The organism is Pseudomonas sp. GW822-FHT07A10 (assembly GCF_058798795.1).
In genome coordinates this window covers 634385-746931 of record NZ_JBXAKV010000001.1, presented here as the reverse complement: position 1 = coordinate 746931, position 112547 = coordinate 634385, and the positions used below count along the sequence as shown (strand labels likewise).

The 112547-nt window shown below is 59.7% G+C and carries 109 protein-coding genes, 2 tRNA genes and 3 pseudogenes (1 of these 114 cut by a window edge); 62 read left to right on the top strand and 52 right to left on the bottom strand.

What is annotated here, in order from left to right:
- Both AC1RL4_RS03185 and AC1RL4_RS03180 read left to right on the top strand, forming a co-directional pair.
- Nucleotides 1-626, top strand: the 3' portion of a protein-coding gene (locus tag AC1RL4_RS03185; protein WP_230173569.1) for a LysR family transcriptional regulator. It extends 274 nt beyond the left edge of the window; only the last 626 of its 900 coding nucleotides appear in the window; its start codon lies off the left edge, out of view; it ends in the stop codon at nucleotides 624-626.
- Nucleotides 627-695: 69 nt separating this feature from the next.
- Nucleotides 696-1709 (top strand): aldo/keto reductase, encoded by a 1014-nt coding sequence (locus tag AC1RL4_RS03180; RefSeq protein WP_230173567.1) that lies wholly within the window; start codon nucleotides 696-698, stop codon nucleotides 1707-1709.
- Nucleotides 1710-1759: 50 nt separating this feature from the next.
- On the opposite strand, the gene AC1RL4_RS03175 is transcribed toward AC1RL4_RS03180, so the two are convergent.
- Nucleotides 1760-1957 (bottom strand): hypothetical protein, encoded by a 198-nt coding sequence (locus AC1RL4_RS03175; protein WP_169342462.1) that lies wholly within the window; start codon nucleotides 1955-1957, stop codon nucleotides 1760-1762.
- On the opposite strand from AC1RL4_RS03175, the gene rarD reads away from it, so the two are divergent.
- The gene (gene rarD / locus AC1RL4_RS03170; RefSeq protein ID WP_019578798.1) at nucleotides 1905-2792 is read left to right on the top strand and encodes an EamA family transporter RarD; all 888 of its coding nucleotides are present in this window, start codon (nucleotides 1905-1907) and stop codon (nucleotides 2790-2792) included. The two genes, AC1RL4_RS03175 and rarD, sit on opposite strands and share 53 nt — an antisense overlap.
- 67 nt (nucleotides 2793-2859) lie before the next feature.
- Here the strand turns inward: rarD and hppD are convergent, their stop codons facing one another.
- Both hppD and AC1RL4_RS03160 read right to left on the bottom strand, forming a co-directional pair.
- Nucleotides 2860-3936 (bottom strand): 4-hydroxyphenylpyruvate dioxygenase, encoded by a 1077-nt coding sequence (hppD, locus tag AC1RL4_RS03165; RefSeq protein WP_007935668.1) that lies wholly within the window; start codon nucleotides 3934-3936, stop codon nucleotides 2860-2862.
- Between the two features lie 246 nt (nucleotides 3937-4182).
- Nucleotides 4183-5130, bottom strand: coding sequence for a DMT family transporter (locus AC1RL4_RS03160; protein WP_230173565.1), 948 nt, complete (start codon nucleotides 5128-5130; stop codon nucleotides 4183-4185).
- Between the two features lie 78 nt (nucleotides 5131-5208).
- Here AC1RL4_RS03160 and AC1RL4_RS03155 point away from each other — a divergent pair, with 78 nt between their 5' ends.
- The 3 genes from AC1RL4_RS03155 (at nucleotide 5209) to AC1RL4_RS03145 (ending at nucleotide 8319) form a co-directional block, all read left to right on the top strand.
- On the top strand, nucleotides 5209-6081 hold the full coding sequence (locus tag AC1RL4_RS03155) for a LysR family transcriptional regulator (protein ID WP_019578796.1): 873 nt from the start codon (nucleotides 5209-5211) through the stop codon (nucleotides 6079-6081).
- Nucleotides 6082-6184: 103 nt separating this feature from the next.
- A complete protein-coding gene (locus AC1RL4_RS03150; RefSeq protein ID WP_019578795.1) occupies nucleotides 6185-7720 on the top strand; it encodes an EAL domain-containing protein in 1536 nt (511 codons plus the stop codon).
- Between the two features lie 233 nt (nucleotides 7721-7953).
- Nucleotides 7954-8319 carry a histone-like nucleoid-structuring protein, MvaT/MvaU family gene (locus AC1RL4_RS03145; RefSeq protein ID WP_007935661.1) on the top strand — a complete coding sequence of 122 codons (366 nt, stop codon included), beginning with the start codon at nucleotides 7954-7956 and terminating at the stop codon, nucleotides 8317-8319.
- 175 nt (nucleotides 8320-8494) lie between these two features.
- On the opposite strand, the gene AC1RL4_RS03140 is transcribed toward AC1RL4_RS03145, so the two are convergent.
- Nucleotides 8495-9019, bottom strand: coding sequence for a DUF4946 domain-containing protein (locus AC1RL4_RS03140; protein ID WP_026286641.1), 525 nt, complete (start codon nucleotides 9017-9019; stop codon nucleotides 8495-8497).
- A gap of 134 nt (nucleotides 9020-9153) precedes the next feature.
- On the opposite strand from AC1RL4_RS03140, the gene gloA reads away from it, so the two are divergent.
- The gene (gene gloA, locus AC1RL4_RS03135; RefSeq protein ID WP_007935657.1) at nucleotides 9154-9675 is read left to right on the top strand and encodes a lactoylglutathione lyase; all 522 of its coding nucleotides are present in this window, start codon (nucleotides 9154-9156) and stop codon (nucleotides 9673-9675) included.
- Nucleotides 9676-9748: 73 nt separating this feature from the next.
- Here the strand turns inward: gloA and ahpF are convergent, their stop codons facing one another.
- The 3 genes from ahpF to AC1RL4_RS03120 all read right to left on the bottom strand — a co-directional run bounded on the left by ahpF (nucleotide 9749) and on the right by AC1RL4_RS03120 (nucleotide 13087).
- Nucleotides 9749-11311: an alkyl hydroperoxide reductase subunit F gene (ahpF, locus tag AC1RL4_RS03130; RefSeq protein WP_019578794.1), complete on the bottom strand. Its 1563-nt coding sequence runs from the start codon at nucleotides 11309-11311 to the stop codon at nucleotides 9749-9751.
- A gap of 135 nt (nucleotides 11312-11446) precedes the next feature.
- Nucleotides 11447-12010 carry an alkyl hydroperoxide reductase subunit C gene (ahpC, locus tag AC1RL4_RS03125; protein ID WP_105345993.1) on the bottom strand — a complete coding sequence of 188 codons (564 nt, stop codon included), beginning with the start codon at nucleotides 12008-12010 and terminating at the stop codon, nucleotides 11447-11449.
- A 138-nt stretch (nucleotides 12011-12148) separates the two neighbouring features.
- Nucleotides 12149-13087: a site-specific integrase gene (locus tag AC1RL4_RS03120; RefSeq protein ID WP_230173563.1), complete on the bottom strand. Its 939-nt coding sequence runs from the start codon at nucleotides 13085-13087 to the stop codon at nucleotides 12149-12151.
- A gap of 185 nt (nucleotides 13088-13272) precedes the next feature.
- Between AC1RL4_RS03120 and AC1RL4_RS03115 the strand changes: the two genes are divergently transcribed.
- Nucleotides 13273-14292: a DNA-binding protein gene (locus AC1RL4_RS03115; protein WP_493119076.1), complete on the top strand. Its 1020-nt coding sequence runs from the start codon at nucleotides 13273-13275 to the stop codon at nucleotides 14290-14292.
- Here AC1RL4_RS03115 and gorA read toward each other — a convergent pair.
- Both gorA and galU read right to left on the bottom strand, forming a co-directional pair.
- Nucleotides 14289-15647, bottom strand: a complete 1359-nt coding sequence (gorA, locus tag AC1RL4_RS03110) for a glutathione-disulfide reductase (protein ID WP_019578792.1) — start codon at nucleotides 15645-15647, stop codon at nucleotides 14289-14291. The two genes, AC1RL4_RS03115 and gorA, sit on opposite strands and share 4 nt — an antisense overlap.
- Nucleotides 15648-15777: 130 nt before the next feature.
- The gene (gene galU, locus AC1RL4_RS03105) at nucleotides 15778-16617 is read right to left on the bottom strand and encodes a UTP--glucose-1-phosphate uridylyltransferase GalU (RefSeq protein WP_003182953.1); all 840 of its coding nucleotides are present in this window, start codon (nucleotides 16615-16617) and stop codon (nucleotides 15778-15780) included.
- A 280-nt stretch (nucleotides 16618-16897) separates the two neighbouring features.
- Between galU and AC1RL4_RS03100 the strand changes: the two genes are divergently transcribed.
- Nucleotides 16898-17086 (top strand): hypothetical protein, encoded by a 189-nt coding sequence (locus AC1RL4_RS03100; protein WP_007935646.1) that lies wholly within the window; start codon nucleotides 16898-16900, stop codon nucleotides 17084-17086.
- A 140-nt stretch (nucleotides 17087-17226) separates the two neighbouring features.
- The gene (locus tag AC1RL4_RS03095) at nucleotides 17227-17508 is read left to right on the top strand and encodes a hypothetical protein (protein ID WP_018929069.1); all 282 of its coding nucleotides are present in this window, start codon (nucleotides 17227-17229) and stop codon (nucleotides 17506-17508) included.
- Between the two features lie 13 nt (nucleotides 17509-17521).
- Here the strand turns inward: AC1RL4_RS03095 and AC1RL4_RS03090 are convergent, their stop codons facing one another.
- The gene (locus tag AC1RL4_RS03090) at nucleotides 17522-17752 is read right to left on the bottom strand and encodes a hypothetical protein (RefSeq protein WP_007935641.1); all 231 of its coding nucleotides are present in this window, start codon (nucleotides 17750-17752) and stop codon (nucleotides 17522-17524) included.
- A 72-nt stretch (nucleotides 17753-17824) separates the two neighbouring features.
- Entirely contained in the window at nucleotides 17825-18181 is a 357-nt protein-coding gene (locus tag AC1RL4_RS03085; protein WP_019578790.1) for a hypothetical protein, read from the bottom strand.
- Between the two features lie 212 nt (nucleotides 18182-18393).
- On the opposite strand from AC1RL4_RS03085, the gene AC1RL4_RS03080 reads away from it, so the two are divergent.
- From AC1RL4_RS03080 to ada, 5 genes are all read left to right on the top strand, one after another.
- Nucleotides 18394-18696: a DUF1883 domain-containing protein gene (locus AC1RL4_RS03080; protein WP_007900033.1), complete on the top strand. Its 303-nt coding sequence runs from the start codon at nucleotides 18394-18396 to the stop codon at nucleotides 18694-18696.
- A 28-nt stretch (nucleotides 18697-18724) separates the two neighbouring features.
- On the top strand, nucleotides 18725-18895 hold the full coding sequence (locus AC1RL4_RS03075) for a hypothetical protein (RefSeq protein ID WP_086945763.1): 171 nt from the start codon (nucleotides 18725-18727) through the stop codon (nucleotides 18893-18895).
- Between the two features lie 127 nt (nucleotides 18896-19022).
- Entirely contained in the window at nucleotides 19023-19733 is a 711-nt protein-coding gene (locus tag AC1RL4_RS03070; RefSeq protein WP_019578789.1) for a 2OG-Fe(II) oxygenase, read from the top strand.
- Entirely contained in the window at nucleotides 19723-20403 is a 681-nt protein-coding gene (alkB, locus tag AC1RL4_RS03065) for a DNA oxidative demethylase AlkB (protein WP_204125353.1), read from the top strand. The genes AC1RL4_RS03070 and alkB overlap by 11 nt, the downstream gene beginning before the upstream one ends.
- 87 nt (nucleotides 20404-20490) lie before the next feature.
- Nucleotides 20491-21564: a bifunctional DNA-binding transcriptional regulator/O6-methylguanine-DNA methyltransferase Ada gene (ada, locus tag AC1RL4_RS03060; protein WP_026331630.1), complete on the top strand. Its 1074-nt coding sequence runs from the start codon at nucleotides 20491-20493 to the stop codon at nucleotides 21562-21564.
- Here the strand turns inward: ada and AC1RL4_RS03055 are convergent.
- Entirely contained in the window at nucleotides 21528-22016 is a 489-nt protein-coding gene (locus AC1RL4_RS03055) for a GyrI-like domain-containing protein (RefSeq protein WP_019578786.1), read from the bottom strand. The genes ada and AC1RL4_RS03055 overlap by 37 nt on opposite strands.
- Nucleotides 22017-22073: 57 nt before the next feature.
- Nucleotides 22074-23057, bottom strand: a complete 984-nt coding sequence (gene acuI, locus AC1RL4_RS03050; protein WP_019578785.1) for an acrylyl-CoA reductase (NADPH) — start codon at nucleotides 23055-23057, stop codon at nucleotides 22074-22076.
- Nucleotides 23058-23271: 214 nt separating this feature from the next.
- On the opposite strand from acuI, the gene AC1RL4_RS03045 reads away from it, so the two are divergent.
- The 7 genes from AC1RL4_RS03045 (at nucleotide 23272) to AC1RL4_RS03015 (ending at nucleotide 28414) form a co-directional block, all read left to right on the top strand.
- Nucleotides 23272-24336, top strand: a complete 1065-nt coding sequence (locus tag AC1RL4_RS03045; RefSeq protein ID WP_204125355.1) for an NAD(P)H-dependent flavin oxidoreductase — start codon at nucleotides 23272-23274, stop codon at nucleotides 24334-24336.
- 255 nt (nucleotides 24337-24591) lie between these two features.
- A complete protein-coding gene (gene modA / locus AC1RL4_RS03040; protein WP_371929188.1) occupies nucleotides 24592-25344 on the top strand; it encodes a molybdate ABC transporter substrate-binding protein in 753 nt (250 codons plus the stop codon).
- A complete protein-coding gene (gene modB / locus AC1RL4_RS03035) occupies nucleotides 25345-26025 on the top strand; it encodes a molybdate ABC transporter permease subunit (RefSeq protein ID WP_019578782.1) in 681 nt (226 codons plus the stop codon).
- 3 nt (nucleotides 26026-26028) lie between these two features.
- A complete protein-coding gene (gene modC / locus AC1RL4_RS03030) occupies nucleotides 26029-27108 on the top strand; it encodes a molybdenum ABC transporter ATP-binding protein (protein WP_230173557.1) in 1080 nt (359 codons plus the stop codon).
- Between the two features lie 81 nt (nucleotides 27109-27189).
- The gene (locus AC1RL4_RS03025) at nucleotides 27190-27450 is read left to right on the top strand and encodes a hypothetical protein (protein WP_019578780.1); all 261 of its coding nucleotides are present in this window, start codon (nucleotides 27190-27192) and stop codon (nucleotides 27448-27450) included.
- A gap of 132 nt (nucleotides 27451-27582) precedes the next feature.
- Nucleotides 27583-27831, top strand: coding sequence for a hypothetical protein (locus AC1RL4_RS03020; protein ID WP_018929055.1), 249 nt, complete (start codon nucleotides 27583-27585; stop codon nucleotides 27829-27831).
- Between the two features lie 298 nt (nucleotides 27832-28129).
- Nucleotides 28130-28414, top strand: a complete 285-nt coding sequence (locus AC1RL4_RS03015; RefSeq protein WP_019578779.1) for a hypothetical protein — start codon at nucleotides 28130-28132, stop codon at nucleotides 28412-28414.
- Here the strand turns inward: AC1RL4_RS03015 and AC1RL4_RS03010 are convergent.
- On the bottom strand, nucleotides 28392-29321 hold the full coding sequence (locus AC1RL4_RS03010; RefSeq protein WP_204125358.1) for a LysR family transcriptional regulator: 930 nt from the start codon (nucleotides 29319-29321) through the stop codon (nucleotides 28392-28394). The two genes, AC1RL4_RS03015 and AC1RL4_RS03010, sit on opposite strands and share 23 nt — an antisense overlap.
- A 100-nt stretch (nucleotides 29322-29421) precedes the next feature.
- On the bottom strand, nucleotides 29422-30621 hold the full coding sequence (locus AC1RL4_RS03005; protein WP_019578778.1) for an MFS transporter: 1200 nt from the start codon (nucleotides 30619-30621) through the stop codon (nucleotides 29422-29424).
- A 383-nt stretch (nucleotides 30622-31004) separates the two neighbouring features.
- Here AC1RL4_RS03005 and AC1RL4_RS03000 point away from each other — a divergent pair, with 383 nt between their 5' ends.
- From AC1RL4_RS03000 to AC1RL4_RS02985, 4 genes are all read left to right on the top strand, one after another.
- Nucleotides 31005-32198, top strand: a complete 1194-nt coding sequence (locus AC1RL4_RS03000; RefSeq protein ID WP_356687622.1) for a c-type cytochrome — start codon at nucleotides 31005-31007, stop codon at nucleotides 32196-32198.
- Nucleotides 32195-32668 (top strand): (2Fe-2S)-binding protein, encoded by a 474-nt coding sequence (locus tag AC1RL4_RS02995; protein ID WP_111453256.1) that lies wholly within the window; start codon nucleotides 32195-32197, stop codon nucleotides 32666-32668. The genes AC1RL4_RS03000 and AC1RL4_RS02995 overlap by 4 nt, the downstream gene beginning before the upstream one ends.
- Nucleotides 32665-34902, top strand: coding sequence for a xanthine dehydrogenase family protein molybdopterin-binding subunit (locus AC1RL4_RS02990; RefSeq protein WP_230173553.1), 2238 nt, complete (start codon nucleotides 32665-32667; stop codon nucleotides 34900-34902). The genes AC1RL4_RS02995 and AC1RL4_RS02990 overlap by 4 nt, the downstream gene beginning before the upstream one ends.
- 150 nt (nucleotides 34903-35052) lie before the next feature.
- Complete coding sequence (locus tag AC1RL4_RS02985) at nucleotides 35053-36165, top strand: alkene reductase (protein ID WP_096480272.1); 1113 nt, start codon at nucleotides 35053-35055, stop codon at nucleotides 36163-36165.
- 114 nt (nucleotides 36166-36279) lie between these two features.
- Here the strand turns inward: AC1RL4_RS02985 and ydiJ are convergent, their stop codons facing one another.
- Nucleotides 36280-39309 (bottom strand): D-2-hydroxyglutarate dehydrogenase YdiJ, encoded by a 3030-nt coding sequence (gene ydiJ / locus AC1RL4_RS02980; RefSeq protein WP_230173529.1) that lies wholly within the window; start codon nucleotides 39307-39309, stop codon nucleotides 36280-36282.
- Nucleotides 39310-39469: 160 nt separating this feature from the next.
- On the opposite strand from ydiJ, the gene AC1RL4_RS02975 reads away from it, so the two are divergent.
- Entirely contained in the window at nucleotides 39470-40354 is an 885-nt protein-coding gene (locus AC1RL4_RS02975; RefSeq protein ID WP_230173527.1) for a LysR substrate-binding domain-containing protein, read from the top strand.
- Nucleotides 40355-40462: 108 nt separating this feature from the next.
- Nucleotides 40463-41149 (top strand): phytanoyl-CoA dioxygenase family protein, encoded by a 687-nt coding sequence (locus AC1RL4_RS02970; protein ID WP_230173525.1) that lies wholly within the window; start codon nucleotides 40463-40465, stop codon nucleotides 41147-41149.
- Nucleotides 41150-41265: 116 nt separating this feature from the next.
- Here AC1RL4_RS02970 and AC1RL4_RS02965 read toward each other — a convergent pair whose 3' ends face one another.
- Both AC1RL4_RS02965 and AC1RL4_RS02960 read right to left on the bottom strand, forming a co-directional pair.
- On the bottom strand, nucleotides 41266-41757 hold the full coding sequence (locus AC1RL4_RS02965; protein ID WP_019578770.1) for a helix-turn-helix domain-containing protein: 492 nt from the start codon (nucleotides 41755-41757) through the stop codon (nucleotides 41266-41268).
- 99 nt (nucleotides 41758-41856) lie between these two features.
- The gene (locus AC1RL4_RS02960; protein ID WP_019578769.1) at nucleotides 41857-42690 is read right to left on the bottom strand and encodes a helix-turn-helix domain-containing protein; all 834 of its coding nucleotides are present in this window, start codon (nucleotides 42688-42690) and stop codon (nucleotides 41857-41859) included.
- A 1001-nt stretch (nucleotides 42691-43691) separates the two neighbouring features.
- Between AC1RL4_RS02960 and AC1RL4_RS02955 the strand changes: the two genes are divergently transcribed.
- Nucleotides 43692-43955 carry a hypothetical protein gene (locus AC1RL4_RS02955; RefSeq protein WP_026286635.1) on the top strand — a complete coding sequence of 88 codons (264 nt, stop codon included), beginning with the start codon at nucleotides 43692-43694 and terminating at the stop codon, nucleotides 43953-43955.
- An 81-nt stretch (nucleotides 43956-44036) separates the two neighbouring features.
- On the opposite strand, the pseudogene AC1RL4_RS02950 reads toward AC1RL4_RS02955, so the two are convergent.
- Nucleotides 44037-44120: pseudogene (locus AC1RL4_RS02950) on the bottom strand (DUF2280 domain-containing protein); the annotation flags it as partial.
- Nucleotides 44121-44122: 2 nt separating this feature from the next.
- Between AC1RL4_RS02950 and AC1RL4_RS02945 the strand changes: the two are divergent.
- Nucleotides 44123-44437: pseudogene (locus tag AC1RL4_RS02945) on the top strand (tyrosine-type recombinase/integrase); the annotation flags it as partial.
- 82 nt (nucleotides 44438-44519) lie between these two features.
- Here AC1RL4_RS02945 and AC1RL4_RS02940 read toward each other — a convergent pair.
- The 3 genes from AC1RL4_RS02940 to AC1RL4_RS02930 all read right to left on the bottom strand — a co-directional run bounded on the left by AC1RL4_RS02940 (nucleotide 44520) and on the right by AC1RL4_RS02930 (nucleotide 46019).
- Nucleotides 44520-44606: transfer RNA gene (locus AC1RL4_RS02940), tRNA-Leu, on the bottom strand.
- A gap of 195 nt (nucleotides 44607-44801) precedes the next feature.
- Nucleotides 44802-44875: transfer RNA gene (locus tag AC1RL4_RS02935), tRNA-Cys, on the bottom strand.
- Nucleotides 44876-45116: 241 nt separating this feature from the next.
- Nucleotides 45117-46019, bottom strand: coding sequence for a helix-turn-helix domain-containing protein (locus AC1RL4_RS02930; RefSeq protein WP_028940682.1), 903 nt, complete (start codon nucleotides 46017-46019; stop codon nucleotides 45117-45119).
- Nucleotides 46020-46320: 301 nt separating this feature from the next.
- Here AC1RL4_RS02930 and AC1RL4_RS02925 point away from each other — a divergent pair, with 301 nt between their 5' ends.
- Entirely contained in the window at nucleotides 46321-47631 is a 1311-nt protein-coding gene (locus tag AC1RL4_RS02925) for an ABC transporter substrate-binding protein (RefSeq protein WP_019578757.1), read from the top strand.
- 99 nt (nucleotides 47632-47730) lie between these two features.
- The gene (locus AC1RL4_RS02920; RefSeq protein ID WP_192350375.1) at nucleotides 47731-48504 is read left to right on the top strand and encodes an L-iditol 2-dehydrogenase; all 774 of its coding nucleotides are present in this window, start codon (nucleotides 47731-47733) and stop codon (nucleotides 48502-48504) included.
- Nucleotides 48505-48534: 30 nt separating this feature from the next.
- Here AC1RL4_RS02920 and AC1RL4_RS02915 read toward each other — a convergent pair whose 3' ends face one another.
- From AC1RL4_RS02915 to nirB, 5 genes and pseudogenes are all read right to left on the bottom strand, one after another.
- On the bottom strand, nucleotides 48535-49260 hold the full coding sequence (locus AC1RL4_RS02915) for a methyl-accepting chemotaxis protein (RefSeq protein ID WP_419554982.1): 726 nt from the start codon (nucleotides 49258-49260) through the stop codon (nucleotides 48535-48537).
- Nucleotides 49261-49392: 132 nt separating this feature from the next.
- Nucleotides 49393-50148, bottom strand: a pseudogene (locus tag AC1RL4_RS02910) (MCP four helix bundle domain-containing protein); the annotation flags it as partial.
- A gap of 130 nt (nucleotides 50149-50278) precedes the next feature.
- The gene (locus tag AC1RL4_RS02905; protein ID WP_028940686.1) at nucleotides 50279-50719 is read right to left on the bottom strand and encodes a CBS domain-containing protein; all 441 of its coding nucleotides are present in this window, start codon (nucleotides 50717-50719) and stop codon (nucleotides 50279-50281) included.
- Between the two features lie 31 nt (nucleotides 50720-50750).
- Entirely contained in the window at nucleotides 50751-51137 is a 387-nt protein-coding gene (gene nirD, locus AC1RL4_RS02900) for a nitrite reductase small subunit NirD (protein WP_230172346.1), read from the bottom strand.
- Complete coding sequence (gene nirB, locus AC1RL4_RS02895) at nucleotides 51137-53698, bottom strand: nitrite reductase large subunit NirB (RefSeq protein WP_489078746.1); 2562 nt, start codon at nucleotides 53696-53698, stop codon at nucleotides 51137-51139. Before nirB ends, nirD begins: the two co-directional genes overlap by 1 nt.
- 528 nt (nucleotides 53699-54226) lie before the next feature.
- On the opposite strand from nirB, the gene AC1RL4_RS02890 reads away from it, so the two are divergent.
- Nucleotides 54227-55153 (top strand): bifunctional 5,10-methylenetetrahydrofolate dehydrogenase/5,10-methenyltetrahydrofolate cyclohydrolase, encoded by a 927-nt coding sequence (locus AC1RL4_RS02890; RefSeq protein WP_172901185.1) that lies wholly within the window; start codon nucleotides 54227-54229, stop codon nucleotides 55151-55153.
- 216 nt (nucleotides 55154-55369) lie between these two features.
- Here AC1RL4_RS02890 and AC1RL4_RS02885 read toward each other — a convergent pair whose 3' ends face one another.
- Nucleotides 55370-55888: an SgcJ/EcaC family oxidoreductase gene (locus AC1RL4_RS02885; protein WP_230172342.1), complete on the bottom strand. Its 519-nt coding sequence runs from the start codon at nucleotides 55886-55888 to the stop codon at nucleotides 55370-55372.
- 170 nt (nucleotides 55889-56058) lie between these two features.
- Here AC1RL4_RS02885 and AC1RL4_RS02880 point away from each other — a divergent pair, with 170 nt between their 5' ends.
- The 4 genes from AC1RL4_RS02880 to AC1RL4_RS02865 are packed head-to-tail and all read left to right on the top strand — an operon-like array spanning nucleotide 56059 to nucleotide 60675.
- Complete coding sequence (locus AC1RL4_RS02880; protein WP_230172337.1) at nucleotides 56059-57243, top strand: sensor histidine kinase; 1185 nt, start codon at nucleotides 56059-56061, stop codon at nucleotides 57241-57243.
- Nucleotides 57240-57890: a response regulator gene (locus tag AC1RL4_RS02875; protein ID WP_028940692.1), complete on the top strand. Its 651-nt coding sequence runs from the start codon at nucleotides 57240-57242 to the stop codon at nucleotides 57888-57890. Before AC1RL4_RS02880 ends, AC1RL4_RS02875 begins: the two co-directional genes overlap by 4 nt.
- Nucleotides 57887-60214 (top strand): ATP-binding protein, encoded by a 2328-nt coding sequence (locus AC1RL4_RS02870; protein WP_230172333.1) that lies wholly within the window; start codon nucleotides 57887-57889, stop codon nucleotides 60212-60214. Before AC1RL4_RS02875 ends, AC1RL4_RS02870 begins: the two co-directional genes overlap by 4 nt.
- Complete coding sequence (locus AC1RL4_RS02865; protein ID WP_018928998.1) at nucleotides 60211-60675, top strand: response regulator; 465 nt, start codon at nucleotides 60211-60213, stop codon at nucleotides 60673-60675. The genes AC1RL4_RS02870 and AC1RL4_RS02865 overlap by 4 nt, the downstream gene beginning before the upstream one ends.
- Here the strand turns inward: AC1RL4_RS02865 and AC1RL4_RS02860 are convergent.
- Nucleotides 60652-61572 (bottom strand): alpha/beta fold hydrolase, encoded by a 921-nt coding sequence (locus tag AC1RL4_RS02860; protein ID WP_230172331.1) that lies wholly within the window; start codon nucleotides 61570-61572, stop codon nucleotides 60652-60654. The two genes, AC1RL4_RS02865 and AC1RL4_RS02860, sit on opposite strands and share 24 nt — an antisense overlap.
- Nucleotides 61573-61857: 285 nt before the next feature.
- Between AC1RL4_RS02860 and AC1RL4_RS02855 the strand changes: the two genes are divergently transcribed.
- Nucleotides 61858-62538, top strand: a complete 681-nt coding sequence (locus tag AC1RL4_RS02855) for a glutathione S-transferase family protein (protein WP_019578745.1) — start codon at nucleotides 61858-61860, stop codon at nucleotides 62536-62538.
- 120 nt (nucleotides 62539-62658) lie between these two features.
- On the opposite strand, the gene AC1RL4_RS02850 is transcribed toward AC1RL4_RS02855, so the two are convergent.
- The 3 genes from AC1RL4_RS02850 to AC1RL4_RS02840 all read right to left on the bottom strand — a co-directional run bounded on the left by AC1RL4_RS02850 (nucleotide 62659) and on the right by AC1RL4_RS02840 (nucleotide 64697).
- On the bottom strand, nucleotides 62659-62988 hold the full coding sequence (locus tag AC1RL4_RS02850) for a hypothetical protein (protein WP_018928995.1): 330 nt from the start codon (nucleotides 62986-62988) through the stop codon (nucleotides 62659-62661).
- 75 nt (nucleotides 62989-63063) lie between these two features.
- Nucleotides 63064-63744 carry a phosphoribosyltransferase gene (locus tag AC1RL4_RS02845; RefSeq protein WP_028940696.1) on the bottom strand — a complete coding sequence of 227 codons (681 nt, stop codon included), beginning with the start codon at nucleotides 63742-63744 and terminating at the stop codon, nucleotides 63064-63066.
- 65 nt (nucleotides 63745-63809) lie between these two features.
- Complete coding sequence (locus AC1RL4_RS02840) at nucleotides 63810-64697, bottom strand: universal stress protein (protein ID WP_230172324.1); 888 nt, start codon at nucleotides 64695-64697, stop codon at nucleotides 63810-63812.
- A gap of 259 nt (nucleotides 64698-64956) precedes the next feature.
- On the opposite strand from AC1RL4_RS02840, the gene AC1RL4_RS02835 reads away from it, so the two are divergent.
- Nucleotides 64957-66180, top strand: a complete 1224-nt coding sequence (locus tag AC1RL4_RS02835) for a DUF3422 domain-containing protein (RefSeq protein ID WP_026331625.1) — start codon at nucleotides 64957-64959, stop codon at nucleotides 66178-66180.
- Between the two features lie 18 nt (nucleotides 66181-66198).
- Here AC1RL4_RS02835 and cobF read toward each other — a convergent pair whose 3' ends face one another.
- Nucleotides 66199-66954, bottom strand: coding sequence for a precorrin-6A synthase (deacetylating) (cobF, locus tag AC1RL4_RS02830; RefSeq protein ID WP_019578740.1), 756 nt, complete (start codon nucleotides 66952-66954; stop codon nucleotides 66199-66201).
- Nucleotides 66954-67526 carry a histidine phosphatase family protein gene (locus AC1RL4_RS02825; RefSeq protein WP_026331624.1) on the bottom strand — a complete coding sequence of 191 codons (573 nt, stop codon included), beginning with the start codon at nucleotides 67524-67526 and terminating at the stop codon, nucleotides 66954-66956. The genes cobF and AC1RL4_RS02825 overlap by 1 nt, the downstream gene beginning before the upstream one ends.
- A gap of 355 nt (nucleotides 67527-67881) precedes the next feature.
- On the opposite strand from AC1RL4_RS02825, the gene AC1RL4_RS02820 reads away from it, so the two are divergent.
- The 11 genes from AC1RL4_RS02820 (at nucleotide 67882) to AC1RL4_RS02770 (ending at nucleotide 78242) form a co-directional block, all read left to right on the top strand.
- Nucleotides 67882-68736 carry a MurR/RpiR family transcriptional regulator gene (locus AC1RL4_RS02820; protein WP_018928989.1) on the top strand — a complete coding sequence of 285 codons (855 nt, stop codon included), beginning with the start codon at nucleotides 67882-67884 and terminating at the stop codon, nucleotides 68734-68736.
- A gap of 2 nt (nucleotides 68737-68738) precedes the next feature.
- Nucleotides 68739-69383 (top strand): cysteine hydrolase family protein, encoded by a 645-nt coding sequence (locus AC1RL4_RS02815; RefSeq protein WP_019578738.1) that lies wholly within the window; start codon nucleotides 68739-68741, stop codon nucleotides 69381-69383.
- The gene (locus AC1RL4_RS02810; RefSeq protein ID WP_028940700.1) at nucleotides 69380-70711 is read left to right on the top strand and encodes a type I glutamate--ammonia ligase; all 1332 of its coding nucleotides are present in this window, start codon (nucleotides 69380-69382) and stop codon (nucleotides 70709-70711) included. Before AC1RL4_RS02815 ends, AC1RL4_RS02810 begins: the two co-directional genes overlap by 4 nt.
- Nucleotides 70695-71447, top strand: coding sequence for an N-formylglutamate amidohydrolase (locus AC1RL4_RS02805; RefSeq protein ID WP_019578736.1), 753 nt, complete (start codon nucleotides 70695-70697; stop codon nucleotides 71445-71447). The genes AC1RL4_RS02810 and AC1RL4_RS02805 overlap by 17 nt, the downstream gene beginning before the upstream one ends.
- Before the next feature lie 53 nt (nucleotides 71448-71500).
- Nucleotides 71501-72850, top strand: coding sequence for an APC family permease (locus tag AC1RL4_RS02800; protein ID WP_028940701.1), 1350 nt, complete (start codon nucleotides 71501-71503; stop codon nucleotides 72848-72850).
- Between the two features lie 119 nt (nucleotides 72851-72969).
- Nucleotides 72970-73986: an arginine N-succinyltransferase gene (locus tag AC1RL4_RS02795; RefSeq protein WP_019578734.1), complete on the top strand. Its 1017-nt coding sequence runs from the start codon at nucleotides 72970-72972 to the stop codon at nucleotides 73984-73986.
- A gap of 61 nt (nucleotides 73987-74047) precedes the next feature.
- A complete protein-coding gene (gene astA, locus AC1RL4_RS02790) occupies nucleotides 74048-75082 on the top strand; it encodes an arginine N-succinyltransferase (protein WP_493119050.1) in 1035 nt (344 codons plus the stop codon).
- A gap of 459 nt (nucleotides 75083-75541) precedes the next feature.
- Entirely contained in the window at nucleotides 75542-76318 is a 777-nt protein-coding gene (locus AC1RL4_RS02785) for a hypothetical protein (RefSeq protein ID WP_028940703.1), read from the top strand.
- Nucleotides 76315-76956 (top strand): hypothetical protein, encoded by a 642-nt coding sequence (locus AC1RL4_RS02780; RefSeq protein ID WP_019578731.1) that lies wholly within the window; start codon nucleotides 76315-76317, stop codon nucleotides 76954-76956. Before AC1RL4_RS02785 ends, AC1RL4_RS02780 begins: the two co-directional genes overlap by 4 nt.
- A gap of 35 nt (nucleotides 76957-76991) precedes the next feature.
- Entirely contained in the window at nucleotides 76992-77168 is a 177-nt protein-coding gene (locus AC1RL4_RS02775) for a hypothetical protein (RefSeq protein ID WP_019578730.1), read from the top strand.
- Nucleotides 77169-77372: 204 nt separating this feature from the next.
- Nucleotides 77373-78242: an isocitrate lyase/PEP mutase family protein gene (locus AC1RL4_RS02770; RefSeq protein ID WP_019578729.1), complete on the top strand. Its 870-nt coding sequence runs from the start codon at nucleotides 77373-77375 to the stop codon at nucleotides 78240-78242.
- A gap of 51 nt (nucleotides 78243-78293) precedes the next feature.
- Here the strand turns inward: AC1RL4_RS02770 and hcnC are convergent, their stop codons facing one another.
- The 4 genes from hcnC to AC1RL4_RS02750 all read right to left on the bottom strand — a co-directional run bounded on the left by hcnC (nucleotide 78294) and on the right by AC1RL4_RS02750 (nucleotide 81876).
- On the bottom strand, nucleotides 78294-79553 hold the full coding sequence (gene hcnC / locus AC1RL4_RS02765) for a cyanide-forming glycine dehydrogenase subunit HcnC (RefSeq protein WP_230172322.1): 1260 nt from the start codon (nucleotides 79551-79553) through the stop codon (nucleotides 78294-78296).
- Nucleotides 79546-80955 carry a cyanide-forming glycine dehydrogenase subunit HcnB gene (hcnB, locus tag AC1RL4_RS02760; RefSeq protein WP_019578727.1) on the bottom strand — a complete coding sequence of 470 codons (1410 nt, stop codon included), beginning with the start codon at nucleotides 80953-80955 and terminating at the stop codon, nucleotides 79546-79548. The genes hcnC and hcnB overlap by 8 nt, the downstream gene beginning before the upstream one ends.
- Nucleotides 80952-81266 carry a (2Fe-2S)-binding protein gene (locus tag AC1RL4_RS02755; protein WP_019578726.1) on the bottom strand — a complete coding sequence of 105 codons (315 nt, stop codon included), beginning with the start codon at nucleotides 81264-81266 and terminating at the stop codon, nucleotides 80952-80954. The genes hcnB and AC1RL4_RS02755 overlap by 4 nt, the downstream gene beginning before the upstream one ends.
- Before the next feature lie 286 nt (nucleotides 81267-81552).
- Entirely contained in the window at nucleotides 81553-81876 is a 324-nt protein-coding gene (locus AC1RL4_RS02750; protein WP_230172376.1) for a YdcA family protein, read from the bottom strand.
- A 160-nt stretch (nucleotides 81877-82036) separates the two neighbouring features.
- Between AC1RL4_RS02750 and AC1RL4_RS02745 the strand changes: the two genes are divergently transcribed.
- The 3 genes from AC1RL4_RS02745 to AC1RL4_RS02735 all read left to right on the top strand — a co-directional run bounded on the left by AC1RL4_RS02745 (nucleotide 82037) and on the right by AC1RL4_RS02735 (nucleotide 84825).
- Nucleotides 82037-82720: a response regulator transcription factor gene (locus tag AC1RL4_RS02745; RefSeq protein ID WP_007934994.1), complete on the top strand. Its 684-nt coding sequence runs from the start codon at nucleotides 82037-82039 to the stop codon at nucleotides 82718-82720.
- Nucleotides 82698-84092 (top strand): sensor histidine kinase, encoded by a 1395-nt coding sequence (locus tag AC1RL4_RS02740; protein ID WP_230172321.1) that lies wholly within the window; start codon nucleotides 82698-82700, stop codon nucleotides 84090-84092. Before AC1RL4_RS02745 ends, AC1RL4_RS02740 begins: the two co-directional genes overlap by 23 nt.
- 373 nt (nucleotides 84093-84465) lie before the next feature.
- On the top strand, nucleotides 84466-84825 hold the full coding sequence (locus tag AC1RL4_RS02735) for a DUF6124 family protein (protein WP_230172320.1): 360 nt from the start codon (nucleotides 84466-84468) through the stop codon (nucleotides 84823-84825).
- Between the two features lie 155 nt (nucleotides 84826-84980).
- On the opposite strand, the gene AC1RL4_RS02730 is transcribed toward AC1RL4_RS02735, so the two are convergent.
- The 3 genes from AC1RL4_RS02730 to AC1RL4_RS02720 all read right to left on the bottom strand — a co-directional run bounded on the left by AC1RL4_RS02730 (nucleotide 84981) and on the right by AC1RL4_RS02720 (nucleotide 88999).
- Nucleotides 84981-86732, bottom strand: coding sequence for an immunoglobulin-like domain-containing protein (locus tag AC1RL4_RS02730; RefSeq protein ID WP_096480290.1), 1752 nt, complete (start codon nucleotides 86730-86732; stop codon nucleotides 84981-84983).
- Between the two features lie 409 nt (nucleotides 86733-87141).
- Entirely contained in the window at nucleotides 87142-87648 is a 507-nt protein-coding gene (locus AC1RL4_RS02725; protein ID WP_018928975.1) for a DinB family protein, read from the bottom strand.
- Between the two features lie 241 nt (nucleotides 87649-87889).
- Nucleotides 87890-88999, bottom strand: coding sequence for an NAD(P)/FAD-dependent oxidoreductase (locus tag AC1RL4_RS02720; protein ID WP_230172315.1), 1110 nt, complete (start codon nucleotides 88997-88999; stop codon nucleotides 87890-87892).
- 452 nt (nucleotides 89000-89451) lie between these two features.
- Between AC1RL4_RS02720 and AC1RL4_RS02715 the strand changes: the two genes are divergently transcribed.
- The 3 genes from AC1RL4_RS02715 to AC1RL4_RS02705 all read left to right on the top strand — a co-directional run bounded on the left by AC1RL4_RS02715 (nucleotide 89452) and on the right by AC1RL4_RS02705 (nucleotide 92027).
- The gene (locus tag AC1RL4_RS02715) at nucleotides 89452-89748 is read left to right on the top strand and encodes a hypothetical protein (protein ID WP_096480292.1); all 297 of its coding nucleotides are present in this window, start codon (nucleotides 89452-89454) and stop codon (nucleotides 89746-89748) included.
- A gap of 199 nt (nucleotides 89749-89947) precedes the next feature.
- The gene (locus AC1RL4_RS02710; protein WP_230172313.1) at nucleotides 89948-91618 is read left to right on the top strand and encodes a Na/Pi cotransporter family protein; all 1671 of its coding nucleotides are present in this window, start codon (nucleotides 89948-89950) and stop codon (nucleotides 91616-91618) included.
- Nucleotides 91619-91709: 91 nt separating this feature from the next.
- A complete protein-coding gene (locus tag AC1RL4_RS02705; RefSeq protein WP_026286632.1) occupies nucleotides 91710-92027 on the top strand; it encodes a DUF2388 domain-containing protein in 318 nt (105 codons plus the stop codon).
- A 35-nt stretch (nucleotides 92028-92062) separates the two neighbouring features.
- On the opposite strand, the gene AC1RL4_RS02700 is transcribed toward AC1RL4_RS02705, so the two are convergent.
- On the bottom strand, nucleotides 92063-93010 hold the full coding sequence (locus tag AC1RL4_RS02700; RefSeq protein ID WP_230172311.1) for a pyridoxal-phosphate dependent enzyme: 948 nt from the start codon (nucleotides 93008-93010) through the stop codon (nucleotides 92063-92065).
- 167 nt (nucleotides 93011-93177) lie between these two features.
- On the opposite strand from AC1RL4_RS02700, the gene AC1RL4_RS02695 reads away from it, so the two are divergent.
- A complete protein-coding gene (locus AC1RL4_RS02695) occupies nucleotides 93178-93837 on the top strand; it encodes a methyltransferase family protein (protein WP_096480294.1) in 660 nt (219 codons plus the stop codon).
- Between the two features lie 25 nt (nucleotides 93838-93862).
- On the opposite strand, the gene AC1RL4_RS02690 is transcribed toward AC1RL4_RS02695, so the two are convergent.
- Entirely contained in the window at nucleotides 93863-94531 is a 669-nt protein-coding gene (locus AC1RL4_RS02690; RefSeq protein WP_096480295.1) for an HAD-IA family hydrolase, read from the bottom strand.
- Nucleotides 94532-94589: 58 nt separating this feature from the next.
- Nucleotides 94590-94997 carry a response regulator gene (locus tag AC1RL4_RS02685; protein WP_230172307.1) on the bottom strand — a complete coding sequence of 136 codons (408 nt, stop codon included), beginning with the start codon at nucleotides 94995-94997 and terminating at the stop codon, nucleotides 94590-94592.
- A 202-nt stretch (nucleotides 94998-95199) separates the two neighbouring features.
- Between AC1RL4_RS02685 and AC1RL4_RS02680 the strand changes: the two genes are divergently transcribed.
- A complete protein-coding gene (locus tag AC1RL4_RS02680) occupies nucleotides 95200-96138 on the top strand; it encodes a class I SAM-dependent methyltransferase (protein WP_019578716.1) in 939 nt (312 codons plus the stop codon).
- Between the two features lie 242 nt (nucleotides 96139-96380).
- Here the strand turns inward: AC1RL4_RS02680 and AC1RL4_RS02675 are convergent, their stop codons facing one another.
- Complete coding sequence (locus AC1RL4_RS02675) at nucleotides 96381-97034, bottom strand: NAD(P)H-dependent oxidoreductase (RefSeq protein WP_230172306.1); 654 nt, start codon at nucleotides 97032-97034, stop codon at nucleotides 96381-96383.
- Nucleotides 97035-97134: 100 nt separating this feature from the next.
- Here AC1RL4_RS02675 and AC1RL4_RS02670 point away from each other — a divergent pair, with 100 nt between their 5' ends.
- Together AC1RL4_RS02670 and AC1RL4_RS02665 are read left to right on the top strand one after the other, a co-directional pair.
- Complete coding sequence (locus AC1RL4_RS02670) at nucleotides 97135-97767, top strand: TetR/AcrR family transcriptional regulator (RefSeq protein WP_230172305.1); 633 nt, start codon at nucleotides 97135-97137, stop codon at nucleotides 97765-97767.
- A gap of 113 nt (nucleotides 97768-97880) precedes the next feature.
- A complete protein-coding gene (locus tag AC1RL4_RS02665) occupies nucleotides 97881-99644 on the top strand; it encodes an L-lactate permease (RefSeq protein WP_230172304.1) in 1764 nt (587 codons plus the stop codon).
- 28 nt (nucleotides 99645-99672) lie between these two features.
- On the opposite strand, the gene AC1RL4_RS02660 is transcribed toward AC1RL4_RS02665, so the two are convergent.
- Genes AC1RL4_RS02660 through AC1RL4_RS02650 form a run of 3 tightly spaced genes read right to left on the bottom strand, consistent with a single transcriptional unit; the run spans nucleotide 99673 to nucleotide 105400 of the window.
- Nucleotides 99673-101058 carry an efflux transporter outer membrane subunit gene (locus AC1RL4_RS02660; RefSeq protein ID WP_096480299.1) on the bottom strand — a complete coding sequence of 462 codons (1386 nt, stop codon included), beginning with the start codon at nucleotides 101056-101058 and terminating at the stop codon, nucleotides 99673-99675.
- Nucleotides 101055-104201: an efflux RND transporter permease subunit gene (locus tag AC1RL4_RS02655; protein WP_230172302.1), complete on the bottom strand. Its 3147-nt coding sequence runs from the start codon at nucleotides 104199-104201 to the stop codon at nucleotides 101055-101057. Before AC1RL4_RS02655 ends, AC1RL4_RS02660 begins: the two co-directional genes overlap by 4 nt.
- Nucleotides 104202-104203: 2 nt before the next feature.
- The gene (locus tag AC1RL4_RS02650; RefSeq protein ID WP_018928960.1) at nucleotides 104204-105400 is read right to left on the bottom strand and encodes an efflux RND transporter periplasmic adaptor subunit; all 1197 of its coding nucleotides are present in this window, start codon (nucleotides 105398-105400) and stop codon (nucleotides 104204-104206) included.
- A gap of 113 nt (nucleotides 105401-105513) precedes the next feature.
- Here AC1RL4_RS02650 and baeS point away from each other — a divergent pair, with 113 nt between their 5' ends.
- Nucleotides 105514-106932 (top strand): sensor histidine kinase efflux regulator BaeS, encoded by a 1419-nt coding sequence (gene baeS, locus AC1RL4_RS02645; protein WP_086945610.1) that lies wholly within the window; start codon nucleotides 105514-105516, stop codon nucleotides 106930-106932.
- Between the two features lie 3 nt (nucleotides 106933-106935).
- Nucleotides 106936-107619: a response regulator gene (locus AC1RL4_RS02640; RefSeq protein WP_230172300.1), complete on the top strand. Its 684-nt coding sequence runs from the start codon at nucleotides 106936-106938 to the stop codon at nucleotides 107617-107619.
- Between the two features lie 74 nt (nucleotides 107620-107693).
- Here AC1RL4_RS02640 and AC1RL4_RS02635 read toward each other — a convergent pair whose 3' ends face one another.
- The 4 genes from AC1RL4_RS02635 to AC1RL4_RS02620 all read right to left on the bottom strand — a co-directional run bounded on the left by AC1RL4_RS02635 (nucleotide 107694) and on the right by AC1RL4_RS02620 (nucleotide 112411).
- Nucleotides 107694-109820 carry a TonB-dependent siderophore receptor gene (locus AC1RL4_RS02635; protein WP_230172298.1) on the bottom strand — a complete coding sequence of 709 codons (2127 nt, stop codon included), beginning with the start codon at nucleotides 109818-109820 and terminating at the stop codon, nucleotides 107694-107696.
- 91 nt (nucleotides 109821-109911) lie between these two features.
- Nucleotides 109912-110361: a hypothetical protein gene (locus AC1RL4_RS02630; RefSeq protein WP_138867432.1), complete on the bottom strand. Its 450-nt coding sequence runs from the start codon at nucleotides 110359-110361 to the stop codon at nucleotides 109912-109914.
- 107 nt (nucleotides 110362-110468) lie between these two features.
- Entirely contained in the window at nucleotides 110469-111731 is a 1263-nt protein-coding gene (locus AC1RL4_RS02625; protein WP_230172296.1) for a HAMP domain-containing sensor histidine kinase, read from the bottom strand.
- Nucleotides 111728-112411 carry a response regulator transcription factor gene (locus AC1RL4_RS02620; RefSeq protein ID WP_018928954.1) on the bottom strand — a complete coding sequence of 228 codons (684 nt, stop codon included), beginning with the start codon at nucleotides 112409-112411 and terminating at the stop codon, nucleotides 111728-111730. Before AC1RL4_RS02620 ends, AC1RL4_RS02625 begins: the two co-directional genes overlap by 4 nt.
- Nucleotides 112412-112547 lie beyond the last annotated feature (136 nt).

Here is a 112547-nt window from a genome sequence, read left to right as displayed (position 1 = left end):
GCGTGCTGCAACTGGCCGCGCCGTCGGACTTCGGGCGCAACGTGCTGTTGCCGTGGCTTGACGACTTCAAACGCGAGCATCCGCACATTCAATTTCAGCTACTGCTCAACGATCGCCATGCCGATCTGTTCCGCGAGACAGTCGATGTGGCTCTGCGCTTCGGTGTGCCGAGTGACTCGACGTTGGTGGCGCTGCCGATTCTGCCGCAGCATCGCCGCGTGGCCTGCGCCAGCCCCGAGTATCTGGCCCGGTGCGGCGTGCCGTTAACCCCGGCGGAACTGAGCGAACACAGCGCCCTGCTCTACCTGCGCGATGGCCGGCCCTACAACCAGTGGCGTTTCAGCCGTGGCGATGAAGTGATGGAGGTTCAGGTGCACGGCGACTACCTCAGCGACGACGGCGAAGTTGCCCGCCGCTGGGCCTTGGCCGGGCATGGCATCGCCTATAAGGCTTGGCTCGACGTCGCCACCGATGTGCGGGCCGGGCGCCTGGTGACGCTGTTCGATGACTGGCAAGGCGAAAGCGTGCCGTTCAATTTGCTGTGCCCGCATCGGGTACAGGTGTCGGAACGGGTCAAAGTGCTGCAAGCGTTTTTGCAGGAGCGTTGTGAGGCACTGCGTCGATAATTCAGATTGCTCCGCGCTGCGGTTCTTGGTATTTGATTGAGGCTTTCTCACCGGTAAAAGGATTTCGTCATGAGCTATCGCACGCTGGGTCATTCGGGTTTACAGGTGTCTACCCTCACATTGGGCACCATGATGTTCGGCGAACAGACCAGCACCGAAGATTCCCTGCGGATCATCGGCAAGGCCTGGGACCAGGGCATCAACTTCATCGACACCGCGGACGTGTACACCAATGGCCGCTCCGAAGAGATCGTCGGCGAAGCGATCGCCAGCCACCGCCACGAATGGGTGCTCGCCACCAAGGTCGGCTTCGGCCCGGTGGACGGTGTGCCGAACCGCAGCGGTTTGAGCCGCAAGCACCTGTTCAATGGCATCGACGCCAGCCTGACGCGGTTGGGCACCGATTATCTGGACATCTATTACCTGCACCGCGAAGACCACAACACGCCGCTGGAAGTCACGGTGTCGGCCATCGGCGATCTGATTCGTCAGGGCAAGATCCGCTACTGGGGCCTGTCGAACTACCGTGGCTGGCGTATCGCCGAAGTGATTCGTTTGGCCGACAAACTCGGCGTCGACAGGCCGGTGATCAGCCAGCCGCTGTACAACATCGTCAACCGTCAGGCGGAAACCGAGCAGATCACCGCCGCGCAAAACTATGGCCTCGGCGTGGTGCCTTACAGTCCGCTGGCGCGCGGTGTGCTCAGCGGCAAGTACGCGCCAGATGTGACACCGGACGCCAACAGCCGTGCCGGTCGCCAGGACAAACGCATCCTGGAAACCGAATGGCGGGTTGAGTCTTTGCGCATTGCCCAGCAGATCCAGCAATACACCCAGGACCGTGGCGTGGGCATCGTCGAGTTCGCCATCGCCTGGGTGCTGAACAACAGCGCCGTCACCTCGGCCATCGTCGGCCCGCGCACCGAAGAACAATGGGACGGGTACACCAAGGCCCAGGCGGTGAAAATCACGGCGGAAGATGAAGCCTTTATCGATTCGCTGGTGACACCGGGGCATGCGTCGACGCCGGGGTTCAATGATGTGAGCCATTTTGTGCCGGGACGTAAACCGCGTTCGGCTTGAGGTTTATCGCGGGCAGGCTCGCTCTCACAGGTTCTGTGTCGATCTGCTGACTATGCTTCGATGAAGTTACTTGTGGGAGCAGGCTTGCCTGCAACATCCACCGCGATGTTGAAAATATCGATCACCCGGCCAATATTCAGCACAAAAACCACGTATCCTGCGCGCCCCGTTTGACCTTCAACCCGCGAGGACAGTTTGTCTAAAGGTATCGCTCTATCGGTCACAGCCTCGATGCTGTTTGCCGTCATGTATTACTACACCTCACTGCTCTCCCCCTTGAGTGGCGTGGAGATTTTCGGTTGGCGGATGTTGCTGACCGCGCCATGCATGACCGTGTTCATGGTGGTGTCCGGCGAATGGAAACGCGTGGTCGAGATTCTTCGGCGGCTGGCCGCCAAGCCGAAGTTGCTCATCGCCCTGATCGGCTCGGCAGTGCTGCTGGGCCTGCAACTCTGGTTGTTCATGTGGGCGCCGCTCAACGGTTATAGCCTCGACGTGTCGCTGGGGTATTTCCTGTTGCCGCTGTCGATGGTCCTGACCGGGCGAATCGTCTATGGCGAGCGCCTTTCCTACCTGCAGAAAATCGCCGTGTTCTTCGCCAGCCTCGGCGTGCTCAACGAGTTGTATCAGGTCGGCGGTTTTTCCTGGGCGACGTTGCTGGTGGTGATCGGCTATCCAATCTATTTCATCCTGCGCAAACGCTTGGCCACGGACAACCTTGGCGGGCTCTGGCTGGACATGGCGTTGATGCTGCCAGTGGCGTTCTGGTTCGTGCAGGGCGGTGAACAAGGGTTTGGCGTGTTCGATCAACATCCGTGGCTGTCGCTGTTGATTCCGCTGCTCGGGGTGATCAGCGCTTCGGCGCTGGTGGTCTACATCATTGCCAGCCGGCTGCTGCCGTTCAGCCTGTTCGGGTTGTTGAGTTACGTCGAGCCCGTGCTGTTGCTGGGCGTTGCGTTGCTGTTGGGGGAAAGCATCAAGGCCGGCGAATGGCTGACTTACATTCCGATCTGGCTGGCGGTGGTGGTGTTGGTGTTTGAGGGGTTCAAGCATCTGGTCCGGCAACGACGCCGGCCAATGTAATTGCATGATTCAAAAAAAAGCCCGGCCAGCATTGCTGCTGACCGGGCTTTTTCATATCAGGAACGGCTTAATCGGTAGAGAGCACACCGCGACGAACCTGGTCGCGCTCGATGGACTCGAACAGTGCCTTGAAGTTGCCTTCGCCGAAACCATCGTCGCCTTTACGCTGGATGAACTCGAAGAACACCGGCCCCATCAGGGTTTCCGAGAAAATCTGCAGCAGCAGACGCTTGTCGCCAGGCTCGGACGAACCGTCCAGCAAGATGCCCCGTGCTTGCAGTTGATCAACCGGCTCGCCGTGGTTCGGCAAACGGCCTTCGAGCATTTCGTAGTAGGTGTCCGGCGGCGGCGTCATGAAGCGCATGCCGATTTTCTTAAGGCGGTCCCAAGTATCGATCAGGTTATCGGTGAGGAACGCCACGTGCTGGATGCCCTCGCCGTTGAACTGCATCAGGAACTCTTCGATCTGCCCGGCGCCCTTGGACGACTCTTCGTTCAGCGGGATGCGGATCATGCCGTCCGGCGCGGTCATCGCCTTGGATGTCAGGCCGGTGTATTCGCCTTTGATGTCGAAGTAACGGATTTCGCGGAAGTTGAACAGCTTCTCGTAGAAGTTGGCCCAGTAGGCCATGCGACCGCGATACACGTTGTGGGTCAGGTGGTCGATGATCTTCAGACCGGCGCCGACCGGGTTGCGGTCAACGCCTTCTATGAACACGAAGTCGATGTCGTAGATCGAGCTGCCTTCACCGAAACGGTCGATCAGGTACAACGGCGCGCCGCCGATGCCTTTGATCGCCGGCAGGTGCAGTTCCATCGGGCCGGTTTCGATGTGGATCGGCTGGGCGCCGAGTTCCAGGGCACGCTTGTAGGCCTTTTGCGAATCCTTGACCCGGAACGCCATGCCGCACACCGACGGGCCGTGCTCGGCCGCGAAGTACGAGGCCACGCTGTGGGGTTCGTTGTTGAGGATCAGGTTGATCGAGCCCTGGCGATACAGGTGCACGTCTTTGGAACGGTGGGTCGCGACCTTGGTGAAGCCCATGATCTCGAAGATCGGCTCCAGGGTGTTCGGGGTCGGCGATGCGAATTCGATGAACTCAAAGCCCATCAGGCCCATTGGGTTTTCGTATAAATCTGCCATTTTGGCGCCTCATCATGCTTTTAGAATTAACGGATCGTTAGTTGCTAGCAATGCTGAGGCCGGCGGGTGGCGCGCAGGAGATGCCCCTCACGCTGCGGGCGAGGAAGTCACCGTAGATCAATTGAAACCCGAATATCTTCATTGTCGACCCAAGGCTCTTGCGGGCGAGGCTTCTGCTGCCAGAAGACGATTATTATTGTATGCGTAACCGGATTCTACACAGCGTAAATCAGTTTGTCCGCCTTCTTATACATTCCCCTTTTTCGTGGCCTGCGCAAGCGGTTTGTTGCACAGGAAAATCCCCGCCAGGATCAGCCCGCCGCCCAGGCACATCACCAGTGTCAGCTGTTCGCCCAGCAACAACGCGCCAAGAAGAACAGCCGTCAACGGGTTCAAGGCGATGAACACGCCCGAGCGCGTCGCGCCGATTTTGCGGATGCCGTCGTAATAACCAATGTAGGCCAATGCCGAACCCAGCACGCCCAGGTACATCAGGCTCAACCATTGTTGTGCGCCGAGCCCGGTGAGCGCCGCGACACTCAACTCGCCCCGCACGGCGCTGGTCACCCAGAGCATCAGCGTGCCGAGCAAAATCGAGTACGTCACCGTCTGCACCGGCCCCAGTGTTTGATTCAGGCCTTTGGAGAACAGCGAATAAATGCCCCAGCCGAGCACGCAGCCGAAGATCAACAAATCGCCAATCCAGGCATCGGCGTTGCCGGCCAGTAACTGCGGATTGCGGCTGACAATCACCAGGCTGGCGCCGGCAATGCAGATCGCGATACCGGCCACTTTCGCCCGACTCAGCCGCTCCTTGAACAGCAGCCACGAAGCCAGGCCGATCACGGCCGGGTTCAACGCAACGATCAACGATGCCCGAGACGCGTTGATGTAATGCAGCCCGTAAAAGAAGCACAGGTTGTAGAAGAAAATCCCGAAGAATCCCAACAGCGCCAATTGCAACCATTGCCTGGGGCTGGGTCGCACCAAGGGCACCCGTGCCAGCAGCAGGAACAACAGCAACGCCACGCTCGCCAGCAGGAACCGCAGACTCGCAGCGAATAACGGACTGAGACTGTCGGCCAGAAACCGCCCGGCGACGAACGTCCCGCCCCAGATCATGGTGACCGCCGCCAGTTTCAGATAAACCGGCACATCCGAAGGGTTCGCAAGGGTCTGTTCACACGTAGTCATAAGTCTCCACCGCCAGAAATCGGGCATGTGGCGTATCATTCGACTAATGATCGATCATCGTAAAATGAGTAAAAGCTCATGACCCTCACTCAACTCGAGATTTTCTCGCTGGTGGCCGAACTGCGCGGCTTCACGGCGGCCGCCCATCGTTTAGAGATTTCCCAGTCTGCGGTCTCCCACGCACTCAAGTCGCTGGAACAGGAATTGGGCGTCGAACTGTTGCGTCGGCATCAGTCCCAGGTCGAGCTCAGTGATATCGGCCAGCAGCTATTACTGCGCGCTCGGGCAATGCTCGGGCTGGCCAACACTTTGCGTCAGGAGGCGGCCGATTCACGCGGGATGAAAACCGGCACTCTGCGTATCGGCTCGTTCGGCCCGACCTCATCAATCAAGCTGTTGCCCAGGATCTTGCAGCACTACCGCGCCTCGCATCCGGGCATCGAGGTTCATATCGATGAAGGGCCGGATCGCCAGGTGATCCAGTGGCTGGAAGAACGGCGTATCGATATTGGTTTCGTGGTGTTACCCCAGGAACGTTTTGACACGATTGCACTGATCGAAGACCAGATGGTCGCGCTGCTGCCTGCCGATCATGCACTGGCCGGTCGCGACAGCGTGAGTTTGAGCGACTTGTGCCGCGACCCTTTTGTGCTGACCGAGGCTGGGTCTTCGGAGCTGGTGTCGCGCCTGTTCAATACGGCGCGATTGACGCCGAACATTCGGTATCGCTGCTCGCAGTTGCTCAGCACGCTGGACACGGTAGGTCGTGGCGATGCCCTGACCGTCGTCGCCGAAGGCTCACTGCCCGATGGCAACGACAGCCGCTACGTGAAAAAGCCACTGTCACCCCCCATCAGCCGCCAGGTTGGTCTGGCGGTGCTCGATCAGCGTCAGTCATCCCCCGCGACGCTGGCCTTTATTAAACTGGCCTCAAGATTGATTAAAGGTTGACCGGCATAAGGGCCGATAGCCAACTATCATGGCTGAACTCTTTTGGGAGGCATGTCGACCTGCCAACCTTTGAGAGCCCTCTTTTATCGCGATGGATTTGCGAATGCCACTGAACGTCAAAAGTCGCCGCAAGCGTGGTACCCGGATCACTGTGACTGTTTTGAGCGGATTGCTCCCGGTGTTGCTGGGAGTCGCCATTCTCTATCTGCAGGCTGAACGTACCCTCAAGCAGAGTACTGAACTGACTGGCGAAGAATCCATTCGCCAATTCGAACTGATGCTCGACAACACCGCCCAAGCCGCGCAAGAACTACTGCCGCTGGCTGGCAAAAACTGCAATGACGTCAAACTGGCCTTGCGCGAACAAGTTACGCGCCGGCCCTTCGTGCGCTCGACCAACCTGGTGTGGGACGACAACCTCTATTGCAGTTCGTTGTTCGGTGAATATCAGGAAAAGGTCAATCCCGGCGACTACACCCAAGGCCAGTTATGGCTCATGAACGGCAACCCCGTCACGCCCAATACCGCGCTGTTGGTGTATCGGCTCAGCGAAGGAAATAAAGGGGCATTGACCACGCTGAACGGTTATCACCTGAGCAACGAATTGCGCCTGATCGGCCGCAAGACATTACTGTTGCTACAAGTCGGTCCCAACTGGTTGTCTGCCGACGGCAAAGTTCACGAGGACGCCCCGCCCGCCTTGCCGGTAGCACAAAGTACGCTGACGTCCTCGCGTTATGCCTTTACGGTGGCCGCAGGTTTCCCCGAAGGAGAAACCTGGCGTTACATGCGTAGTGAATACCCGCCACTGTTCAGTCTGTTGATGTTCTTCGGCATGGTGTCAGGTTCGATCGGGCATGTGCTGCAGAAGCGCTCGATGTCGCCCAGCCGTGAAATGCAGCGGGCGCTGGAGGCAGCAGAATTCATTCCTTACTTTCAGCCCGTGGTGCATGGCGACAATAAGCGGTGGTCCGGCACCGAAGTATTGATGCACTGGAAACATCCCAGGGAAGGCCTGGTGCGTCCGGATCTGTTCATCCCGTTTGCCGAACATTCCGGGCTGATCGTGCCGATGACCCGCTCGCTGATGCAACAAACCGCCACATTGCTGGCGCCCTTGTCGGCATCGTTCGACGGGCCGTTCCACATTGGCATCAACATCACCGCCAGTCATTGCCGGGACCTGGAACTGGTCGAAGACTGCCGTGAATTCCTCAGCGCTTTTGCACCGGGCAGTGTCCACCTGGTGCTGGAGTTGACCGAGCGCGAACTGGTCGAACCGACAGCCGTCACTCTGCAGTTGTTCGAACAGCTTCGCGCGCTGGGCGTGATGATCGCCATCGACGACTTCGGCACCGGCCATTCAAGCCTCGGTTACTTGCGTCAGTTCAATGTGGACTTCCTGAAAATCGACCAGAGCTTTGTCGCCATGATCGGTGTCGACGCCCTCTCCCGGCACATTCTGGACAGCATCATCGAACTCTCGGCCAAACTCGATCTGGGTATCGTCGCCGAAGGTGTGGAAACCGAGGAGCAAAGTGACTATCTGACCACCCATGGCGTGAACTTTCTGCAAGGTTATCTGTTCGGTCGGCCGATGCCCGGAGCAGAATTCATTAGTGCATTAAGTGATCATTAACTAGTCACGTTAAGCGCCGAGACCATGATGATGCGCACCAAATTGAATCAAAAGACTACTCTTGTTACATGAAGAAAAAGTCAGGATTTACTCTTGGCCATTTAACTACTACAATTTTTCATACCTGTGCAAAATCGGCAGGCGTGTCATTATCACCGAGTCGCTTCAAGGCTCTTGGCTTATAGCTTTGTTTGCGGTTGGTTTCAGCCAAACACACTATTGGAGTAAAGATATTGTCCAGACTCGCTGAATTCCGTGCAGCTGAAAAGGCCCTTCAAGAACAGCTCAAGCAGTTGGAATCGCTGAAAAACGATGCCGGGCTCAAGAAAGAAATCGAATTCGAAGAAAAGCTCCAGGGGCTGATGAAAACCTACGGCAAGAGCCTGCGCGACATCATCGCCATTCTCGACCCGCACCCGGCGAAATCCGGCCTGCAGCAGGCAACAGCGCCTAAAACCCGCCGCGCTCGCGTGGTCAAGGTTTATCAGAACCCGCACACCGGTGAACTGATTGAAACCAAGGGCGGTAACCACCGCGGCCTGAAAGCCTGGAAGGAACAATACGGTGCAGCCACCGTTGACTCCTGGCTGCGTGCCTAAGCGCTCACGGTAATAAAAAAAGCCCTGCCAATGCAGGGCTTTTTCATGGATGCCGTCTAAAATGCGACGATAGTCGCCGATCAACTCGCTATAGACTGACTAACTTTGTGCTTAATCCGTTTGGCTATCTAAAAATCCGGGCCATGCTCAAAAACGTGGATACAGAAACCTTAAACTAAAGTTTCAAGCTGTTTCGAGCTGCCTCTATGTCGCCCTGACTTGCCTTATAAACCTCAGCCTGCCCCGCGTAGGAAAGAACATAGGCTTTATCGCCGTCCACTGCGGCGACCAATGTTTGAGACAACACATGTCGACCGTTCTGGGTAATGGTGCAGGTAGTTTCCAGCGCCGATAACCGGCTCAAGGCAGTCGGATGAATTTTGTTGCAGACGCTCTGATAGCCGCCCTGAAAAAAGTCCTTCTGCACGGACTTGCGCATTTCCAGTAACACACCTTCCAGATTCACCTGATGACCGCTTTCCACTTGAGTCATGGTCAACTCCATCACCATTACCGGTGTCCCGTCCTGGTCGTTTTTTACCGCGCGCTGCCGGGAAACCTGAGGCTTGGCCTCGTCTTGCGGAACGGTCTCGACAGTCCATCCATTGGGCCAGGTCACGACCGGAGCTTCTGCATCAGCACGGGTAACACCTGAAAGCAGACACATCAGGACGAACATCAATTGACAGGGTCGGATCATTGTAATGAACACTCACGGATTGAGCCGCGAAGTCTGAGCTTCACCCGCCCGGCAGGCAAGCCTGCGGTTTTGGTTTGGCGATGCCAGGACCCTTGCGTATCATTGTGAGCATTCTTGGAATTTCCGGAGGGCCCATGAGCCTGCATGAACTCAATACATTTCCTGGTGTGACCGCCCAACCTGACACCGCCACCCAGAAGTTCGTCTTCAACCACACTATGCTGCGGGTCAAGGACATCACCCGGTCGCTGGATTTCTACACCCGCGTGCTGGGTTTCTCGCTGGTAGAAAAGCGTGATTTCCCGGAAGCCGAGTTCAGCCTGTACTTCCTGGCGCTGGTCGATAAGAACCAGATCCCGGCCGATGCCGCTGCCCGCACCGAGTGGATGAAATCGATCCCCGGCATTCTCGAACTGACCCACAACCACGGCACCGAGAACGACGCGGATTTCGCCTACCACAACGGCAACACCGACCCGCGCGGCTTCGGCCATATCTGCATCTCGGTGCCAGACATCCGCGCCGCGTGCGAACGTTTTGAAGCCCTGGGCTGCGATTTCCAGAAACGCCTGAACGACGGTCGCATGAAGAGCCTGGCGTTCATCAAGGACCCGGATGGTTACTGGGTCGAGATCATTCAGCCGGCACCGCTGTAAATCAAAATCAAAAGATCCACCCACAAAAAACCCCATGATCGCTCATGGGGTTTTGTGTTTTCAGCTTCGGCGTTTATGCCGGCGCCGAGGTACGGATCAAGTGATCGAATGCGCTCAGGGAAGCCTTGGCGCCCTCGCCTACTGCAATCACGATCTGCTTGTACGGCACGGTGGTCACGTCGCCGGCCGCGAACACGCCGGGGATCGACGTCTCACCACGGGCATCGACAATGATCTCGCCGCGCGGCGACAGCTCGATGGTGCCTTTGAGCCAATCGGTATTAGGCAGCAGACCGATCTGCACGAAGATCCCTTCCAGCTCGACAGTACGCAGCTCGTCCGACTGACGATCCTTGTAGCGCAGGCCGTTGACCTTCTGGCCGTCGCCGGTCACTTCAGTGGTTTGCGCACTGGTGATCACGGTGACGTTCGGCAAGCTGTGCAACTTGCGCTGCAACACCGCATCGGCACGCAGTTGTACGTCGAACTCCAGCAGCGTTACGTGGGACACGATCCCCGCCAGGTCGATGGCTGCTTCGACGCCGGAGTTACCGCCACCGATCACCGCCACACGCTTGCCTTTGAACAGCGGACCGTCACAGTGCGGGCAGTACGCCACGCCCTTGTTGCGGTATTGCTGCTCACCCGGAACGTTCATTTCACGCCAGCGCGCGCCGGTGGCGAGGATCACGGTCTTGGCTTTCAAGGACGCGCCGCTGGCGAAATGGATTTCGTGCAGTTCACCGTTTTTGCCCGGCACCAGCTTGTCGGCGCGTTGCAGGTTCATGATGTCCACGTCGTACTGTTTGACGTGTTCTTCCAGCGCCACGGCCAGTTTCGGCCCTTCTGTTTCCTGCACGGAGATGAAGTTCTCGATGGCCATGGTGTCGAGCACCTGGCCACCAAAACGTTCAGCCGCCACACCGGTGCGAATGCCTTTACGAGCGGCGTAGATTGCCGCCGAAGCACCGGCCGGGCCACCGCCGACGACCAGTACGTCGAAGGCTTGCTTGGCGCTGATCTTCTCGGCCTGACGCTCGATACCGCTGGTGTCGATCTTGGCGAGGATTTCTTCCAGGCCCATGCGACCCTGGCCGAAGTTCACGCCGTTCAGGTAAACGCTTGGCACGGCCATGATCTGGCGCTCGTCAACTTCGGCCTGAAACAGCGCGCCGTCGATGGCGACGTGGCGGATGTTCGGGTTCAGCACGGCCATCAGGTTCAGCGCCTGAACCACATCCGGGCAGTTCTGGCAGGACAGCGAGAAGTAAGTCTCGAAATTGAACTCGCCTTTGAGCGAGCGGATCTGCTCGATCACTTCGGCGCTGGCTTTCGATGGGTGGCCGCCGACTTGCAGCAGGGCCAACACCAGGGATGTGAATTCGTGGCCCATCGGGATGCCGGCGAAACGCAGGCTGATATCGGCTCCCGGGCGATTGATCGAGAACGATGGTTTGCGCGCATCGTTACCGTTGTCGAGCAAAGTAATCTGGGTGGAAAGACTGGCAACGTCTTTGAGTAACGCGAGCATTTCCTGGGATTTCGCACCGTCGTCGAGGGAGGCAACGATCTCGATCGGCTGAGTGACCCGTTCCAGGTACGATTTCAACTGGGCTTTAAGATTGGCGTCCAACATACGGGCGATTTCCATGTATTTGATAAAAAGAAGTCGAAAAAAAACGCCCGAGCGAATCTCGCCCGGGCGTTTTATGGGGCGGTGCAGCTTACTTAGTAGGTGCGGAGCTCCGCCCTGATGAAGCGCGTCACAGACTTAGATCTTGCCGACCAGGTCCAGGGACGGAGCCAAAGTGGCTTCGCCTTCTTTCCACTTGGCTGGGCACACTTCGCCCGGGTGAGCAGCGACGTATTGAGCGGCCTTGATTTTGCGCAGCAGCTCGGAAGCGTCACGACCAACACCGCCATCGTTGAGTTCAACGATTTTGATCTGGCCTTCCGGGTTGATCACGAAAGTGCCACGGTCAGCCAGGCCTGCTTCTTCGATCAGCACGTCGAAGTTGCGGGAGATGACGTGAGTCGGGTCGCCGATCATGGTGTACTGGATTTTGCCGATGGCTGGCGAAGTGTTGTGCCAGGCAGCGTGGGCAAAGTGGGTATCGGTGGAAACGCTGTAGATCTCGACGCCCAGTTTTTGGAACTCGGCGTAGTTGTCAGCCAGGTCTTCCAGTTCGGTCGGGCAAACAAAGGTGAAGTCAGCTGGGTAGAAGAAAACGACAGACCACTTGCCTTTCAGGTCAGCGTCCGACACGTGTACGAAGTCGCCGTTTTTGTAGGCGGTAGCTTTGAACGGTTTAACTTGGCTGTTGATGATAGGCATCGGTGACTCTCCGTCAGGGGTTAAGAAGTTGATGTGGTGAATCCTACCCACCCGATCGCCGGTTGGCTCATTGGCAAACCTGATGCTGCTGATTTGTTTTCGCTATTAGCCGAGCGTATTAATAGAAGAAAACGTGATCTACAGCGCCAACGGCTTTTCAGCGATTCGGGTCATCCCGAGAAACGGGCTGGCTTCAACATAGCGCATGGCTGACTTCACATCCTTCCAGCCCACGTAATTCATCAACGACTTCAAATCCCAACCGCTCTGATGGGCCCAGGTGGCGAAGCCACGACGCAGGGAGTGACTGGTGTAGTGCTCGGCCGCAATGCCAGCGCGCTCCAGTGCCTGGCGCAACAACGGGATCACGCTATTGCCGTGCAAGCCCTCCTCGCTCAAATGGCCCCAGCGATCGATCCCACGAAACACGGGGCCACGGACCAACGCGGCTTCGGTAATCCATTCGATGTAGGCCTGCACCGGGCACAGGCGCTGCAAGGCGGGTGTCTGGTAAGTCTGCCCGAGGTTCTCGCGATCGCCCTTGCTGCGTGGCAAGTAGAGGGTAATGCCTGAACCGGCGCTGGCTTGTACATGCTCGATCTGCACGCGGCACAACTCATCACTACGAAAACCACGCCAGAAGCCCAGCAAGATCAGTGCGGTGTCGCGCCTGGCTCTCAGCAATCCCGCTCGATCGCCCTGCGCCCTGGCGGATTGCGCTTCCTGCTCCAGCCAGGCGATCACTTGCTCCAGATGCTGCAACTGCAACGGCTCAGCCTGTTTTTCCTGGGCCGGGTGCAATGCGCGAATGCCTTTGAACACCTTGCGCACCACCGGGGCCTTGGTTGGATCGGCGAACCCCTGGCTGTTGTGCCACTGGGCTAGCGCGGACAAGCGCAACTTCAAGGTATTGATCGACAGCACGCCCGCATGTGCAACCAGGTATCGCGCAACGCTATCGCTGGTCGCCGGCAGGAACCCACCCCAACTGACTTCGAAGTGCTCGATGGCCGCGCGATAGCTGCGACGGGTGTTGTCACGGGTGGCGGCTTGCAGGTAGCGATCCAGATCGGTCATGGGCTCTGTGCTCTGTGCTCGAAAACGTACCGCGTTGGCGATTGAAAACCCGGTCTACAGCTAATCACACGGGGTAATACCAGTATATCCCGCATCAGCTATTACAAGTTTTTAACTTTATTCATGGCATGGTACATTGCGCATATTAGTGGTACGTACCACAGTATCAAATCGTAGGAGAACACATGGCACGTGGCGGCGTAAACAAGGCACTGGTGCAAGCGGCACGCTCGGCAATCCTCGCCCGGGGCGAGCATCCGAGCATCGACGCAGTGCGGATCGAAATGGGCAATACCGGCTCGAAAACCACGATCCATCGCTATCTGAAAGAGCTCGACGACGGCGCCGAACCCGCACCAGCACCTTCCGAACCGATCGATGATGAGCTGACGGCCCTGGTGGCGCGGCTGGCGCAACGCCTGAAAGAGCAGGCGCAAGAACCCATCGACCAGGCACGCGCGCAGTTCGAACAACAACGAAAAGAGCTGGAAACCCAGCTGCACGAGGCCCGCGAGGCCAATACCGAATTGCAGCAGCAATACGAAATTCAAAGCCTGGCACTGACCCAGGAATCGGCTGAACTGCACGACACTCGCTCGATGCTGCAAACCGAGCAAACCCGCAACGCCGGGCTGAACCAGGCACTGGCCGATTTCGAATTACGCTTGCAGGACAAGGACGAGCAGATCCGCTCACTGGAAGAAAAACACCTGCACGCCCGCGAAGCACTGGAGCACTACCGCAACGCCGTCAAAGATCAGCGCGAGCAGGAACAGCGACGCCATGAAGGTCAGGTGCAGCAGATTCAGATGGAATTGCGTCAGGCCCAGCAAAGCGCACTGGTACGCCAGGATGAAATCACCCAACTGCATCGCGACAACGAGCGTCTGCTGACCGAAAACCGGGGCACGCTGCGGGAGTTGAGCCTGTTGCAGGAGCAACTCAAGCACACCAACAGCCGACAGGATCAGTTACTGGAACAGGTCACCCGCATCGACAGCGAACGCACCCTCCTCCAGGAACGCTTGCGCATTGCCTTGCTGGAAAGCCAGTCGCTCAAGCAGAACATTGACGAGCAGACGCACATCAACAAAGCGCTGGAAGTTGAACTGATCAAGTTGCAGGCAAGGCTGGATGAAAGCGTGCGCCTGGCCGTTGTCGTTGCGACAGCGCCAGACGCATCAGCGCCACAGAAGAACGATTAACCCGCGACCGGCGTGCGCATGGTGACGAACTCTTCGGCGGCCGTCGGATGCACGCCGATGGTTTCGTCGAAGTCGCGCTTGGTCGCGCCCGCCTTGAGGGCAATCGCCAGCCCTTGCACGATCTCACCAGCGTCCGGGCCGACCATGTGGCAACCCAGGACCTTGTCGGTCTTGGCGTCCACCACCAGTTTCATCAAGGTACGCTCCTGGCATTCGGTCAGGGTCAGCTTCATCGGCCGGAAACGGCTTTCGAAGATCACCACATCGTGCCCGGCCTCTCGCGCTTCTTCTTCGGTGAGGCCGACAGTGCCGATGTTCGGCAAGCTGAACACGGCGGTCGGGATCATCTTGTAATCCACCGGGCGATATTGCTCAGGTTTGAACAAACGCCGCGCCACGGCCATGCCTTCGGCCAGAGCAACCGGCGTGAGCTGTACCCGACCAATCACATCACCGAGGGCCAGGATTGACGGTTCAGCGGTTTGATACTGTTCATCCACCTCGACAAAACCTTTCTTGTCGAGTTTGACCCCGGTGTTTTCCAGCCCCAGGTTGTCGAGCATCGGACGCCGACCGGTGGCGTAGAACACGCAATCCGCCTCCAGCTCACGACCATCCTTGAGCGTCGCCTTCAGGCTGCCATCGGCCTGTTTGTCGATACGCTCGATGTCGGCATTGAATTGCAGGTTCATGCCGCGCTTGGTCAGCTCCTCCTGCAAATGCTTGCGCACTGCGCCGTCGAAGCCACGCAGGAACAGATCACCGCGATACAGCAGCGTGGTCTCGGCGCCCAGCCCGTGGAAAATCCCGGCAAACTCCACTGCAATGTAACCACCACCGACCACCAGAACACGCTTGGGCAGCTCTTTAAGGAAGAACGCCTGGTTGGAGCTGATCGCATGCTCGCGCCCCGGAATCTCCGGGATCTGCGGCCAGCCACCGGTGGCAATCAAGATGTTTTTGGCGGTGTAACGCTCGCCATTGATCTCAACCTGGTGCGGATCGACGATTTTCGCGTGACCTTCATGCAAGGTCACACCGCTATTGACCAGAAGATTGCGATAAATGCCGTTCAGGCGATTGATCTCGCGATCCTTGTTGGCGATCAGCGTCGCCCAGTCGAATTTTGCGTCGCCTGGGGTCCACCCAAAACCTTGCGATTGCTCGAAGTCTTCGGCGAAGTGCGCGCCGTAGACCAGCAGCTTTTTCGGCACACAGCCGACGTTCACGCACGTACCGCCCAGATAACGGCTCTCGGCCACGGCGACTTTCGCACCAAAACCGGCCGCGAACCGCGCAGCCCGCACACCGCCGGAACCGGCACCAATCACATATAGGTCAAAATCGTAGGCCATTTCTATCTCCTCGGCAGGACACCAGCATACCTGCGAGCGCCCTTTGGGCAAGCGTTGCAAACTATTTGGGGCCGAAAAATGAAAAAGCCACCCGAAGGTGGCTTTTCAATACAAGCAGGTCAGGCCGCTATCAGTAAGCCTTGCCAGTCTTGTAGAAGTTCTCGAAGCAGAAGTTGGTCGCGTCGATGTAGCCTTCAGCGCCACCGCAGTCGAAACGCTTGCCTTTGAACTTGTAGGCCATGACGCAGCCGTTTTGCGCTTGCTTCATCAGGGCGTCGGTGATCTGGATTTCGCCGCCCTTGCCTGGCTCGGTCTGTTCGATCAGGTCGAAGATGTCCGGGGTCAGGATGTAACGGCCGATGATCGCCAGGTTCGACGGTGCATCTTCAGGTTTTGGCTTCTCGACCATGCTGTGAACGCGATAGATGTCGTCGCGAATCATCTCGCCGGCAATCACGCCGTACTTGTTGGTCTCTTGAGGATCGACTTCCTGGATGGCCACGATCGAGCAGCGGAACTGCTTGTACAGCTTGACCATCTGGGTCAGTACGCCGTCGCCTTCGAGGTTGACGCACAAGTCGTCCGCCAGTACTACGGCGAAAGGTTCGTCGCCAATCAGTGGACGGCCGGTCAGGATCGCGTGGCCCAGGCCTTTCATTTCGGTCTGTCGAGTGTAGGAGAACGAGCACTCGTCGAGCAGTTTACGGATGCCGACCAGGTATTTCTCCTTGTCAGTGCCCTTGATCTGGTTTTCCAGCTCGTAGCTGATGTCGAAGTGGTCTTCCAGGGCGCGTTTGCCGCGACCGGTGACGATGGAGATTTCGGTCAACCCGGCATCCAGTGCTTCTTCGACGCCGTACTGGATCAGTGGCTTGTTTACCACCGGCAGCATTTCTTTGGGCATGGCTTTAGTCGCTGGCAGGAAGCGAGTACCGTAACCGGCTGCTGGGAACAAGCATTTCTTGATCATATAAGTCCTTGAAAGGGCTGTGTGTACGAGTTTCGGCGCAGTCTAATCAGGCGGCGTGCACCTTACAATGCCCCGCACTGGCTAACCGACGCCATCATAGAGAAATATTCTGATGGATAGTTCCGCAGATAAGCTGCACAACGTCTTATAGATAGCAGAGATCGACGACCTGCGCGGCCATCAGTCTAGCGACAATCTGCCCCACCCTACACCCATCGGCACCCGTTGAGGGCATTTGGCGCTATCATTGCGCACCTGAACCAGCCAACGAGGCAGATAGATGTCGGCAGCAAAAAGCGTCAACGGGTACCTGATCAATCAGGCGAAAGACGGCCAGTGGTGGATAGACAGCGTCGGCGGCGAGAATATTGCCGGGCCGTTCCCTACAGAAGCGTTGGCGATTGAAGTGGCATCGGTGTTGCAGGATCAACCCGCAGCACCCAAGCGGCGCGGCAAGGACAAGCCTTGAGCTGAACCTGGCGCGACCGCAGCCCTGTCTTTGCACAGGGCTTTTTTGTGAATGCCTGCAACGAAGTGGCCAATCGCTATAACCTTTCGTTGCAGCCGCTGTCATAGCGTTTAGCCCCCATCACTGACGACGACCACGACATGAAAAGATTCTTGCCACTGATTGCGGTACTGGCCCTGAGTGGCTGCGCCACGTCCGAAACGACTTACCTGAAAAATGGCGAGCAAGGCCTGACCATCGACTGCTCTGGAGAAGCCAACGCCTGGGCCAGTTGCTACGAAAAAGCCGATGCCTCTTGCGCCGGCACCGGCTATCGGATTGTCGGTACCGACGGTACACCTTCGACCAAGGAAAGCGACAAAACCCTGGGCGTCGACGTCGGCAATTACAAGAACCGCAGTGTGGTGGTGGTCTGCAAGTAGGGCACCGATTGCCCTACATATGGATTTCGGCGAACTTGATCCCGAGCCCGCGTACGGTCTCGATCAAATCGTCAAGGCGGCTGAAGGACTCGACTTCATCGTTGTCATCCACCAGGAAAAAACTGCGCCCGGCGCTTTTCTTGAAAAATACGATCCACTCCCCCGGATTCGCCGGGTTCTGAATCACATGGGTGGCAGAGATATGACCCTCTGCGTGGCGCTCCCGCACCTGCTCTCGTTTCATGCTCGACTCCAGAAATGACAATGCCGTCAAAGTGCGACTTTGACGGCATCGATGCTGACCGAGGGTAGTCTATCAGCCAGAAATGCACGCGGTGGCGGCATTGCGCACATCCCATGGGCGCAACGGTACATTGGAGATGCGCTCATGCAGTTTGATGCTGCTGCCACCGGAGCGGTCTTCAATGTCAAACACCGCTGCCGGCCCCGAGGAGAACTTCTGCGGCACAATCACCCGCATGCCATCCTTTTGCGGCTCGACTTGCAGGGCCCCACGGCTACTGGCCAACTTCTCGACCAGGCACTGGGCGTACTCATGGGGCTTCTTGCCTGAAATCACGTTCATGGTAGGCAACGATGCAGTGATGTCCGAGACCGTCGCACATCCACCCACTGCCAATGCAAACGGTACGACCAGAACACCCCATTTCATATGAAACCTCCGATAAAGACCCTCCGACAGCACAAATGCTGTTTTTCTCCAAGGCTCCCTGCTTTTATCGCTCATAGAATTCCAAATAACTGTTTTTAATTGTCAAAGCGGACCCCGACAGCCAGATAATAACCTGTTCGGGCTGATAAACTGCGCCAATCGCCCATGCTATCGTTTTGATTTTGTAGAAAAAGCCCTTCTGGAGGCGCCTCATGAAATTTATCCACCAGCGCGAGCACCTCAACGAAGACGACATCGTCGTCATTCAGTGCTCCCAAATGTGCAACATCCGTTTGATGAACGACGCCAACTTCCGCAGTTTCAAGAACGGCGGCCGTCACACGTATCACGGTGGCGCATTCGACACCTTCCCGGCCCGGATCACCGCGCCGAGCACCGGTTTCTGGAACATCACCATCGACACGGTCAACCGCCGGCCGATCAGCGTGACCCGCAAACCGACCCTGACGCACTCGATCAAGATCATCCGCCGCTCCAGCTCGAAGCTGAGCTGAACCCACACCAGAACAGACAGGTATGACCGTGGCCCAGACGACCAAATACGTCATCAAATACAAACTCAACGGCGAGCGTCGCTTCGAATTCGCCCAGCTTGAAAACGGCACCGCAGAAGAAGCCAAGGCTGCGCTGGACAAGCTGCATGGCCAGAGCGAAGACGTCATCAGCGAGATCAGCGTCAGCAAAGCGCTGTAACGCGATCTGGAGCGACAACATGGACGTCTGCTCCCCTCGCGAATTCGACCGCAAGCGCCGGAGTGCCCGCTCTCGCAACGCTCACTAAACTGGCCGCCTCGACCTTTTGGTCAAGGAGTCAGAACCCTTGTTTACCGATCCGATTCACCACGATGCCCTCGACTGGGGCGCGCTTACGCAGCAACTCGACCAGGATGGCTGCGCGATCATCAAATCGCTTTTAAGCCATAAGACCTGCGATGAAATAAGCGCCCTGTACGACTGCCCCGAACCCTTTCGCTCGAAAGTGGTGATGGCGCGCCACGGTTTTGGCCGTGGCGAGTACAAATACTTCAGATATCCGCTACCGGATCCGGTGGCCCGGTTGCGCAGCGCGCTCTACCCTCGACTGGTTCCCATCGCCAATCGCTGGTACGAATGCATGGATTTGCCGACCCGTTTCCCCGAATCCCATGAAGCGTTTCTGCAACGCTGCCATGCCGCCGGTCAGGAACGCCCGACACCTTTATTGCTGCAATACGGCGCGCAGGACTACAACTGCTTGCATCAGGATCTGTACGGCGAACACGTATTTCCGCTGCAAGTGGCGATTCTGCTGTCAGAACCGGAAGAGGACTTTACCGGTGGCGAATTTGTGCTGACCGAACAACGCCCACGGATGCAATCGCGCCCGCAAGTCATCGGACTGAAGAAAGGTGACGCGTTGATTTTTGCCGTGAATCAGCGCCCGGTTAAAGGCGTTCGCGGCTATTACCGAGTGACCCTGCGTCATGGGGTGAGTCGCCTGCACAGTGGAAAACGGCATACCCTTGGAATCATCTTTCACGATGCGCTATGAGCCCATGAACCCGATCACCTTCGATCTGTTTGCCGACGCCGAACCCGAGCAGCAGCCCAGGCGCGAGCAAATCGGCGAACAATCCTACGTCCTCAGGGGCTTTGCCCTGCCCTGGCTCGACCGGTTACTACCGGCGCTGGAGGCGGTTCTGACAGCGGCGCCGTTTCGGCAGATGGTCACACCCGGTGGCTTTACCATGTCGGTGGCCTTGAGCAGTTGCGGCACCTGGGGCTGGACCACCGACCGCAACGGCTACCAATACACCCGCAACGATCCGCAAACCGGCGCGCCCTGGCCTGAAATGCCCGAGGTGTTTTTCGAACTGGCCCAGGCGGCGGCGCGAGAGGCCGGGTTTATGGCGTTCGTACCGGATTCCTGCCTGATCAACCGCTATGTTCCTGGGGCCAGGATGTCGTTGCATCAGGACAAAAACGAAAACGCCTACACCGCCCCCATCGTGTCGGTGTCTTTGGGGTTACCGGCGACGTTCCTGTTCGGCGGCTTCGAACGCAGCGCCAAAAGCCAGCGGGTGCCACTGTTTCACGGTGATATCGTGGTTTGGGGCGGCGTGGACCGTTTGCGTTACCACGGCGTATTGCCGATCAAGGAAGGCCAGCATCCGCGGCTGGGCGAACAGCGGATCAATTTCACTTTTCGTACTGCGCGATGATGCAGTCGAATTCGACCGCAAGACCCGGAGTGTGGCGTCGGTGCCGGCTGGTTAATCTGCATGAAACGGGTCAACGGACATGAAGCCATGACAACTCAATCGCCAACAATCGCCACCGAAAACGATCCTCGCTGGGCCGCCGTGGTCGCGCGCGATCCACGTGCCGACGGGCAGTTTGTGTATGCGGTGAAAACCACCGGTATCTACTGCCGCCCCAGCAGCCTGGCACGCCTGCCGAAACCGCAGAACGTCGAATTCTTCGACACGGCCGAGCAAGCTCAGGCGGCGGGTTATCGCCCCAGCAAACGGGCCGCGAAAGATCACAGCGACGTCGCCGCCCAACATGCCGCGACCGTGGCCGCCGCGTGCCGTCAAATCGAATCCGCCGAAACGTTACCGGCGTTGAATGAGCTGGCGGAGGCAGCCGGTTTGAGCAGTTTCCACTTCCATCGTGTATTCAAAGCCATCACTGGCCTGACGCCCAAGGGCTACGCCACCGCCCATCGTTCACGCAAGGTTCGCGAGCGCCTGACCGATGGCGGCACGGTTACCGATGCGCTGTATGACGCCGGATTCAATTCCAACAGCCGTTTCTATGAGGCAGCGGATCAATTGCTCGGCATGACACCCGGCGACTATCGCGCGGCCGGGCAGAACAACGACATTCGCTTTGCCGTCGGCCAGTGCTCTCTGGGAGCGATTCTGGTGGCACAAAGTGAGCGCGGAGTCTGCGCGATTCTGCTGGGCGACGACCCGCATCAACTGGTCTGCGACCTGCAGGACAAGTTTCGTCGCGCCAACCTGATTGGCGCCGATCATGAGTTCGAGCAGTTGATCGCCAAGGTCGTCGGCTTTATCGAAGCCCCGGCCCTCGGCCTGGACTTGCCGCTGGATGTACGCGGCACAGCGTTTCAAGAGCGGGTATGGCAAGCCCTGCGGGAGATTCCCGCCGGTAGCACCGCCAGTTACGCCGATATCGCTAAGCGCATCGGCGCGCCAAAAGCCATGCGCGCCGTGGCCCAGGCCTGTGGCGCGAATAGTTTGGCGGTGGCGATCCCTTGCCATCGCGTGGTGCGCAGCGACGGCAACCTGTCGGGCTATCGCTGGGGCGTGGAACGCAAGCGTCAGTTGCTGGAGCGCGAAAACGCGTCCGGGTCCTGAATGCCGATATAGACCGCCACGGACTCCGGCCCGGTGTAGACCTCGAAGTCCGTGGCGAACTTGCGGTGAACCTGCGGGTTGTCCTCGAAGTAGGCCCAGATAAAGCCCCAGGCCTGAATCACACTATCGGGCATCGCCCCTTTGGCGCTGAACACCAGGTAATCGCCGCCCTCAACCTGAATCTGCGCAAAGCCCTCGGAGGGTGCGGCGACCGCCACTCCCGCGGTCACATCGAAGTGGCCTGACGCGTCGGACTCGTAGTTGGAATACACGCCGTACATAAAGGAATCCGGTTGTTTGTGGGCGATATTGTCGAAAATATCCTCGACGAAAAACCGCTCCCACATAGGGCCGATACGTGCGGTATCCGGCTGCTGCTCTGCGGCATTGCGGGTTCGCACCTGCAAACCCGAGACGCTGAAGGGCTGCACTTCGCGCAGTTTTACATCCATTGGTCGATATTCCTTGTCGCTACAGTTTGTCTGTTTGATTGATTGATGCTGAAACGATCAACGATTGACGTCGACCACCACCCGGCCGCGCAACTGCCCGGCAAGCAAGCGTGGCGCGGCGTCGATGGCTTCGCTCAAGCCGATTTCGTGGCTGATCAGCGGCAGCAAGGCGAAATCCAGGTCCTTGGCCAGGCGATTCCAGGCCAGTATCCGCCGGGCTTTGGGTTGGGTCACGCTGTTGATCCCGGCCAGGGTCACGCCGCGCAATATGAACGGTGCGACGGACGCCGGGAAGTCCATGCCCTGGGCCAGGCCGCAGGCGGCGACGGTGCCGTTAGCCTTGGTGCTCGCGCAAGCATTGGCCAGTGTGTGGCTGCCGACCGAGTCGATCACCGCCGCCCACCGCTCCTTGGCCAACGGTTTGCCCGGCTCCGACAATGTGGCGCGATCAATGATTTCACTGGCGCCCAAGTGCTTGAGGTAGTCGTGTTCGGAGGTGCGGCCAGTGGAGGCCACCACGCGGTAGCCGAGCTTGCTCAGCAGCGCGATGGCGAAACTGCCTACACCGCCGTTGGCGCCCGTCACCAATACCTCGCCCTGCTCGGGAGTCACGCCGTTGTGCTCCAGCGCCAGGATACTCAGCATCGCCGTGTAGCCGGCCGTGCCGATGGCCATCGCTTGTGCGGCGGTGAACGCCTTGGGCAGCGGGATCAGCCAGTCGCCATTCAGGCGAGCCTTCTGTGCCAATCCGCCCCAATGCCCTTCACCCACGCCCCAGCCGTTGAGCAGGACTTGATCACCGACCTTGTAGTCCGGATGACTGCTGACTTCGACAGTGCCTGCCAAGTCGATCCCCGGCACCATCGGGAATTTGCGCACCACCGGGCTGCTGCCGGTGATCGCCAGGCCATCCTTGAAGTTCAGCGTGCTGTACGCCACACGCACCGTCACATCGCCTTCAGGCAATTGATCGTCAGCGATCTCTTGCAGCGTGGCCCGGTAACCGCTGTCGTCTTTGTCGATCAAAATGCCTTTGAACATCACTGCCTCCAGGTGGAATCGCTCAGTTGTCGTGCTGTTGAAATAACACAGGGAACCCCATCACCGTACCCGACTTTAAGCCAATCCCCATCGTCTGGCGCCTTGCGGATCATCCTGTACGCATTAAAAACTCGACTGGCCCTGCGCCAGGCATTACTGATACAAACTGGCTTCTACCGTCCCTGCCCTGTTTCGACGTTGGAGAACACTGCACATGAACCAATGGCCAGACACCCGCATTCTTGACCTGCTCGGGATCGAGCTGCCGATCATCCAGGGCCCTTTGGCCGGCGCGACGACTTCGGCCATGGTGATTGCTGCGTGCAACGCTGGTGGCCTGGGTTCGATGCCTGCCGCGATGCTGAGCATCGAGCAGTTGCGCGAAGAACTGAAGACGATTCGCCAACACACCCAGCGCCCGTTCAACGTCAATTTCTTCTGCCATCAACCTCCGCCGCCGGATGAGCAGCGCGCCCGGGAATGGAAGAATCTGCTGGAACCGTACTACCGGGAATTGGGCGTCGACTTCGACGCACCGACGCCGGTGTCCAATCGCGCGCCGTTCGATAACGCGGCCTGCGAAGTGATCGAAGAGTTTCGCCCCGCAGTGGTGAGTTTTCACTTCGGCCTGCCGGAAAAGTCGCTGCTGGATCGGGTAAAAGCCACCGGAGCGAAAGTTCTCTCCTCAGCGACTACGGTCGAAGAAGCCATCTGGCTGGAGCAGCATGGCTGCGATGCGATCATTGCGATGGGTTACGAGGCTGGTGGTCACCGGGGCATGTTCCTCAGTGATGATTTGAGCAGCCAGGTGGGTACTTTCGCGCTGGTGCCGCAGGTCGTTGATGCGGTGAAAGTGCCGGTCATTGCGGCGGGCGGGATTAGCGATGCGCGTGGCGTCGCAGCGGCTTTTATGTTGGGCGCATCGGCGGTTCAGGTAGGTACGGCTTATTTGTTCACGCCAGAGGCCAAGGTCAGCGCGTCCCACCACAAGGCGTTGCGCACGGCCAAGGAAAGCGAGACAGCGGTCACCAACATTTTCACCGGGCGCCCGGCGCGCGGGATTCTCAATCGGGTGATGCGTGAACTCGGGCCGATGAGCGCCAAGGCACCGGCCTTCCCCTTGGCGGGCGGTGCGCTGATGCCATTGCGGGCCAAAGGGGAAGCGGATTTCAGCAACCTTTGGGCCGGGCAGGCGTTCACCCTGGGCGTTGAACTGACTTCGGCAGAGCTGACCCGGCGATTGGCGGATGAAGGATTGGCCAAATTGATTCACCGTTAGGACGGGGGCCCGTAGCAGCTGGCGCAGCCTGCGTTCGGCTGCGCAGCAGTCGTGAAACCAGACATCGCGGTCTTTCAGATCAATCGTGGAAGCTGAATTTACGACTGCTGCGCAGCCGAACGCAGGCTGCGCCAGCTGCTACAGGGCGCGCGTGAATTCCGACGTGCACATCCCATTCGTTCCGTTTACAGGCATTTCGCTATATATTCTGATATATAGCGTTTCACTCGCCTACCTCGGAGCCGTTTCATGACCATGCGTGCCTCACGTTTTGCCCCTGTGTGCCTGTTCAGCGTGTTCGCTTTCGGGTCCGCCCACGCGGATGAAGTCCAGGTCGCCGTTGCCGCCAACTTCACCGCGCCGATCCAGGCCATCGCTGCCGATTTCGAGAAAGACACCGGGCACAAACTGGTCACCTCCTTTGGTGCAACCGGCCAGTTCTATACCCAGATCAAGAACGGCGCGCCGTTCGAAGTGTTGCTCTCGGCGGATGACACCACTCCACAGAAACTCGAGACCGAAGGCGACACCGTCAAGGGTTCGCGCTTCACCTACGCCATCGGCACGCTGGCGCTGTGGTCGGCCAAGGAAGGTTATGTCGACGCCAAGGGCAAGGTTCTGAGCGACAACCAGTATCAGCATCTTTCCATCGCCAACCCGAAAGCCGCCCCATATGGCCTGGCTGCCACTCAGGTGCTGGCCAAGCAAGGCCTGACCGACAAGGTCAAAGACAAGATCGTTGAAGGCCAGAACATCACCCAGGCTTACCAATTCGTGTCCACCGGCAACGCCGAACTCGGTTTTGTGGCCTTGTCGCAGATCTACAAAGACGGCAAAGTGACCAGCGGTTCGGCCTGGATCGTTCCGGCCAACCTGCATGATCCGATCAAACAAGACGCGGTGATCCTCAACAAGGGCAAGGACAACCCGGCCGCCCAGGCATTGGTTGACTACCTCAAGGGGCCGAAAGCCGCCGCCGTCATCAAGTCCTATGGTTACCAACTCTAAATGACACTATCGAGTGCCGATTACTCCGCGATCTGGCTGACCCTGAAACTGGCGTCCCTGACCACGGCCATCCTGCTGATCATTGGCACTCCGATTGCGTTATGGCTGTCGCGTACCCAATCCTGGTTGCGCGGCCCGGTCGGGGCGATCGTCGCCCTGCCCCTGGTGCTGCCACCCACGGTGATTGGCTTTTATTTACTGTTGGCGCTCGGCCCGAACGGGTGGATCGGCCACTTCACCCAATCGCTGGGGCTCGGTACCCTGACCTTCAGTTTTGCGGGGTTGGTGATCGGCTCGGTGCTGTACTCGATGCCGTTCGTGGTCCAGCCGCTGCAAAATGCCTTTTCCGCCATCGGCACTCGCCCACTGGAAGTGGCCGCCACCTTGCGCGCCAACCCCTGGGACACGTTCTTCAGCGTGATTGTGCCGCTGGCCCGTCCCGGTTTCATCACCGCGGCCATTCTCGGTTTCGCCCACACCGTCGGCGAGTTCGGCGTGGTGCTGATGATCGGCGGCAACATTCCCGACAAAACCCGCGTGGTCTCGGTGCAGATCTACGATCACGTCGAAGCCATGGAATACGCCCAGGCCCATTGGCTGGCCGGGGCAATGCTGGTGTTCTCCTTTGCAGTGTTGCTGGCGCTCTACTCCAGCCGTAAAACCAAAGCGGCCTGGAGCTGACCCATGATTCAAACGCGCTTGAAACTGAGCTATTCGGGATTTGCCCTGGATATCGACCTGCAATTGCCCGGCCGTGGAGTGACTGCGCTCTATGGTCATTCCGGTTCGGGCAAAACCACCTGCCTGCGTTGCATCGCCGGCCTGGAACAGGCTGAGCAGGGTTTTATCCAGGTCAACGATGAAGTCTGGCAGGACAGCGACAAGCGGATTTTCGTCCCGCCGCATAAACGCGCCCTGGGTTATGTTTTCCAGGAAGCCAGCCTGTTTCCCCATCTGTCGGTGCAGGCCAATCTTGAATTTGGCCTCAAGCGCATCCCTCGCCAACAGCGGCGGGTCGACATGGCGCATGCCACGGAGTTACTGGGGATTGGCCATTTACTCAACCGCAATCCGCAGAATCTTTCCGGCGGCGAGCGCCAGCGTATCGGCATCGCCCGTGCCCTGCTCACCAGCCCCAAACTGCTGCTGATGGACGAGCCACTGGCGGCGCTCGATACCCAGCGTAAAAACGAAATCCTGCCTTACCTGCAACGGTTGCACGATGAGCTGGACATCCCGGTGCTGTACGTCAGCCATTCCCAGGATGAAGTCGCGCGGCTTGCCGATCACCTCGTCCTGCTCAGCAACGGCAAGGCTTTGGCCAGCGGCGCCATCGGCGAAACCTTGGCCCGGCTCGATCTGCCGCTGGCGCTGGGCGATGACGCCGGCGTGGTGATCGAAGGGCACGTCAGCGCCTACGACGCCGACTACCAGCTGCTGACCTTGCAACTGCCCGACACCGACCTGAACATTCGGGTCGCCCACGCGCCGATGACCAAGGGCCAGACATTGCGCTGCAAGGTTCAGGCGCGGGATGTCAGCCTGAGCCTGCAAGGCGTCGAACAGAGCAGCATCCTCAATCGCCTGCCGGTCACGGTGATCAGTGAAGTCGGCGCCGACAACGCTGCTCACGTACTGATCCGCCTGAATGCCGCCGGCACACCGCTGCTGGCGCGAATCACCCGCTACTCCCGGGATCAACTGGGCGTGCACCCCGGCCAGCAACTCTGGGCGCAGATCAAAGCGGTGGCGGTGCTGGCCTGAACCCGTCGCCGAGACGTATTCAAGGGGGCGCTGAACCGACGAACGACCCACCAGTTTTTTGCATGATCGCAACGGGCTTCTATGCTTGATCTGAACACGAATAGCTTCGGTGACGCCATGGAAGACATTTTCGTTGTGAAACGCTGCAACAAGATCATCGTTCATGGCCGCCGGGCCGGAGAAGTCGGCCATCCACCGCCCGACGCCGCCGTCTGGTATCGCATCATCGATACCCGCACTCGCGGCTTTATCGGTGACGGTTACGATCTTGAAGAGGACGCCAGGCGCGAATGTCGCAGGCTTAACGAGGCCAGTTCGCCGGTGTCGCACGGGTTGGCCTGAAGCCGGCCACTTTCATTTTCCGGGTCTATACTTGAAGGAGCTGAAGGACCAGCGACCCATCGGCAGAAAGCTCGCTCCCCCGCGGGCTTTTTGTTGCCCTTTAGCCGATATCCTTGAACGGAGGTGATTGTCATGTCCGAGAAAGAGTCTATCGCCACCCTGCTCACCCTGCTTGACTCCCGTCAGGCCCGCCTTGCTGCTGCGTGCAAGGAAATCGCCGACTGGGTCGATCATCAAGGGGGGCATCCGACAGCGCTCAGGATTCGTGACCGCTTGAACGACATCGAGAAGGACACGCCGCAGATTCGCAGCGCGTTGTCTGCACTCAAACATGTCGAGCCGCCACTGCCTCGGTTCAAATCAGGCGACCGCGTTATTTGAGCCAGGGACAGAGTCCAATTCAGCACACCTGAGCGGTGACCTCTTCGTCACCGTGGTTATGCCTGCCTGCCAGACTCGCGCTACATCCCAACCCGGCCCAGTTTGCCGGGCTTTTTTTATTCGTGCCTTCGGCCATTTCACACCGTCTTCACAACCGAACTCCTACAGTTCACCTGCTCCTTTGAAAACATCCCCTGGCCCGCCCGCATGCGGGCCATTTTTTTGCCTGCCGTAACGCGAACGAACGCCCTCACCCGCCAGGTGTCGAACGCTTACACATCACGAAGGAGAATGTCCCATGGTCACTCACTTCAAAGTCGGCGGGCACCTGGCCTGCGGGCACAAAGGCAGCAACCTGACTTCCAGCAGCATATTGAACCGGGTGAAATGCAGAAGCTGCCGCAACACCGATGCGTACAAGGAAGCGCGCAAAGCCGAACGCAACGCCGCACGTCGGGCCGCACGCAAAGCCAAAGCCACCCATGCCGCCAATGACTGGCGCGCATCCTGGGTACAACGGCTGATCGAGATGCCCGGACTGCAACGGCTACCGCGTGGCTTTACTGGCCAGCCATTTGTATAGCTGACACGTTAGGCGTGAGGATTTCCTCTAGAAAATCGATAAACACATTGATCCGGCTAGAGCCCCGGTGATTGGGCAAGTACAGCGCATTGATGCAACTGCTTGCACTGCCGGGGTTGACTTCGTAATGCTCCAACAACCGTGTCAGCCGGCCTGCGGCGACATCGTCGCGTACCAGCCAGTCGGCCAGCAGGGTCACCCCGCCGCCGGCGATTGCCGCTTCGCGCAGGATGTCGGCGTTGTTGCTTTGCAGGCGGCCATGCACATTGAGCTGGATGGTTTCCTTGTCGCCCTGGAACGTCCAGCACTGGTGCGAACCAGCGTAATCAAAGCGCAGACATTGGTGCTCGAGCAAGTCGCGAGGATGACACGGCGCCGTGTGGCGGCTCAGGTAATCCGGGCTGGCCACCACCCAGCGCTGGAAGGCCCCTACCCGTTTACTGACGATGTCTTCACTGACCACCGACGATCCCAGACGCACTGACACATCGATCTGTTCGCTCAGCAGGTCGCTGACCTGATCGCTCAACGACACGCTTATTTCCAGTCCCGGATGGCGCTCGAGCAATCGACCCAGATGCGGCGCGATGATCCGCCGACCAAACTCGACGGGCACGCTGATCCGCAGGCGTCCTTGCGCCTCGCTGCCACGGTCGGCAACCACGGCATCGGCTTCGTCGATGGCGTCAAGAATCGCCACAGCCTTTTCGAAATAGGTTTGCCCGGCGACGGTCACGCTGGTGTTGCGTGTCGTGCGGTTGAGCAGGCTGGCGCCGAGCTCGTTTTCCAGCCCCGCCACCTGGCGAGTGACCGAAGACGTCGAGATGCCAAGCTTGCGCGCCGCAGAGGAATAACCGCCGCAACGCACGGTTTCAACAAACATCTTCAGTGCCAGCAACTTGTCCATAAGTGGAATCCGGTCAAAAGGGAACGGTGGTGATTGTGCATCACCGTTCGCCAACCGTCTTGTATGACGGTGCTTCACCGGATTCCCCGGCGCCTGGCGCTCAGGCATTGGCCTTGCGACCGAGGAACATCACCAAAGCCAGGGTCGGGAGCAATGCCACCGATGCGGCAGACAGGTTCCAGCCGAAGTGCTCGTAGAGTGGGCTCGCCACCAGCGATCCCAAGGCACCGCCAACGAAGATGCTGGTCATGTACACGGCGTTGAGTCGTGCCCGGCTGTGCGGGTCGATGGCGTACACCTCGCGCTGGCCCAGCACCATGTTCAGTTGCACGGCGAAATCCAGCAGCACCGCACACACCACCAGCCACAAGTAGCTGCTGCCGGGCAGCGCAGCGATCAACAATGAAGCCGGTGCCAGTAGCAGTGCGACCAATGTTCCGCGGTGGCCGTGACCGGCATCGGCCAAGCGCCCGGCAATCGGCGCAGCGACTGCACCTACTGCTCCAACCAGGGCAAAAATCGCCACCTGCGCCTGGCTGAAACCGTGGTGACGCATCAGCTCAATCGGCGCAAGCGTCCAGAACAGGCTGAAACTTGCGAACAACAATCCCTGATACAACGAACGTTGACGCAGCACCGGGTGGCGACGAGCCAGGGTAAACACCGAGCCGATCAGCGCGGCATAAGTCGCCTGATGCGTCGGCACACGGCGCGGCAGCGCAGCCGCGGTGATCAGGGCGATGACGGCCATCAGTGCCGCCGCGCTGTAAAACACCCCGCGCCAGCCGAACACTTCCACCAGCAGGCTGGACAGCGGACGCGACAACAGAATGCCCAGCAGCAGCCCGCTCATGATATTTCCCACCACACGACCGCGCGTGGCTTCGGGTGCCAGATGCGCCGCCAATGGCACCAGAATCTGCACCGCAACCGAAGTAAGGCCGATCAGCAATGAAAACACGAGGAACATCGACGGCGAGTGCGTCAGCCCGGCACACAACAGCGTAACGCTCGCTGCGAGGGTGAAACCCACGACCAGGCGCCGGTTTTCCATCAGGTCGGCCAGCGGCACCAGCAACAGCAGACCCAGCGCATAACCAAACTGTGTGAGTGAAACGATCAGGCTGGCATTGGCGCTGGACAGGCCGATCTGCGGCGCGATCAATTCGACAATCGGCTGGGCGTAATAGAGGTTGGCCACGACCGCGCCACAGCAAAATGCCAGGAACGCGACCATCAGGCCGGAGAGTGAAGCAGGCTGTTCGGCCTTGGCCGCTGCTGCGGGGTTACCCGTGAGCATGATGACACCTCGTTGAGTTCGGGAAAGTGATGCCAAGGCTAAGGGCACGGGTCGATGCAGAGAATCCATGCCACCGGCAATGCAGTGATGCGCCATTCGCAACGATCCCGGCGTTGCCGTTGGCGCAATGCGCTATTGCGCGAACTGGCAATACTCCGGCGCTTACGCCTTCTCTACCCTTGGGCACTTGGCGCAGGGCTCTCCATCAGCGCCCTTCCCCGGTTGCTCAAGGAGCTGTTCATGACCCCGAATCCATCATCAATGCCCTCCGCGCGTCCCTCGCGTTGCAAATCCTCATGAAGGGCAACTTCCTGAGATCCAGTCCCCTCTGGATCAGCGCGGCCGTCCTCGCTTCGATAGGCGCAATCAGCGCGGCGTTACTGATGTGGCGCCCGGCGATAGCACCGATTGAGCCCCGGCGAACGTTCGATGCCGCGCAATTGCTGCGCGGTGCGCGGGTGGTCGAAGCAGGCGATTGTGCGGTGTGCCATACGCGTCCGGGCGGTCAATACATGGCGGGCGGGCTGCCGCTGGTAACGCCGTTCGGTACGCTCTACAGCACCAACATCACACCCGATCCGCAGACCGGTATCGGCCAATGGTCACTGCCGGCGTTCGAGCGGGCGATGCATGAAGGGATCGCCCGCGATGGCCACTTCCTGTACCCCGCCTTCCCGTACGTGCACTACCGGCGCATGAGCGAAGGCGACATTGCCGACGCGTATGCGTACTTGATGAGCGGCCCTGCCGTGAACTCACCGGCCATGCAAAACCACATGAATTTCCCGATGAACCTCCGGCCACTGGTGTCGTTCTGGAATCTGCTGTTTCTGCATGCAAAGCCGCTGACACCTGTGGCGCAGCAATCCGAGGCGTGGAATCGCGGACGTTATCTGGTTGAAGGCCCCGGCCACTGTGCGGGCTGCCATTCACCGTTGAACCTGATCGGTGCCGAGCAGTCCGGCGCAAGCCTCGCGGGCGGTGAGGTGGATGGCTGGGAGGCGCCTTCGCTGCTCGGCATGGCCCGTCGCGCAAACCCGTGGAGCACTGAACAGTTGGTCCGCTATCTGCGGGCAGAAGTGGTGGATGGGCACGGCACAGCCGCAGGCCCGATGCGCCCGGTCAGCCTCAGTCTGGCTCGCTTGCCGGTCAGTGACGCCGAAGCGATTGCCGAGTATTTGCTGAGCCTGCAAACCAAGGCGGCAATCACCGAAATCCAACCCGGCGCCGGGAACGTTGAGACCTTGGACCAGACCAGCGGCGCCCTGCTGTTCGCCAGTGCCTGCGCCGGTTGTCATGCCCCTGCGGCGCCGATGCGCGAGATCGACGGGCGTCCGGCGCTTGATCGCACCTCGGCACTGCAAGCCCGAAGCGCACGCAACTTCCTGAAAACCGTGCTCGAAGGTGTGCCGGCAACTCCGGGCGTGCCCGGACCGGTCATGCCGCCGTTTGCCGCCAGCCTGGACAACATTCAACTCGCAGCCCTGGCGTCATACCTGCGCCAGCAAGCCAGGCCTGACCAACCCTGGACAGAGCTTTCTTCCACTATTGAAGCGATCCGTCAGGAGACGAAATGACCCAAGTCACGCTCAACGTCAACGGCTCGGCCCATGCATTGGAGCTGGAACCTGACATGCCGCTGCTCTATGCGCTGCGTAATCATCTGGGGCTGAACGGCGCCAAATACGGGTGTGGTTTGGGGCAGTGCGGAGCCTGTACGGTCATCGTCGATGACAAGCCGGTTTTTTCTTGCGTGACGCCCTGCGCGGGCCTTGAGGGCAAGAAGGTTCGAACGGTTGAAAGCCTCGGTTCTGCCGAACGTCCCGGCCCTTTGCAGAAAGCCTTTATCGACAAACAGGCGGCTCAATGCGGCTACTGCATCGCCGGCATGCTGATGCGCGCGCAGTCATTGCTGGAAAGCAATCCGCACCCGGACGAGCAGACCATTCGCGAGCACATGGCAGGCAACCTGTGTCGTTGCGGCACCCACCTGCGGATTATCGAGGCAATCAGCCTGGTGGCCGGGCAAAACGGGAGCGCGACATGACGATGGAGAAAAAAGTCGACCACAGTCGCCGGGCGTTCTTGCGTGGAGGCGCCTTGCTAGTGGCGTTTACCCTGGTGCCGGCGGCGCGTCGTGCATGGGCCGACACCGAAGTGGATACCCTCGGCACGGTGGTTCTGGCGCCTGATCTGCCCGGCAGCCTGCGCACCAATCCCTACCTCGATGCGTGGATCCGCGTGGGCCCTGAAGGCATCACCGTCTACACCGGCAAGGTCGAATTGGGCACTGGCGTTAAAACAGCCTTGCTGCAAATTGCCGCCGAACGTCTGGAGGTTTCGCCGACGGCGATCAACTTGCTGACTGCCGACACTGCCCTGACGCCCAACGAAGGCTACACCGCCGGCAGCCATAGCATTTTCGACAGCGGCACCGCGCTGTTCAACGCGGCGGCGCAGGTACGTGAGTTACTGCTGCAGTCGGCCGGGCGCAGCTGGGAGGTGGCACCGCCACTGTTGACGACGCAGGAGGGCGTCATTCACGGCCCTGCCGGACAACGAATGTCCTACGCTGACGCCGTCAAAAACGTCGACTTGCACCTCTATGCCAAGTCCGAATCGCCGGCAATGCCAGCGACGGGCTTCAAGCTGATCGGGCATTCGCTGCAACGGCTGGATATTCCGGCAAAAGTCAGCGGCGGCCCGGCATTTGTTCAGGACATTCGTCTGCCGGGCATGCTGCACGCTCGGGTCATTCGCCCTCCTCGTCCCGGTTGCACGCTGGAAGCCTTCGACGCGGAGTCGATCAAAACGTTGTCCGGGGTTGTGCAGGTGATTCGCGACGGCAATTACCTTGCCGTGGTGGCGCGTGATGAATGGCAAGCGATCAAGGCCATGCGCCGCGGATATGAATCGGCGCGCTGGAGCGGTGGACAAGCGATACCCGAGTCACGGGACATCCACACATTGCTCGAACGCCTGCCTTCACGCCGCTACCCGATCAGCCACGAGGGTACGCCACAGGAAGCGACCGACAACCGCTATCGAGCGCGCGTGACCAAGCAATACCTGATGCACGGATCCATCGGCCCGTCCTGCGCCGTGGCCTGGTTCAAGGACGGCACCCTCACCGTCTGGACCCACACCCAAGGCGTGTATCCGCTGCGCGCCGGGATCGCCGAAATGCTGCGGCTACCGCCCGACCGCGTTCGCTGTATCCACACCGAAGGGTCCGGTTGTTACGGCCACAACGGCGCAGACGATGCAGCGGCCGACGCCGCGCTGATTGCCATGCGAATACCGGGCACGCCGGTGCGGGTGCAGTGGATGCGCGAGCAGGAAAATCTCTGGGAACCCTACAGCTCGGCGATGGTGACTGAAGTGCAGGCCAATCTTGATGCGCAAGGTCGATTGCAGGACTGGCACTATGAACTGTGGACCACGCCGCATAACGAACGCATCGTCAACGCGGGCCGGTTGCTGCCGGCGCGACTGCTGGCCCGACCGTTCATCTCTGCGCCTTCGGTGCCCATCGCTCAACCTGAAGGCGACGGCGATCGCAATGCCGTGCCGCTGTACACGCTGGCATCCACGCGCATCAACATGAACTTCGTCACTGAGATGCCGTTTCGCACCTCTGCCATGCGCTCGCTGGGCGCGCACATCAACATCTTCGCAATCGAGGCGTGCATCGATGAGCTTGCCGCCAGGGCCGGGAGCGATCCGGTGGCCTTGCGCCTTGCGCATCTGGCGGATCCCCGGGCGCGGGCCGTGGTGGAGCGCGTGCGCGACGCCATCGGCTGGTCGCAAAAAAGCAGCGAGCCCGGCGCGGGCATCGGCTTCGCGTTTGCCCGCTACAAAAACATCATGGGCTATTGCGCGATCGCGGTGCGCTTGCGCGTACATCCGCAGACCGGCGAGGTGCAGGTCGATCACGTCGTCACGGCGGTAGACGTCGGGCAAATCGTCAATCCCGATGGCCTGCGCAACCAGGTGGAAGGCGGGATCGTGCAGTCCACCAGTTGGACGCTGTATGAAAAAGTCGCCTATGACGCCGGGGGTATACGCAGCTACGACTGGAGTGGCTACCCGATCCTGCGCTTTTCGCAGGTGCCGAAAAAGGTCGACGTTCACCTGCTCGACCAACCGGGACAGCCGTTTCTCGGCGCCGCCGAAATCGTCCAGGGACCGATGGCCGCCGCCCTCGGCAATGCCGTGGCAAACGCTACCGGCCGACGCTGGCTGAACCTTCCTTTGACCCGCTCAGAGCAACCGTCCTGACCCTGCGCAGCGTTGCGTTTCACGCAATGCAGCGTAGAGGCTGATGCGGATTATCAAGCGGCATGCAGCGGATTAACTTACGGCCATACGGTGCCTGGCCAAACGTCCATCGCCGCCCTGCTCCCTCTTTTCGAAACCTGGAGAAATTCTATGACGCAGCAACTGTTCCAACCCATCGCATTGGGGCCATACACACTCCCGCACCGAGTGGCGATGGCGCCGCTGACCCGCTCTCGTGCCGGGCAACCGGGCGATGTCCCGACGGCCATGAACGCCGAGTATTACCGTCAGCGTGCGAGCGCCGCATTGATCATCACCGAGGCGACGCAAATCTCCCGACAGGGCCAGGGCTATGCCTGGACCCCGGGAATCTACAGCGATGAGCAGGTACAGGCCTGGCGCGAAGTCAGCAGCCAGGTGCACGAGGCCGGCGGTTTGATCTTCATGCAACTCTGGCACGTGGGCCGCGTGTCGCACCCAAGCTTTCAGCCCGACAACGCCCTCCCGGTGGCCCCAAGCGCATTACCCGTGCCGGGCAAGACGTTCATCGTCGACGCGGATGGCAACGGTGTGTGGGGCGATGTGCCGGTTCCGCGGGCACTGGAAACCTCGGAGATCGCTGACATCATCAACGACTACCGCCGGGCTGCGCGCAATGCGCTGAACGCCGGGATGGATGGCGTGGAAATTCACGCCGGCAATGGTTACCTGTTGGATCAGTTCATCAACAGCAACAGTAACCAGCGCGAGGATAGCTACGGCGGCAGCCTGGAAAACCGTGCACGGCTGTTATTGGAAGTGGTTGCTGCGGTTGTCGACGAAGTCGGCGCAGAGCGCGTGGGCGTACGCCTCACGCCAATGGGACGCTTCATGGGCATGGGTGATGAGACGCCGCAAGCGACGTTTGGCCATATCGTGCGTTCGTTGAACCAGTGGAATCTGGCCTATCTGCACCTCGTCGAGCCTGCCGTCGTCGGCACCGTCAAGGACGAGAACTTCGATCCGCGCTGGGATGCAATCATCAGCCAACTGCGTGCAGCGTGGGACGGCGTGCTGATGATCGCCGGTGGCTACGACCCCGAGACGGCGGAACAGGCCTTGATCGACGGTCGCGCGGACATCATCGCGTTCGGCAGGCCGTTTCTGGCCAACCCTGATCTGCCACGACGAATTCGCGACGGATTGTCGCTCAATGCGCCGGATCCGAGCACCTTCTTTGGTGGCGATCAGCGTGGATACGTGGATTACCCGGCTCACTCCTGACAGCTGAATCCAGACCATCAATGCACCTTGGCGCGCCCGTGGGCGCCCTGTCCGACGGGCAGGAGCGCCGCGCCAAGGAACTGATGCTGCGTGCAATCAGCCGCAGCGTTTGCATCAGCGAACGGGCTGAACAATGCGCTCTAGCACAACCTCCAGTGGATGGCGCAATTGCGTGTTGGCAAAGCGCTTCACCTGACTGCGGCAGGAGTATCCCGTCGCCAGCGCCTCACCCTTTTTGTCCAGTTTACCGGCCCATGACTGCTCGAAAATGGTCCGCGAGGTGTCCTGGTTTCGGGCTTCATGACCGTAGGTTCCGGACATGCCGCAGCAGCCGGTCGCCTCAGTCGTCAGCTTGAGCCCGAGCCGGGCAAAAACGGTTTCCCATTGCGAAGTGCTGGCCGGGACATTGGTTTTCTCGGTGCAGTGCGCCAACAAACGGAATGTATCAGTCGCTGGATGCGGATTTTCCGGCAACGCATCGCAGAGCCATTCCTGGGGTAGCAGGACCTTTGGGCAATCGTTGAGCCCCGGTACTTTCTGATATTCCTGGCGGTAGACCAGGGTCATCGCCGGGTCCAGCCCCACCAGCGGCACTCCACAGTCGGCGAGCGCCTTGAGCTGATGGGCGTTGCGGATCGCCGCCTTGGCGAAGGCACCGAGGAAACCCTGCACATGCAAAGGCTTGCCGTTGGCGCTATAGGGCGCCAGAAACACCCGATAACCCAGCTGATGCGCCAACTGGATGAAGCTCGCCAGCAACGGGGTTTCGAAGTACCGGGTGAAGGCGTCCTGCACCAGCACCACGCTGCGCTCACGTTGCGCGACAGTGAGCTCGCGCAAGGCTGGCACACTGGCGACAGCGACCTTGCAGCGGGTCAACGTGGCCTGCAGGTTATGGCGATTGATCAACGGACTGTCGAGCATACCGACCTGTCGCTCAAGCAAACGGCTCACCCATTTCGAGCTCATCACCGCGTTGTACAAACCTGGCGCGTAGGCCATGTAAGGCAGGGTGAACTCCAGCGAGCCGATCAAATAGTCGCGCAGCGGGCGTTGATAACGACCGTGGTACAGCTCCAGAAATCGCGAACGGAATTCCGGCACATTGACCTTGACCGGGCATTGTCCCGCACAGGATTTACAGGCCAGACACCCCGCCATCGCGTCGTAGACCTCATGGGAGAAATCCGCCTCGCCGCGCGAGCGCGCCAGGTTATTGCGCAACCGCGTTGGCAACCCGCTCAGCCACGACAATTTGCCTCGGGCCGCTTGCAGTACATCGATATTGGCCGCGCCTTGCAGACGCAACCACTCGCGAATCAATGAAGCCCTGCCCTTTGGCGAATGCTGGCGTTCACGGGTGGCTTTCCACGACGGGCACATCGCATCGTTGGGATCGTAGTTGTAGCAGGCGCCATTACCGTTGCAGTGCACGGCGGAGCCGAAGCTTTGCCAGACGCGCTCGTCGATTTGCCGGTCCAGGTCACCACGCAGCGTGACTTCGTTGACCTTGAGCAAGCCTTGGGCGGCGTCCGGCGGAGTGCAGATTTTGCCGGGATTGAGCTGATTGTGCGGGTCGAACGCCCCCTTGAGCGATTGCAGCGCCGGGTACAGCTCGCCAAAAAACTCGGGGACATATTCCGAACGCAAACCTTTGCCGTGCTCACCCCACAGCAGCCCCCCATAACGCCGGGTCAGCTCGGCCACGGCATCGGAAATCGGCTTGACCAGAGCGGCCTGGGCCGGATCTTTCATATCCAGCGCCGGACGTACATGCAACACACCGGCATCGACGTGACCGAACATGCCATAGGCCAGGCCATGGCTATCCAGCAAGGCGCGGAACTCAGCGATGTAGTCAGCCAGTTTCTCCGGCGGCACGGCGGTGTCTTCGACGAAAGGCTGCGGGCGAACCTCGCCGTCGACGTTACCCAGCAGCCCGACCGAGCGTTTGCGCATGGTGTATACGCGGGTCACGGCTTCGGCCCCTTCGGCCAGGGTGTGGCCCAGTCGCTCAATCGTCGTGTCGGCCTGCAGATGCTCCACGAACGACGCCACGCGAGCATTTACGTCCGCCAGGTCTTCCCCGCTGAACTCCACCAGGTTGATGCCCAGCGTCGCGCGCCCGGCGTCCGTCGGGAAGTACTCGGCAACGCTGTGCCAGACGATGTCTTTCATCGCCAGCATCAACACTTTGGAGTCCACGGTTTCGATGGACAACGGTTTGTGCGCCAGTAACGCATTAGCGTCGCGCAACGCATCCATGAAGCTGCTGTAGCGCACGTTCACCAACACCGAATACTTGGGAATCGGCAGCACGTTGAGCTTGGCTTCGACGATGTAGCCCAACGAACCTTCCGCACCGCACAGCACACTGTTGAGGTTGAAACGCCCGTGCTCGTCGCGCAGGTGCGCCAGGTCGTAACCGGTCAGGCAGCGGTTGAGTTTCGGGAATACCGACTCGATCAGGTCGGCCTGGGTTTCCTGAATGTGCCGCGCCGTCCGGTACACCTCGCCGATGCGGCCGGATTGCGTGCATGCCACTTCCAGCTCCGCGTCGGACAGAGGCCGGCTGTGCAGGCGCTCGCCACCGAGCAGCACACTGTGCAGTTCCAGCACGTGATCGCGGGTCTTGCCATAGGTGCAACTCCCCTGGCCGCTGGCGTCGGTGTTGATCATGCCGCCGACGGTGGCGCGGTTGGACGTCGACAGCTCCGGGGCGAAGAACAGCCCATGGGGTTTGAGCGCGGCATTCAGCTGGTCCTTGACCACGCCCGCCTGCACCCGCACCCAACGCTCGGCGACGTTGATTTCCAGGATAGTGTTCATGTGCCGCGACAAGTCGACCACGATACCATCGGTCAATGACTGGCCGTTGGTGCCGGTGCCGCCGCCTCGCGGGGTCAGCTTGATCTGGCGAAAGCGTGGTTCGGCCATCAAGGTCGCGATGCATGCGATGTCGTCCGCGTCCATGGGGAACACCGCCGCTTGCGGCAGGCGCTGGTAAATCGAGTTGTCGGTCGCCAGCACGGTGCGGGTGGCGTAGTCGGCGCTGAGCTGGCCACGAAAGCCGCTGGCGCGCAGGGCCTGAAGAAATTCCGGGTAATCTGCCGCGAGTGCAACGGTGGGCAACTGAGCGATCATCGCAGGCTGTTCTCTTGTCGGTCTAATCATGGGAAAAAATCAAAACACTTGTCGCCTGAGCATTAATGGGTCAGCCTCAGGTCGTCGGCTACGCCAATGATCCTGTAGGCTCTGGCGCCGGACAAACGGATAATCCTGCCGCTATCGATGACTTTTACGAATGAATTACCGTCACCTCACGCCCTCGATGTCGTTGCTGCTGGCCTTTGAGGCCGCCGCCCGCCATGAAAGCTACACCCGCGCCGCGATGGAACTGTCACTGACCCAAAGCGCCGTGAGCCGGCAAGTCCAGGCGCTGGAACAGCAACTGGGCCTGACGCTGTTTCGCCGTGAAGGCCGGCAAGTGCAGTTGACCGATGTCGGTCGTCTCTACCAGCGGGAAATGAGCGAAGCGCTCGGACGCATCCGCAGCGCCACGCTGCAAGCCATGGCTTATCAATCCGGCAGCGGCACCTTGCGCCTGGCCACCTTGCCGACCTTCGGCTCGAAGTGGTTATTGCCGCGCCTACATGACTTCTACAAAACCCATCCCGGCATGCTGGTGCACATCAATTCCCGGATCGACGCCATCGACTTCGAAACCAGCGGTATCGATGCCGCGATCGTCGTCGGCAATGCCGATGTGCCGGGCCTGATCAGCCATCGCCTGCACACCGAAGAACTGATGGTGATCATTTCTCCAGAAGTGGCCGAGCTCCATGACGCCTGGACGCCGGAGCGCATTGGCGCACAGACACTGCTCAACGTCGCAAACAACGCCAACGTCTGGGGCGAGTGGTTCAGCCACCACGGCCTTCCCCACCGAATGATGCGGCTGGGGCCGAGTTTCGAACTCACCTCGCACTTGATCCAGGCCGTCAGGGCCGGCATCGGCATCGGTTTGGTGCCACGTATTCTAGTGGCCGACGAGTTGGCCAACGCAGAGCTGATCAGCCTCGACCAGCCGTTCGCCAGCCAGCGCAGCTACTACCTGACCTACCCGCCGCGCAACGAAATGCTGCCATCGCTTATCGCGTTCCGTACCTGGTTGCTGGAACAGATCTGAACGAGCGCAAAGAACAGGCTGTCCACTTTGTTCTTCTATGATGTCCATCAGTTGCGCGCGCGACTGCAGGATTTTTGATGCGTTGGTGGCAAGGGAATTGAGGAATCCATGACTGACCGCGAACAACTCCATCGAGATGGCTTTGCGCTGCTCCGTCGAGCGATCCCGGCCGAGTGGCTGGGTGACCTTCGTGCCGTGTTCGATGCGGGCGTGAAGCCGGCGGACCAATGGCCAGTGCCGCGTGGCATGGATTGGCGCCATTCGCTGCTGGATTCTGATTCGAAGATTCAGGCGGTGTGTCGTCTGCCGGAGCTGCTGACGGTGGTTGGTGAGCTGATCGGAGAGCGGTTTTTCCTCTCGCAGGTGGAGGGTCGCGAGCCCCTTGCAGGTGGCGGTCATCAGCAGCTGCACCGCGACTTGTCGGCCCAACGGCCAGGCGACATTGTGAACGCCATCGCTTACTTCGACGATTATGGCCCCGAGAACGGCGCAACACGTATCGTCCCCGGCAGCCATCGCCCTGACCAGGAAGCGCCGCCATTCGACTTCAATGACGAGTCCCGGTCCGTGCAGCTTTCAGGCTCCGCGGGTGACATCCTGGTGTTTGATGCCGATTTAGTGCATGCGGGCAGTCTGAACTCGATCGGCGCACGCCGACGCTCCATCCTGATCAGCTATTTTTCGGAGCCTTTATACGCGTCACACTTGGAAACGGTGGGCCTGCGAAGTATTCGGATGGATACGACCGATCGGTTCGACCCTTCGGATTTTGCCTGCTCAAGCCATCAAGAATAGCGGACCGGAAACCAACAAGGAGTGCCTGCTATCAATGGCAGCACCCACCACACCCGTCCAACTGACAATCGGACGGGTGTGGTGGCCTTGATGGATTCTCCAGGGGGGATCCACCCCTACAGCTGGGACTTTTTTTGTGCCCGCCACTTTCCTGGGGTCATATTGAATTTCTTGGAGAACATTCGGGTGAAATGGGATTGATCAGCAAACCCGCACTCCAAGCCCACTTGAGTAATAGAAAAATCAGTTTGCTCAAGGAATTCTTTCGCTCGGGTTAATCTTGCAAGCTGAAGCCAATCACGTGGGGAGTGGCCCGTAGCATTCTTGAAAGCTCGGGAAAAATGACTTCGTGACAAGGAACACTCCTTGGCTACGGCCGAAACCTGAATGCCGCAATCAAGGTTTTCCATCATGACTTCTTTTGCTTTTCGCTCCTGCCAATAACTCAGCCTGCCCGGCCCGTTACTGGTCGCTATGAATCGCAGATAGGCGGGAGCCATCGTCATGATCTGCTCAGCGCCCAGCCCGGCGGCACTGATTGCGATGGATCCCCGTTTGTCGCCTCCCTGGCTGGACTTGAAGACTTCTACAACGTCCACGTCGTTCATTGTGACCTCTCAATGTTGGAGACGAGGTCTATTGTGGCCAGCATCATTTTGGCGAAAGCGCTTGATCGGGCCGTCCATGCGCCCGTTTGGGCCAGATCGTTAGCGGGGTTTGCGTAGCCCGCTTGGGGTTAGGCCCAGGTGGCGCTTGAACAGTCGAGCAAGGTATGAGGGGGAGTCCAGGCCTACCGCGAGGCTGACTTCGAGGATCGATAGTGAAGTGCATGAAACAAGCCGGGCGGCCGTTTCCACTCGGGTGCGGTTGGTGAAATCCAGCAGGGTTTCGCCCGTAATGTCTTTGAAGATACGAGTAAGGTGTCGCCGGGACAGGTGAAACTCATGCCCAATCGACTCAATATCCAAATCTGTTTCCAGATTCTCCTGAATGTAGCGCTGTATGTCGCGAACCAGCGTCGCCTGCTGCTGTTCACTCGGCTGCGGCTGAGTCTGCTGACAAGCGATAACCCGCGCGCACTCCTCGAAGAGCAGATGATTGAGATGGGGTAATTGGCGCTGAAAGGCCTCCGCGGATGCACTGCATTGCAGTTGGTCGTACAGGCGCAAGATACTTTCCAGAGCTTCGGTTCCTTGCCAGATCCCCGATCGATTTACCTGTTTGGCGAAACCGCTGTAACCGTTCATCTGTCCTTGATGTTTGATGTAAGAGGGATCGACATACAAGGTCATATGTTTCTCCCGCCCCGGAGCCGCTTGGGTTGCGTGTGCAAAGTCTGCCGGCACAAAGGAAAACAACCGGGGCGAAACGTGAGAAGTCTGGCTGCTTTCGGTCGACAGGAATAGCCCTCCCTGGCGTGGTAACAGCAGCATATGACAGTCGTGGGCGTGCCAATCCACGGCGTAGCCACTGGTGTCGCTAGTCTCCAAGTGAAACACTTCGGGCGACTGACCACTGAGCTTGGACGACATATAGGCCATAAAGCAGACCCCTTAATACTAATGCACCGCTGCAATAGCCTCGTCGGGGCGGTTCTGAGCGGCGGATAGGGACTATAGGAACGATAGGGTCATTATCATACATACCTTCCCAACGCGGCACGACCAGACCAAAGCGCTCCTCCCCCTTGATATTCACTGCTGTCTTGGCCATATCCAATTGGTATTGCGCTGGCTTTACCGTGCGGTCATTGGGTGAGCATGGCGTACAGAACGGAGGCTGATATAAAAACTAAGGTCCTGCATGATAAATCTCACGCAAGCAATTGATATATATAGAAAAATAGGCGAATTGAAGGAGGTACAAAAACGCCACATCACCCTATAAGAATCAATAACTTAGCGTTGAATATTCCTACAATAGTTCACCCTTTCCCTGGCGTTCTGCCGACCGAAACAATCAAACCTCCCTGCAATACCAAGACTGCGCGTATAGAACACCATCGACCTCTTCCAGACCACTCAGCGTGAAACCGAGCGTTGCCATACTGGTCAGACGAGCATCAAGAAGCGGTCGAAGCGGCGGCTTATCACTTGGCCAGGCGCCATATCGCAAAGATGCGGTGCTGGACGTTCTTTTCAGGATGTCAGACGGCGCAGTGGAGAAAATGATATCGCCCCTTACCGGTTCGGCACTGGCAATATCCCTTTGGGATCTGGCGACACCACGCTCTCTCATGGGTACGATCAGGAACTGCATTGCTTAACCATACTGGACAAAAATACAGTATCCGGACGATATGCTGATTGCTCAATTGGTCGCTGACGATTGGTAACGTTTCGCCTTGAAGCAGTAGAGACTGTTCTACGTTGAGAGCACGGTCAGGAGAACCTGACCATGGGTGGATAACGTGCGCAATCAGGAGCAGAAGCTAATCTCCCCTTTGAACGATAAAACTCAATAATCGAAAGTGTCTGCCGATAGTCAAAACGATGCCCCAGCATTAGGGGATTTTAGAATGTGGAGTAGCAGGCTCAAGCTTATGAAAGATATCTATCTACTGATCGAACATGGTATGGATCAGGGCGAAGTTTATGTGCTTGGCTGGTTCGATGATGAGAAAAGGGCCAAGGAAGTGGCTGAGGAGAAGGAGTGGGAGGCATACCGCGCCAGCTTGAAAACTGAGCACCCCTGGTCAAATCACAAACCGCTGCCGCCAGACCAAACTAAATATCGTCGCTTCTGGATCAAAGAGATTTCCAAATTTGATCACGTTCCAGTTCCTAGATCCTCGGCAGTTCATTGACCCCCCATCCGACTTCTGCTCGATTGCAGATCTATCAACTTATCTTCCAGCGGTGACCTCCAGGACGTACGCCTGACAAGCAGCCATGCGGCCAAGCGTACGCAGCCGGAACGCCCTGTTAGCGATCGGGATCTCTGCCGTCTCTTCGCGGAAACGCTTGCGGGTAGAAGGTTTGGATTGATCGAATCATGTCCCGAAAGTCAGAACACAAGGTCCGCTCGACACGACTGATCGCTACAGCGGATGGCACACCAATGACAGTGGCGATGTTGCGGAGAAGGTTTGATTTGGCCAGGGAAGCGGCCGGCGTGGCGAAATCTGAATTTCAGATGCGGGATTTACGAGCCAAAGCCGGCACAGACAAAGCCGAATCCAGCGGTGAGATCATGCAGGCGAGAGATCAACTTGGGCACAAGACCGTGGTAATGACAGAGCAGTACATCCGGAACCGCATGGGCAAGAAAGCCACTCCTACCAAGTGAATTGCGGACCAAATCCAAAATAGCGGACCAGAAACAAACAAGGGCTTGCATTAGCTTTCGCCTGCAAACCCTTGATTTTAGATGGTGCCCGAAGCCGGAATCGAACCGGCACGCCCTTACGAGCGGGGGATTTTAAGTCCCATGCGTCTACCAGTTTCGCCATTCGGGCGGTAGCGCGGTAAGCAGTCTGAAGACTGTCCAAATAACGATCTGGCAGCTCTGACGCTTGTGCAACAGAGGGGGAAATATATACATCCCGCCCCGGTGAAGCAAGTTCGCAAATCCCCTTTTCAAGACTAAATCTTGCAGGACTGCGAAAATAAAAAAGCTCCGCAGATCATGGATCTACGGAGCTCGTTTAAAGTGGAGGCCGAAGTCGGAATCGAACCGGCGTAGGTGGATTTGCAATCCACTGCATAACCATTTTGCTATTCGGCCTCAAACATCTGATGTTCAGTAGCACAACATCAAACGTGTAAACTCGTATCTGGAAACAAGATTCTAATCTAGCTTCCAACCCTTTGAAATCTAAGGGGTTTTCGTGTTCCTGAATCAGGAATGGACGCAATTCTGGACTGGTTCGAAAGGCATGTCAAGAACTGGAAGAAAATAATTCCAGATGCGCTAACGCCACTACCCGGTTGCTTTCGAGACTAACACTTCAGCGCCACAGAAAGCGCTACCCACCGCAAGATGCACGCTGTAACCGCTGCCGATACTCGCTGGGCGTCTCGTGCATTTCATGGCGGAAGTGCCGATTGAAATTCGACAAGTTGGCGTACCCCACCTCAAAACAGATATCGGCAACGCTGAAACTGCTTTGCGCCAGCAAACGGCAGGCACGCTGGACTCGCAGCTTGCGCGTCAGGTCGACGAAGGTATGGCCGGTGGCGCGCTTGAAGAATTTGGAGAAGGCCGGCTCGTTCATGTCCAGGCGCTGGGCGATGACGGACATGCGCAACTCATCGGCGAGGTCGTTCAGGATGTAGTCGAAGACAATGCTCATGCGCTGGGCTGTCAACGCGTCGAGCATAGGCGCGTATTGCAGGCTGGCAAGCGTTTGTCTCTCGCTGTCGGGGGTCGAAGCCAGCAACTGCAACAATGACAGGAACAGGCACAACCGCTGCAATCCGTGGCACTGGCCGATCTCTTCCAGCAGTCGGGCCGCTTCCTTGCGGGTATTGCCATGAAATTCGATGCCCTGCGCCGCCAGGCGAAACAGGTTTTGCAACTCGCTGAGTTCAGGGAATTTGTCGCGCAGTTGCATCAGCATCTGGCCATCGAATTGCAACACCACGTCACGGCCGGTAATCACCTCGCCTTTGCCCAGATCGCTGATCCAGTCGTGAGGCAGGCCCGGGCCGATGAGGGCGACATGCCCGGCTTCGAATACGCCGATGTAGTCACCAGCCAGTAGCCGACCGCTGCCTTCGCGGATCAAGTGGATCTCGAACTCCGGATGATGGTTCCAGCGCGCCAGGTCGAAGGGATAGTCGTGTTCGTACCAACGAAAGCTGTGCTGGGGCTCGTTGAGGATAACTTCAAGCGCTGGTGGCTTGTCTGCGGTTACGTGATGGTTCATCACCCTGGCGATTCCGTTTTTGTTGGTTTTATCAAGGTACCGCGAAGCCCGGGACGAGTCGAAGTCTCGGGACGCTGACATGAGACTCGCACTAACGACGCCCGGCGCCTAGCGCGTTACATGGAGCCCACTGATACTTTTTTTCCACGGTCAAAAAAGTATCAGCGGCGCGTATGCCATTCATTTGTTCGCTGCTTGGGTAGCTGCAATTCTGTGGTCATCCCGGTGCGGCTATGACCCGCCTCGTGGATTACAACAACAATAAAGCTTCTGCCGCCCAAGGCGCAGAGCGGAGATCACGATGAAGATCATTCCAAGCGCACTTTTTCTGTCCGCCGGCCTGTGCTCTGCCCTGCTCTGCCAGGCGGGTGAAACGGTGACCATCGCCACCGTGAACAACAGCGACATGATCCGCATGCAGCGACTGTCCAAAACTTTCGAACAGCTGCACCCCGACGTGAAGCTCAACTGGGTGGTGCTTGAAGAGAACGTGTTGCGTCAGCGCCTGACCACCGACATTGCCACTCAGGGCGGCCAGTTCGACGTGCTCACCATCGGCACTTACGAAACACCCTTGTGGGGCGCCAAGCATTGGCTGGAGCCAATAAAGGACCTGCCCGCCAGCTATGACCTCGAAGATATTTTCCCTGCGGTTCGCCAAGGGTTATCGGTCAACGACACGCTCTATGCCCTGCCGTTCTATGGCGAAAGCACCGTCACCTATTACCGAACCGACCTGTTCAAGAACGCCGGCCTGAGCATGCCCGAGCACCCGACCTGGACGCAGCTCGGCGAGTTCGCCGGCAAGCTGCATCAGCCGGATAAAGAACAGTATGGGATGTGCCTGCGCGGCAAGGCCGGTTGGGGTGAGAACATGGCGCTGCTGACGACCATGTCCAACGCCTTTGGCGCGCGCTGGTTCAATGAGCAGTGGCAGCCGCAACTCACCGGGCCGCAATGGACTGCCGCCGCCAACTTCTACGTCAACACCCTGAAGCAGTACGGCCCACCGGGTGTGTCGAGCAATGGCTTCAACGAGACGCTCGCCCTGTTCAATAGTGGCAAATGCGCAATTTGGGTCGATGCCAGCGTCGCCGGCTCGTTCATCACCGATACAACGCAAAGCAAGGTGGCCAATGATGCTGGTTTCGTCGCCGCGCCAACAGAAGTCACCGACAAAGGCTCGTCCTGGCTCTATGCCTGGTCACTGGCCATCCCGGCGACATCCAAACACAAGGAAGCCGCTAAAGCCTTTGTGACCTGGGCCACCTCCAGGGAATACATCCAACTGGTTGCCGAGACGGATGGCATCAGCAATGTACCGCCAGGCACCCGCATGTCGACCTACAGCGATGCCTATTTGCAGGCGGCGCCCTTCGCCGGTGTCACGCTGAAAATGATGCAGAACGCCGACCCGGCGCACCCATCAGTCCAGCCCGTGCCCTACGTCGGTATTCAGTACGTGACCATTCCCGAATTCCAGGCGATTGGCACGTCGGTCGGCAAGCTGGTATCCGCGGCGCTCACCGGGCAGATGCCAGTGGAACAGGCCCTGGCCTCTGCGCAGCAAAGCACCGAACGCGAGATGAAGCGCGCCGGTTATCCCAAGTAGCACGGCGTGGCGCAATCACTGCGGGGTCTTCGCAGACTAACGACCATTTTTAATGCCCTCAACGGGCGTCTCTTTAGCTCTAACGATTGGATGGAAACAATGAAACGTCTAGAAGGAAAAAGTGCCCTGATTACCGGCTCCGCCAGAGGAATAGGCAGGACGTTCGCGCAAGCCTATATCCGCGAAGGCGCTACGGTCGCGATCGCCGACATCAACCTGGAACGTGCCCAAGCCACGGCAACCGAGTTGGGGCCCAATGCTTATGCAGTCGAGATGGATGTGACCGATCAGCAATCCATCGACGCCGCCATCGCCACGGTGATCGCCACCACAGGCAAGCTCGACATCCTGATCAACAACGCGGCGCTGTTTGATCTCGCGCCGATCACAGAGATTTCTCGCGACAGCTACGAACGGCTGTTCTCGATCAACGTTTCCGGCACCCTGTTCACACTGCAGGCCGCGGCCAAGCAGATGATCCGCCAGGGCCACGGCGGCAAGATCATCAATATGGCCAGTCAGGCCGGGCGGCGCGGTGAAGCGCTGGTCGCGGTGTATTGCGCGACCAAGGCGGCGGTGATCAGCCTCACGCAATCGGCTGGTCTCAACCTCATTCCCCATCGCATCAACGTGAATGCCATTGCGCCGGGAGTGGTGGACGGTGAGCATTGGGACGGCGTCGACGCGCTGTTTGCCCGCTATGAAAACCGGCCGCTCGGGGAAAAGAAAAAACTGGCGGGACAGGAAGTGCCGTACGGGCGCATGGGCACGGCAGATGACCTTGTCGGCATGGCGATCTTCCTGGCATCGACCGAAAGCGATTACATCGTGGCGCAGACCTATAACGTCGATGGCGGTAACTGGATGAGCTGACTGGCCCCAATTACAGGGCCAGCCAATGCCTCAAAGGCGAAACCGATCCACCGACTGCGAGAGCTGTCCGGCCAGGCTGGACAGTTCATCGGTGGTCGAGGCGGTCTGGTTGATCACCTTGCTGTTGCCTTCGGACATGCCGGCAATCATTTCCACCTGGTGCGCGATTTCGTTGCTGGCCAGGCTCTGCTCACCGATTGTGCGGCTGATGTCATTGACCAATTCTGTGGTACTGAGCGTGGCCTGGAGGATTTCGCGGATGGCGCGCTCGACGTCGGCAGTCACCGCCATGCCCTTGTCGACCTGCGCGACGCCCGCCTCCATGCTGCTGACCGCCTCGCGGGTGCTTTGCTGGATGCGCGCGACCATGGCGGCGATTTCCTGGGTGGAGGCGCTGGTGCGGCCCGCCAGACTACGCACTTCATCGGCGACGACGGCGAAACCACGGCCCTGCTCTCCGGCACGGGCTGCCTCGATGGCGGCGTTAAGCGCCAACAGGTTGGTTTGATCGGCGATGCCCTTGATCACCTGAATGATGCTGAAAATCCCCTCGGACTCCTTGTCCAGGGTGCGGATCACCTGGGCCGACTGCTGCGCCGAACGGGCAATCCCGTCCATGTCGCTGACCACTTGATGAATCACCCGACCGCCGTCCTTGGCCAGTTCCTCGGCCTGGTTGGCCATGTTCAGTGCACGCTCGGCATGCCGGGTGATTTCTTCGATGCTCGCAGTCATTTCGCTGGCCGCCGCGGCCATGGTGCTGGCGGCAACGCTTTGCTGCTGGCTGCTGCCCGCGACCTGATGGCAGCCGCTGCTCAACTGCTGGCTCATGCCGCTTACGCCGTGGGCGTTGCTGCGAACCACTTCGATCATGCCGCGCAGGTCACGCTGCATGGTCGCCAGGCTGCGAATCAAGGTGCTGGCTTCGTCCTTGCGGGTGGGCTCGACGATAGGCTCGCTCAGGTTGCCATGGGCGATGCTGTCGGCAATCCGGCTGGCGATCTGCAACGGCCCCATGATGCTCAGGATGACCGAGCGTCCCAGGGCGAGCAGCAGCAACAAGCTGGCAATGAGTACGGCGCCGAGGGTGAAGTTGGCACTGCTGATGGTTTGCCGAGTGCCCGCGCTGGTCTGTTGAGTGTTGGTTTCGATCAGCTCACTGAGGGTGGCCATCTGGTCTTCCAGTTGGCTGAACGCGTTATTGAACGTACCCAGTTGCTGTTGTGCGGAATCCGGATTATCCAGAGCCAGCCCGACAATGCGCTCGGCGGCACTGATGTACGTATCGAGGCTTGGCTTGATCTTGTCCAGCGCGGCCTTGAGGGTGTCGTTGACCGGCAGCTTGAGGTTGTCACCGAGCATCTCGCGAAAATGCGCGGCATGCTCATTGAGTGAACTGCGCACCTCGGCCTTGCTGCTGGGGCTCTTGCCCAACCCTACCAGCATCGCCGACAGTACATCGGCGCGCAGTGCATCGTGCATCATGTCGGCTTCGAGGTGGTTGCGCAGCGCGGTCATACTGACCTCGTTGTCACTCACCGCTTCAGCCATCCGTGTATTGCCCACATAGCTGACCAGACTCAAGATCAGGGCGGTGAGCAAGCCAGTGCCTATCAGCAAAATCAAACGTAATTTTATGGACACTCGATGGTTCCCCTGTCAGCAGGTGCGTGGTCGGCTAATTGCCTACTGTTGGGGTTATCGACTGTTCCAACCGGTTACTTAGACTTATTTCCACGCAAGCCGATTTTTGCGACCTACGGTATGCGCGGGCTCAATGCCCGCGAATGTAGTGCTCAAGTTGCCGTATCAAATCGGCCTGCTCGACGATGGCTTCCTTGACCAGATCGCCGATCGACAGCAGCCCGATCAATTCGCCGCCCTCCAGCACCGGCAGATGGCGCAAATGACTGTCGGTCATGACCTCCATGCAGCGCTCGATGCTCTGCAAACTGTCGGCAGTCACCACCGGTGCGCTCATGATCTCGCGCACCGGCGTGCCGACCGAAGAACGCCCCTGTAGCACCACCTTGCGCGCATAGTCGCGCTCGCTGATGACGCCGACCACCTGCCCTGCTTCGATCACGGGCAGCGCGCCGACGTTCTTCTCGGCCATCATTTTCAGGGCGTCGAGCACCATTTGATCCGGTGCGATGCTGTGCACCTGCTGGTTTTGCACGACTTTCAGTTTGAGCAACTGTGCGGCTGTTTTCATCAACGTTCTCCGATGCGGTTCAGGGCGACGGTCAAGCCGCCGCGACTTCCACGACGCCGGCGTTCAGACGCACCGGCCACACCCGCAGACGCTGTTCGGGGTACTCCAGGCAGCTGCCGTCTTCAAGACGAAAGTGCTGCTTGTAGATCGGCGACGCCACTACCAGATCACCCTTGAGACTGCCGATCAGTCCGCGGCCAATCACGTTCGCGCCGGATTGCGGATCATGGTTGTCGATGGCGTAAAGGGTGCGACCTTCGGCCTGCGGCAGGTAGAACAGCGCGACCTGAGCGCCGTCGAGCCAAACGACGACACCGGAATTGCTGACCAGATCCTGCTGACTGCACACCGCCTGCCAGGCTTGGGCATTGGCCGCGGTGGCAAGGGCATCGACACGCTGTGTAGTGGACTGGCCCATCAGGCATTCTCCTCGGTGACAGGGATAAGGTTGAGTTCGGCGGCCATGATCGGCCGGCGCTGACCGCGCTCCTGGACAAAATGGATGTCCGGGTCCGGGCGCTGATCGTTGACGAAGGTGCGGAAGCGCTTGAGTTTTTCCGGATCCTTGAGGGCATTGGCCCATTCGCATTCATAGCGATTGACCACCAGTTGCATCTGCGACTCAAGTTCCGCACCAAGTCCCAGGCTGTCGTTGATGATCACGTCCTTGAGGTAATCCAGGCCACCCTCCAGGCTTTCGCGCCACACGGAAGTGCGCTGCAATTTATCGGCGGTGCGGATGTAGAACATCAGAAAGCGGTCGATGTAACGGATCAGGGTTGCATCGTCCAGGTCGGTGGCGAACAGCTCGGCGTGACGCGGACGCATGCCGCCGTTGCCGGCCACATAGAGGTTCCAGCCGTTCTCGGTAGCGATCACGCCCACGTCCTTGCTCTGCGCCTCGGCACATTCACGGGTGCAACCGGAGACGGCGAACTTGAGCTTGTGCGGCGAGCGCAGGCCTTTGTAGCGATCTTCGAGGGTCAGGGCCATTTTCACGCTGTCCTGCACGCCGTAACGGCACCAGGTGCTGCCCACGCAAGACTTCACGGTGCGGGTCGACTTGCCGTAGGCGTGCCCGGTTTCGAAACCGGCCTCGATCAGCTCGGACCAAATGTCCGGCAACTGATGCAACTGCGCGCCGAACAGGTCGATCCGCTGGCCACCGGTGATCTTGGTGTAGAGGTCGTATTTCTTCGCCACTACGCCGATCGCGATCAGTTTGTCGGCGGTGATCTCACCGCCAGCAATGCGCGGCACGACCGAATAGGTGCCGTTTTTCTGCATGTTGGCCATGAAGGTATCGTTGGTGTCCTGCAACGGCACCAGCGAGGCGTCCATGATTGGCTGGTTCCAGCACGAGGCGAGGATCGAGCCCACCGCCGGTTTGCACACGTCGCAACCGGTGTGTCCACGGCCATGCTTGGCCAGCAGTTCTTCGAAAGTGATCACCCCTTCTACCCGCACCAGCGCATAAAGCTCCTGGCGGGTGTAGGCGAAGTGTTCGCACAGGCTCTTGTCGACGCTGACGCCGCGGGCAATCAGTTCATGCTCGAAGACTTGCTTGAGCAGCCCCGCGCAACCACCGCAACCGGTGCACGCCTTGGTCTGCGACTTGAGCAGGCCCAGGTCGGTGCAGCCGCCATCAATGGCCGAGCAGATCGAGCCCTTGGTGACGTTATGGCACGAGCACACCGTTGCCGACTCGGGCAACGCGCCCGGGCCCAGGGTTGGTGCACCGGCGGACGATGGCAGAATCAGGCTGGCCGGTTCCGGCGGCAAGGCAATGCCGTTCTGCATGTATTGCAGCAGGGTGTCGTAATAGCTGTTGTCGCCGACCAGCACTGCGCCGAGTACACGCTTGCTGTCAGCATCCACCACCAGCCGACGGTAACTGGCCGTCGCTTCATCGATGAACTGATAACTGCGCGCACCCGGCGTCTGCGCATGGGCATCGCCGATGGAGCCGACGTCGACGCCGAGCAGTTTGAGCTTGGTCGACATATCGGCGCCCTGGAACGGCTCGGCGACTTGATTGCACAGCAGTGACGCGACGCCACGGGCCATCTGGTAACCGGGGGCGACCAGGCCGAAGAGGCTGCCATTCCAGGCAGCACACTCGCCGATGGCGTAGATGTGCGGATCGCTGGTCAGGCACTGATCGTCGATCACCACGCCGCCGCGAGGACCGATGTCCAGCGCGCATTGGCGGGCCAGTGCGTCTTGCGCACGGATGCCGGCGGAGAACACGATCAGGTCGGCTTCAAGAAATTCGTCGTTGGCAAAATTCATCCGGTAACGGTACTGCTCGCCGGCACTGATCGACTGCGTGCCACGGGACAGGTGCACACCCACGCCGAGCCGCTCGATTTGCGCCTTCAGCGCCAGGCCGCCCTGCTCGTCCAGTTGCACCGGCATCAGGCGCGGGGCGAATTCCACCACATGGGCTTCCAGGCCCAGGCTTTTCAAGGCGTTGGCGGCTTCCAGACCGAGCAGGCCACCACCGACCACCACACCACGCCGGGCATTGGCCGCAGCAGCACGAATCGCGTCGAGGTCTTCGAGGGTGCGATACACCAAGCGCGAGTCGCCTTCGGCACCTTCAATAGGTGGCACGAAAGGATAAGAGCCGGTGGCCAGAACCAATTTGTCGTAAGCGACGCAACCTTGCGCGGTAATCACCTGGCGCCGGGCGCGGTCGATTTCCAGCACCGGCACGCCCAGATGCAGGGTGACGCCCGGCGTCTGGTATAGAGAAGCTTCGCCCAGGGCCAGCGACTCGGCATCGCGACCGCCGAAATACTCGGACAGATGCACACGGTCGTAGGCACGCATCGGCTCTTCGCTGAAGACATGCAGGCGGTAGTGGTCGAGGGCGCCGCGCTCGATGAGCTGCTCGACACAATGATGTCCGACCATGCCATTGCCGATCACGATCAGCGTTTGCAGTTTGTTCAATGCGGCAACATTGGAATTCATAGTAAGCACCCAGCCAAAGCCAATCACGGATAAAAAAGCAAAAAAAAACGCCTGAAACCTCTCGGTTTCAGGCGTCTTTGCCTGTTCTTCGCGGTGTTCGACCTGGCGCCTTCGCCTGATCCACCGATGTTGCCCACGACCTGCTCGGCCGGTCGATCTTCGTTGATCGACGGGGCGGCCCACTGTGTGGACCTTTGATCGATGTAATGCAGCGATTGTGCCAGTTGCGGTTCGACGTATTCGAAACGCCGCTTCAGTGAGGGTTTATCGGGGTTTGACGTGGTTCCCCTTCAGGGTGATTGAACATCGGGATGATTCGGTTTTTGCCTTGGCATAGTGCAGACCATGCGCGACGGGCTTCATAAAAGTGCGTTTGCGTGTCTGATCTTCCGGTGTTGCGGTGGTATTGGCCTGCCCTCACCTGATAGCCTGAGCACCCTTGCCTGCATGTCTCTGATGGATCATCGGCGCGCGAAGACGCCGCGATGATCACTTCACCCCCATTCAATCAAGACAACGGTGACTCTCTTGATCAGCAGCACCCCCACATTTGCCCGCGATATCGACGGCAAAGCCATTTCTGCCAAGGTCCTCGACGAGGTCCGGGAAGAGGTTCTGGCCCTGGCCCATCAGCAGATTTATCCCGCCCTGGCGGTCCTGTTGGTCGGCGACGACCCGGCCAGCCACGTGTATGTGCGCAATAAACTGCTGCGCGCCAAGGAAGTTGGTATCCGCTCCCTTGAATACCGCCTGCCGGAATCCGCCAGCCAGGCCCAGGTACTGGAACTGATTGCACAACTCAATGCCGATCCCACGGTGAACGGCATCCTGGTGCAACTGCCCTTGCCGGCTTCTATCGATGAGCAGGCAGTGATTCATGCCATCGACCCGATCAAGGACGTGGACGGTTTTCACCGGGAAAACGTCGGCGGACTGGTGCAAGGCTTCGAGGTTCTGACCCCGTGCACGCCCAGCGGCTGCATGCGCCTGTTGCACGAAACCTGCGGTGATGACTTGAGCGGCTTGCACGCGGTGGTCATCGGCCGTTCGAATATTGTCGGCAAACCGATGGCGACCTTGCTGTTGCAGGCTAACTGCTCGGTCAGCGTGGTGCACTCGCGCAGCGTCGATGCCCCGGCGTTGTGCCGGTTGGCGGATATCGTGGTCGCGGCGGTGGGCCGGCCAGCGTTGATCGACGCCAGTTGGCTCAAGCCAGGTGCGGTGGTGATCGATGTTGGCATCAACCGCATCACCAGCGAGTTCGGCAACCGTCTGGTGGGCGATGTCGACTACGCCAGCGCCCGCACCGTCGCCAGCGCGATCACCCCGGTTCCCGGTGGCGTCGGGCCGATGACCATTGCCTATCTGTTGAAGAACACGTTGATCGCCAGCCGCTTGCAACGCGCGGCACAGGCTCGCGGGCAGCAGCCCGAAGACGACCTGGCGTTAAACTGAGCACAACGCACACGGCCCACTTGAAAGTGGGCCGTGTCGGTAATGCGAAACCTGTGGGAGCGGGCCTCTGTGGCGAGGGGGCTTGCCCCCGTTGGGTCGCGAAGCGGCCCCAAAAGCTTTGCGACTGCTTCGCAGCCGAACGGGGGCAAGCCCCCTCGCCACAGAAGCCCGCTCCTACATGGATTGTGAGCATTTGGACCGTGTCGATCAGGTCCGTTATTTCCCCGCGTGCAACACCTGCGTTTGCGGCATCGCCGAAGAGTGGTGGTTGAGAATCTTCCACTGACCGCCCACCTGCTCATAAACGAAGGTGTAGCGCGCCTGCACCTGGCGGGTCTTGCCATCGGCTTCGGTCAACATAAAGGTGTAGACGCCACTGTCCATGGCCACGTTGGCGCCCAATGGGCGGATCTCACGGAAGTTGATCTGCCCTACCGGCTTGAGCGCCATGAAGTGATCGAAGTAGTCCTTGATCTGTGCCGGCGTGGTGCGCACCTGATTGGAAACCGTCGGTTGCAGCACCGCGTTCGGCGCATACAGGTCGACCACGCTCTGAACATTGCCACTCTTCAACGCGCTGTTCCAATGGTCAAACAGGGCGGCGATTTCACGATCTTTCGCGCTGGTCGGTTGCTGCGCCACGCTGCTGTAAACGTAAGGCACCGCTTCCAACGCCTGAGCCAACGGGGTGGTCAGGGCGAACAACAGGGCGATGGTCGAGGTCTTGAATTTCATTGCGCTATTCCAATGATGGTCGATAGGCACACTGTGCCGCCCGGAACGCGGCCCGCCATCGGCCAACCGGAGCCATTTGCCTATGCCATTCGGCAGATAGCGCCCTGCCCCGCTAACAAGGTTTAATGACGCCCCTGCCCGAACGGGCGTGCCCGCGCCGGAACCTGCCCATGCAAAACCCTGATCATGACCCCGGTAGCGCCCTGGCCATTCGCACTCAATATCGGCAGTCGCAAAGTCGCGCCGCGCGGCTGCGGCTGCTGGTGGATACTGGCCAGGAGCTGACCCAACTGGCTCCCGAGGCCATGCGCCAACGGGTGCTGCAACGGGCCTGCGCCTTCCTGGCGATGGACCATGCGCTACTGCTGGAATGGGACATGGATGCGCAGGTCCGGACCACCGCCAGTCAAGGCAGCCGTGATCGTTTGCACAGCCTCGAGCACCTCGCCGACACCGCGATGTGCGCACCGCAATGGCAGGAACAGCCGAGCGCGGATCTGCCCAATGTGTTGCGGGTGCCTTTACGCGGTGGCGATGGTGCCGCCTTCGGTGCTTTGGTGCTGGCCAACAGCGTCAGCATCAGCGCACCGGACACCGAAGACCTCGAATCCCTGCAATTGCTCGCCACCCTGCTCGCCGCGCACCTGGAAAACCAGCGCTTGCTCGACGCATTGGTGACCCGCGAGCGCACTATGTCCGATCTGGTCCACCGACTGTTCCGGGCACAGGAAGACGAACGCAAACGCATGGCCTACGACCTGCACGACGGCCTGGCACAAACCCTCGCCGGGCTGCATCAGCGCCTGCAAGGTTTTGCCGGCCGCTGCCCACCATTGCCCGACGAACTCGGTGCGGACTTACAGACGATTCTTCAACTGGCCCAGCATTGCGTCGGTGAAGGCCGGCAATTGATCCGTGGCCTGCGTCCGACGGTGCTCGACGACTTTGGCTTGCTGAGAGCGGTCGACAAAGAGGCCGATCGCCTGCGCGAGGCGGGGATCAAAGTGAACTGGAATGCGCGTTGCGAAGCACGTTTGCCCAGCCAGGTGGAGATCGCCCTGTTCAGGATCGCCCAGGAAGGCATCAACAATATTCTCAAACATGCGCAAGCCAGCCACGTCGTGCTGGCGCTGCAACTGCATGACGGACACGCCTCGCTGCGGCTGGACGATAACGGCCAGGGTTTTGCCATGGAACAATCCCTCGACACCTGCGGCGCCCGGCACCTGGGGCTTGCCGCGATGCAGGAACGCGCGAGCCTGCTGGGCGGTGAGTTCTCGTGCATCAGCCATGCCCACGGCGGAACGCAACTGCGCGCCACCGTCCCCTCTGGCCTGAATGGAACCCCTCAATGACTGACGTTATACGACTGGTGGTCGCGGACGACCATGAAGTCACGCGCACCGGCTTCGTCTCGTTGCTCGCCGGCCTGACGCAATTCGAAGTGGTCGGCCAGGCGTGCAATGGCCAGCAAGCACTGGATTTATGTGAACGGCTTTTGCCCGACATCGTCATCCTCGATATCCGCATGCCGGTGCTCAATGGGCTCGGCGCCGCACGCCTGCTTCAAGAGCGTCTGCCGAGCCTGAAAGTGATGATGTTCACCATGGACGACAGCCCCGATCACCTTGAAGCCGCCATGAACGCCGGTGCTGTGGGCTATCTGCTCAAGGATGCCAGCCGCCACGAAGTAATCGACGCCTTGCAACGTGTCGCCGCCGGCGAGCAAGCCCTCAACAGTTCAGTCAGCGCGCAGTTGCTGCGCCGACTGACCGAGCGCAACGCCAGCGGCGCCGCCCCCGTCACCCTGACCCCACGGGAACGCCAGGTGCTGGGGCTGGTGGCCAGCGGCATGAGCAACCGTGAAATCGGAGAAAAACTCGGCATCACCACCGGCACGGCCAAAGCCCACGTGGAACGGGTCATCGGCAAACTCGGTGCCGCCGACCGCACCCAGGCCGCTGTGCGTGGCATTGCGCTGGGTCTGGTGACCCAGTCATGAAAGCGTCAAACGCCCGCCGCTGGGCCGATCTGCCGTTACGCGGCAAAGCCCTCGTGGTGATTTCCCTGCCGTTGGTGATTCTGTTGCTCTCGCTGGTGCTGATCTACACCACCGAACGACAGACCGCGCGCGCGGAAGAGGACGTGCGCCGCGTGCTGCTGGTGCAAGGCGATATTCAGGCGGTGCACACCCTGCTCGCCGAGGCCGCCGCCAGCGTGCGCGGCTATCTGCTGACCCATCGCGAGGATTTCCTGCCGGGTTACCGGCAAGCCAAGCCCTTGATCGAATCGGCCCTGCAGCGGCTCGACCGCAACGTTCGCGATCAGCGGGTGCGTAAACATCTGAAGGCGATCACGCCGCTGATCGACACCAAGGTCGAAGGTCTGGTTGAACTGCTCGATGATCGCAACGCAACCCCAGAGTCGATCACCACAATCCTGATCAACAACAAACATGTCCTCGACGAATTACGCGAACGTATCAGCGCCATGCGCACGCTTGAGGACACCCTGCTGGCCGAGCGCACCGCAGCGGCGGCCTCCACTCGACAACGCCTGTTGTTCTCCACCTTGCTGGCCGCCGTTTGCGGGCTGTTCGGCGCCATTGTCGCGGTGCTGTTTCTGTCCAAAGGCATCGTCGCACGGGTGCAGCAGGTTCAGGGCAACGCCCAACGGCTGGCACTCGGTCAACCGTTATTGCCGCAACCGCCGGAGAACGATGAGATCGGTCAATTGGGCACGCGCCTGGTCGAGGCCGGGCTGTTGCTGGCCGAACGTGAACGAGCCTTGCGCGACAACGAAGAACGCTTGCGGCTGATCATCGATGGGGTGAAGGACTACGGTATTTTCGCCCTCGACACACGCGGCTTCGTCACCAGTTGGAATGCCGGCGCCGAACGGATCAAGGGCTACACCGAACAAGAGATCGTCGGCCAGCATTTCTCGGTGTTTTATCTGCCGCAAGAATGTCCGCAGCATCCCGACATGGCACTGCGCGAGGCCACACGCAATGGTCATTACATGGAAGAGGCCTGGCGTTGCCGCAAGGATGGCAGCCGCTTCTGGGCCAGTGTGGTGATTACTGCGCAGTACGACAGCAGTGGCGCCCTGCGCGGGTTCTCCAAGATCACCCGCGACATCACCGATCGCCGTGTTGCCGAGATCGCGCTAAGTACTGCGCGGGAAGAAGCAGAACGCGCCAGCCGCGCCAAAAGCGAGTTTCTGTCGCGCATGAGCCACGAACTGCGTACTCCGCTCAACTCGATTCTCGGCTTCGCGCAACTGCTGGATATGGATTCGCCCAAAGGGCAGCGGGCGCAGATCGGTCACATCCTGCGAGCCGGGCAACACCTGCTGACCCTGATCAACGAAGTGCTGGACATCGCCAAGATCGAGGCCGGGCGCCTGCCACTCAACGTTGAAGCCGTGCCTTTGGCGGTGGTGCTGCAAGAAGCCCTGACGCTGGTGTCGCCCATGGCCTGCGACGCCGGCATTCGACTGGTGGAACTGCCGATGCTGGCCGCCGACAGCGGGATCGTCGCCGATCGGCAACGGCTGGTTCAGGTGCTGCTGAACCTGTTGTCCAACGCGATCAAATACAACCGGCCCCAGGGTCAGGTGCACATTGAAGTCAGGGTTCATCAACAACGAATTGCGGTATCGGTCTGCGATACCGGCAAGGGCATTGCAGCTGATCGGCAGGACCAACTGTTCAAGCCGTTCGAGCGCATGGAGACCGACCCGAACGTGGAAGGCACGGGCCTCGGCCTGGCGTTGAGCAAAAGCCTGCTGGAAATGATGAACGGCAGCCTGACCGTCAAAAGCCAGCCCGGCAACGGCTCCAGTTTCACCCTGGAACTGCCCTTCGAGCGATTGCCGTCAACCACTGAGCCACCTGCGGCATTGATCAGCCCGCCAACCGCAACGCCCGCCCTCGCCGCCCCCGATTACCAGGGCAAAGTGCTGTGCATCGAAGACAATCTGTCGAGCCTGGCCCTGATCGAAACCCTGCTGCAACGACGGCCACACATCCAGTTGCTCTCAAGCATGCAGGGGCAAATGGGCCTGGACCTGGCCAGGCAACATGCACCGCAGCTGATTTTGCTGGATGTAGCGCTGCCGGACCTTGATGGTTTCAACGTTCTGCAGCGCTTGCGTCTGTCCTCCAGCACCCGCGCCACGCCCGTGCTGATGATCACCGCCGATGCCAGCGACCTCACGCACCAGGCCTTGCTGGAAGCAGGAGCGACCGCGGTGCTGACCAAGCCGATTCATATTCCTTCATTCCTCGCCCATCTTGACCAGCACCTACCGGAGCCCGTGTGAACACCGACCTGCGCATTCTGATCATCGACGACCAACGACCCAACCTCGATTTGATGGAGCAGTTGCTGGTCCGCGAAGGCCTGACCAATGTACTGAGCAGCACCCAGCCGCTGCGAACCCTGGACCTGTTCAACAGCTTCGAGCCGGATCTGGTCATTCTCGACCTGCACATGCCGGAGTTCGACGGCTTTGCCGTGCTCGAACAGCTCAACCGGCGCATTCCGGCCGGCGAATACCTGCCGATCCTCGTGCTCACCGCCGACGCCACCCGCGATACCCGCCTACGCGCGCTGGCCCTGGGCGCCAAGGACTTCATCAGCAAGCCATTGGACGCCCTGGAAACCATGCTGCGGGTCTGGAACCTGCTAGAGACCCGCGCACTGTATAAAGCCCTGCGCACGCTGGTCCCTGCGGATCAAATCGAGTTGCTGCGTCAGTTAAGGCCGCAGCCAGTTAGCTGATTGCAGGGGCGGAATCACTGACGATTTGCCGCTGAAAGCCAGGTTGCGTGGCTGGCTCGGCGTCCTCACGGCTGCCGGCTGCAGAAAGCCCAGCAAGGCTCGCTGCGTGTCATGCCAGGCCGTGGGGTGTTCCATGTCGAGGAAATGCCCGGTGTTCTCGATGGTCTGAAACTGCGCCTTGCGGGTATGCGCCGCAAACAGACGGGCGTCTTCCACCGAGGTGTACTCGTCCCATTCACCGTTGATAAACAGCAGCGGGACTTCGATGGCATCGGCACAGGACACGTAGCAGTGAGTGTCCTGGGTCAACACCTCATTGACGTGGAAATGCATCTGCCGATATTCATGTTCGTCCAGGCTGCTGACATGGCGCTCATTGAAACGCTTGAACAGCGACGGCAGGTGCTTGCCGATCGTGCTGTTGATCAAACGCCCGACATTGCGTCGATCGCAGGCCTGAAGAAAGTGCCGCCCGCTCTCCAGATACTCACGCATCGGCGTGTTGATCCGCGCGGCGAATGAACTGATCACCGCCTTTTCGATCCGGCGGGGCCGCTGGGCCAGCGCTACCAAGGTCGCCGCACCGCCCCAGGAAAAGGACAGCACATGCTGGGCGCGAAAGTGCTCGATCAACTCCAGCAGTATTTCGGCCTCGTCTTCCTTGCGGATCGGTTGGTCATGCAGGTTGTGTTGTTTCGATTGACCGGCGTAGGGCTGATCGTAGAGGACCACATTGAATCGTGGCCGCAGGTAACGCACCGTTTGCGCAAAGGATGCGGTCGTTGCCAGTGAGCCATTGACCAGAATGATGGTCTTGTCAGCAGCGGCGTTGAGATAGTGCTCGGTATAAACCTTGTACTTCTTACCAATCTCGACGATGGCAGTTTTCGGCATCATTTCATTCTATTCCTTGAACAAATTGGACCAGGCACACAGCGTGGTCGACTGTCCGGCTTCCTCCGGGCAAGCCTGACAGCACAAACCAGCGACAACGGTACAAGGGCGCTGAGATGAACGCCATGACCAATGAGTCACAACCCGACCAGCGGTTTCCAGTTAAGCAGGAATTTTCCCGTGTGCAAGCTCACAAGCTTGAAAATGGCTGCCCAGACGCTTCGCCGGTATCAGCCTATGCTTGTTGATTGCCCCACCCTTTTCATCTGCCCATCAAGGAGTTGAAAAATGTCGCTAACGCTTTACTACCATCCGCTGTCGTCGTACTGCCACAAAGTGCTCATCGCGCTCTATGAAAACGGCATCGAGTTCGACAGAAGAATCATCGATCTCACGGACGCCGCCGACCGCGCAGAGCTTCAGGCATTGTGGCCCATCGGAAAATTCCCGGTACTTCGCGATCATGCTCGTCAACGTAATCTGCCGGAGTCCAGCGTCATCATCGAGTACCTGGATCGCCTGTATCCAGGTGAACAGCGCCTGGTTCCGGACGATTGGGAGACCGCGTTGGAGGTGCGCTTATGGGACCGGTTTTTCGACAATTATCTACAAACGCCGGTCCAACAGATTGTCAGTGATCGGATGCACGCGACCAACGGTGATTTGACCAGGGAACGGGCCACACTTGCGACGGCGTACGGCATGCTCGAGCGCCGTATGGCGTCCAGAATCTGGGTGGCCAGCCCGGATTTCAGCCTGGCCGATTGTGCCGCCGCCCCGGCGTTGTTCTATGCCTGCACACTGGTGCCGTTCCCCGACGACTACCAGCATTTGAGCGCCTATTTCGACCGGTTGATCCAGCGACCGTCATTCCTGCGGGTGATCGACGAAGCCAGGCCCTGGTTTTCGTTTTATCCGTTTGCGGATCGCCTTGCACAACGGTTTCGTGAGGCGCCGGATAATGCATGACCAGTCATTGGCCGCAATGCGATCTGTAGACAACCCGGCGTTTGCGATGTTGCTGGAGGGGATTCGCAAGGCTGTGCGGGAGGGATGGGGGTCGTAGGAACTGCCCCTGCGACCGGCGGTTTACCGTTGCGCCAACTCATGCCGGATGCATTGCTCATAATACGTTTGCTTGATGCCGGCAGGCTTGAGACGCGAAGGGCTGTTATAGGTTTGCTCCGTGATGCCCATGGCCGTCATGCGCATCCACGGCCGGGGAAACTTGCGCGATTGCAGCTTCTTGCGTGCTCCGTAAAGCGTAAGCCCGGAAAGTTTCGAGGCTTGCGCGCCCTCGGCTATTTCCGAGCCCCAGCTGCATACATAGCGAGAGTTCTTGCTCAGTTCCTTTGCCTGGGCTCCAAACGAAATAGCCACCAGGACAAACGTTGCAGTCATCCATACCAAAGTCCGCATATCGCCAATGCCTAACCTGCTGAAAAGAAAGCAAGTTTGACAACGAACCGAAGATCGGGGGGCCAGCAGTTTGCCTCATTTCATCATTGATTCTCTCTGCCAGGCCCGATGTAAAAGATCGATGACCTCTTCATCCGACGTCTGAGTGAAGTCCGTGTACCAATAGCCGATCGATACCAGCCAATCGGGGGTGAGCGGGCAAATCAGCTCGTCCACTTCATCACGCAGCGCCTCTGCCGTTTCCATGGGGGCCACCGGTACGGCAACGACGATGCGCGATGGTGCTTGCAGGCGCACGGCCTGTATCGCGGCCATCATCGTGGCCCCTGTCGCCAGGCCGTCATCGATCAGAATCACCACTTGATCCTTGAGCGCCAAAGGCCCACGGGATTCCCGGAATAGCTGCTCGCGGCGCAACATTTCCTGCGTTTCCTTCGCCACCACAGCGTCGAGCGTACGCTGGTCGATGCCGTTAGCCCGCAGCGCATCGTCATTGACGATTTGAATGCCACCGCTGGCGATAGCGCCCATGGCGAATTCCTGGTGGGACGGCACGCCCAGCTTGCGGACCAGCATCAGGTCCAGGCGAACCTCCAGGGCCGTGGCCACTTCATAGGCGACCGGCACGCCGCCACGGGGTAAGGCCAGGACAATGACATCGGCTCTTTTAGCGTATTTAAGCAACGGTTCCACCAGGCTTCGGCCGGCATCAACCCGGTCATTCAAGATGGTTTGCAATGAAGGACTGTGATTCATCTGAAAACCTCCCTGGGGCGGGAACCCCGAAACGGGCAAGTCAATTTCGCCAAGGATGCTTGCGACTACACCGCCAGAATGCTGCAAGGCACCTGATACAGAATATGTTCGGTCGTGCTGCCGAGCAGTTTCTCCAGGCTGCCGTACTGTGTTCTGCCCATCACGATCACATCTATCTGGTGTTCGTGGGCGAACTCACTCAGCGCCGACACCGGATGCCCCGTGATGAAATGCCGGCATTCAGCGGGCACGCCGAACCGGGCGGCCAACTTGAGGAATGAGGTTTCCAGGTCCTTGCGCAATTCCCGGGTAAGCTCCGATAGCGTCAGGCCACCACCCAGATCCGCCAGAAAAGCGGCCGGAATGTCACATGCGTACAGCAGATGCAACTCGGCATTGCATTGCAGCGCAAGGGCAGACGCCTGCAGGATAATCCGGTCATTGAGTTCGCTGTTCGAAGGCTCGGTATCGACAACATCAACCGCGGCCACCACCTTCTGCGGCAAGGCATGGCTTTGGGCGCCCACCAGATAGACCGGCACCGGACAATGGCGCAACAAACGCCAGTCCAGCGGCGTAAAGAACGCGCGCTTGAGCACGGGCTCATGCTGGACTTGCTTGATCAACAGATCGGGGTGCATTTCCGTGACGTGATCAAGGATGTCCTGGCGCATGTTGTCGGCCCAGGCGACCTCGGTTGTCACCTCGATCCCCCTGCCCTGCATTTTTTCCGCCTGTTCCTTGAGCCAGTCGCGGTGTTCCTGCAGGTAGCTCGCCCGAGCCACTTTCCGGTCGCCCTCTTCGAGTAACGACAGAATGTCCAACGAGGGGATCAGCGCAGCAATATGCAAACTCGCCCCACTGGCCTTGGCCACGGCAGCGGCATGGTTGAGCGCGGGAGACTGGCGCAGGAGCGGGTTGATGATCAGTAATAACCGTTGATACTGGCTCATGATCTGACTCCGGACAGCGATGGCGTTTTCGCCAGGTCAGCAACCCGGCTTCAGCCCAGACTCCCTCCTTAAAGTCTCTTGGGCCTTGATTTATATCAATCCCCTGTGGGCGTCATTGAAGGTGCCCACTTGGGAAAGAATAGTTCACAACGGTGTTGTGGAAATGCCCACCGGATGGTCGATGGCTCGGGTTTGTTTGTGACTCAAGAATCGGTCACCCAGTCCCAAGAACAAACAACTCCAACATGGCCTCGACAGCATGCACCCGCAAAGACTGACCCTGCACAATGAGTTGCACGCGCGCCCTTCGCTGTATTTCGACGAACCCGCCCACGTGTTTCATCTGGCGTTTCTGGCTAATGACGGGCAATGCGACACCCTGCTGAGTCGCTGCTGCCCCGGCCCCGTCGACCCGGATGCAGCCCAGGGCATCACCAGGCTTGAGGGGCATGCCTTGAAGTGGGAGCGACACGCGGAGTTCCTGACGCTGACACTGGTGGTGCCCTCTTCCAGTCAGGAGCCTGACTGGAGCCAGCCCCCCAAGACTTTGATGGACCGCGTCGAACCCTTCATGCAGCACGTGATCAACGCCGTGCAGATTGTGGTGCGCAACGACGCGTCATTTTCCGGCGATCTGTCGGTTTATGGATTCAAAGACCCTTGCGGCTCATGCATAGGCGGTGGCGATGCGACGGTCTGGAGCGATTTTCGCCTGAGCGAGGACGGCACTAACCGTTTCCTGTTCGTCAACAAGCGCCTGAATGCCTATCGCCAAGGCCGGATGATCCGCCGCCTGCTGGAAATCGAAACCTACCGCATGATGGCGTCGCTTTCCCTTACCACCGCGAAAACCTTGAGCGCTCAGCTCAACGTCTTCGATAAGACATTGGTCAACCTGTCGGAACGTAACGCCGGCCCCGATACCGGCAATGCGAAAGCGTTGTTGACTGATATCGCCAGTCTGTCGGCGCAAGTGGTCAGCAGCACCGCGAAAACCCGACACCGCTTCAGCGCCACCCAAGCGTATGCCCAGCTGGTTTTCGAGCGTTTGGGCGAACTCAGGGAAACTCACGTGGGCGATTGCCAGCGACTGGGGATCTTCATCGAAAGACGCTTCAAACCTACCGTCAGGTACTGTGACGTCACCGAACAGCGCCTGGAGCAGTTGGCCAAAAGCGTGGCCAACCTCGGGGATCTGCTGCAGGCGCGGGTGCAGGTTGAAATGGAAGAACAGAACTCGGAAATCCTGAGCAGCCTGAACGCTCGCGCCGATACCCAAATCAAAATCCAGCGTGCGGTCGAAGGCTTGTCGATTATCGCCATCACCTATTATTTGCTGAGCCTGTTCAAGCTGTTCTACTCAGGCCTGCACACCCTGGGCGCGGACATTTCCGCGCGGGACGCCATGCTGGCCATGACCCCGCTCGCACTGTGCATCCTGCTGTTTATTTTGATCAGGATCAGAAAGGCCAAAGAACACTGATCAATCGGTTGGCGGCGTTCAAGGCTTGCGCAACAGGTAGGTATCCATGATCCACCCGTTGGCCAACCGCGCCGCCTTACGCACCCGCTCAATTTCATCGGCCACGTCTTTGAGCTTGCCGCTGATCAGGATTTCATCCGGCGTCCCCAAATAGGCCCCCCAGTAAATGTCTGTCTCCTGATCAGCCACGTGATGGTAGGCATCTTGCGCATCCAGCATCACCACCAGGCTGTCGGCATCGCTTACTTGGCCGGCCGCCAGCCGTCGACCGGTGGTGATTTCAACTGAGCGACCGATGCTGTTCAGCGGCACTTTATGTTGCGCCGCCAACGCCTGCACGCTGGTGATGCCGGGGATCACCTCGAATTCGAACAGACAACGACCGGACGCCAGAATCGCCTGCAGGATCCGAATGGTGCTGTCGTACAACGCCGGATCGCCCCACACCAGAAAACCGGCGCACTGGTCGTCGGTCATTTCCTCATCGATCAGCCGCTCGAACGTCTGCTGCTTGGCACGGTTCAGGTCTTCGACGCTGGCGTTGTAGTCCACATCCCCGCGCTCACGCTCCGGGCTGTGGGCTTCAACGAAGCGGTAGTCGTGATCGGTGATGTAGCGCTCGCAGATCTCGCGACGCAGGTCGATCAGTTTGTCTTTGCTCTGGCCCTTGTCCATGAGGAAAAACACGTCGACCCGGTTCAGCGCCTTCACCGCCTGCATCGTGATGTAGTCGGGGTTGCCAGCGCCGACACCGATGACCAGAAGTTTTTTCATCACAGCGCTCCTTCAGGGTCCATGCCCGTCAAACGAAACCGCCAGCGACCGTTGAACCGCAATTCGATGGCCGACAACGGTTCGACGTCGATCTGGTTGAACGCCGCGCCCTGCAACACCTGCATCAGCGCGGCGCGAATGACAAACGGATGGGTGATGGCAACGACATGCTCCGGTGTTGCCTCAAGGGTCTTCAGCCACGCGGCCACCCGCTCACCGAGCTGCGCCACCGATTCTCCACCGTGGGGCGCCGACGTCGGGTCACTGAGCCAGGTCTGAAGCGTCTCGGGTTCGGATGTTTGTAAGTCGTCGATCGACGTGCCTTGCCAGCGTCCGAAATCGCAATCCCCCAGTGCCGTGACAATCTCCACGTTGTCGCCAAACAGCTCAGCGGTTTGCCGGGTCCGCAGTTCAGGGCCGCAGAGTAAACGGGGGGCTCGCTTGAACTGACGACTGCGCGAGCCCTTCGCCGATTGCCAATCCATTTCCACGGGTTCATTCGTAGGAAAACGCGCCAGTTTCTGTGCGACGGTTCGAGCGTGGCAAATCAGGGTCAAGCGGGTCGCCTGCACGGAGGTTCTCTCTGTCAGTGGAATGAAAGACGGCATGATGCCGTGCATTGTGCCGCAAGAAACGCAATCTGAATGCCTTCCTTGTAGCAGCAGCCTCGCAGGCTCGGCAGCTGCTACGGCATCGGGCTCGCAGCCCATTTTATTCCTGAGCCGGGTCGATATCTCACACCTCTATGGGCGATGTCCTACAAAACCTGTCGACATCCACGCAGCCCCGCACGCACGGGGGTTTCGCCCCATTTTAGTGCTTTTAAAATCCGCACAAAAATTCACTAGACATGTAGCGCACGTTACATAAATACTAATTTAGCGATTTATGAAATGAAACCGACACACCCATCCAGCAGGAGCCCGGATGCCCCCTCTCAGAGACCTGATCACCGAGCCCGGCCTGGACTTCACGCCGTCGGAACGCAAAGTCATACGTGCATTGCTGGACCAGTACCCGCGTAACGGACTGGGCCCGATGTCACGCTTGGCCGAACATGCCGGTGTCAGCGATCCGACCATCGTGCGGCTGGTAAAAAAACTGGGTTTCAGCGGTTACGCCGATTTTCAGGAAGCCTTGCTCAGTGACATGGATCACCGCCTGCGCTCCCCCAGCACCCTGTTGCAGCCCCGCGCCCAACTCAAAAAAGATGACCCCTGGAGCCATTATCTGGCAGACAGTCATCGGGCACTGGTAGAAACCCAGGCGCTGACCCAGCCTGAAGATGTGCGGATTCTGGTGGAGTGGCTGCTCGACACCCGCCACCAGGTCCACTGCTTTGGCGGTCGCTTCAGCAGTTTCCTCGCCAACTATTTGCTCAATCACCTGCGCCTGTTGCGGCCCGGCTGTTTCGCCCTGGAAGACAACGCCCAGTTACCGGACCGGTTGTTTGACGTGCAGCGTCAGGACGTATTGCTGGTGTTCGACTATCGCCGCTATCAGTCCCAGGCCCTGCGGGTCGCCAATGCCGCTAAGAGCCGACATGCGCGTGTCGTGCTGTTCACCGACATCTACGCATCACCGCTGCGGGAAATAGCCGACCTGATCATCAGCGCACCGGTGGAATCGGCGTCGGCCTTCGACTCGATAGTGCCGGCACTGGCCCAGGTTGAAGCACTGATTGCCTGCCTGACCCTGCGCAGCCCCGATCTGGCCGATCGCCTGGAAGGCATCGATGCCCTGCGAGCCGACTTCGACACTCACCTGCTGGAGGATAAATAAGGATGTTCATGCTCCCCCACCATTCGCCCCGGGACTTGCCGTTTGCCGCCGACCACACCGCGCTGTTGCTGGTGGACATGCAACGTGCCTGGCTCGAGCCGCAGTTCGACCCACACCTCAACGAACCGGATGCCGACTACTTCCTGACCCGCGCCCGCACGCAGGTGGTGCCCAATCAACGCAGGCTGCTCAATGCATTTCGCAGCGCCCGGCAAAACGTGTTGCACACACTCATCGAAAGCCTCACCGCCGATGGCCGCGACCGTTCGCTGGATCACAAACTCTCGGAGATGCACCTGCCCAAGGGCAGCCCGCAAGCGCAAATCATCGAAGAGCTGACGCCGACCGAAAACGAAATCGTGCTGCCCAAGACCTCTTCCGGGGTGTTCAACTCCACCAGCATCGACTACGTGCTGCGCAACCTTGAAACCCGCCACCTGATCATCGCCGGCATCGTCACCGACCAATGCGTCGACATGGCCGTGCGCGACGCCGCCGACCGTGGCTACCTGGTAACGCTGGTCGAAGATGCCTGCGCCACCTACACCGAACAACGGCATCACGCCTGCCTGAACGCCATCAAGGGCTACTGCTGGATCACCGACACCCAGACTGTGCTTGGCCGGTTGCAGGAGATCCAGCCATGAGCGAACGCCTGTCACCACTGCCCATGACCACCATTGTCACCACCGACCTCATCGGCGTGACACGCGGCCGTTCCTTCCCCACCGACGAACTCGATGCCTATCAAGTGGCCGGTTGCGGCTGGGTGCCGGCCAACAGCGCCCTGACCCCGCAAGACATCATCGCCTCCAGCAACCCTTGGGGTGCTTATGGGGATTTACGGCTGGTTCCCGACTTGAGCAGCCGCGTGACTGTCAACAACGGCCCGGATGCCGACGCCCCGGCGCTCGACTTCATTCACGGCGACATTCGCGAAACCGATGGCCGTCCGTGGGGTGCTTGCCCTCGTACGCTGTTGCGCAACGAGGTGGAGCGCTATCGCGATGAGTTGGGGTTGCAGATCAATGCCGCGTTCGAACATGAATTCAACCTCGACAGCGGCGCGGCGGAACACCTGGCGTTCTCTCTGGAAGCCCAGCGCCAGGGCGCCGGGTTCGGCGGCTGGCTGCTCAGTGCACTGCGAGCCGGCGGCGTCGAACCGGAAATGTTCCTGCCGGAGTACGGCAAGCACCAATACGAAATCACCTGCCGCCCGGCCCTTGGTGTCGCTGCCGCCGACCGCGCGGTGAACGTGCGCGAGATCACCCGTGAGATCGCCCGGCAAATGGGCCTTGGCCTGAGTTTCGCCCCCAAGACGGCCGAGCATGCCGTGTGCAACGGCGTGCATTTGCACGTGAGCCTGCAAGACATGGCCGGCCAACCGGTGATGTATGACGCCGACACCGCCAACGGCCTGTCGACCCTCGGCCAGCATTGGGCTGCCGGCGTTCTGCATTACTTGCCAGCGCTCTGTGCGTTCACCGCGCCAACGCCGATTTCCTATGAACGCTTGCAGCCCCATCACTGGAGCGCTTCCTACGCCTGCCTCGGCCAACGCAACCGCGAAGCGGCGCTACGGATTTGCCCGACCGTCAGCCTGGGCGGCAAATCCGTGGCGATGCAGTACAACCTGGAGTTTCGCGCCATGGACGCCACCGCTTCACCGCACCTGGCCATGGCTGCATTGCTGATCGCCGGGCGCCTGGGTATCGAGCAGCGCCTGGCGTTGAACGCCATCACCGATGAAATCCCTGACTCCCTGAACGAAGAGCAACGCCAGGCCCGCGGCATCGTCGCCCTGCCCGCGTCGCTGTCCCGGGCACTGGATTGCCTGCGCAACAGCGAGGCGCTGATCGAAGCTCTGCCGAGCGCGTTACTGGATACCTACTTCGCCCTGAAAACCGAGGAACTGACGCTGACGGAACAGCTCTCGCCCGCCGACCTCTGTGAGCACTATGCGCGCCTGTACTGAATCCGCAGAACTGGGCCTCTACACCCGGCCTGCCTACACCCTGAGCCGGGAAGCTTCCGAGCACCCGCTGATTCTGGTGTGTGAACACGCCAGTCGTTTTATCCCGGACGGGTTAAACGACCTGGGCCTGAGCGAGGAGGCCGCCCGCGAACACATCGCCTGGGACATCGGCGCCCTGGCGCTGGCCGAGGGTTTGGCCGAAGCGCTGGGCGCGACCCTGTTGGCGGCCAACTATTCGCGGCTGTTGATCGACCTCAACCGCCCGCGCCACGCGCCGGACAGCATTCCGTTGCAGAGCGAGATTTATCAGGTGCCGGGCAATCGCGATCTGGACGAGGCCACCCGTGAATACCGCCGGCACTGCCTGTTCAAGCCGTTTCATGCACGCCTGCAAACCTTGATCGACGCCCGTGTGGAGCAAAATAAACCGGTTCGAGTGGTGGGGATTCACAGTTTCACGCCGATATATTACGGCCAGCCACGATCGCTGGAAGTCGGCGTGTTGTACGGCCAGGCCACGGAATACGCCCAGCGAATGATCGACGGCCTGAGCCGGCACCCATTGAAAGTCGCCGGTAATCAGCCATACAAAGTCAATCCGCTGGGTGACATGACCGTACCGGTTCACGGCGACGCACGCGGGCTGGACTCGGTGCTGATCGAGGTGCGCAACGACCTGCTGCGCACCCCCGAGGACGTCAGTCGCTGGACCGACTATCTGGCGCCGTTGCTATAGCAACAGCTTCAAACTCGCAGCGTGTAGCTGCTTATATCAAGGAGAACGGCTTCATGGACATTGAAGAATTCGGCTACAGGCAAGAGTTGAAACGTAGCCTGTCACTGACCGACCTGGTGGTGTACGGGATGATCTTCATGATCCCCATCGCTCCGTTCGGCGTGTATGGTTACGTCAACGCCGAAGCACCCGGCATGGTGCCGCTGGCCTACATCATCGGCATGGTAGCGATGCTGTTCACCGCCCTCAGTTACGGCAGCATGGCCCGGGCCTTTCCGGTGGCAGGCTCGGTGTATTCCTACGCACAACGCGGGCTCAACCAACATGTCGGGTTTATCGCCGGCTGGCTGATGCTGCTCGATTACTTGCTGATTCCACCGCTGCTCTATGTGTATGCGGCGATGGCACTGAATCACTTGTACCCGGACATCCCGAAAGTCGGCTTCATCCTGGCCTTTCTGGTCAGCGCCACCTTCGTCAATCTGCGGGGCATCACCTTCACCGCACGCATGAACATCATCTTCCTGCTGGCGCAACTGGTGGTGCTGGGGATCTTCCTGTTCTACGCCTGGACTGCCTTGCACAGTGGCGGCGGTAACGGTCAGCTGACCCTGGCGCCGCTGTACAACCCCGAGACCTTCAACTTCGCCCTGCTGATGCAAGCGGTGTCGATTGCGGTGCTGTCGTTCCTCGGTTTCGATGCCATTTCCACCCTCGCCGAAGAGATCAAGGGTGATCCAGGCCGCAGCGTTGGCAAGGCTGCGCTGATCACGCTGCTGGTGATGGGCGTGATCTTCGTCGTGCAGACCTGGATCGCCACCGACCTGGCCGCCGGCCTGGGCTTCAAGTCCGCCGACACCGCGTTCTATGAAATCGCCGAAATCGCTGCCGGTAGCTGGCTGGCCACCCTGACCGCCGTGGCCACCGCGCTGGCCTGGGGTGTGGCGGTCGCCATCACCTCCCAAGCGGCGGTTTCGCGACTGCTGTTCGGCATGGCCCGGGACGGCAAACTGCCAAAAGTGCTGGCCAAAGTGCACCCGAAACACAACACACCGTACTTGAGCATTTATCTGGTGGCGGTGTTGTCGCTGGTGATCTGCTACCTGTTCATCAACTCGGTGGACACCCTCACCTCCCTGGTGAACTTCGGCGCCCTGAGCGGCTTCATGCTGCTGCACCTGACCGTGATCAACTACTACTGGCGCCGGCAGCAATCCGGCCAGGTGATCCGTCACCTGATCTGCCCGGTCATCGGCTTCATCATCGTCGCGGCCATCATGTACAACATGGGCGTCGATGCACAGAAACTCGGCCTGATCTGGATTGCCCTGGGCCTGGTCTATCTGTTCTTCCTCAACAAACTGGGTACCAGCACGGCACTGCCCGACCCAAGCAATGGCTGACAAGAAAAAGAGCAGCGTCTGACACGATTTCAGGCGTGCGCCGATTTAACGCGTGGAAACCGACAGTGATAGTCAGGTTCGGTGCAAGCCGCCGAACCTTTTGATACAGGAGTATGTCCATGCTGGTCTTACGTCCAGTCGAGTTAACCGACCTGCCCCAGTTGCAGCATCTGGCGCGCGACAGTCTGGTGGGGGTCACGTCCTTGCCGGACGACACCGAACGCCTGAGGGAGAAAATTCTCGATTCCTGTGCTTCGTTCGAAAAAGACGTCCAGGGCCAAGGCCCGGAGAACTATTTCTTCGTGCTGGAAAACCTGACGACTCGCCGTCTGGTCGGCTGCTCCGAAGTGCTCGCCACCGCCGGGTTCGGAGAGCCGTTCTACAGTTTGCGCAACCGCCATTTCACCAGCGCCTCACGGGAGCTGAACATCGAGCATGGGGTGCCGGCGTTGTCATTGTGCCAAGACCTCAGCGGTCACTCTTTGCTGCGCGGTTTCCATATCGACTCGGCACTGGAGCGCACGCCATTTTCCGAGTTGCTGTCCCGGGCGCGGCTGCTGTTCATCGCCGCCCACCCGGAACGTTTTGCCGAAGCGGTGATCACCGAGATCGTCGGTTACAGCGACGAACAGGGGCAATCGCCGTTCTGGGATGCGCTGGGCAAGCATTTCTTCGATTTGCCTTATGTCGAGGCCGAGCGGCTTTGCGGCCTGCAGAGCCGGACATTCCTCGCCGAATTGATGCCGCAATACCCGATCTACGTGCCGATGCTGTCGCAGGCTGCGCAAGATTGCATCGGCCGGATCCACCCCGATGGCCAGGAGGCCTTCGACATTCTGGAGCGCGAAGGCTTCGAGACCAACAGCTACATCGACCTGTTCGACGGCGGCCCGACGCTGTACGCCCGCACCTCAAGCATTCGTTCCATCGCCCAGAGCCAGGCCGGCACAGTGCAAACGGGCTCGCCCATCGACGCCCGCGGCAGTTACCTGGTGAGCAACGATTCTTTGAAGGGCTACCGCGCCATCGTCGCCGAGCTGGACTACAGCGCCGGGCAACCTATCGCCTTGAGCGCCGAGATGTGCGCGGCCTTGAACGTGACCGACGCCAGTGCGATCCGGCTGATCGCCCTGTGAGCGGCAACCGGCCCCAAGCCCAACGACAGCGCCCGAGCAGGCGCGAAGAAGGAGCTGCATCATGATTTTGCGCCCGGTTCAAATGACCGACCTGCCCGCTTTGCTGGAATTGGTACAACGGGCCGGCCCCGGGTTCACCACCCTGCCGGCCAACGAGGAGCGCCTGACCCACCGGGTGCGCTGGGCCCAGCGGACTTTCGCCGGACAGGTCGAGCGCGCGGATGCCGACTACCTGTTTGTGCTCGAAGACGATGATCAGCAAGTGGTCGGCGTCAGTGCCTTGGTCGGGGCCGTCGGTCTGCGGGAGCCCTGGTACAACTATCGGGTCGGGCTCACGGTCAGTTCATCGCCGGACCTGGGTATTCAGCGCCAGATCCCCACGTTGTTCCTCAACAACGAAATGACCGGGCAATCGGAAATCTGCTCGCTGTTTCTGCGACACGATCAACGCTATGGCAGTAACGGTCGATTGCTGTCGCTGGGGCGTCTGCTGTTTGTTGCCGAATTCCCCCAGCTATTCGGCGACAAGCTCATCGCCGAACTGCGCGGCAGTGCCGACGAACATGGCTGCTCACCGTTCTGGGACAGCCTGGGCCGGCACTTTTTCAAGATGGATTTCAGCCATGCCGATCACTTGTCGGGGCTGGGCAGCAAAGCGTTCATCGCCGAACTGATGCCGCGCCAGCCGCTCTACACCTGCCTGCTTACCGAACAGGCCCAGGCGGTGATCGGCAAGCCCCACCCCAACACCGAACCGGCGCTGAAGATCCTCACCGCCGAGGGGTTTGCCCATAAGGGTTACATCGACATCTTCGACGCAGGCCTGGTGATCGAAGCCCCGGTGTCTAGAATCCGCGCGGTGCGCGACAGCCAATCATTGATGCTGGCCATCGGCACGCCCGACGACCAGGCCCCGGTATGGCTGATCCACAACCGTCGCCTGGAAAGCTGCCGCATCACCACCGCCCGGGCGCGGCTGGTGGGCAATAGCCTGGTGGTCGACCGCCTCACCGCCAAACGCCTGCAATTGCAGCCCGGCAGCTCGATACGTGCGGTGCCGCTGCGCAACCAACAGCGGCAAGCGGTAGCGGCGTGAGCTGTAGCCGCTGGCGAAGCCTGCGTTCGGCTCGGGCCGCGTTCGGACGTAGCAGTCGTAAAACCTGCCATTTCGGTCTTTCAGACTGATCGTCGATTAAACATGACTTCCGATCAAACGTGCCTATCGGATGGCGAGCGCTTCGCACTCGAACGCAGCCTTCGGCAGCTTCTACGCAGGATCGTATGAAGGTCAGGATTGATATCAACCCTGATTAACGGCCCCCGATCGCTGTTGACCAGGCGATTCGTTTCGTTGGTCAGAAATCGCTACCTCCCCCCCGGCCTGTCGCGAACAACCTGACATTGCCAAAAAATTGCACCACCCACCGAAACGTTCAACCTCGACAAACACATCAAACAACAACTAACAATACCAACTTACAACTACAAAATTGCCTTTACCAAAAGACATCCCCATACTCAAAAAACGCCAACAAACCCCACAACAAAAAAACTTATGATTAGAACTTTAATTTCCAAGAAGCTGACACCAACCGAAATAACCACTCTCATTAAAACCTCAAACATGACAGCGGAAATCAAAGACCTGATCAGCAACTTTAATATTCAACCAACACTCACCAAAACTATTGCGCGACGTGCAGCGATCATGAACATCACCAACCCGCACACAGGAAACATTACACTGCACTGCACCGACATCGGCAATATCAGCATCAAGGTACCGCACGTCCAATCAGTACCGTCACCGCTGTACTCGGTTCCTGGACAATCCATTTTGTTTGCGATTAACAAACAGTCTTTCATCGTCCACCGATATACCGTTGAAAATGATCGACTAACAGTGAAGGACGCCGTCATCGTTGATGAAAGCAACCCACTGCCCATCGATGGTGCACAGACGCTGTACGATTGCGACCCAACGGGCCAAGGGCACAATGCATTTATCGGCAGCATCAACCTGCCGGACAGAAGTGCAGACATCAGTGTGTTTGACCGTACCTCATTGCGCAAAATCGCCTGGTTCCCGCATGACGATAGCGCCGCACGTTATCTGGTGAGTCTTGAGCTACTGGAAGCCGCCGAGGATCCCGGGGCCGGGAAAGTGGCAGAAGAATTGATTTATCACTACCACCCCGCTATTGCGTGGAAGGCGTTTCAGGTGCTTTACCAAGCCGATCAGGAGGCCGCACTAAATTACATACCGCTATTAAGAAACCTGCAAAACCGTCGCCTTGACCATTTACTCGATCAGTTCAAGGAATCGGCATGAAACTGAAGACATTTATTGAGCGTATGTCGGCTTACGATCTGCAGCGAGACAAACCAGAAATCATTAGCGATCTACGTCGACTGGCGACAAACCGCACGTTGCTGAGCGAACACCTTTACACCACCATTCAGCGTGAAGGTTTCAGTACCCGCAACAGTCTTTACAGCGCTTATGCATTTGTACTGCACTACAATGAATTATTTACTGTCCGCTTGGGGTTCTGGTCGCCAGTTACGTCACAAGACGAAAACGAAACATTCATCTACAACCTGAACCACACCCACGATTTTGAACTTTATGCGGTGGGCTATAGCGGTGACGGCTATACAACCGTCACACGAAGAATACTTGATGACGCACCGCTACGAGTTGGGACAAGACCCGCACTGGGTGAAAAGCGATTACTTAAACTTTCGCCCGGCGAAGTCCTGCACATGCTTCCACTGCAAGAGATACACAAGCAACTTCCACCCCAAACAATGTCTGCATCGCTGAGTTTGCTTATCCACCCTCAGCGTTCGGTTAAAAACCAAGAAGCCTGGTGCTTCGACGAAAACCACGTGCCGACTTACCCCGGCATTGCTACGCAGGAAACAGCACTCTTTGAAAATGCGCTGTCACTCCTTAACGATGGGTAGTCATTCACTGCCCCAAAACACCAAAGGAAAAACATATGAACAAGCCAATGAACAACTGGAACGAAACCCCACTGCTGCGCGCAGCTACCAACGTGATCAACACTCCGGTCAAGACCACGATGGAAGCGCCATGTGCCTCTTTCATGCCTCGATATAACGTGGGCAATATCCACGAAATCAAGCAAATCTGGAGCGTGCCAGCCAAAGACTGAAGACACTCGTAGTAACGCACTACCTGGCTGCAGACCGACAAGGTCTGCAGCTTTTTTTTAATCCAGAAATGGCATTGACGAAAATACCGCTTCCCTCCGGCAAATTCGTCATCATCCTTTACCCGCCCGCGTGATAGCCTTTTGTTCCTTCGGCGTTGACACTTTTGCTCAAGCCCTTCCATTCCTTTATATGGTGGAACTCGTATGTCCAGGCTTTCTCATCAAGATTTGCGCCGTAATTTCCGCCAACTGCTCGCATCCAACACCTGCTACCACACGGCCTCTGTCTTCGATCCGATGTCGGCACGCATCGCCGCCGACCTGGGTTTTGAGGTAGGAATCCTGGGTGGTTCGGTGGCGTCGTTGCAGGTATTGGGCGCCCCCGATTTTGCGTTGATCACCCTCAGTGAGTTCGCCGAACAGGCCACCCGCATCGGTCGAGTGGCGCAATTGCCGGTCATCGCCGACGCCGACCACGGCTACGGCAACGCGCTCAATGTCATGCGCACCATCGTCGAACTCGAACGCGCCGGCGTGGCCGCCCTGACCATCGAAGACACCCTGCTGCCGGCACAATTCGGTCGCAAGTCCACCGACCTGATCACGGTCGCCGAAGGTGTCGGCAAGATCCGCGCGGCGCTGGAAGCCCGGGTCGACTCGGAAATGGCGATCATCGCCCGCACCAACGCAGGGATCCTGCCGGTCCAGGAAATCATCAGCCGCACCCAGCATTACCAACAGGCCGGGGCCGACGGGATTTGCATGGTGGGCGTGCAGGATTTCGATCATCTGGAACAGATCGCCGAACACCTGAGCGTACCGCTGATGCTGGTCACCTACGGCAACCCGTTGCTGCGCGACGACAAACGCCTGGCCGAATTGGGCGTGCGAGTCACCATCGACGGCCATGGCGCCTACTTCGCAGCGATCAAAGCCACTTATGACAGCCTGCGTGAACAACGCCAGATTTTCACCCAGGCCTCCGACCTGAACGCCACCGAACTGACGCATACCTATACGCAGCCGGAGGACTACATTCGTTGGGCGGAAGAGTTCATGCGCGTTAAAGAATGACGGCACAAGCGCCCTCACCACAGCGCTCGCGCGTCTGTAGTGAGGGTGCAGTCAAACCATGTGCACTGCTTTCGATTCGGCCTTCGGCGCCACCTCAAACCGATCCGCCAGAAACGGCGTGATATCCAGCGGCAACGGCTCGTTGTTCACCAGTTTGTCCAGCAACACGCCGGTAATCGCCGAGGTCAGGATGCCGGTGCGGAAATGTCCGCAGGCATTGAGGTAACCCTGCACGCCTTTCATCGGCCCGAGAATCGGCAGTTCGTCCGGCGAACCAGGACGTAACCCGGCCCAGCAACGTTTCAGGTTGATGTCGGCGAGCGCCGGAATGCAGCGCACTGCGCCTTGCACCAGACCGCGGATTTCCGGGTAGGTGGTGGTCACGTCGAAACCTTTGTCTTCGGTGGTGCTGCCGATCAGGATTTCGCCATTGTCTTTCTGCGCCACGTAACAGTCGCTGGTGGTCAGGCAACCGCGCAGGATCTTCGGCATACGCTCGGTCAGCAGGATCTGGCCCTTCACCGGTTTCACCGGAATGCGAATGCCGGTGGCCTGCTCGCTGAGGTCGGCGGCCCAGGCACCAGCAGCGTTGATCAGCGTATCGCAACGGAACACGCCGGCCTCGGAGGTCTGCACGCCAGTGACCTGCGAGCCGTGGTGCAGCACCCCGGTGACGTTGGTGTTGAAATACAGGTCCACACCGTTTTGCCGCGCGCCTTCGGTGTAGGCATCGGCCAGGCGGAACGGGCTGACCTGATGGTCGCAGAGAAACTCCAGCGCCCCCCTCGCCTCATGGCTGACACTTGGCTCGACTTCGCGCAGTGCCGCTTGATCAAGCCAGCGCACCTGATCCGCCAGGTGCGGAATGCACGCCACGATGTGCTCGGCGTAGAGCCGGTCTTCATCGTCGTAGATCACGAATTTCAAGCCGGTCTTCTCGAACTTGAAATCCATCCCGTGATTGTCCTGCAGCTCCCGGTGCAAATCCGGGTACATCGCGTTGGACTGCAAGGCGAAATCGAAGAACGACTGCGGCAGGATATGCGGCGTGCTGGAGTCCACCGCCACCGCCGCGCCCTGGGCTTCGCGCTTGCGATTGGCCGACATCATGCGGAAGAAAATCACCCCGCAGCCCAGGCCTACCGACTCACCGATCGCCCACAAGCCACCGGCCGAAGCGCGGGTCGCGTTACCGGGCCGCTTGGCGTCGATCAGCGCGACTTTCAGGTGTTTGCGCTTGGATAACTGATAGGCGCAGGACGCCCCGATCACACCGCCGCCGGCGATGATTACGTCGTAGAACTTATTCATGGCTTGCAGCCTCCGTGCCGACAGACTGGAATGCTGAAAAAGGAATCGGGTCGACGGGAAAGCGCGGTCGCAACCAGCCCACATCTTGCCGCCCGGTGGCTTCGCGCAAACGGTCGGTGCAATAGCCGACACACATCCGCCCCTGACAGTCGCCCATGCTCACGCGGGTACGCATTTTCAGGCTGGCCAGGTCTTGCACACCCTGCTCCAGCGCCCGATCGATGTCGGCGCGCGTCGCGTGCTCACAGCGGCAAATCACCGTGTCGGCGACCGGCAATGCGGTCTGCCCGGCACCGCGTGCGGTGTAACGGTCGACGGCGGCGCGAAAGCGCACGATGGACTTGAGTTTCGACAGGTAGCGGTCACGTCTGACCCGCGCCAACTCCGCGTCCAGCACATCCCGTTGCAGCAGGATCGACACTGCTGCGATTCGTCCCGCGAGCATGGCCGCCTCGCCACCGCGAATTCCGCCCATGTCACCGGCCAGATGCACATGGGGTTCGCTGCTTTGCTGCCAGACATTGGCGCTGGCCCGCAGGTAGCCGTCATCGTTGAAGCCGTGGTCCAGGCCCATTTGCTGGCTGAGTTGGGTGCGAGGAATGAAGCCATAGCCGACCGCCAGGGTCTGCGCGGCAATCCGTTCGGCGCGGCTCAGGTCTGGCTCCCAGGTGCTGGAGTACGGCGCAACGGTCACTGATTTCAACTCTTCCTCGCCTTGAGCCTCGACCACGCCCCAACCATAGTGCATGGGAATGCCGTGCAGTTTCAGGTATGCGAGCATGCTCAAACCGTCGAGGAACAACTGCGGTTTATTCAATAGTGCGAGGCTTTCCCGGGCGATCTTGCCGAACGCACACGCCTCGTAGACCCCTGCGACGCTCACCCCCGAAGCGTGCAGTTGGCAGGCCACCAGCGGCAACAGCGGACCGGTGCCGGCGATCACCACCGGCCCCTGGGGTTGAACGACGCCGCTCTTGATTTGCAGTTGCAAACCACCCAGCAGAATCACCCCAGGCAAGGTCCAGCCGGGGAACGGTACGCTGCGCTCATGGCAACCGGCAGCCAACAGCAGCTGCGGGTATTGGACCTCCTGCAAATGCTCATTGACGTCCAGCACCACCAACGCCCGGGTACCTTCGGCGCCGACCACGCGGTGGTTCAAGCGCACGTCGATCAGGCCCGACTGCTCGTGGAATTCTCCATGCAGTTTGGCCAGCACTTCCGAATAGCGTGGCCCCAGGTAATCCAGTTGCACGTTATCGCGCAAGGGGCCGCGATAGACCACCCCGCCAAGACGCGAAGCCTCTTCGAGCAAGGTACAACGCACACCATGACGCGCCAGTTCAATGGCCGCGGCCATACCCGCCGGCCCGCCGCCGACGATCACCGGTTGCAGGCTCATAAAACCTCCTGCCCGGCGATACGGTTGACCCGGGTTTCGATGCTCATGCCCTCACGCACGATTGTCTGGCAGGCGCGCCGTTTGTGCCGGCCATCGATTTTCACCAGGCAGCATTGGCACACGCCCATGCCGCAATAGGCACCGCTGATTTGATCGTGATCGTTTCGGGCCACCTGGCGAATGCCCAGTGATTGAATGACCGTCAGGACAGTTTCGCCGATGGCGGCGCTGACGGTCTGGCCATTGATGCGCACAGTCATATCCGCCCGCACCAGCGGCTGGATATCGAAGGTTCGGTTTATGCGTTGCATTGCGATTGTTCATCCGTGAAAGGTTCAGGTGAGATTCTTCAGCTCCATGCTGCACTACACCTTGCGGGCCATCTGACTAATAACAACGAGAAGGTCTGCACTGGTACTTCCACAGCGCATCAGCTGCGCGTCAAAGCAATGTAGTCGATACCGCGGAATGGGGCTTGATCTTTGATGCTAGGAGATATCGCTGAAGGAAATATTGATCCAGGCCAGTGAAAACACCTGCGTCCTATCCCACATCGTCGCTAAGCATTGCGCTAAGCGTTTTTTGGCTGCAAACGAATTACTTGCGCTTGTAACTCTTGTTGCCACTGGGCGTCAGGCAATACACCCCGCCTCCGGGCCCGGTGCAGAACGTACCGGTGCCGCAGGCGCAGCCGTCGGTTTCCTGTAACAGCGTCTGCGGTCGCGCCTGGCCTTGAGTGCCAAACATCGCCGAACAGCTTTTCTTCGAACCGCTGATGGAGCCGTCATTGCACAGGAACAGATCACCGTCGCAACGATCGATACCGCCCTTCTTCCCCGAACACGGCGTATTGGCAGCCCAGGCGGATGAACCGAACAGGCACAACAACAGCACAAATATTGGCATCCAGCCACGAACCATTAAAGTGCGCACAGTGCAGCTTCCCTTTAGAGTCATGGCTGGATGATATCCATGTTGCGACCAGCCTCACGAGACCACATGAAAGTTAATTTAATCAGCCGCATGTAATTCTTGGCAAAATGCCTCAACTTCGTATTGAACCGATTATCAGGCAAGCCCTATGACCCGTATTTTGACCATCGAAGACGACGCCGTGACCGCCCGGGAAATCGTCGCCGAACTGAGCAGCCACGGCCTTGAGGTGGATTGGGTCGACAATGGCCGCGAAGGCCTGGAGCGCGCCGTCAGTGGCGACTACGACCTGATCACCCTCGATCGCATGCTGCCGGAGCTCGATGGCCTGGCGATTGTCACCACCTTGCGCACCATGGGTGTGGCCACGCCGATCCTGATGATCAGCGCCCTCTCCGACGTCGATGAACGCGTGCGTGGCTTGCGCGCCGGCGGCGATGATTACCTGACCAAACCGTTCGCCACCGATGAAATGGCCGCCCGGGTCGAAGTCTTGCTGCGCCGGCAGAACACCGTGACCGCCCAGGCCACCACGTTGCGCGTGGCCGATCTTGAGCTGAACCTGATCAGCCACGAGGCCAGCCGCGACAGCCAGTTGCTGACGCTGTTGCCCACCGAGTACAAGTTGCTGGAATTTCTGATGCGCAACACCGGGCAGATTCTGTCGCGGATGATGATTTTCGAAGAAGTCTGGGGTTATCACTTCGACCCCGGCACCAACCTGATCGACGTGCACATCGGCCGTCTGCGCAAGAAAATCGACCCGCCAGGCAAAGTCCCACTGATTCGGACCGTGCGAGGCTCGGGTTATGTCATTGCTGAACCCCTCTAAAGGCTGGCGTTCCTCCAGCAGCCGCTTGCTGGCCCTTTACAGTTCGCTGTTCGTGGCCTGGAGCGCGATTCTCATGGGGGTCATGTATTACGAGGTGTCCAGCTACCTCGACACCCTCGCCAAACACTCGCTGATGCAACGTCAGCATCTGTTTTCACGCTTCCAGGGCGAGCAACTGGTCGATGCCCTCGCCGCCAGCATGACCTTCGACATTCGCGGCATCGATGCCTATGGCCTGTTCGATGACCAGCAGCGCTACCTCAGCGGCGCCTTGCGCCAGATCCCCGACGAACTGCCGCTGGACGGCAAGATTCACATGCTCGGCGATTGCGCAGAATCCGACGACCCGACCCTGCCCGCCGACAGCTGCGACGCCGTCGCGACCCGAACCCTGGACGGCCGCTGGCTGGTGCTGGTGCGGGACAACGGTTCGTTGTTTGCCGTGACCCGAATCATCCTGCACGCGCTGTTGTGGGGCGTGTCGCTGACGATTTTGCCAGGCATCGCCGGCTGGCATTTATTGAGACGGCGCCCGCTGCGGCGGATCCGGGCGATCCAGGCCAGCGCCGAAGCCATCGTCGCCGGCGACCTGACCCGGCGCCTGCCATTGTCCAATCGCCGTGACGAACTGGACATGCTCGCCGCCATCGTCAACGCCATGCTCGAACGCATCGAGCGCTTGATGAATGAGGTCAAGGGCGTGTGCGACAACATCGCCCATGACCTGCGCACGCCGCTCACTCGTCTGCGGGCGCAACTGTACCGGATTCAGCAGCAGGCCGATGAAGGATCGACGCTGGCCGTGCAACTGGACTCCGTGCTCGGCGAGGCGGACACCTTGATGGCGCGTTTCCGTGGTTTGCTGCGGATTTCCGAACTGGAGGATCGTCAGCGCCGTTCGGGGTTCGTGCAACTGGACCCGGTGCCGTTGCTGCAGGAGTTGCATGACTTTTATCTGCCGCTGGCGGAAGAAGGCGAACTGACCTTTGAACTGCAAATGCCCGAATCCTTGCCCGGGCTCAACGGCGACCGTGCTCTGCTGTTTGAAGCCGTGGCGAATTTGCTGAGCAACTCGATCAAATTCACCCCGCCGGGCGGCCAGGTGATTTTGCGTGGGGTGAATGACGCAGGGCACACGCGCATTGAAGTGCTCGACTCCGGCCCCGGGATTGCGCCGGCCGAGCGCGAGGCGGTGTTTCAGCGTTTCTATCGCGCCGAAGGCGGCAACCCGCAAAACGGTTTCGGGCTGGGGTTGTCGATCGTAGCCGCGATTGCCAGCCTGCATGGGTTTACGCTGGAGGTGGACAGCAGTGAGTTAGGGGGTGCGCGGTTGGTGCTCGATTGCCGGCAGAACCTGATTCCCCAGGCTTGAGACCTTGCTCGTGTTTAACCGTGAAACGGGCTTGTTTAAGCGCCCTCAAGGATACTTCCTGAAAGCTACAAAACCTTGCGTCGTTGCCTACGGCTGCGCCAGAATCCGCCGGCTTGTGCGCCTTGGGGCCGCTCGGTAACTTGATCCCGTCACTGCCCATCAGTGATCGGGTTTAGTCGCCCGTGGTTGTTAGTAAGGTGCATAGCGCATCATTCAGTCAGGCATTTCAGTCCTGTGCTTAATGGTGGTTGTGCGCAGGGCGCCCTCGGGCGCGCCGGTTTTGCTAACTTCCCCGGTCGACTAACCTGCGCACAGCTGCCTCCATTCGTTTAGTCGCGAAGTGGCTGCGGCTCCATTTCAGGAGTTAGCAACTATGTACAAAGTAACACCCAACCCACCGGACACCGATCCGACCTCCCCATACGAACCCGATTCAAAGAAACTCAACGAGGCCGCCGAGCGGGCTCTGAACTTCCACTTCCCGTCGAACGCCGACATCAAAGCCACCGCGCGTAAACCCAGCAAGCTGTTTGCCGTAGCCCCAGAGGCCACGGCCGAAACCCTGGCGGTGTTTCTGGTCGAGACCCAGGCCTCGGTCGATGTGATGGTCCACCAGTTGGTGGATCATCTGGAGGGTGAGTCGCGCTATGCCCTGCTGGGCATTTCCAACAGCATCATGGTGGCGGAGATCACCGCGAACCGGGTGCTGGATAAGATTGATCTGCCCAAGTAGGGGCCGCTTGCGCTAGTGAGCGGGTAACTGAGGCTGGCTGTGCGGCGGTCCCTTTTTGGGGGCCGTTGCGCGGCCAAGCGGGAGCAAGCTCCCTGGCCACGGATTGCATCCATCCTGCGAGGCGACGCGAAAGTGCAGGATGGAAATATATTGTTTTACTGATCCTCTGATCGGGAGCCAGGAGCCCCAGCAGAATTAATGACTCGCCATGAGAGGCCGGGGCAACGGGTGGTGAGAAGAAGCGTATTAATGTGCTGGAAGGGGATGGTGAAGGCCCAAGCGTATATTGGGTTGGTTACAACGACCGGTCCGGCCCAGGTGTTGGTTAGGGTGTGTGACGTGAATTTTCGGACAAGGAGATCTATGTGAATAACCTCGCCGGATTGGGTAATGGGGTGGTGTGCATTGATCGAGGTTCGCCACGCTTCGTACGCTTGATGCGTGGAAGTGGTTGGGTTGAACAGGTATGTGATGATGTTTTCGCAGGAAATGTCGATGGTCTTTGTTTGACCACCGGCGTCCGAGACGGTGACGGTAGCCTTCCCATTCCCTTCACTTCGAATCATTCCACTGTGGTCGACCGAAGCGATGGACTCATCCGATGATGTAAATGTGATGGGGGGCACGCCGCCGGACGCAGGACGATGGACGAAAGTGCCGGGAAGATCGACCCCAGTGAGAGTCCAAGGAAGTCCAGAACCCGCAATGGAGATATTCTGCCCGGAGATAGTAAGAGGAGTCGTGTCCACAATGAGTTCTATCGGGTATTCGCCGATAACCTGCGCCACAGCAGGCGTCGAAACACCAATCACTTTGCCATCCCTGACAAGTTTATAAATCACCGACACCTTGCTGTTCGCAAGAACCTTCGCCAACGGCACTTGCAGTTTGTGGGTAAACGGCAACCGCCCTACCGTTTCCTCTACGCTGTGCGTCACCACTGGCCCCGTTAACGGCGTAGAGGTGTAGCTCACCTGAACGATGTCGTTGGGTTCCCAGAGTGGTGAAAAAACATGAACCAACACGTACAAGAAATCCTTCACCTTCCCCAGATCAATGGTGCCTGGATCATCAGTGTGATCGTCGGGATCTTCGGCTATATCCGGTGCTGTCAACGTGACAGAATCCAGATCGACATCCGCTTCGATCGTTCGTGACCAGCGCCGTTTATGCGTGGCGTTACGCAGTTGGTCGACCACCGTGAACGAGAACGGGCACCGCTCATGATTGCCGACCTGCTCCAACATCGCCTGCGTCACTTCGAACCTGACCGGTTGGCCACCCTCACCACGCCCTACGGTCTTGAAGAAGCGCTCGCGATTGATCTGCAGTGTGATGACGTCGTAGGCCTTCGAGTACGGGTAAATCAGCGTGACGATCACGCCCTTGGCGGCTTCGTCCTTGCCGATGTGTGGCGGGTCGCCCAATTCCGCCGGCAGGCTGATAGCCAGGAAGGGGTGGTCATCCGTGCCGGGAACATCGTTGCCGCCGGGCAGCGTGGCGCTGTACAGCACCCATAGCGCCACCGACTCGTTGTCGTTGCCACTGGCGCGATGGATTTTGTAGGTCACGATATTGTGGCTGCCATCGAGCAAATCGGACTCGAACACGTCGAAGGTGATGGGAAGGTTACGATCCGCAGGAGGAATGACCTTTCGCTGAATCTCCACGCCGTTTAGCCAATAAGAGATCGCCTCATAGTCGTCCGCTGGCGGATCGATCGAAAGCGTCACCGCTCGGGCCAGGGACCCGTTATCCCGAGTGACGTTCTGAAACAGATCCAGCGGAACGCCTTGCACCGGCACATCAGGAGGTGGAGGAGACTCACTGATCACCCCGTCGGTTGCGCCCACGATGCGCGGAGGGTAGATCGCCAGCACTTGCGGGGGAGATTGCTTGACTGTCATGGGACACCTTCCTTGTCGGTGGGCCGCGTGAGGTGGCCTGGATGGCAGAATCAGACACCGGAAAAAGGTGGCTTGGCTACTGTCAGAAATAACAGATGCGCGGGGGTTTACGACGAACGGCCGATTACGCTGGAAGTGGGCGATAGCGAGCTGGGTGGCGCGCAGTTGGTGCTCGACTGCCGGCAGAGCCTGGTTCCCCAGGCTTGAGCCAATCTCCATAACAAAGAAGATCAATGTGGGAGCAGCCCTGTGGCGAGGGGGCTTGCCCCCGTTTGAGTGCGTAGCGCTCACGAGATCTTTGGTACATCAGAGATTCTGGGGCTGCTTCGCAACCCAACGGGGGCAAGCCCCCTCGCCACAGGGCCACTTCCCACAGCGGATTTATGCTGTTATTGGGCCTGGGCTCGACTCAATACCCCGGAACCTCGCGCAAAAACTCTGACAGGTCGGTGATCGGCGGTATGGCCGGAATGTCGAAGTACATCTGGATCACCCAGCCCCGGTGATAGCTGGCGTGGTTGACCACATGCAACAGCATGGCGCCGGCACTCATGACCCCGCTTTCCCCGGACATGGAGGTGAATTCGATGGGCTTATCCAGCGACTCCTCGGTCTGGGCCGAGCTCCAGCCACAGAACCATTGATCAATCTCCTGTTGCGCCATTCGCAACTCGGCGAGCTCGGTATGGAGCAGGCCGTGGGAGGTTTTGAAGTCGTGCCCCCGGCCCTCCAGATGAGCTTGCCAGATGCAATCCACTACGTAGGTGTGGTTCAAGGCGCCGATCATGTTATTGAACACCGACACCCGTTTGCGATTGAGTTCTTCAGGTGGCAGCGCCATGAGGCTGTCGAAGAGTCGCTGATCGGCCCAGCGCTTGTAATCGGCGAGCATGCGGGCAGTGCGTACGTTGATCATCAGAGATCTCCCATAGCGATGGGCGCATTGCCAAGAATAGCCCTCACGGCGGGCAGGATCGTAAACGCTGATTATCGGTCATGCCGCAACCTTGTAGCAGCTGGCGAAGCCTGCGTTCGGCTGCGTAGCAGTCGTGAATCCTGCGCACGTGGTTTATCTGACCCACCCGTAGCGTGTGGTTTAGCGACTGCTGCGCAGCCGAACGCAGGCTGCGCCAGCTGCTACAGAGCTTTATCGCGAACTACATTAAGGTCAGGTGCTGCACCACCCGTTCGGCCAATGCCAGGCAACTGGTCAGCCCCGGCGATTCGATGCCGAACAGATTGACCAGGCCCGGTACGCCGTGGACGTCCGGGCCGCTGATGACGAAATCGGCGGCCGGCTCGGTCGGCCCGCTGATTTTCGGGCGGATACCGCTGTAGGCCGGTTGCAGACTGCCATCGGGCAACGCCGGCCAGTAGCGCCGGATTGCCTGATAGAAGCCTTCGCCGCGATGGGGGTCGACGCGATAATCGACTTGCTCGACCCATTCGACATCCGGCCCGAAACGCGCCTGACCGCCCAGGTCCAGGGTCATGTGCACGCCCAGCCCGGCGCTTTCCGGTGCCGGATAAACCAGATGCCGGAACGGCGCCTGACCACTGAAACTGAAGTAGCTGCCCTTGCACAACCAGGCCTTGGGCACGTGCCGCGCCGACAAGCCTTCGATCCGGCTCGCCACCTCAGGCGCGGACAATCCGGCGCAGTTGATCAGTTCACGACAGCTCAAGGTCATCGGCTGGGCCCCACCCATGTGCAGATCGAAACCCTGCTCGGTGCAACGGGCCGATGCAAACGGCGTATGAAAGGCTATCGAGGTGCCCCGGGCTTCGGCATCGGCCTGAAGCGCCAGCATCAAGGCGTGGGAATCGACAATCCCGGTGGACGGTGACCAAAGCGCCGCAACACAAAACAACGCCGGCTCAAGCGCCCGTGCCTGACCGGTATCCAGTAATAGCAGGTCATCGACACCGTTGCGCCGGCCTTGCTCCAGCAACGCCTGCAAGGCATGGCGCTGGCGATCATCGGTGGCCACGATCAGCTTGCCGAGGCGCCGGTAATCGACGCCGCGCTCATCGCAGAAGGCATACAGGCGTTGCTTGCCCTCCACGCACAATTGCGCCTTGAGACTGCCGCTCGGGTAATAAATCCCGGCGTGGATCACTTCCGAATTGCGCGAACTGATGCCCACGCCAATCCCCTCGCCTGCCTCGACCAGGATCACTTCTCGTCCGGTCCGGGCCAGGGCTCTGGCCACCGCCAGCCCGACCACGCCAGCCCCGACTACCACGCATTCGATATCGACGCTCACCTGCCCTCCACTCATTCAAGCCAACCCTGGATGCGATAATCGATCAGGCTGGAGAATATCGCCAGCATGACCGCATACGGTCTGCTACGTGGCGTTCATACTCTATGTTTAATTTCCCATTTAACGATCATTCAAAATGACAATTAACTGTCATTGACCTGAACACTTTCCAACTTCCCCCCGTCAACACAACCTTAACCGGCTATCGGCGATTGACTTTGCCAACCTGCCTGAGTAAATTGCGCCGGCCGATAACAACGGCTTTTTTCAACTCACAAAAGAATTCAATGGACACAGTATCTAGTCGCTGTCGGATGACTGCTCACACGCAGGATCTGGCACATAACCCAGACAATGACGGGCCTCGACTTTTCGGTCGGGTGAGCTGCGCTAGAGCTTGAGGCTCCACCGTAACTTGCCTCACCGGAATCAGTCCGGCCCAGAGGCATGTTATGAACTTCAAAAACACTGTAATGCCGGGCGTACGCGCCTTTGCATCGACCATGCGGGTCAAGCTCTGCCGTGAGCGTCTGCTGACGACTCGGCTCTGCGCCCCGTTCTCCGCCCCTTCTACCCACGCCAAGGTGCGCCCTCGTGCCAACTGGCGTGTCTGCCCGACGACCGGCCGGCTTCAGCAACGCTGGAGCTTCGACGACAGTCAGGACCCACAAAGTCGGCGCATCGCGCGCCTCTTCCAGCAGGCGAGCCTGATGCTCGGCCTGTCTATCGGGGCATGCATTTTCAGTTGATCTGAAGGCACTTCAAAGTCCTTCCAGAACGGTTTCCTTAAACGGGAATCCGACAACTTCTTATTGCCCGTAAAAAATCTGAATTATTGGAATTAGTTGCGGACCATCAAGTAACACCACAATCACGGGTGTTATTCAGATACCACGAGCCGGGTTCCGGGCCTTCAATAAATACAATACGAAACAAGGGAGAGCCCTCATGTCGGGAACTACTCTACTGATCAACCTCGCCGGCTCCATTGCCCTGTTGCTATGGGGCACTCATATGATTTCTTCGGCGCTGTTACGCGGCTTCGGCACGCCGCTGCGTCAGTGGCTGGGCCACAACCTGAACAACCGCTGGATGGCGTTGCTGTCGGGGATAGGTATCACCGGGGTCTTGCAAAGCAGCACCGCCGTGAGCCTGATGGCGACCTCGTTCACTGCCGCCGGGACGCTGGGACTGGCGCCGGCCCTGGCGGTGATGCTCGGCGCCAACATCGGCTCGACGTTGGTGGTGCAATTGCTCAGCGTTGATGTGTCGATGCTCACGCCCAGCGTTTTGCTGGCGGGCCTGATCGTCTTTCGTCTGCGCGATGACTCGCGCTACGAAAGCGTCGGTTGTGCACTGATCGGCCTGGGGCTGATGCTCCTGGCCTTGCACATGCTCGGCTCCACATTGGCGGAAGTCGAAGGCACGCCGATTTTCCAGCTGATCATGCAGAGCCTCGAGGGCGATCTGGTCATTGCGCTGCTGGTGGCGCTGATCCTCACCTGGCTGTGCCACTCCAGCGTGGCCGTGGTGTTGCTGATCGTCTCGCTGGCCGCCACTGGCATGCTCTCGGCCAGCACCATCGTCGCGCTGGTGCTGGGGGTGAACATTGGCGGTGCGCTGCCCTCGGTCATCAACGCCGGATCGAGCGTCGGCCGACGCCTGCCGCTGGGCAACCTGCTGGTGCGTGCGGTCGGTGCTCTGGCGGTCTTGCCGTTTGCCGGGTTGCTCGCTCAGGCGCCGCTCGCGCCCTCGACCCTGGTGGTGTGCCTGCACACCGGTTTCAATCTACTGCTGGCGTTGGTGTTCATCGGTCTGACCGACGTACTCGCCAATGCCCTCACCCGACTGCTGCCGGCACCTGAGCGGGATGTCGATCCCGGCATGCCGTGCTATCTGGACGAAGCCGGCCTGGAAGTGGCCAACATCGGCCTGTCGAATGCCGCTCGCGAAGCGTTGCGCATGACCGACATGTTCTCGACCATGCTCGGCCGGATGCTGCAGCTGTTCCACACATCGCTACCGGCCTGCGCCGATGAAGTGCAGCGGATCGATCAATCCCTGGACCTGCTCAGCGCGGCGATTCGCGCTTATCTGGCGGACATCGGCAAGGAAGGCATCAGTGACAGCGATGCTGATCGTTCCCAGGAAATCCTCACGTTCGTGATCAACCTCGAACATGCCGCGGACATTCTTTCCAGCAGCCTCACGCAGTTGGCCATGCGCCGCTTGCGTCGGGGTGAACAGTTCTCGGCCTTCGAACTGGGCAACATCGCCCCGCTGCACGACGCCGTTCTGGAAAGCCTGAGCCTGGCGATCACCGTGTTCCTGCGCGAAGACATCGCCACCGCCCATCAACTGATCCAGCGCAAGGAGACCGTCAGAAGGCTCGAAGCCTGCGCCAGCCGCGAGCACTTTCGCCAGTTGCAGGAAGACAAAAGTACCTGGGCGCAATCCGGTGATATTTTCCAGCGGGTACTGCGTGATTACCGGCGCATGCATCACCACATCGCCGCCCTGGCGTATCCGCTGCTCGAACGCGCCGGTGAGCGCTTGGTCGAGAGCATCGATGCTCCCGCTACGGGTCGCATGACGGTAGATCTGGCTGGAATTGAGTGAGGTGTCGATCGGCAGGGAACTCCTGACCACCGCCAGGCATCCTAAATTATGTGTTACTTCTTTTACGCTTCACGCTTCGGAGGACGCCGTCATGCGCCGTCTGTTTTTAGTATCTTCACTCGTGCTTTGCTTGCCCTTTGGCTCAGCCATGGCCCGTGTGGATGCGGGCGATGTCGCCACCTCAGCCGGGGTATCCGCATCGCTGTACTCAACGTTCAAGGATCACAAAATGGTCATTCCCGCCCGGGATGACGCCTCCAGTTTTGTCGCCAGCGGCGGCACGATCCGTGGCGTTTACCTGGAGTCGGTATTGAAGGAAATTCGCCAGAATCATCCCGACCTGAAGGCCAGCGATGAAGACCTGGCCAGAGCGATCCTCGTTCAAGAAGGTGTTCCAGCCGGTCAATAAAGTCTGAAACGTAAGCGGTAGGGCTAGTGACAGCCCTACCTTGCTTCAACGCTGTGTTTTTCGACCCCGGCAGACAGGCGTGCCCAGCCGGCGACCAACTGCGCGCTGATGCTGACGCCGCCGCACACCACAATCACCACGTCATGGGCCTCGGCAATTGCCGGATGGTCGAGGTAGGCAATCGCCAATGAAACGCCACACGCCGGTTCGACCAACTGGCGCAGGTCGTTGGCGTAACGAACCACGCCCATGATCGCCTCATCATCGCTGAGCACCACGCATTCATGCGGGAAATCAAGGATGTGCTGCACCGGCCAAGCGGCCACTTGCGCGGCGCCGAGTGACGTGGCAACGGTGTCGATGCGCGGCAGTCTGACCGGGTGCCCGGCAGCGATGGCGGCAGCGAACGACGCCGCCCCCTGGGTTTCGCACGCAACGATCCGACAATCCATGCGCTGATGACGGATCAGGCCGGTGAGCAGGCCCGCCAGCAATCCGCCGCCCCCCACGGATGTCACCAACGCATCGACTTGAGGGCAGTCCTCGAGGATTTCATCGACCATGGTGCTGTGCCCTTCCCACAACACCGGGTGATCGAAAGCCGGTACATATTCGGTGTCTGCGCCCTGCGCGAGTTCTTTCGCCCGTTGATTGGCCTCGTCCCAGACCTTGCCATAGACAATCACCTCGGCACCGGTTTTTCTGATCCTGGCGCGGGTGGTTTCCGGGGTCGTGTTCGGCACCACGATGCAGGCTTTCAGCCCAAGGTTGGCGGCGGCCACCGCCGTGGCCAAACCGGCATTGCCACCGGATGGGCAGACAACTTTGCGCTTGCCCTGCTCCGCCGCCTGGCTGCACAACAGGCCCATGCCGCGCAGTTTGAACGAGCCGCTGGGTTGCAGGTTTTCCAGCTTGAGCCAGATTCGCCTGGTCGGAGTCGACAGACCCGGGTGCAGAATCAGGGGCGTTCTGATGTGAAGCATCGTGTGCTCCTTGTGACAGCACCGGCGCGTTGAGATCTTTCAACGGGCCGGAAGTGAACGGACAGGCTTATCTTTATCCAAGCTTAGTTCACCCTGCTCGACGACTACCGCTCTCATAACGGGCTGCCCCTCTACACTGGTGATATGCCCTTTTTGCGAGATCAGTTATGAAAATCTCAGCCAAACTCGCGTTTTTCGCCCTTGTCAGCACCCTTGCCTACCTCGCTCTCGCGGTGTTCGGGCTGGGCGGGTTGGCGGCGTTTTTCTCGCATCCACCGCTGGTGGTCATTGCGCTTGCGACCCTGGTGATGGCGATCGTGTCGTTGTTCAGTGAGGGCAATTTGAGCACTGGCGAACGTGAAGACCGGGCCAATCGCTGGGTGCTGCCGGTTTTCGGGGTGCTCGGGTTGCTGAGCGGGTATCTGCCGGCCTACACCGACCGGATCGACTTCTGGACCTTCGGTGGCGAGGGCGTGCGTTGGTTGGGCGCGCTGCTGTTCATTGGCGGCGGCGCGTTGCGGATGTGGCCGGTGTTTGTACTGGGCAAGCGCTTCAGCGGATTAGTGGCGATTCAGCCAGGACACCGCCTGGTCACCGACGGAATTTATCGGAATGTACGCAACCCCAGCTACCTGGGGCTGCTGATCAATGGCGTGGGCTGGGCGCTGGCCTTTCGTTCCGGCGTCGGGTTGCTGCTGGTGGCACTGATGTTGATACCGCTGATCGCCCGCATTCGCTCTGAAGAAGCGCTGTTACGCACGCAGTTCGGCAGCGAATACGACGCTTATTGCGCCCGTAGCTGGCGATTGATTCCGGGGATCTACTGAACTGACCACATCAGGGCCGTGTCGATTACAAAAAGTGTAAACGGATCAGGTTATTGGCATCCACATGGCTCGTGACCGAGTCATAACTGGCCAGTGTGGCGTGCCGGGTCTGAAGGGGATGAACGTGGGTCGCGGTGATGACCATGATGTTGGCACCCGCCGCTTCACCTGCGCGAATTCCGACGTCGGCGTCTTCGAAGATCAGGCACTCGGCTGGATCAACCTGCAGTCGACGAGCCGCCAGCCGATAGCCCGCAGGGTCGGGCTTGCCGGCGCTGACGTCTTCGGCGGTCACCATCACGCCAGGCTCGGGAATGCCGGCAGCGGCCATTCGGCGCAACGCCAGGGCCCGCGGCGCAGAGGTAACGATGGCCCATTGGTGGGCGGGCAGCGACTTGAGGAAATTCGCCGCGCCGGACACCTCGACAATCCCCTCCACATCATCGATTTCCGCCTCGGTGATCCACGCCGCTTCAGCTTCGGCATCTACTCCTGGCAACGCCAGGCGATTGATGGTGTCGATGGCGCGAACGCCATGGATGGTCGGCAGGAAGGTTTCGACATCGACGCCGTGGCGCACGGCCCAGGTTGTCCAGATCCGCTCGGCGGCGGCGATGGAGTTGAGGACGGTGCCGTCCATATCGAACAGCAAGCCACGGTATGACCCGTTGAGCAGGGACGTTTTGACAGACAAAGGGCGACTTCCTTTTGCAAGAGCCAGGCAAATGTTATCAGCTAATGTACACCAGCTCTTACAGGCCTCGGGTCGACTGCAAGGCGTTTTGCACACAATCGAGCAACTGCCCCACCGCCCAGGGTTTCCTGATGAACGAAACCGGATGCTTGACCCCGGAGCTTTTCGGAGTTTCGAAGCCGGACATGATCATGATCGGTTTGTCTGGCCAACGGTCGCCAAACTGATTGGCCAGGTCCGCGCCATTGAGTTTTCCCGGCATGGTGATGTCCGTCAGCAACAGCCCCACCTCCGGCGCGTGCTGCTCCAGAAACTGCGAAGCCGCATCCGCGCTGATCTGTGGTTCAACCGCAAAGCCTTCCTCCTGAAGAATTTCGCAAAGAAACTCGAGGATCAACGGGTCGTCCTCAACCACAAGAATCAATCCGTCAGACAAATGCGCGCCCGCCGTCGATACTGGACTCATCACTGTGCCACTCCCTGATTGCGCAAATAGTTTCGCAGGCTCAAATCCGCCACCTACAGGTATGAACAGCGGACTTCACGGAAAATTCATTTTTGATACACCTATCCAGGACATTCTCCGTCCAGGCCGGTAAACCCGACCGTTTGTCCGCGCATAATTGTGGTTAAAATGCCGCCCCCTTCTACATTGCCGACCTTGTCCGATGAATCCAGACGCCCTCTCCATCCTCCACGACCATTTGCTGACAGCACTTGCGGCCGCCCCCGCAGAAACCCGTCGGCTGTTTCACGGCCGTGGGCGCTGCTGGCCGGGGTTGGAGCAATTGACCGTCGACTGGCTCCAGGGCGTGGTGCTGGTCTGCGTGTTCAAGGAGCCGCAAGCGTCGCAACTGGATGATTTGAAGCAGCGACTGATGGCGATCACACAGTCACCTGCGTGGAAAGCCTCAGGCGCGCATACCTTGCTGCTGCAACATCGCTATTTGCAGGAAAGCACCACCGAATGGCTGCTCGGGGAGCCGATCGAGGAGATGACGATCACCGAGGGCGGTCTGCAGTATCGCGTGGACCTGGGCCGCAAACAGAACACCGGCCTGTTTCTCGACATGCGCTACGGCCGCGATTGGGTGCGGGCCAATGCTGACGGCAAGCGGGTGCTGAACCTGTTTGCCTATACCTGCGGGTTTTCAGTGGCCGCCATCGCAGGAGGCGCTACGCATGTGGTCAACCTGGACATGTCCCGCGCGGCCCTGAGCCGTGGTCGCGACAATCACCGGCTCAACGGCCATGACTTGAGCAAGGTGAGCTTTCTCGGCCACGACCTGTTCAAGTCCTGGGGCAAAGTGATCAATAGCGGCCCTTATGATCTGGTGATCATCGACCCACCGTCCTTTCAGAAGGGCAGTTTTCTGCTGACCAAGGATTATCAGCGCGTACTGCGCCGTCTGCCGGAGTTGCTCAGCCCTCAGGGTACGGTGCTGGCCTGCATGAATGATCCGGCCTTTGGTGCGGACTTCCTCATCGACGGCGTCACTCGCGAAGCACCGAGCCTGCGGTTTGAGCAACGGTTGGAGAATCCGCCGGAGTTTCCCGATGCCGATGTCGAGTGTGGGTTGAAGGCGTTGGTGTTCAGGCAGGGGTAGCTGAAAATCAAAATGGTGATTCAACACCAGGCAGGCCGGCCAGACTCAGTAGACTAATGGTACTTGAGCCCGAACCCGCGGCTTCCTACGATGATGATACGCAGCGGTTGGAGGTTTAAACCGTTGCGTAAGTGGTGGGTGAACTGAACCCCAATAAGCCCACCCCTTGTTTCATGCGCATCTTGAGCCTCTCGGCTCTACTTCCTCCCCATCAAAGAGCTTTGAGGCTCTTTTTTTGTCTGTCAAAAAGCCTCGGCGCCGACCGCTCGGTAACGTTGAACATCCTGGCCCACATCGCAGCGCCCAGAGGCAGCGAAAAGCTCACGACCGATCGTGCGAGCAGCCTGCAGATGAACCGTCGGTTCCTGGATTTCCGATTCGAGCAGCAACTCGGACGTCACCACGCAAGCACCGCAATAATCGAAGATCCCATGGTCGATCTGCGTCTTCATGGCGTCGGCATAACCGTGGCGCGCATAGGTTCCTGCGTCGGCACCGCCAACACCCACCAGATGAACCCGCAGATGGCGAAGCTTCTTCTCCAACCTGGCATCCGCCGCGAAATCGAACGCCCAGCCATTGGCGAACACACGGTCGATCCAGCCTTTGAGCAGCGCCGGCATCGACCACCAATAAACCGGATAAACCAGCACCAGTGCATCGGCGCGATCGATTCGCGCCTGCTCGGCGGCCACATCGGCGGGCGGCGGTGCTTCACGGTGATGGACGGCGAGATCGGCCGCGCCGAATCTCGGATCGAACCCTTGCGCCCAGAGGTCCGCAATTTCGAAAGAGTGGTCGGCATCCGCCTCGGATACTCCTTCAGCGACGTGTCTCGCGAGGCTATGGGTAAGCGATTGGGGGTCATGGTGAGCCACAACGATGAGCGCGTGCATGGCAAAATCTCCTGCTACGGAATGAGTGATTGAGGGTGAAAGGCGAGCCTTATATACTCTTGGTAAGTTACGCTCAGTAAGCTACTTTTGGTATATAGCCATGTCAAGCACCGAAACACCCGAGCAAGATTCCAGTCCGCAACCGCGCCGGCGGATGTCGCGGGAGGAGCGCCTGCGCCAGTTGCTGGATGTCGCCTGGCAACTCGTTCGAGAGGAAGGTACGGACGCGTTGACGCTTGGCCGGCTCGCCGAACAGGCGGGGGTCACAAAACCGGTGGTTTACGATCACTTCACCACCCGCCCCGGGTTGCTGGCGGTGCTCTATCAGGAGTTCGACGCACGTCAGACCGCGCTCATGGATACCGCGCTTGAAGCCAGTGAACCGACACTGGCCAGTAAGGCAATGGTCATCGCCTCGTCTTATGTCGACTGCGTTCTGCTTCAGGGCCGCGAGATACCGGGTGTGATCGCGGCGCTGACGAGCTCGCCCGAGCTGGAAAAGATCAAGCGCGAGTACGAAGCGATCTTCATGGGCAAGTGCCGCAACGCCCTGCTCCCCTTCGCCGGAACCGGTGATATCGCGCCAGCGAGTCTTCGGGCGATGCTCGGTGCCGCCGAGGCGCTGTCCCATGCTGCCGCGACCGGAGAAATCACCGCGGAGCAGGCACAGGACGAACTCTTCGAAACGATCGTGGCGATGGTCGAAAGGAGCGCACGCGTCAGGAGGGTCTAGAAACCTAACGCGCATCGTAGGGCTGGCAAGCACCCGCCAGGACAGCAGCGTATTGCCACCTATACTCAAGCCACCTTCCCCGCGCTACCCACAATAAAAAGCAGAGGTGGAAAATGGTCTGGCAGCAAATCTACGACCCCTTCGGTAACCCGGTGCTATCAACGCTCATGGCGGCGACGCCGGTGGTGGTAATGCTGGTTTCCCTGGCGTTTTTCCACATCAAGGCGCATCTGGCGGCGTTGTTGGCCCTGGGTTCGGCCTTGCTGATCGCGATTTTCGCCTTCGGCATGCCCGCGAACATGGCGGGCTCGGCCGCACTGTTCGGCGCCGCCAACGGTCTGTTGCCGATTGGCTGGATCGTGCTCAACATTATTTTCCTGCATCGGCTGACCACCGAGAACGGCTCGTTCAAAGTGCTGCAAGACTCCCTGGCGCGCATCACCGACGACCGACGTCTGCAATTGCTGCTGATTGCCTTCTGCTTCGGTGCCTTCTTCGAAGGGGCCGCCGGTTTCGGCACTCCCGTGGCGGTAACCGGGGCCATTCTGATCGGGTTGGGTTTCTCGCCCCTGGCCGCGTCTGGCCTGGCGTTGATCGCCAATACCGCGCCCGTGGCGTTCGGTGCACTGGGCACGCCCGTCATCACCCTGGCCAAAGTGACCGGGCTGGATGAAATGGAGCTGTCGATGATGGTCGGTCGCCAGTTGCCGTTCTTCTCGGTGATCGTGCCGTTCTGGCTGATCTGGGCCTTCGCCGGCTGGCGCAAGATGCTGGAAATCTGGCCGGCGATTCTGGTTGCCGGCGTCAGCTTCGCCATACCGCAATTCCTCGTCTCCAACTACCACGGGCCAATGCTGGTGGACGTCATCGCGGCACTGATTACCATGGCCTGCCTGACCGGTTTTCTGAGGGTCTGGAAACCGGCCACGGTGCATACCTCGGCCGCCCTGTCAGGGCGAGTCGACCATTCCAAAATAGCCGAAGAGCATGACGAAAAACCCGTCGCCAGCGCGACCTTTGCCAGCGATGCAAAACCCGCCGTAATGCGCGCATGGATGCCGTGGATCATCCTCACGGTGTTCGTTTTCGCCTGGGGCACCCAAAGCTTCAAAAACCTGTTCGATACCCGCCCGGCCATGGATCCGCAAACCCACTCGGCCAGACTTGATCCTCAGGGCAAGCCAATGCGCGAGGCCAACCCGATCTTTGCCCCGAGCGTGACCTTCACCACGATTCATCAACAGATCGAGAAGGTCCCGCCCGTGGTGCCCGCGCCGAAAACCGAGGACGCGATCTACAAGTTCACCTGGTTCACCAGCACCGGTAGCGGCATCTTGCTCGCGGCGATCCTTGGCGGGCTGCTGATGGGTTATTCCATCCCGCAACTGCTGAACCATTATCTGCGAACGCTGTGGGTGGTGCGCTATTCGCTCACCACCATTGTGGCGATGCTCGCCCTGGGTTTTCTCACCCGCTACTCGGGCCTCGACGCCACCATGGGCCTGGCCTTCGCCGCAACGGGCATTTTCTACCCGATGTTCGGCACCCTGCTCGGCTGGCTCGGCGTGGCCCTGACCGGCTCGGACACGGCCTCCAACGTGCTGTTCGGCGGCTTGCAACGGGTGACCTCCGAGCAACTGGGCCTGAGCCCGGTGCTGATGGCCGCCGCGAACAGTTCTGGCGGGGTCATGGGCAAGATGGTCGACGCCCAGTCGATCGTGGTCGCGTCCACCGCCACCCGCTGGTACGGCCATGAAGGGGAAATCCTGCGCTACGTGTTTTTCCACTCCGTGGTGCTGGCGATTCTGGTCGGCGGGCTGGTGACGTTGCAGGCGTATGTGGCGCCGTTTAGCCATATGGTGGTGGGCGGGCACTGATCCTGGGGGGCGGGCCTCATCGCGAACATTAATTCCAGCCGCCCCCCATTACCTTGTACAACGTCACCCGGTTGCTCTGCTCGGCCAGACGCAGGGTGATCAGGTCCTGTTGGGCGCTGTACAACGAACGCTGGGCGTCCAGCGCTTCGAGGTAGCTTTGCGAGCCGCCGCGATAGAGCGCGTCGGCCAGTTCAAAGCTTTTACGGCTGGCGTCGGTCAAGGCTTGCTGGGCTGTCAGGCGTTGGTCCAGGGTGCTGCGCACCGCCAGGGCATCGGCCACTTCCTTGAAGGCTGTCTGCAAGGTTTGCTGGTAGGTCTGCACCTGAATTTCACGCTCGACCTTGGCCGCATCCAGTGTCGCGCGATTGCTGCCGGCATCGAAGATCGGCAGGCTGACGCTCGGGGCGAAGGTCCAGGCGCCGCTGCCGGACTTGAACAGACCGGACAAGGCCGAACTCGCAGAACCGGCGTTGGCGGTCAGGCTGATGCTCGGGAAGAACGCCGCACGGGCCGCGCCGATATCGATGTTGGCCGACTTGAGGGTGTGCTCGGCGGCCAGCACATCCGGGCGCCGTTGCAAAAGACTGGACGGTAACTCATCCGGCACCTGAACCAGCAGCGCGACCGATTGCAGACTCGCACCGGGAAGCAGCTCATCGGGAACATCACTGCCGACCAGTAAGCGCAGGGCATTGCGGTCCTGGAGAATCTGACTGGCGTAGACCGCCACATCGCCTCGGGCCGACTCAACAGTGGTTTGCGCCTGAGCCAGGGCCAAACCGGAAGAGCCGCCCAAGGCATGGCTGCGTTGGGTCAGTTCGTAGGTTGCCTGTTGGCTGCGCAGGGTTTCCTGGGCCAGTTGCAAACGCTCATTGTCCGCCGCCAGGGTCAACCAGGCGGTGGCTACTTCAGCCACCAGGCTGATCTGGGTGCTACGCCGGGTTTCGGTCAGCGCCAGATAGTCTTCCAGCGCTTCGTCCTGAAGGTTCTGTACCCGCCCGAACACATCCAGTTCATAACTGCTCAGCCCCAGTTGCGCACTGTACTCATGACTGGTGCTCGCCGTGCCGCTGCTGGACGTGCGGCTATGTGTGCCGCTGACTCCGGCATCGATGGTGGGAAACGCCGCCGCCCGTTGAATGCGATATTGAGCCTGGGCCTTTTCGATGTTCAGGCTGGCCAGACGCAAATCACGGTTGTTGGTCAGGGCCAGGGTCTGTAAGCGCGCCAGGCGACTGTCGGTAAAGAACTGCTGCCAGTGAATATCCGCCGCTGCATCGCCCGAGGGCACACGGGTGGTCGGCAGCCATTGCTCGGCAACTGGCGCCTCGGGGCGCTGATACTGCGGCGCCAGATTGACACAACCACTGAGCAACACCAGAGCAGCCAACAAGGGCCAATGAAACTTGATCATGCATCACCTTTCTGCGCGGTTGGGTTGGCGGTTGTTGCGGTGGATACGCGACCGAAACGACGACGGATCAGCACGAAAAACAGCGGCACAAAGAAGATCCCCAGCACGGTGGCGCTGAACATGCCCCCCAGCACGCCAGTGCCGATGGCCTGGCGCCCGGCAGAACCGGCGCCGGAGCTCAATGCCAGTGGCAACACGCCGAACATGAAGGCTAAAGACGTCATCAGGATCGGTCGCAGGCGTTGACGCACGGCAGTCAGCGTCGCGTCCCTCAGGCTATTGCCCTGCTCTTGCAGGTGCTTGGCAAACTCAACGATCAGGATCGCGTTCTTCGCCGCCAGCCCCACCGTGGTCAACAACCCGACCTGGAAGTACACGTCGTTGCTCAAACCACTGAAACGAGTCGCCAGCACCGCGCCGACCACCCCCAGCGGCACCACCAGCATTACCGAAAATGGCACCGACCAACTCTCGTACAACGCCGCGAGGCAGAGGAACACAAACAACACCGAGATCCCGTACAGCAGCGGCGCCTGGGAGCCGGACAGGCGCAGTTGATAAGACTGCCCGGTCCACTCGTAGCCGATGCCTTCGGGCAGTTGTTTGATGATCGCTTCCACCGCGTCCATGGCGACCCCGGAACTCACCCCCGGAGCCGGATCGCCGACCACCTCCAGCGAGGCATTGCCGTTGTAGCGTTCCAGCAACGGCGAGCCATAGCTCCACGAGCTACTGGCGAACGAGGAAAACGGCACCATCTCATCCTTGCTGTTGCGCACAAACCAGTGCTCCAGGTCCGCCGCCTGCATCCGCGCCGACGCCTGACCCTGCACGTAGACCTTCTTCACCCGCCCCTGGTTGAGGAAGTCGTTGACGTAAGTGCCGCCCAACGCCGTGGACAAGGTAGCGTTGATATCGCTGGTGCTCAGACTCAAGGCCCCGGCCTTGCGATCGTCGATGCTGACCTTGAGCTGCGGTGTATCGTCCAGGCCATTGCTGCGTACTCCCAGCAGCCGCGGGTCTTTCTTCGCCAACTCGATGAACTGCTCCCGCGCGGCAACCAGGGCGTCATGCCCCAGTCCACCAAGGTCTTTGAGTTGCAGGTCGAACCCCGAACTTTGCCCCAGGCCACGTACAGCCGGCGGCTGCATGACAAACACGTTGGCATCGCTAATGCTCGCCAACGCCAGGGTTGCACGTTGGGCAATAGAAGCCGCGTCCTGCCCTTTCCCTGAACGCTCGCTCCAATCCTTGAGTTTGATGAAAGCCCGGCCGGTATTCTGGCTGTTGCCACCCATGCCCAAACCGCTGATGCTGATCAGCGCCTCGACTTCCGATTGTTCGAGCATGTAGCTCTCGAACTGCTTCATTACTGCCTGAGTTCGACTATCAGTGGCGCCCACCGGCAGCTGGATCTGCGCCATGAGGATGCCTTGGTCTTCATCCGGCAAGAACGAAGTCGGCAGGCTGGCGTAACCAGCGCCCATCGCCAACAAAATCACCCCGTACACCAGCAAGCTCCGACGCCCACGCTGCAAAATGCCACCGACCCATTGTTGATAACGCAAGGCACTGCGCTCGAAGCTGTGGTTGAACCAGCCGAAGAAGCCGCTTTGCGCACCATGGCCCTGGGCATCGGACGGCTTGAGCAAGGTCGCACACAAGGCCGGTGTCAGCGTCATCGCCACCAGCACCGACAGGAGCATGGCGGAGACGATGGTCACCGAAAACTGCCGATAGATAATCCCTGTGGAACCGCCGAAAAATGCCATGGGAATAAACACGGCGCTGAGCACCAGAGCGATGCCGATCAGCGCGCTGGTGATTTCCGCCATGGACTGGCGAGTCGCCGCCAGCGCCGAAAGTCCCTTCTCACTCATCACCCGCTCGACGTTCTCCACCACCACGATGGCATCGTCCACCAGCAGTCCGATAGCCAGGACCATGGCGAACATGGTCAGGGTATTGATTGAATAGCCGAACAGCGCGAGCACGCCGAAGGTGCCCAGCAATACCACCGGCACGGTGATCGCCGGGATCAGCGTGGCCCGCAGATTCTGCAGGAACAGGAACATGATCAGCACCACCAGCACGATCGCTTCGCCCAAAGACTTGACCACTTCTTCGATGGACAGGCTGACAAAGGGGGTCGTGTCGTAAGCGATCACGTTCTTGAGCTGCATTTGCGCAGGGTAGAAAGGCTCCAGTTCCTTAAGTTTGGCCTTCACCGCTTCACCCACGCTCAGGGCATTGGCCCCGGCGGCGAGCTGCACGCCCATGGCGGCAGCGGGTTTGCCGTTGAGGGCAGAACTCACGTCGTAGCTTTCACTGCCCAATTCGACCCGCGCCACATCGCCCAACAGCACCACGGCTCCATTGCTGGTGGACTTGACCACCACGTTGCGAAACTCTTCGGCGGTTTGCAGCTTGCTGCGGGCACTGATAGTGGCGTTCAACTGTTGCCCGGCCACCGCTGGCAAGGCACCGAGCTGGCCGGCGGACACCTCGGTGTTTTGTGCTTCCAGGGCACTACTGATGTCCGAGGGCATCAACGCATACTTTTCCAACAGGGCCGGGTCCAGCCAGATGCGCATGGCATAGCCCGAACCGAGGGTCTGCACGTCGCCGACGCCATCGATACGACTGATCTGGTCGAGCAAGGTGCTGGAAATGTAGTCGCCGATCTGGGTGCCGGTAACGCTTTCGTTATCGGAGGCCAGGGCGGCAATCATCAGAAAGTCCGAACCGCCCTTGGTCACGGTCAAGCCTTCGCTCTGCACCGATTGCGGCAGTCGTGATTCAGCCTGTTGCAGTTTGTTCTGCACCTGCATCTGCGCCACATCAGGGTTAGTGCCGGCGGCAAAGGTCAGGCTGATGCTGGCGCTGCCCGCCGAACTGCTGGAGGCCGACATGTAGGTCAGGTTATCCAGCCCTTTCATCTGCTGTTCGATGACCTGCGTCACCGAGTTTTCCACGGTCTCGGCCGAGGCGCCGGTGTAGGTGGCGGAGATCCGTACCGTTGGCGGAGCGATGTCCGGGTACTGTTCCAGCGGCAGTTGGCTGATCGACAAGGCGCCGGCGAGCATGATGACAATGGCGATGACCCAGGCAAAAATCGGTCGATCGATAAAGAACCGCGCCATGCTCAGCCCTCCTGCGCAATGGCAGTCGGCGCCGATTGCCGCGTGCGGCTGCGAGTGCCCGGGTTTTGCGCCAGCACCGGGGCGCCAACCCGCACTTTCTGCCCGCCCTCGACAATCACCTGGTCACCCGCCGTCAGGCCCGAGGTGACCCACCATTGGTTGCCCACGGCGCGATCGATAGTCAGCACACGCTGTTCGACCTTGCCATTGACCACCAGCAACACCGACGTCACGCCACTGGCGCTGCGGGTCACGGCTTGCTGCGGAATCAGGATCGCTTGATCGTCCCGGGCCTGCTCCAGCACCGCCCGCACATACATGCCCGGCAGCAACAGCCGGTCCGGGTTGGCAATTTCCGCCCGCAGGGTCACGGTGCCGGTGCCCTCATTGACGCTGACCCCGCTGAATTTCAAGCGGCCCTCATGGGCGTAGGTGCTGCCGTCGTCGAGTTTGAGACTGATCCGCGCTTCGCCCTCGCCGTTGCTTTGCAGCACACCGCTGGCGAGGTCGCGCTTGAGGCGCAATAGCTCGGTGGTCGATTGCGTGATATCCACGTAGATCGGGTCCAGTTGCTGCACCGTGGTCAGTGCGCTGTCCTGATTGGCCACCACCAATGCGCCGGGGGTGACCGTCGAAGTTTCGATACGCCCGTTGACGGGAGAACTGATGCGGGTATAGGCCAGGTTGATGCGCGCCGTATCCACGCCGGCCTGGGCCACTTGCAGTTCAGCCTCGGCGGTCAGCAGACTGGCCTGGGCATCCTCGTTGTCCTGCTGGCTGATGGCATCGATCTTCGCCAACTGGGCATCACGCCTGGCTGTGGCCTGGGCCGACTTCAACGTGGCGCGAGCTTTGGCGAGGGTCGCCTGTGCTTCAGCCAATGCAGCCTTGTATGAGGACGCGTCCAGCTGATACAGCGCCTGCCCGGCCTTGACCTCGGCGCCTTCGACAAACAGCCGTTGCTGGACGATACCGCCGACCTGCGGGCGAATCTCGGCGATCATGAACGCCTGAGTGCGCCCGGCCAGCTCCGTGGTCAGCGCCTGGCTTTGAGGTTGCACCGTGATCACTGACACCTTGGCCGGTTCGACCACGGGCGCGGATGCGCCGGGGGAGCAACCGCTCAACACCACCAGAATGATCAAGGACAGTAAAACCGCGGCGGTTACCAGGGATTTGGCGAGAATTTTGGTCGACATAAATGCCTCTGCAAGACGGGGTGGCTGAAGCCAGACGCCATACTGCGAGGCAAATGTGCAGGAAAATTGAAGATTGCCTGCCGCCCTTGAATCTTCGTCGCGCCAGGGCCTAAATGGGCGGGCCATTCACCGACCTGCCCGAGCCCATGAAACTGAGTATCTCCACCAAACTGTTTATCGCGGTACTGGCCAGTGTGCTGTTTGTCATCCTGAGCATGGGGCTGGCCAACGGCTGGAGCTTCGGCAAAGGCTTTCTCGATTACCTCAACGAACAGGCTCTGTTGCGCATGACCCCAGTGCTGCCGCGCCTGGCCAGCGCCTATGAGCGCGAAGGCAGTTGGGAATTTCTGCGCAACCAGCCGGATCGCTGGTTCGAACTCATGCGACCGGAGCCGGGCGTAGACTTCACCAACCCGCAGCAGCCGACCCTGCCCACGTCTGACCTGACCGGCGCGGTGTTTCGCATCGCTCTGTTGGACCAGCAAAAGCAGTTGGTCATGGGCTACTCGGCGATTGCCGACGACGCCCTGATGCGCCCGATCGAGGTGGCCGGTAAAACCGTCGGCTGGCTGGCGGTAACGCCGTTCCAGAACGTGACCGAAGCCGGCGGTGAACGCTTTCGCCTGTACCTGTTGCGCACCAGTCTGGCCGTGGGCGTGTTCTCGTTGCTGCTGGCAATGCTGATCGCCTGGTGGATCGCCCGCACTTTGCTTGACCCCGTCAAGCGAGTAGCCGCGGCCACGCATCGATTGGCCGCAGGCGAGTACAGCAACCGGGTGGCGGTGTCCTCCAATGACGAAGTCGGTCAGTTGGCCCGCGACTTCAATCAACTTGCGTATACGCTGGAGCGCAACGAAAAAATGCGCCGGGAGTTCATGGCCGATGTGTCCCATGAACTGCGCACCCCGCTGTCGGTGTTGCGAGGTGAACTGGAAGCGATCGAAGACGGTGTGCGCACGCTCGATCAGTCGTCGATGAAATCGCTGCAAGGCGAAGTCGGCATGCTCAGCAAACTGGTGGATGACCTGTATGAACTGTCCCTGGCCGATGTGGGCGCGCTGACCTACCGCAAAAGCGAATGCGATCTCAACGATCTGCTGCAAAGTTGCGTGGCGATGTTCCAGGAGCGCTGCAATGCCCGGCACTTGCGCTTGGAGCTGGAGCTGCCGACACCCCCCCTAAGAGTGGAAGCCGACCCCAAGCGCTTGCAGCAACTGTTCGGCAATCTGCTGGAAAACGCCGTGCGCTATACCGATGAAGGCGGTGTGCTGCGTATTCGTGCGGCCAGCGATGGCGACGACGTACGCATCGATTTCCTGGATTCCGGCCCCGGGGTCGACGCGGATCAGTTGCCGCGGCTGTTCGAGCGTTTCTACCGAGGCGAAACTTCACGCAACCGCGCCAGCGGTGGCGCCGGTTTGGGGCTGGCGATCTGTCACAGCATCGCCCTTGCTCATGGCGGCAGCCTCAGTGCCGATCATTCCCCGTTGGGTGGCCTTTGGCTGACCCTGCGCCTGCCACGGAATGCCTGAACCATGGTCAACGACAACCCGATCCTGATCGTCGAAGACGAGCCCAAACTGGCCGCATTGATGCGTGACTACCTGATCGCCGCTGGGTATGCGACCCAATGCCTGGACAACGGGCTGGAGGTGGTGCCAGCGGTCCGTGCCCGCGAGCCGCGGCTGATCCTGCTCGACCTGATGCTGCCTGGGTGCGACGGTCTGCAAGTGTGCAAGGAACTGCGCAGTTTCAGTGCCGTACCGATCATCATGATCACCGCTCGCGTCGAGGAAGTGGATCGCCTGCTCGGGCTGGACCTGGGCGCCGACGACTACATCTGCAAACCCTTCAGCCCGCGTGAAGTGGTGGCCAGGGTCAAAGCCATCCTGCGACGCAGCCCTCAGTTTTTGACGTCCGCACCACCGCGTCTACAGATTGATGAAGAACAGTACCTGGCCTCCCTCGACGGCATAACGCTGGACCTGACACCACTGGAATTGCGCCTGCTAAGCACCCTCGCCCGCTCGCCGGGACGGGTGTTTTCCCGGGATCAGTTGCTCGACCGGATCTACTCCGATCACCGGGTGGTCACCGACCGCACGGTCGACAGCCATATCCGCAATCTGCGGCGCAAGCTCGAACAGGCCTGCCCGGGGGAGCATCCGATTGAATCGTTGTATGGGGTGGGTTATCGGTTTCATCTCGCCGACGCCTGAAGCGTCGCCGAGATGAAGGAAGACTACCGCCCCGTTCCACGGGCAGAACGGGGCGGCACATCAAGACAGTGCGATCAGAACGTCACGCTGGCGCTGAGGCGTGCCGTGCGCGGCTCGCCGACATTGACCGCCAGTTGGCTGCCGGTGGAGGACGGGTAGTACTGTTTGTCGAACAGGTTGTCGACGTTGAACTGCAGCGAAGTCTTGTACCCGAACATCGGCGCCTCCCAGCGCACGAAGGCATCGGCGACGGTGTAGCTGCTCAGCCAGAAATCGTTGGCATTGTTGGCCGCACGCTCGCCGACATAACGCGCACCGCCGCCCGCATGCCAGGCCCCGAACTCCGTAGGCACATTCAGGTGATGGGTAAGGTACAGGCTTGCGGTGTGCTTCGGCGCATCGGCGAGGCGGTGACCTTCGTCATCCGGATCGTCGAGGATTTCCGTGTGAGTGTAAGCGTAGGTGCCGATCAGGTCCCAGCGCTCGGCCACACGCCCGGTGATGTCCAGTTCCAGACCCTGTGAACCGACTTTGCCCGCCGCCTCCGAGAGGCTGACGCCACCGACCGTCTGGGTGGTCACGACGTTTTTCTTCTCGATGTCGAACAGCGCCAGGTTGATGTTCAGCCCCGGCAGCGGATCGTACTTGGCGCCGACCTCATAACTGCGGCCCTCCTCCGGATCGAAGGTATGGCCGGCATCGTCGACTTGGGTATTGGGCTTGAACGAACGGCTGTAGTTACCGTACAGCGACAAGCTGTCGGTGGCTTTGTAAACCAGCCCCAGGAACGGCACGAAGGCATCGCCGTTATCGTCGCGGTTGACCTTGTAGCTACTGCCGCGGCCCTGATCGCTGTACTGATCGAAATGCTGCTGGCGACCGCCGAGAACCAGGATCCAGCGGTCATCAAGGTGCCAGTTATCCTTGAAGTACACGGAGCTGGAGTTCAACTGGTTGCTCAGGTCACTTTGGCTGGCACTGACAAGGCTCGGCTCGGCCAGACGACCATAAACCGGCGAGGTGATGTCGAAGCCTGACTGCGCGGTATTACGGTAGGTTTTGCCACGGAATTGGTCGGACGCTTCGGTGTCCGCGCCGATCAGCAAGTCATGGCGCTGGCCGAACAGTTCCTGCTGGCCGATGAAATCCCAGCTGGCATAACGGGTTTCATCGTCGTAGTGAGCGCCGTTGGCAGCACGTCGCAGGTTGTTGCCGGTCAACGAACTCGGCTGGGCAATCGAGAGGCTGTAGCGGTCGTTGTTCCAGCCGTAGGTAACGCGGGTTTTCCAGTCGTCACTCAGCTGATACTCGAAACGCGCGGTAGCCAATTCACGGATACCGACGCTTTTGGCCCATTTTTCGTCGAGGCGCTTGTCGTAGTCGATGTCCGCCGGATGACCATTGGTGAACACCGTGCCACGGTCGAAGGGTTTGGAGTAATCGTTGTATTCGTAGCTGAGGGTCAGGCTGGCACGGTCGCCCGTCCAGGTCAGCGAGGGTGCAACCAGGGTGCTTTCATTCACGCCGTAATTGCGCCAGTAATCCTCGTGGCCGCGTTCGGCGATCAGGCGATAAGCCAGGCCGGTATCGCCCAGCGGCCCGGTGGTGTCCACGGCCATGGTGCCGCCGCCTTCGCTGTAGGCCGAGCCGCTCAGGGTCGTGCTCTGGGTGTATTCAGGCTTCTTGCTGATCACGTTGATCAACCCGCCGGGTTCCAGCGCGCCGTACAGCATCGACGCAGGCCCTTTGAGCACTTCGATGCGATCTGTCGTGGCGCTGAAGTTTTTCCCCAGGTTGGAACGCACGCCATCGCGCAGGATCGAGCCGTCATCGTTGGTGCCGAAACCGCGCTTGACCAACGAGTCCCGGGACCCGCCCAGGGTGTTGCCCTGGCTGACGCCGCTGACGAACTTCATCGCGTCGTCCAGCGAGCGCACCTGATAGTCGGCCAGGGTTTGCCGGGTGACGACATTGACCGATTGCGCCTCCTCCTTGATCGGCACATCGCTTTTGCTCGCGGTGCTGGCTTGAGAGGTGGTGTAGCTGGTGTCTTGACTGACGCGGCTCGCCTGAATATCAGTGGTCGGCAGTTCGATCAATTCCTGTGCCCACAAAGGACCGGCGAACATCACGCAGGACAGTGTCGGCAGCGCGTGTTTGATGAAAACCTTGCGGCGGGCAAAGAGGTGGGGATGGCTCAAGACGTTGCACTCAATGAGTTAGTAGTAATGATTCTCATTGTATGGTGCGATGTATTTCCAGTAAACACCTTCGCGGTTATTAACTAACGAGTTATTGCTCTGCCACATAGATGATGGTTTGCGCGCTGTCTGCTGTCGCGGGCGGACGGGTGAAATAAGTGTCGCCGTCATCCGTGAGGATCTCGTATTGCACCTTGCCGGCGACACGGCTCGATACAGCGGCATGCTTGATGATCTTCAGCACCCGCTGAAATTTTACGCTTTGGGTGCCGTTCTGGGCAGGCCCGGTGAGCACATTGACCGTTTGAAACCAGCCATCATTTTTTTTGTTCGATACCAGGGTGCTGGTCAGCGCCTCGAAACGCTCCAGCCGGGTAAAGCCCCAGAGCGTCTGCTCCTCGACCGTTTTGCCCTGCGCGGTAGAACCCGTAAACACAAACAGATTGATGGCCGGATTGTCTTCACAAAAGAAGTCATAGGGCACCAGCCCGTCGACCATTTTCTTGCCGGAAACGAAGCCCTTTTTATGAACCAGAAACATGCCCACCTCCACGCTGAAACATCAGCAAACGCTGCGTAAGTTTGAGCGGGAAGTCTACTGAGGCGAGGCGTACAGAGCCGTCAAGCCAATGTAATATCGTGTAAAGATCACGCCTGACGGGGCAAGCTGATTTCCACGGTCAGCCCAGCGGACGGCTCGTTGCGCGCCACAATCGTGCCGCCGTGCATTTCCACGGCCCTTGAGGCGATCGCCAGGCCCAGGCCGAAACCGGCACTGGCCTCGCTCAAGCCACGCTCGAACGGGTGGAAAATGCTCAGCAGCCGCTCGTTTTCAACACCCGCCCCCTGATCGGTAATCCGCACCGTCAGGCAGTCTGCTTCGAGATTGACCTCAGCCGACACAACAACCGCCGTCATCGGTCTGGTATGGCGCACCGCGTTGCGAATGACGTTCTCGAAACACCGATACAGCAACTCGCCGCTGACCCGACTGACAAAGGCCGGGCACGCCTGCAGACTGACCCGGCAACCTTTCATTCCCGCCTCGAATTGAGCGTCCTCGACGATCACCGCCAGCAACTCGATGATGTCGAGTGGCTCGCGGTCGATACTCTCGGGCCGGCCCTGCATGCGCGCCAGGGTCAACAACGCCTCGATCAACGTATCCATTCGCACCGATTCGCGCTGGATGCGCTCCACCATTTCCTGGCGGGCCGGTTCTTGCTGCAACAGCCCGATGGCAGCTTGCATGCGCGTCAACGGTGAGCGAAGTTCGTGAGAGATGTCATGCAACAGGTGTTGCTGGGCCTCCACCAGCAGTTTCAGCTGGTTGGCCATTCGGTCACAGTCCCCGGCCAGATCGACGATTTCATCGCGGCGCCCGCCCATCATCGGTTTGACCCGGGTTTCGAAGCGCCCCTTGGCCACATCGCTCATCGCCCGCCGGAGATAGGCCAACGGCCACGCCAGGTAATACGCCATATACCCGCTGAACAGCGCACTCATCACCGTGCCGATGATCAGCGGGATCGAACGCCCCGGCCCTTGCTCACCTTCTTTGCCAAGGGGCTGTGAGGATCTGAGCGAGAGGGCCAGACCGTCCTTGCTGATGACCGTTCGCTCAAACGCTGGCCGCAGAACCGGCGACCCAGCCAGCAGTTGACCGGCACTGTCGTAGACACCAATGGTTTCGTCACCGGGGTGCCGCCACACTGTCAGCAATTGCCTTCCCGACTCGACGCCGAATTGTCGCAGCAGCTGTTCCTCGCTGGCCAGGATGGCCTCCAAATGAGGATCGCCAGGCCCGTGATTACCCAGTACCAGAATGCCCACCCCGACCAGAAACGTCAGGCTGGTGGCGAGCCAAAACGCCAGGAACAGTTTCCAGAACAGCCGACTGGGTTTCATCATTCGGCGATCAACAGATAACCGAGGCCACGCACGCTCTGAATCCAGGCCTTGGCGTCAGGGCGCGGACCGAGCTTCTGGCGAATGCTGCTGATATGCACGTCGATGCGCCGGTCGTAGCGGGTCAAGGGACAGCCCAAGGCATTGAGCGACAGGTCCTGTTTGCTCACCACCTGCCCGGCACAGCGGGCCAGTTCTTCGAGCAGGCTGAACTCGGTACTGGTCACCCCCAGCTCGCGCCCCTGCCACTGGGCCTGGCGCTTGCCGGGCCACAAGACCAGCGGGCCGGTCCTGATCACTTCGGTGGTGGGCTGATCCGCCGGTTGCACCCGGCGCATGATTGCCCGCAAACGCGCCACCAGTTCCCCCGGTGAACTGGGTTTGGGCACGTAGTCATCGGCCCCCAGTTCCAGGCCGGTGATCTTGTCGATGTTATCGCCACGGGCCGTGAGCAATACCACCGGCACCTGGCTCACGGCGCGAATGCGCCTGAGCACCTCGATACCCGACAGGCGCGGCAGCATCACGTCCAGCACCACAATGCTGTAGCGCCCGGACAGTGCTTGAATCTCACCCTCCTCGCCCGTGTGCACGGCGGTCGCCTCGAAGCCTTCACGCTCCAGGTATTGGCTGAGCATTCCAGTCAGTTCCTGGTCATCGTCGACGAGCAATACAGAGATCATGGCGGGCTCTTGAGTGGGGGCCGCGCATTATCGCCCTTGCGCTGCATAGCGTCATCGCCCCGGGCAAACCTTTACCTAACTTGACACTTGGTTAACCGCACCAAACGCACCGAGCTTTTATGCTTCACCTCCACCA

Coding starts and splice junctions, on each gene's coding strand:
- AC1RL4_RS02640 (WP_230172300.1), top strand. CDS start 106,936: ATGGTCAACGACAACCCGATCCTGATCGTCGAAGACGAGCCCAAACTG.
- AC1RL4_RS02730 (WP_096480290.1), bottom strand. CDS start 86,732: ATGACAGTCAAGCAATCTCCCCCGCAAGTGCTGGCGATCTACCCTCCG.
- AC1RL4_RS02845 (WP_028940696.1), bottom strand. CDS start 63,744: ATGAATCACAGTCCTTCATTGCAAACCATCTTGAATGACCGGGTTGAT.
- AC1RL4_RS02745 (WP_007934994.1), top strand. CDS start 82,037: ATGACCCGTATTTTGACCATCGAAGACGACGCCGTGACCGCCCGGGAA.
- AC1RL4_RS03055 (WP_019578786.1), bottom strand. CDS start 22,016: ATGGATGTAAAACTGCGCGAAGTGCAGCCCTTCAGCGTCTCGGGTTTG.
- nirD (WP_230172346.1), bottom strand. CDS start 51,137: ATGGGCCAGTCCACTACACAGCGTGTCGATGCCCTTGCCACCGCGGCC.
- AC1RL4_RS02710 (WP_230172313.1), top strand. CDS start 89,948: ATGTCGGGAACTACTCTACTGATCAACCTCGCCGGCTCCATTGCCCTG.
- AC1RL4_RS03090 (WP_007935641.1), bottom strand. CDS start 17,752: ATGAAACGAGAGCAGGTGCGGGAGCGCCACGCAGAGGGTCATATCTCT.
- AC1RL4_RS03000 (WP_356687622.1), top strand. CDS start 31,005: ATGTGGCGCCCGGCGATAGCACCGATTGAGCCCCGGCGAACGTTCGAT.
- AC1RL4_RS02680 (WP_019578716.1), top strand. CDS start 95,200: ATGAATCCAGACGCCCTCTCCATCCTCCACGACCATTTGCTGACAGCA.
- AC1RL4_RS03180 (WP_230173567.1), top strand. CDS start 696: ATGAGCTATCGCACGCTGGGTCATTCGGGTTTACAGGTGTCTACCCTC.
- AC1RL4_RS02990 (WP_230173553.1), top strand. CDS start 32,665: ATGACGATGGAGAAAAAAGTCGACCACAGTCGCCGGGCGTTCTTGCGT.
- AC1RL4_RS02805 (WP_019578736.1), top strand. CDS start 70,695: ATGCGCGCCTGTACTGAATCCGCAGAACTGGGCCTCTACACCCGGCCT.
- galU (WP_003182953.1), bottom strand. CDS start 16,617: ATGATCAAGAAATGCTTGTTCCCAGCAGCCGGTTACGGTACTCGCTTC.
- AC1RL4_RS02625 (WP_230172296.1), bottom strand. CDS start 111,731: ATGATGAAACCCAGTCGGCTGTTCTGGAAACTGTTCCTGGCGTTTTGG.
- AC1RL4_RS02705 (WP_026286632.1), top strand. CDS start 91,710: ATGCGCCGTCTGTTTTTAGTATCTTCACTCGTGCTTTGCTTGCCCTTT.
- AC1RL4_RS03085 (WP_019578790.1), bottom strand. CDS start 18,181: ATGAAATGGGGTGTTCTGGTCGTACCGTTTGCATTGGCAGTGGGTGGA.
- AC1RL4_RS02905 (WP_028940686.1), bottom strand. CDS start 50,719: ATGAAAACAGCCGCACAGTTGCTCAAACTGAAAGTCGTGCAAAACCAG.
- AC1RL4_RS02785 (WP_028940703.1), top strand. CDS start 75,542: ATGATTAGAACTTTAATTTCCAAGAAGCTGACACCAACCGAAATAACC.
- AC1RL4_RS03155 (WP_019578796.1), top strand. CDS start 5,209: ATGACCCTCACTCAACTCGAGATTTTCTCGCTGGTGGCCGAACTGCGC.
- AC1RL4_RS02810 (WP_028940700.1), top strand. CDS start 69,380: ATGAGCGAACGCCTGTCACCACTGCCCATGACCACCATTGTCACCACC.
- AC1RL4_RS03015 (WP_019578779.1), top strand. CDS start 28,130: ATGGTCACTCACTTCAAAGTCGGCGGGCACCTGGCCTGCGGGCACAAA.
- AC1RL4_RS02695 (WP_096480294.1), top strand. CDS start 93,178: ATGAAAATCTCAGCCAAACTCGCGTTTTTCGCCCTTGTCAGCACCCTT.
- AC1RL4_RS02735 (WP_230172320.1), top strand. CDS start 84,466: ATGTACAAAGTAACACCCAACCCACCGGACACCGATCCGACCTCCCCA.
- AC1RL4_RS02755 (WP_019578726.1), bottom strand. CDS start 81,266: ATGCAACGCATAAACCGAACCTTCGATATCCAGCCGCTGGTGCGGGCG.
- cobF (WP_019578740.1), bottom strand. CDS start 66,954: ATGAAAAAACTTCTGGTCATCGGTGTCGGCGCTGGCAACCCCGACTAC.
- AC1RL4_RS02630 (WP_138867432.1), bottom strand. CDS start 110,361: ATGTTTCTGGTTCATAAAAAGGGCTTCGTTTCCGGCAAGAAAATGGTC.
- AC1RL4_RS02850 (WP_018928995.1), bottom strand. CDS start 62,988: ATGCGGACTTTGGTATGGATGACTGCAACGTTTGTCCTGGTGGCTATT.
- AC1RL4_RS02815 (WP_019578738.1), top strand. CDS start 68,739: ATGTTCATGCTCCCCCACCATTCGCCCCGGGACTTGCCGTTTGCCGCC.
- ahpC (WP_105345993.1), bottom strand. CDS start 12,010: ATGCCTATCATCAACAGCCAAGTTAAACCGTTCAAAGCTACCGCCTAC.
- nirB (WP_489078746.1), bottom strand. CDS start 53,698: ATGAATTCCAATGTTGCCGCATTGAACAAACTGCAAACGCTGATCGTG.
- AC1RL4_RS02855 (WP_019578745.1), top strand. CDS start 61,858: ATGTCGCTAACGCTTTACTACCATCCGCTGTCGTCGTACTGCCACAAA.
- AC1RL4_RS02875 (WP_028940692.1), top strand. CDS start 57,240: ATGACTGACGTTATACGACTGGTGGTCGCGGACGACCATGAAGTCACG.
- AC1RL4_RS02915 (WP_419554982.1), bottom strand. CDS start 49,260: ATGGCCGCGGCGGCCAGCGAAATGACTGCGAGCATCGAAGAAATCACC.
- AC1RL4_RS02740 (WP_230172321.1), top strand. CDS start 82,698: ATGTCATTGCTGAACCCCTCTAAAGGCTGGCGTTCCTCCAGCAGCCGC.
- AC1RL4_RS03020 (WP_018929055.1), top strand. CDS start 27,583: ATGTCCGAGAAAGAGTCTATCGCCACCCTGCTCACCCTGCTTGACTCC.
- AC1RL4_RS02660 (WP_096480299.1), bottom strand. CDS start 101,058: ATGATCAAGTTTCATTGGCCCTTGTTGGCTGCTCTGGTGTTGCTCAGT.
- AC1RL4_RS02820 (WP_018928989.1), top strand. CDS start 67,882: ATGCCCCCTCTCAGAGACCTGATCACCGAGCCCGGCCTGGACTTCACG.
- AC1RL4_RS03025 (WP_019578780.1), top strand. CDS start 27,190: ATGCTTGATCTGAACACGAATAGCTTCGGTGACGCCATGGAAGACATT.
- AC1RL4_RS02840 (WP_230172324.1), bottom strand. CDS start 64,697: ATGAGCCAGTATCAACGGTTATTACTGATCATCAACCCGCTCCTGCGC.
- AC1RL4_RS02725 (WP_018928975.1), bottom strand. CDS start 87,648: ATGATCAACGTACGCACTGCCCGCATGCTCGCCGATTACAAGCGCTGG.
- AC1RL4_RS02685 (WP_230172307.1), bottom strand. CDS start 94,997: ATGAGTCCAGTATCGACGGCGGGCGCGCATTTGTCTGACGGATTGATT.
- AC1RL4_RS02665 (WP_230172304.1), top strand. CDS start 97,881: ATGGTCTGGCAGCAAATCTACGACCCCTTCGGTAACCCGGTGCTATCA.
- AC1RL4_RS02880 (WP_230172337.1), top strand. CDS start 56,059: ATGCAAAACCCTGATCATGACCCCGGTAGCGCCCTGGCCATTCGCACT.
- modB (WP_019578782.1), top strand. CDS start 25,345: ATGACACTATCGAGTGCCGATTACTCCGCGATCTGGCTGACCCTGAAA.
- AC1RL4_RS02800 (WP_028940701.1), top strand. CDS start 71,501: ATGGACATTGAAGAATTCGGCTACAGGCAAGAGTTGAAACGTAGCCTG.
- AC1RL4_RS03160 (WP_230173565.1), bottom strand. CDS start 5,130: ATGACTACGTGTGAACAGACCCTTGCGAACCCTTCGGATGTGCCGGTT.
- hcnC (WP_230172322.1), bottom strand. CDS start 79,553: ATGAATAAGTTCTACGACGTAATCATCGCCGGCGGCGGTGTGATCGGG.
- AC1RL4_RS02975 (WP_230173527.1), top strand. CDS start 39,470: ATGAATTACCGTCACCTCACGCCCTCGATGTCGTTGCTGCTGGCCTTT.
- AC1RL4_RS03080 (WP_007900033.1), top strand. CDS start 18,394: ATGAAATTTATCCACCAGCGCGAGCACCTCAACGAAGACGACATCGTC.
- AC1RL4_RS02670 (WP_230172305.1), top strand. CDS start 97,135: ATGTCAAGCACCGAAACACCCGAGCAAGATTCCAGTCCGCAACCGCGC.
- AC1RL4_RS02835 (WP_026331625.1), top strand. CDS start 64,957: ATGCACCCGCAAAGACTGACCCTGCACAATGAGTTGCACGCGCGCCCT.
- AC1RL4_RS02995 (WP_111453256.1), top strand. CDS start 32,195: ATGACCCAAGTCACGCTCAACGTCAACGGCTCGGCCCATGCATTGGAG.
- modA (WP_371929188.1), top strand. CDS start 24,592: ATGCGTGCCTCACGTTTTGCCCCTGTGTGCCTGTTCAGCGTGTTCGCT.
- AC1RL4_RS02970 (WP_230173525.1), top strand. CDS start 40,463: ATGACTGACCGCGAACAACTCCATCGAGATGGCTTTGCGCTGCTCCGT.
- AC1RL4_RS02885 (WP_230172342.1), bottom strand. CDS start 55,888: ATGAAATTCAAGACCTCGACCATCGCCCTGTTGTTCGCCCTGACCACC.
- AC1RL4_RS02870 (WP_230172333.1), top strand. CDS start 57,887: ATGAAAGCGTCAAACGCCCGCCGCTGGGCCGATCTGCCGTTACGCGGC.
- AC1RL4_RS03150 (WP_019578795.1), top strand. CDS start 6,185: ATGCCACTGAACGTCAAAAGTCGCCGCAAGCGTGGTACCCGGATCACT.
- gorA (WP_019578792.1), bottom strand. CDS start 15,647: ATGGCCTACGATTTTGACCTATATGTGATTGGTGCCGGTTCCGGCGGT.
- AC1RL4_RS03100 (WP_007935646.1), top strand. CDS start 16,898: ATGTCGGCAGCAAAAAGCGTCAACGGGTACCTGATCAATCAGGCGAAA.
- AC1RL4_RS02955 (WP_026286635.1), top strand. CDS start 43,692: ATGAAAGATATCTATCTACTGATCGAACATGGTATGGATCAGGGCGAA.
- AC1RL4_RS03010 (WP_204125358.1), bottom strand. CDS start 29,321: ATGGACAAGTTGCTGGCACTGAAGATGTTTGTTGAAACCGTGCGTTGC.
- AC1RL4_RS03115 (WP_493119076.1), top strand. CDS start 13,273: ATGGCACGTGGCGGCGTAAACAAGGCACTGGTGCAAGCGGCACGCTCG.
- acuI (WP_019578785.1), bottom strand. CDS start 23,057: ATGTTCAAAGGCATTTTGATCGACAAAGACGACAGCGGTTACCGGGCC.
- AC1RL4_RS02985 (WP_096480272.1), top strand. CDS start 35,053: ATGACGCAGCAACTGTTCCAACCCATCGCATTGGGGCCATACACACTC.
- AC1RL4_RS02775 (WP_019578730.1), top strand. CDS start 76,992: ATGAACAAGCCAATGAACAACTGGAACGAAACCCCACTGCTGCGCGCA.
- AC1RL4_RS02675 (WP_230172306.1), bottom strand. CDS start 97,034: ATGCACGCGCTCATCGTTGTGGCTCACCATGACCCCCAATCGCTTACC.
- AC1RL4_RS02920 (WP_192350375.1), top strand. CDS start 47,731: ATGAAACGTCTAGAAGGAAAAAGTGCCCTGATTACCGGCTCCGCCAGA.
- AC1RL4_RS02930 (WP_028940682.1), bottom strand. CDS start 46,019: ATGAACCATCACGTAACCGCAGACAAGCCACCAGCGCTTGAAGTTATC.
- AC1RL4_RS02960 (WP_019578769.1), bottom strand. CDS start 42,690: ATGGCCTATATGTCGTCCAAGCTCAGTGGTCAGTCGCCCGAAGTGTTT.
- ada (WP_026331630.1), top strand. CDS start 20,491: ATGACAACTCAATCGCCAACAATCGCCACCGAAAACGATCCTCGCTGG.
- AC1RL4_RS02700 (WP_230172311.1), bottom strand. CDS start 93,010: ATGCTTCACATCAGAACGCCCCTGATTCTGCACCCGGGTCTGTCGACT.
- ydiJ (WP_230173529.1), bottom strand. CDS start 39,309: ATGATCGCTCAGTTGCCCACCGTTGCACTCGCGGCAGATTACCCGGAA.
- astA (WP_493119050.1), top strand. CDS start 74,048: ATGATTTTGCGCCCGGTTCAAATGACCGACCTGCCCGCTTTGCTGGAA.
- hppD (WP_007935668.1), bottom strand. CDS start 3,936: ATGGCAGATTTATACGAAAACCCAATGGGCCTGATGGGCTTTGAGTTC.
- AC1RL4_RS02750 (WP_230172376.1), bottom strand. CDS start 81,876: ATGGTTCGTGGCTGGATGCCAATATTTGTGCTGTTGTTGTGCCTGTTC.
- AC1RL4_RS02965 (WP_019578770.1), bottom strand. CDS start 41,757: ATGAACGACGTGGACGTTGTAGAAGTCTTCAAGTCCAGCCAGGGAGGC.
- AC1RL4_RS03120 (WP_230173563.1), bottom strand. CDS start 13,087: ATGACCGATCTGGATCGCTACCTGCAAGCCGCCACCCGTGACAACACC.
- ahpF (WP_019578794.1), bottom strand. CDS start 11,311: ATGTTGGACGCCAATCTTAAAGCCCAGTTGAAATCGTACCTGGAACGG.
- AC1RL4_RS02780 (WP_019578731.1), top strand. CDS start 76,315: ATGAAACTGAAGACATTTATTGAGCGTATGTCGGCTTACGATCTGCAG.
- AC1RL4_RS03095 (WP_018929069.1), top strand. CDS start 17,227: ATGAAAAGATTCTTGCCACTGATTGCGGTACTGGCCCTGAGTGGCTGC.
- AC1RL4_RS03045 (WP_204125355.1), top strand. CDS start 23,272: ATGAACCAATGGCCAGACACCCGCATTCTTGACCTGCTCGGGATCGAG.
- AC1RL4_RS02620 (WP_018928954.1), bottom strand. CDS start 112,411: ATGATCTCTGTATTGCTCGTCGACGATGACCAGGAACTGACTGGAATG.
- AC1RL4_RS03005 (WP_019578778.1), bottom strand. CDS start 30,621: ATGCTCACGGGTAACCCCGCAGCAGCGGCCAAGGCCGAACAGCCTGCT.
- AC1RL4_RS02770 (WP_019578729.1), top strand. CDS start 77,373: ATGTCCAGGCTTTCTCATCAAGATTTGCGCCGTAATTTCCGCCAACTG.
- hcnB (WP_019578727.1), bottom strand. CDS start 80,955: ATGAGCCTGCAACCGGTGATCGTCGGCGGCGGGCCGGCGGGTATGGCC.
- alkB (WP_204125353.1), top strand. CDS start 19,723: ATGCGCTATGAGCCCATGAACCCGATCACCTTCGATCTGTTTGCCGAC.
- AC1RL4_RS02655 (WP_230172302.1), bottom strand. CDS start 104,201: ATGGCGCGGTTCTTTATCGATCGACCGATTTTTGCCTGGGTCATCGCC.
- modC (WP_230173557.1), top strand. CDS start 26,029: ATGATTCAAACGCGCTTGAAACTGAGCTATTCGGGATTTGCCCTGGAT.
- AC1RL4_RS02715 (WP_096480292.1), top strand. CDS start 89,452: ATGAACTTCAAAAACACTGTAATGCCGGGCGTACGCGCCTTTGCATCG.
- AC1RL4_RS03175 (WP_169342462.1), bottom strand. CDS start 1,957: ATGACGGCAAACAGCATCGAGGCTGTGACCGATAGAGCGATACCTTTA.
- AC1RL4_RS02860 (WP_230172331.1), bottom strand. CDS start 61,572: ATGATGCCGAAAACTGCCATCGTCGAGATTGGTAAGAAGTACAAGGTT.
- AC1RL4_RS02650 (WP_018928960.1), bottom strand. CDS start 105,400: ATGTCGACCAAAATTCTCGCCAAATCCCTGGTAACCGCCGCGGTTTTA.
- baeS (WP_086945610.1), top strand. CDS start 105,514: ATGGGCGGGCCATTCACCGACCTGCCCGAGCCCATGAAACTGAGTATC.
- AC1RL4_RS02925 (WP_019578757.1), top strand. CDS start 46,321: ATGAAGATCATTCCAAGCGCACTTTTTCTGTCCGCCGGCCTGTGCTCT.
- AC1RL4_RS03140 (WP_026286641.1), bottom strand. CDS start 9,019: ATGATCCGACCCTGTCAATTGATGTTCGTCCTGATGTGTCTGCTTTCA.
- gloA (WP_007935657.1), top strand. CDS start 9,154: ATGAGCCTGCATGAACTCAATACATTTCCTGGTGTGACCGCCCAACCT.
- AC1RL4_RS02795 (WP_019578734.1), top strand. CDS start 72,970: ATGCTGGTCTTACGTCCAGTCGAGTTAACCGACCTGCCCCAGTTGCAG.